The following is a 115,343-nucleotide window of genomic DNA, read 5'->3' on the forward strand; positions in this document are numbered from 1 at the left end:
ATTGATCTTTAAAGCCCTGCGGGCTTTTCGCCTTATATCCCCGCCCGCATTGGGCGAGGGTTTACGGCGTTTTTCGCTAAATATATGAGGGTAAAAGATCGAAAATTCCCCCTTCTTTCTAAGCAACAAAATCTTATCTCTACTATGTCAAATAAAAGGTGGGGTCTAAATAAGTTTGTATAACAATAATGTGTTTTGTGGCACCTCGCACGTCTAATGTCTTGTTATTGATGTTAAATAACGTAATAACATCAGGAAAAGGGGTATATTATGCCAACACTGTTTAATATGTGGACGTTTGCACTTTTATCCTTGGGGTTAGTGCTAACACCTGGTCCTAATATGATTTACCTGATTTCACGTTCAATCTCTCAAGGAAAAAAAGCGGGATTTATTTCACTAATAGGTGTGGCTGTTGGATATGTTTTTTATATGTTATTAGCTGCATTTGGTATTACCGCTATTTTCATGGCTGTACCTTATGCTTACGACACATTAAAAATTTGTGGTGCTATTTACCTTTTATATATTGCTTGGCAATCAATTAAGCCCGGTGGGCGTTCTATTTTTCACCCCAAAAAATTACTTTCAGGTAATACGACAAAGCTCTTTGTGATGGGATTTATCACGAATCTGCTCAATCCTAAAATTGCATTAATGTACTTATCACTGTTACCTCAATTTATTAGTATTCAAAATGGCAGCATTTTAAATCAGTCATTAGTGTTAGGCAGTATCCAAATTATTATTAGTATTGTCGTAAATGCATTGATTGTTATTGCCGCGGGCTCTATTGCTGGATTTTTCATACAAAGGCCTCGTTGGGCACTCGTTCAACGTTGGTTTATGGCAACAATCTTAGGCGCTTTAGCCATCAAATTAGCTACAGAACCGCGCGTAAATTAAAGTTTTATCTGCTATTTTTATCATAAACAATCCAAGACAATCTCTTTAGTTATCAATAGAAAACAGGGTACAATATGTTGCTATATGATAATGAAGAGATATCCTTGTGAATAAAGTTAAAGATGATATTTATTGGATGCATAAAGCAATTGAGCAAGCGCAAAAAGCACAAGAAATCGGTGAAATACCGGTGGGTGCAGTATTAGTTGTTGATAATAAAATCATTGCTAAAGGATGGAATCATTCAATTATTGATAACGACCCTACTGCACATGCTGAGATTATGGCATTACGTAAGGGGGGAAAGCATTTACAAAATTATCGTCTACTTGATGCGACGCTTTATATTACCTTAGAACCTTGTGTGATGTGTGCCGGAGCGATTGTGCATAGTAGGGTAAAACGTGTGGTTTATGGCGCCTCAGATTTAAAAACAGGTGCGGCTGGCTCATTTATTGATATTTTACAGCACCCCGGAATGAACCATAAAGTTGAGATAACATCAGGTGTATTAGGTGAAGAGTGTTCACAGCTTTTAAGTCAATTCTTTAAAATGAGAAGGGCTGAGAAGAAACAACTTAAAAAGCAAAAAAACAGCCCAGTTGTAATTAATATAGAACCAGCAATAAAAGAATAATACCTGTTTACTGATAATTAAGGGTATACGTTGCTTGTGCTTGGAAAGGGCCTGTTAGTAATGTTTGGTTTTTCAGCGCAGAGGGTGATGCTTCAACATATGTCATAAAATTAAACTGAATTCGTTTATTATTAAGAAGTTGAGTTGAGCTCGGTTTTTTTAATTGAATAACATTGCGTTGAAGATCGGTAAAAACAATTCCGATACTTTTAGGATCTTCAGATCCTGTGCCGACAACAGCAAGGTGATTGGGCATTGTTGGATGCTCTTTACCATCTAGTGTGATCGTGACGCTTTTATAAATATCCTGACTGCAATTTTCTAAGCTAATACTAAAAGAAACAGGTTCACTTTTTTGAAAAGTATAGAGATCTTTAGCCGATATCTGTTTGAAATCAACTACCTTATTTTCATCACCAGCAACGATAGTACAACCATGTGCAACCACGACACCTTTAAACTCCATATCGCCACCAATAAGCTCTGTCACGGCAAAGGCTGAGGGTGACAGTAATAATAAAACAGAAATAGTAGATGTTATTATTGGGTTTCTCATTACATAAACTCCGCAACTAATGTGGCATGTGCTGAAAACTCGCCTTCTGTAATTTTGCTACCTGTTTTTGCAATGGGAGCCGCAGTAACTTCCCAGTTTCCTGTAAAATTATTTAATTTCCCGACAGAAAAGTATTGATTAGGTGGCACAATCGTTCCTGATTTATCTCTTAAAACAATCCCCAGATTTGTTCTATCTACAGGTCCTGTTGTACCAAGATAATTAGGATTAAAACTAGCGATACCTGAACTTCCTGTTTGAATTTTAAACATAATTCGACTGTTAGGATTAGTAAAACTACCCCCTTCACACTTGATTGGAATATTGCGTGTGATCTTATAATTCTGACCATTTAAATAGTCAGAAGTATTACCAACATTGCCAAAATCAAAGGTAATTGGAGATCCATTATTAAATGTACATTTATCTTCCGTGGTTAATATTCCTGAATTAATCACTAATTTTGAAATTGGCTCAGGGCCATATTCTTGGTATAAGCCATTACCTACACGTGCATACATTTGGGCGACAGCTTGTCCTGTTAATGAAACTCCATTAATAATGGGTTTTTTTAAGCGAAATACTAATACACCACTACTTCCTGATGACATGTTAGGTTTGGGTGATTCAGGAACACGGCAACCTTGTTGCCCATTTCGATTGTTAGGCTTTTCAATAAAAGGAACGGTCGGTAGTGAATCTGGCCCCCAAATGGAAAACTTGATCTTAACATCGACGTATTCATTAAGTTCATAGTAATTATTACCTAAATAGCGCAAGTCGGAATTGGCCATAAAATAGGTACGAGAATTCGGAACTAAGGGATCTTTAGGACAATAAACTGTCGCTAAATATCTGTCGGGTAAAGAAAAATTGACTGTGGCGGTTTCGCCCGGGCGGTTATTAGGAAATGTTGCGTTATTTAACTCAACTCTAAAAATATTAGGGCCTCCAACCGTGCGAACCTCACCATGAATATAGGCAGATGCAATAATTGGAGTACATAACATTGCGCCAGTAAAAAGTAATTTTAGCGTATTGAAATAAAAATTTGCTGTTGTTAATTTCATTTTATTCCTACTGGCGTCAGTTTATTAATATTTTGGTTGTTGGTCTTTCGGTGCTGCTTTACAGCTATTTTGTTGGCAAACAAATTTTAATTCTGGATGCCCACCGTAATCATTTACATACATCATGTAAAATTGATTGACGTTACTGGTTTTAACTGGAATTTCTAGTGATGATTTAGGTGCAACCATTAAACCAGGGAAAGTGGTCAATTTGTCGCTATCTTCACCATTCAATTTATTAGAAAGCCCAATAATCGTGATGTAGTAAGGTGTCGGGTTTTCGGCAATAAATTGATTACCTTGTTTTTTAAACACTAATTGGTCTTGCCAAATCATGCCTGGCTTTTCAGGAATAATAGCTGTTGGGCGGTAGAATAATTTAATGCGAGACTGCATTGCCATTTGCAATACGTTAGCTTGTTTGGGAGCGGGTGGAATTTCGCGTACATTTAAATAGAACAGCGATTCTCTATCTTGTGGCAAAAGTCCAATTTCTGCTGTTTTGGTAATTCTGACAACACCTTTTTGGTCTCCATCAAGACGTTGTAAAGGGGGTAACGCTACTAAAGGAGAGGCGATTTTTTGTCCGTGTTCATTTTCAACCCATGATTGTGCTAAAAAAGGAATATCAGGGCTAGTATTTTTTAGGTTTACACTCGCTGAGTTTTCGTTACCCATAAGCACAACGCGAGTTCTATCTAATGATACGCCTGCTTGAGCCGTACTCATTATGCTGAGCGCAATTAATGAGCCACAAAAAAGCGTTTTGAGTGTGTTGAATGAGTTCATACAATTATCTCTAGTAATTCATTTTGTTCATTAAAGTCCCTGACATAATAATGATTCACGTTTTAGTGGATCGTTAATTACGGCTGGAATTGTAATCGTACACTGGGTTTTACCACCCCAAATCACGTTTAATGATTCATTAAGGTTAACACCGGCGATATAAACTAAACCATCTTCCATCACCATTCCCATATTTTGACCATTTTTATTGGTGATTTCGGCACCAAATGGTGGGTATGCTTGATCGACAGTTCGTAAGATAGCCATTAGGCGTTCACCTTGGCGAACAGGGAATTTATAGTAGCCAATCGCACCTTCAGTTAAAGTCGCAGAACTAATGGCTTTGTGTGTTTCAATATCTGAATCCATTTTATCAACATCAATACGAGCATCAACATTGTTATAACTGGTTAAGTCAGTTAATACCCCTATACCAAATAGGTTTGTTGTTGTGCTTTGATTATTAAATGGCACACCTGCAACGCCATCTGTATCAACCATCATGCGAGCAGTACTCGATGTCATGCTACTACTATGCAATGCAGCACCATGACGCGTTGCAGTAAACCCACCTTTAACAGTTGCACCCAGTGCAACATAATTATCTTGCTGATAACTTGCATTGGCGTTAATTTCTGCATATTGGGAGCGGTGTTGATAATAACCATCAGTATTTGCTTTATTATCTGAGCTTAAACCTGCTCGGACACGCCATAGATTATTATAATTACTATTATCAGAATAAGAGGCCATTTGGTTCACTTTGCCGTTACTGTCTTGCAAGCTATAACCAATGCTTCTGCCACTACCCAATGGAACTGAAATATTGAAAGAAATACTGTCATCAGTATTTCCTTTATGCTGAGTGCGGAATGCTGATAAGTTGGTATTAATCTGCTCTATACCCATAATAGAAAAATTGCGACTTACCGTAACACCATATTGTTCTTGTGTATTTTTATCCCAATAGTTTTGGTGTCGATAAGATAGATAAAGTGTTGTCGATTTTTCAATATCATCAGCCCAAAAAGTTTTGTTACCTGTAATGGTATACATCTCTTTTTCATAACCATTGTTATTAATGCTGTTGTAACGCTCATCTATATATTGAGAGAAAGATCGGAAAGTTTTCTCTGAAAAACGATAGCCAGCAAAAGTAATCGTACTATGGTACTCATCGAATGTTTTAGCGTAGTTCAGTTTAAATGACATCCCGTCGATATTCTCATTATCATAGGTTTTGCTATAAGATTGAGTAATATCACCTGAAAGAGTACCTAAACGCCCCATATCGTGACCTAAACCTAATGACCACGCATTGTAATCTTTAGCCGTTAATAAAACTCCGCCATACAGTGACCATGTGTTGTTCATCCCCCATGAAAAATCGCCTTGATAAAAAACAGGGCCTTGCATTTTATGGTTATTGAGTGATGACTGACCCATTGATGTGTTATAGCGTACTGAACCGGGGCGAGTCATATAAGGTAGATTGGCGGTTTGTACTTGGAATTCGTTTACTTTACCGTTTTGCTCTTCAACTCTGACATTTAATTGACCTTGTACAGTATCTTGTAAATGTTTAATAGCAAAAGGGCCCGCAGGTACAGTGGTTTCATAAATTAAGCGACCATTTTGCGTTACAGTTACTTTGGCATTAGTGTTTGCTATACCATGAATTTCAGGTGCATAACCTTGCAAAGAAGGAGGCAACATTCTTTCATCACTTTGTATATTAGCGCCTGTAAAACGAAAACTATCAAAAACTTGAGAGTTTAAATAAGTTTCACCAAGCGTTAATTTTGCTGCTTGATTTGGTAATGGTTTATATGCGTAAATCTGATTCCAATCAAAGCTATTATTTGATGAATATTCAGATGAATAGTTTCCTTGATATTCAGCACGTAATCGCCATTCGCCAAGGTTAATCCCAGCTTGGCCATATCCTGTCAATGAGTTGTTATTATTGCCTTTATTCGGACGCGTCGATGTCCCTGTTAAGGTATAGTCAACTAATAGCCCTGATACACCCGGATCCCACAATTCAGGTGGTGTCCAATCCGTATCTTCATATTTCATTAATGAGCGAGGTATAACAATATCGAGAACACCACCATCATTTTTGATAGAGATACCCGGTAATTGACTAATATCGAAACAATCTGGTGAGATTTCTTCGATAAATTTTTGATTTTCTTCGTTAACTGTTAATTTTTTTAGAAGAGTAGGGTCAATACAAGCGATGGAGTAATTGGGTTTAACTTCAACGTAATTAATGTTTTGGCGAGGGAAATCACGACCATTTATACGGATATCTAAGTAGTAGATACCCGGAATGATGTAATTAGAGGTTGCAAAACGAGATAAATCGACATTATCTCTGTCTTCGGCATCTAGCATATGAATGTTAAATTCCACAGAATCATCTTGCTCGGCTTGAGCGACAAACGCTAAGCACAATAGCAAAATGGCACAAATGTTTTTCCATATTGTGCTGTGAAAAAAAGAAATTAACATGAATAAACGCCTAATTATTAATTAAATAAAAACTAATTAAATAATGAATATTTATTTAATTAATTTTTATTTTATTCTTATTAAATTGAAGTGTTTTATCGAATTTAACGCAGAGGAAATCCCCTGCGTTAATGCAGTAACTAATTTATTATTTAATTAATTTAAATAAATAAAACGATTACTGATAATCAACTTGGAAGTTGATAACGGCTTGGAATTCACCAGGCGTTACAGTCGCTTCAGCTGATTCAGCTTGAACGTAAGCAACAAATGGGATTTTAGAAACACCATTAACTAATTGTACAGGTGTTGTTGCTGTGTTCCATTTTACTGATTTGCTGCCAGCATCCATTAAACCGATACCTGCGCCAGAAGCTGAGCCAGATACGAAAGAAGCTAAGTCTTTATTTGTTGCATTAACAACGCTTGGTGTATAGCTAACAGTAGCTGTTTTTGCTACGGTAGTATCACAGTCTTGTAATTCGATATCTTTTTTAACGTTACCCGCTTTCTGCATATTTGCTAATGCAGAAGTTGGGATTTCACTGAAATCAACAATAACAGGACTTGAAGAAGCTGCTAATCCACAAGCTGAATTAACAATTTCACCTTTTAATTGAATTTCGCCTTTAGTTGAGCCAATTTTTGGTGCAGGAGTTTCAGCAGTTGCAACAGAATTAATACCAAATACTAAAGCAGCAGCTAAAGCAATTTTACTCAGTTTCATTATAAATAATCCCTTGAAGATCGTGCGTATTATTACTTGTAGAAAATAATATTAATATCGGAATATAAAAAATTGATTTGCATTATATTTCGAATTATTTCGAATAATGACTGGTTTATATGATATCAACAAAGGCGCTCTGTTTGATATAACGTTTTGTTGATTTCCTCAATTTTCATATTTAATCTTGCCTATTCCATATTAATAGAGTTTTGTATAGGTTTATTGTTTTTATTACTCACTTTGTGGGTTAAAAAGTTTATCAGGCAGATAAATTTAATAGACAATATAATTAACATTGTCTTAACTTTACAAAAAGTAATGTTATTAACATTAGGTTAAGAAAATTAATAAAAACAATTATAGATTATCATAATATATATAATTCAATAGGTTATATGTTAATAAAGAGGTTGTTCAGTTAATTTTTAACGAGAAAAAAGTTTTTAACAAAATAATAATCATAAAATGAATAATAACTAATGAGATAATTCCTACGTACTTAAGTTAATTTTTTCTTATATTTCACCTATTCTGATAGTCTTAAAATGACTATTTAGATTATTTAAAGTACAATTTACTCATCAGGTGAGTGTTTTTACTAATGAGTGTTACATTTTTTAACACATGAGTTTTCCCTATTTTTGGGAAAAAAAGACATAAAAAAATGTAACAATTTTTAATATTAAGAAAATATTAATTTAGGAGGCTTCAATGGCAGGGGGAGCTTTTCAATAGTAGAAATGAAATAAATAAGCCTCTATAAAAGAGGCTATGTTGTTTAATTGGCTGTTTTTAAGTACAAAAATTATTGATAAGCCATATCTTGAGTCAATGGTGATCTTCCTTGTTTTTCATCATCTCCATCATCTTCTTTATCTTTAGATAATATTTTATTTTTGCTCTCTTTGGCTTGAAGGTAACCAACAAGGCTGAGTTGGTATCGTCGAATGTTTTCAACATAGCGATAAGCCTCATGGCCTCTGGCATAGCCATAAGGGAGATTTTCATAATATTTCTTTTGGCTAAGTAGAGGTAGTCTTGATTTTACATCTAGCCAACTGTCAGGATCGGCATTTTGCTGCTCAGTAAGTCTTCTGGCATCAAGCATATGGCCAAATCCTATATTATATGCTGCTAATGCAAACCAAATTTTTTCATCTTCAGGGATAGAATCGGGTAAACGCGAAAGGAGGTGCTGAAGATATTGCGCTCCTCCTCGAATACTCTCTTCAGGATCAAGCCTATCAGTAACGCCCATACTTGATGCCGTGGGACGAGTTAACATCATCAATCCTCTCACTCCTGTTGGTGATGTAGCATGAGGATCCCAATGTGATTCTTGCCATGCCATAGCGGCCAATAACCGCCAATCGAAAGTATCTGCATACTTTTCAAAAAGGGGCTGATAGTTTGGTAAAACAGAATCTATCGCTGTAATAAAAGAGATAGTATCGAAGTAATCAAACGAACCCACATGACCAAAATACTTTTCTTCAAGTCTTGCTAACACATCGTCTTGAGATAATTGATTAAAGTAATCAAGCATTGCCGCATATAAGCTATTATCTTCACCATCCGGCAAATACCATGTTAATGGTCGACTTTCAGTGACTTCAAACCCTACAGCAACATTAGGATGAATGCGTTGTTGTACTGCAACACTGATTGAGTCCGCTAACACATAAGTTATTTTGCCTTCAGATAATGCTTCTAGCAGTTGTGATGTCGTCTGATTATCTGATTCTTCCCATTCAAGTTCGGGATATTGCGTCTCTTTTAATGTTCGCAATAAACTTGCATGAGCAGAGCCTGCAGTGACAACAAGGCGCCCATCTAACGTATCAAAGCTACGTGGTCTTAATGTCCCTTTACGGTAAATGAGTTGTTGAGAAACTGAAAAATAAGCAGGTCCACTGCGTGTCGTCTCTAATCTCTCTTTATTATAAAGTAATCCGGCGGCGATAAAGTCAGCTTTATTATTCTCCAGATCATCAAACATTTGGTTGATATTTGTCCGCATATTAACGACAAGTTTCACGCCTAGGTAATCTGCAAAGCGTTTAACTAATTCATAATCGAAACCTACGGGGTCCTTTTTATCGTTCATCGTTATCAATGGTGAAGGTATCGTACTAATTCTTAACTCACCACGAGATAAAATCTTATTTATCTGCGCTTTTTGCCTATCTGGCCATGTAATATTCAACGCGATAATAGCCGCTGAAAAGAGCGCTATGATAACGATAACGAAATAGTTTATCCTTATATTATTCAATAGGTTGGTTCTCGTTAACGTTGTTTATTGTTGTGTGTAAAATCGTCATTTTAACATGGATAAATTTCCAGTAATCGAGCATTTTGCTTAACATATTGGCAAGACGCAACTTGATTACACCAATTAATCATTAAAACACTCTAAGTTAAATGCCGTTATTTTGTTCACGCAAACGGTTTCGTCTGAGCGGTTATTCTATTATACTAGGCGCGTTTCCCCTGAATGATTGATCAGGCTAGCTGCTAAAAGAGAGAACTCAATACTATGGAAATCCTGCGTGGCTCCCCCGCTTTATCCGCGTTTCGTATTAATAAATTACTCACTCTATGTCAGGAAAATGCTCTTCCTGTACAAGGTATATATGCGGAATTTGTCCATTTCGCGAAAGTGGAAGGGCAGTTATCTGAAGATGACCAAATTAAATTACGTCAACTACTGCATTATGGGCCTTCATTAACAGAACATGAGCCTGTTGGGGAAATGCGAGTGGTTACGCCTCGCCCAGGAACCATTTCACCTTGGTCTTCTAAAGCGACAGATATTGCACATAACTGTGGTTTAGCCAAGGTTGTCCGAATTGAACGTGGTATCGCTTACTTTATTGAGTGCGGTACGATGACAGACACTCAGTGGCAACAACTTTATGGTTTTATTCATGATCGAATGATGGAAACCATTTTCTTAAATTATCAAGATGTAAATGCACTTTTTGCTGAGCAAACGCCAGCACCACTAAAAACTATTGATGTTCTTGCAAAAGGCAAAGATGCATTGGTAAAAGCTAATATCGAAATGGGATTAGCGCTGGCAGATGATGAAGTTGATTACCTAGTCGATGCTTTCAACCGCTTACAACGTAATCCAACAGATGTTGAGCTTTATATGTTTGCCCAAGCCAACTCTGAACATTGTCGCCATAAAATATTTAATGCTGATTGGATAATTGATGGTAAAGCTCAAGATAAATCATTATTTAAAATGATTAAAAATACGTTTGAGCAAACGCCTGATTATGTTATGTCAGCTTATAAGGATAATGCAGCTGTAATGGAAGGTTCTGTGGCTGGACGCTTTTATCCTGATACAGAAAAAGGGCATTATCACTATCACCAAGAACCTGTACATATCTTGATGAAAGTGGAAACACATAACCACCCAACGGCGATTTCGCCTTGGCCGGGGGCAGCAACGGGGTCGGGCGGTGAAATTCGAGATGAAGGTGCAACTGGACGTGGTGCAAAACCTAAAGCTGGTCTAGTTGGATTTTCGGTTTCTAACTTACGAATTCCTGGGTTTGAACAGCCTTGGGAAGAAGATTTTGGCAAACCAGAGCGTATTGTTAATGCATTAGATATTATGACCGAAGGTCCATTAGGTGGTGCAGCATTTAATAATGAATTTGGTCGTCCAGCATTACTTGGCTATTTCAGAACCTATGAAGAACAAGTTAATAGCCATAATGGTGTTGAAATTCGCGGTTACCATAAACCAATCATGTTAGCAGGGGGGATTGGTAATATTCGCGAAGACCACGTACAAAAAGGTGAAATTACCGTTGGTGCTAAGCTGATTGTACTTGGTGGACCATCTATGAACATTGGACTTGGTGGTGGTGCGGCTTCTTCTATGACATCAGGCCAATCAGATGCAGATTTAGATTTCGCCTCTGTTCAGCGTGATAACCCAGAAATGGAACGTCGCTGCCAAGAAGTTATCGACCGTTGTTGGCAATTAGGTGACGATAATCCAATCTTATTTATTCATGACGTTGGTGCTGGTGGCCTTTCAAATGCAATGCCTGAATTAGTCAATGATGGTGGTCGTGGTGGTCGTTTTGAATTACGCAATGTTCTTAATGATGAACCGGGTATGAGCCCACTTGAGATCTGGTGTAATGAATCTCAAGAGCGTTATGTATTGGCAGTATCACCTGAGAAAATGCCTCTGTTTGATGCGTTATGTCAGCGTGAAAGAGCACCTTATGCGGTGATCGGTGAAGCAACACAAGAACGTGAATTAGTGCTCAATGACACACACTTTGATAATAAACCGATTGATATGCCATTAGACATATTATTAGGCAAAGCACCTAAAATGTTGCGTGATGTAAAATCACTTAAAACAGAAGGTGAGTATCTTTCTCGTAAAGATATCGATTTAAAAGATGCTGTTTATCGTGTTCTTCATTTACCCGCAGTTGCTGAAAAAACTTTCTTAATTACCATTGGTGACCGCTCGGTAACGGGTATGGTTGCGCGTGACCAAATGGTCGGACCTTGGCAAATTCCCGTTGCCAATTGCGCTGTGACCACCGCAACATTAGATAGCTATTATGGTGAAGCGATGTCTATTGGTGAACGAGCACCTATCGCACTGTTAGATTTTGCTGCATCTGCACGTATGGCTGTCGGTGAAGCGCTAACAAATATGGCGGGTTGTGATGTAGAAGCACTTAATCGTATTAAGCTTTCGGCTAACTGGATGTCAGCAGCTGGTCATCCCGGTGAAGATGCGGGTTTATATGATGCAGTGAAAGCCATTGGTGAAGAGTTATGTCCAGAGTTAGGCATTACGATCCCTGTGGGTAAAGATTCGATGTCAATGAAGACGCGCTGGCAAGATAAAGATGGAAAAACCAAAGAGGTTACTTCTCCATTATCTTTAGTGATTACGGCATTCTCTCGTGTTGAAGATGTGCGTAAAACTGTGACGCCTGAATTATCAACACAAGCAGGAAACCGCTTGTATTTGATTGATTTGGGAAATGGCCATAACGCATTAGGCGCGACAGCACTAGCCCAAGTTTATCGTCAATTAGGCCAAAAAGCGGCTGATCTTCGTGATGTTGAGCAGTTAAAACAGTTCTTTAATGTGATGCAACAATTGGTTAATGAGCGCAAATTGTTGGCTTATCACGATCGTTCTGATGGCGGATTATTTGTCACTCTTGTAGAAATGGCATTTACAGGCCATTGTGGCTTACATGTTGATATCAGTGCGTATGATGAAGATATTTTAGCTGGACTCTTTAATGAAGAGCTCGGTGGCGTGATCCAAATTAGTGCAGAACATCAAGAAGCTGTAGAAGCATTATTTGCTGAATATGGCTTATTGGATTGTTTACACTATTTAGGTCAAGCAACAGAAAATGATGCCATTATTATCCAAAGTCGTGAAACTGAAGTTTATAATGAAAAACGCAGTACTTTACGTCTTTGGTGGGCGGAAACAACATGGCAAATGCAACGCTTACGTGATAATCCAGAGTGTGCAGATGAAGAGCATCAAGCAAAACAAGATCTCAACGATCCGGGGTTAAATGTGAATTTAACCTTTGATCCAAATGAAGATATTGCTGCACCTTATATTGCAACAGGAAACCGCCCTCGTATCGCGGTATTAAGAGAGCAAGGCGTTAACTCTCATGTTGAAATGGCGGCTGCTTTTGACAGAGCGGGTTTTGATGCTATCGACGTTCATATGAGTGACTTACATTCCTCACGACGTTCACTTAGTGATTTTGATGTATTGGTGGCGTGTGGCGGATTCTCTTACGGTGATGTATTAGGCGCGGGCGAAGGTTGGGCGAAGTCTATTTTATTTAACTCTCGTTTACGCGATGAGTTTGCCCAATTCTTTGAACGTCAAGATACCTTGTCCCTTGGGGTCTGTAATGGTTGTCAAATGATGTCAACATTATCAGAACTTATTCCGGGGGCAGATTTGTGGCCTCGTTTTGTTCGTAACCGTTCTGAGCGTTTTGAAGCACGCTTTAGTTTAGTGAAAGTGACAGAAAGTCCATCGTTATTACTACAAGGTATGGCGGGTTCACAAATGCCTATTGCTGTTTCTCATGGTGAAGGTTTTGCTGAATTCCGTAATGAAGAGCAATTAGCACAACTAGAAGCTCAAAATTTAGTGGGATTACGTTTTGTCGATCATTACGGTAATCCAACAGAACAATATCCATTAAATCCTAATGGCTCTGTAAAAGGGATCACCGCTGTTACGACAAAGGATGGTCGTTCAACCATTATGATGCCTCACCCAGAACGGGTGTTTAGAACGGTCAGTAATTCTTGGCATCCAGATAATTGGGGTGAAGACAGCCCTTGGATGCGTTTATTCCGCAATGCAAGAAAACAATTTGATTAATCAAATGTAATATTGTCTTAGTAATAAACACATAAAGCCTCTACATTGTTAGGGGCTTTATTTTATTGATAATAAAGAGATTATTTTTCATTGTGTAAAAAAGGCGACACTTACCATTTTAAATGTCGCCTTTTGGCGACATTTAATTGATTGAAATATAAGTGATTATTAAATTTGGGGTAACTCTGTCTGGATATGGAGACAGCTTGGTTGTTTTATGAGTAGATAAAAAAGAGTTATAAATAAAACATGATAGGTGTTTTTTAATTTTTCATTTATTTTCAATGTGTTAATTTTTTTATTGAAAAGTTGGCACGCCTTGTGCATTATATAAATCAGTTGCTCATTCAACTTTTTATGTCGGTCCACAATAATGGGTGGGAACATACCACATAAGCCAGGAATGACGCCAGAGTAAGGTGCCTACCGTCCAACATCATGATACTCGTCTTCGGACCTTATCAAACACAGGGCGACACGTGGAGTGAGGCACCACCTTCATTCTCTTTTAGAGAAAAAAGAGATGAAATATTGACGAGCGGAATATCTCAATAAGATATTCCGCTCTCCCACTTCTAGAGCCTGTCGCATTTCCTCGTTTGTGTTTGTTCGCTTGCCTGATTTTCCTAATGTCGGACTTTTTTCTTGTTATCAAGTCATGTAGCATCGCATTACTCTAATAGGTGTTGAGATGATTTCATTGAAAAAGTGGCGTATTTTCCCCCGTTCTTTAAGACAGCTCGTGATAATGGCATTTTGGATGGTGCTATTACCTTTACTTGTGCTTGCTTATCAGGCTTATCAAAGTCTTGATCAATTAAGTAATCAGGCAGCGATTACTAATAAAAATGCCCTTGCAGATACCGAACGTAGTGAAGTGATGCGAAATCTAGCGATTGAAATGGAAGGAAATTATCGCCGATATTGTGTTTTAAGAGATAAAACCGATGATGATATGTATCAGCAACGCTACCAGCAATACAGCAAACTCTTCTCAACATTACAGCAAACCATCATTCCTCTATCTGCCTCTAAAGAAGCCGATGTGCTTAATACTTCACTTGAAAAATTAAAATCAATTCAATGTGAAAGTAGTGAACCCACTAAAGAGATGCAACAAGCTTTAGAGCAGTTCTCTTATGCCAATAACCGTATTGTTGTCTTAACCAAAGAGATTATTTTTAGTCGCGGTGAACAACTCCAAATGGCAATCGCTGAGAAAGGACGCTATTTCGGTTGGCAAAGTCTTATTGTTTTTGTTTTCAGTTTGATCCTCATCGCGCTATTTACTCGAATGATTATTGGTCCTGTTAAAGGGATTGAAAAGATGATCAACCGATTAGGTGAAGGTCGAACTCTCAGTAATAATTTAGATACTTTTCAAGGACCGCGAGAACTGCGATCATTAGCACAGCGTATTATTTGGTTAAGTGAACGTTTAGCATGGCTTGAATCTCAACGACATGAATTTTTACGTCATATCTCTCATGAGTTAAAAACACCGTTAGCCAGTATGCGAGAAGGTACGGAATTATTAGCGGATGAAGTTGCCGGTCCTTTAACTCTTGATCAAAAAGAAGTCGTTTCAATTCTTGATAATAGTAGTAAGCAATTACAGTTATTAATTGAACAATTGCTTGATTACAATCGTAAACTTTCTGAAGTTCCTCAGCAAATTGAAGAAATTAACTTGATTGATATAGTAAATGATGTGGTATTAGCTCACAGTTTACCCGCGAGAGCTAAAGATATTAAAACGATTATTTCACTTAATCTAACTACATGTAGAGCAGAAGCGACGCTATTATCACGAGTTATCGACAATCTCTATTCGAATGCGGTGCACTATGGTGCTGAATCAGGTAATATCTGGATCTCTAGTTATCAAGTTGAACAGAAAATAGTTATTGATATAGCCAATAAAGGAACCCCTATTCCTGAATCTGAACAAAAAATGATTTTTGAACCCTTTTTCCAAGGATCTTTGCTACGTAAAGGGGCAGTTAAAGGAAGTGGTTTAGGTTTGAGTATTGCTCATGACTGTATCAAAAGAATGGAAGGTGAATTAAGTGTTGTTCCTTCTGACTATGCTGATGTCTGTTTTCGTATTGAATTACCGCTACTTTCTGAGATTAAATAATGCAAATTAGGTCACAAAAACAAGCATCTCCTCATCATGAGTATAAAAAAATAAATAAGAAGATGCTTGGTATTGAATTGTTATCTATGGCCCCTGCATCAACTAGAAAAATCGCATTAAATTGGAAGCAATGTTTCTTGTTTATCATGTTTCCACTGGTTCTTTCAGGGTGTACACCAAAGTCGCTCACTAATACACAAGAGCCTGAACAAGAAATTCCTGTTGTTAAACAAAAAACGATTGATTATCGTTGGGCTGAATGTAAAACATTAAGCTCATTTTATGATGAAGGCATTAATAACGCACTTTATTGGTTACGTGCTATTGAATGTACAAACCGCATAATGACGACAGAAGCACAACGCCAAGCAAACAATGTTATTGTCACTGGTTGGGATGATGCATTTTATAAAAGTATTCTATTAGAGCGTGCTGGAATGACGATTGCCGATCGTCGAACACAATTAGTGTTATTAGAAAGCTATAAATTACAATTTCCAAGTTCTATGCGAGTTCTATTATCGATATGGATTGAGAACCAAACGCTCATTCTCTCTTTAGCGGAAGAAAAGAATCGCTATCGTCGTTTAACCACAGATACAGATAATAGAATTGATGTGCTAAGAAAAGAGAATAATGCGTTACAGCATGAGCTGAATGTCACGCTGAAAAAGCTTGAGAGCCTTACCCAAATTGAACGGCAGTTATCGAATAGAAAACAGAGTGGCTCAGTCGATTCACTATCACAAAATGAAGCGTTAACCGATAGCGCAACGGCAACATCTGCGGAAACAGAAAAAGTGAATGCGGAGAAACCTGCTACCGAAAAACCTGCTGTTGAAAAAACGACGGAAAAACCCGTTTCGACGCAATCGATAACAGAGAAGCCAAAGGGCGAGGGAAAACAACCTGCTGTAACAGCAGTTAAACCAGAGTCTTCAAAACCAGAATCTACGAAACCCGAGGTGGTAAAACCAGAACCTGTTAAAACTGATATTGACACACAAAGCTCAAAATCGGCAGAAGCTGGTTCTAAATAAGGAGAATGTGCATGGCTGGCCATAAATCAGCAAATCTTTTACTTGTCGATGACGATCCTGGGTTATTAAAGTTACTTGGCATGCGATTAACAAGTGAAGGTTTTCATATCTTCACCGCTGAAAGTGGACAAGAAGCACTAAAACTTCTCTTAAAAGAAAAAATAGATCTTGTTATTAGTGATCTCCGAATGGATGAAATGGATGGTATGGCGCTGTTTGCTGAAATACAACGTCAGCAACCAGGCATGCCAGTTATCATTCTTACCGCTCATGGCTCTATTCCTGATGCAGTGGCCGCAACGCAGCAAGGTGTCTTTAGTTTTTTGACCAAACCCGTTGATAGAGACGCACTTTATAAAGCGATTGATGAAGCACTTGAGCTTGTGACTATAGTTTCAGATGAAGAGTGGTCAAAAGATATCGTGACACGTAGCCCACAAATGCTACGTTTATTAGAGCAAGCAAAGTTAGTCGCTCAATCAGATGTCAGTGTACTTATCAATGGTCAAAGTGGTACGGGAAAAGAAGTCCTTGCTCAAGCTATTCATCGCGCAAGTCCTAGAGCGAAAAAACCTTTTATTGCTATTAACTGTGGTGCGTTACCAGAGCAACTTCTAGAGTCTGAATTATTTGGTCATGCGAAAGGCGCTTTTACAGGAGCAGTGAGCAGTCGTGAAGGTCTATTTCAGGCAGCTGAAGGCGGCACATTATTTTTAGATGAAATTGGCGATATGCCAATGGCATTGCAAGTTAAGTTATTACGAGTTTTACAAGAACGAAAAGTTCGTCCATTAGGTAGCAATCGCGATATTGATATTGATGTGCGTATTCTTTCTGCAACGCATCGTGATTTACCTAAAGCGATGGAACGTAATGAATTTCGTGAAGATCTATTCTATCGTTTAAATGTGGTTAACTTACGTATACCGACACTAAGTGAGAGAGCTGAAGATATTCCTATTCTTGCTAATCACTTATTGAGAGAATCTGCTAAACGTCATAAGCCTTTTGTTCGAAGTTTTTCAACCGATGCGATGAAATGCTTAATGACAGCAAGTTGGCCTGGTAATGTGCGTCAATTGGTTAATGTTATTGAGCAATGTGTTGCGTTAACAACAGCACCTGTGATTAGTGAAGCGCTTGTCACACAGGCATTACAAGGTGAAAATACGGCACTGCCGACATTTGCAGAAGCGAGAGGACATTTTGAAATGACCTATTTGAGAAAGCTTTTGCAAATGACAAAAGGTAATGTGACCCAAGCCGCACGCATGGCTGGACGCAATCGAACAGAGTTTTATAAATTGTTATCTCGTCATGAGCTAGATGCGAATGATTTTAAGGAATAACCTTTTCAGATAACGAATATATTTTTAAACTAATTTTCCTTTTATGCGGAAGATAGCGGAGAGACTAATTTTTATGAGTCGTAAATTAAAACTCGCCATGGCTCAACTTAATTGGGTTGTTGGCGATATTGAAGGTAACTGCGAACGCATGTTATCTACCATTAAGGCACAAGAAGAGGCTGATTTGGTCATGTTCTCTGAGTTGGCTTTATGTGGTTACTCTCCTGAAGATCTGCTATTTCGTCCTGATTTCCAACAGCGTTGTGAAACACAACTTACGCGTTTAGAACAAGCAAGTAAAAAAACAGCGATTGTAGTTGGACATCCTTGGTGGCAAAACGGCAAAATTTACAACGCACTTTCATTTTTCTATAAAGGTGAATTACAAGCGCGTTATTTCAAACAGCAATTACCGAATTATGGTGTGTTTGATGAGAAGCGTTATTTCCAACAAGGAAATGAGCGCTGTGTGGTGCCATTTAAGGGTTACCACTTAGGTTTGTTAATATGTGAAGATATTTGGATCAATGAACCTATTGATGCATTAAAGCAAGCGGGGGCTGATCTCGTTCTATCTATTAATGCATCACCTTATAACCGTGAAAAACCGCATATTCGTACACAGCTAATTAAAGAACATTGCCAAAGAACACACCTTCCGGTGATTTATCTTAACCAAATTGGCGGTCAAGATGAGTTGGTTTTCGATGGTTGTTCAAAAGTATTTGATGAACGGGGTGCTATTACGCATCGTTTAGCCGCATTTGATGAACAAACTACCATCGTTGAATTCGACGAATTGAATATTATTCCGATGGCAGAGCCAGCGCCAGAACTGTCACCTCTAGCGCAAGTTTATCAAGCATTAGTGCTTGCAACGCGTGATTATGTAATTAAAAACGGTTTTAAAGGGGCAATTCTAGGGTTATCTGGTGGTATTGACTCTGGATTAACGGTTGCCATCGCAGCTGATGCTTTAGGCAAAGAGAGTGTTCAGGCTGTGATGATGCCATTTCGTTATACTTCAGAAATGAGTATTCATGACGCGAAAGAACAAGCTGATTTATTAGGTGTTGAGTTTGATACGGTTTCTATTGAACCCATGTTTGATGCTTTTATGGCTCAACTTGCACCTATGTTTAAAGATACTGCAGCAGATACCACAGAAGAAAATCTACAAGCGCGTTGTCGAGCTGTTATTTTGATGGCCATGTCGAATAAACGTCGCCGTTTAGTGTTAACCACAAGCAATAAAAGTGAATCAGCAGTGGGGTATTCCACATTGTATGGTGATATGGCGGGTGGTTTTGATGTACTAAAAGATATACCTAAAACATTAGTTTTTGAGCTTTCTAAATATCGTAATACACTTTCACCTGCCATTCCTCAGCGTGTTATTGATAGACCTCCATCAGCGGAACTTGCACCGGGACAAACAGACCAAGATAATTTACCTCCTTATGATATTCTGGATGCTATTCTTGAAGGTTATGTTGAACATGATAAATCTGTCTCTGATTTAGTTGCAGCAGGATTTGATGAAGCGACAGTTCGTAAGGTGATAAAATTAGTCGATATTAATGAGTACAAGCGACGTCAAGCCCCTGTTGGGCCACGTATTACAAGTCGTAACTTTGGTAAAGATCGCAGATACCCAATTACAAGCGGTTTTGGTCGCCACAACTGGTAATAGCAGGATAATACGATGAAAAAAATTGAAGCGATAATTAAGCCGTTTAAATTAGATGATGTAAGAGAAGCGCTGGGCGAAGTGGGTATCACGGGCATGACGGTAACAGAAGTGAAAGGCTTTGGTCGCCAAAAGGGGCATACTGAGCTTTACCGTGGTGCCGAATACATGGTCGATTTTTTACCAAAAGTGAAGATTGAGATTGTTGTCTCTGATGAAATTGTTGAAACCTGTGTAGATACAATTATGACAACAGCACAAACAGGCAAAATTGGTGATGGCAAGATTTTTGTCTTTGATGTAAGTCGTGTTATTCGTATTCGTACTGGCGAACAAGACGAAGAGGCTATTTAGTTAATTAACTTAAGCCAAATAGTTATATTATTTATTTTTATTTAAGCCCGATATTTTTGATCAAAATATCGGGCTTTTTCTTTTTCTTGCGCATAATTAATTTTTTAATGTTTTACCTATAATGCTATTTATATCTTATACAAGTCTATTGATGATATAGAACAATTTATTTTACTGTTTTTTGTAAACTTTAAGGCACAAAATGTTATTTAATAACTTTCAAGTAAAGTTATTATCATCAATATTAAAAATCATTAAGGTATGGGCAAAATAGTGTTTAATTATTTACTAAAGCGTCTCGCTTTATTTTTATGTGCGGCAGTATTAATCGCAATCACTACGGGATTTATTTTTCTTGATATTTTGGTTCTCGATAATGGTATCTCTGAAACGTCGATAACTGAATTAGGTCAAGAAATTATCGTCGCCATTATTTGCTTATTCTTTTTTGTTAAAGTGTGCCAAGAAAGTGAACAGCGGGGAGCGTTCACACTTATTATGGGGTTTTTCTTGTGCATTTTAATTCGTGAATTAGATAATGTATTTGATCAGATTGCACACGGATCTTGGGTTTGGTTTGCTCTAACGGTGGTATTTATTTCTATAGCCATTGCCATTAGAGAAGGCAAGAAAACATTAAAAGGCTTAATTCATTTTATTACTCATCCAAGCCATGGAATGTTAGTTGCTGGCCTATTATGTATTTTATTGTTCTCTCGTTTATTTGGTATGGGAATACTTTGGCACAAATTATTGGGTGAGGATTATAACCGTGCTGTTAAAAACATGGTGGAAGAGGGAAGTGAATTATTTGGTTATACACTCTGTTTAATTAGTGTTATTTGGTACGGTTTTTCTGCTAAAGAGCATGTAATTCCGACAGCGATTGAAAATAAATATCGATTATAAAAAGGTAGTGAAATAACCTAAACAAGCGCTGATAAATATAACGTTATCAGCGCTTTTATTATTCAATTTAGGATTAAATATTGATGAAGGTGTTTCTATTACAACTCTTGTGTAATAACAGTATGGGGACCAAAACATTCATAGTGAAGTTTTTCACTATTAATACCTAATTCAATAAGTTGTTTTGCAATAGATTGCATAAAAGGTAATGGGCCACAAAAATAGAAATGCATATCAGGCGTAGCTAACCAATCTTCAACTTGCTTTAATGTCATTAAGCCTTCGAATTGATAATCTTTATTTTGCACGTCTTCAGCACGTGGTGTTCGATACCATATTGCTTGTTGGTAGTGTGAAAGCTGATTGCTGATCTGATTAACTTCATCTTTAAAAGCATGAACACCACCATGTTCAGCCGCATGTAACCAATTAATATTAGCTTGATGAGCTGAAAGAGTGTGTAACATAGAGAGCATTGGTGTTAACCCGACTCCGGCTGAAATTAAGGTTACTGGTGTTGTTGGTGACACATCTAAATAGAAATCGCCCCCTGGTGCGGCGACTTGTAAAATATCTCCTTCTTGAACATGATCATGAAGAAAATTTGATAAAATACCGTTATCTTCGCGTTTTACTGCAATGCGATAAGTTTTATTATTTGAAGATTGAGTTAATGAATATTGACGTATTTCTTGGTTTTCAAGATGTTCGTCACGGAGATACAGACTTATGTATTGCCCTGCTTGATAAGAAGTAACCGCTCGCCCATCTTCAGGCTCTAATTCAAAACTGGTAATGACATCACTTTGTTTTACTTTATGTTTAACTTTAAAGTTTCGTAATCCTCTCCAACCTCCATTTGTTTGTTCTTTTTGTTGATAAATTTGCTCTTCGCGATTGATAAAGACATCTGCCAATACTTGATAAGCCTCTCCCCAAGCATCTAGCACTGCTTGCCCGGGACTAAACATTTCATCAATTGTTGCTAATAAGTTTTCACCGACGATGGGATAGTGTTCAGGAAGAATATTTAAACTCGCGTGTTTTTGTGCAATTTTTTCAACGGCAGGCAAAATGGCGGTTAAATTTTCAATGTTTGTTGCATAAGCGCATATTGCATTAAATAAGGCTTCACGTTGTGCACCATTACTTTGATGACTCATGGTGAAAATATCTTTTAATTCTGGATGACGAGAAAACATTCGATCATAAAAGTGTGCGGTTAATGTAGGGCCTGTTTTCGCAATGAGGGGAATTGTTGATTTAATTGTCGCGATAGTTTGTGCATCTAACATAATTGCTCCTGAAAAATTTTCAGTTTATAGTGAATTTTTATAAATTGTATTTTATATACAACTTATCTCTTTTTGATTATTTTGTAAATCTCTGTTTTTATTTTTTAACAAAAAATCTCAATTCTTAGAGAATGATGCGGGGGGTTTGCAAAATAAGGCGAGATGTGCCTCAAAAAGAGGAATCAACACAGGATAAAATGAGGTTGTTAAAAAGTAATAAGGTACTGTTATAGTTGGATGGCAAACGATTGCGTATTTTTTCATTAGGGACTATCTCAATGAAGAAAAAGAGTTTACACTGTATGCCATTCTTTCTCCCGCATGGGAGTTTGTCTTTAGTGAAGTTAGCTGAGTCAGGAGATGTGAATGTTAAAACGTGAAATGAATATTGCTGATTACGATCCAGAATTATGGAATGCAATGGAAGGTGAAGTGACTCGTCAAGAAGAGCACATCGAACTTATTGCTTCTGAAAACTATACCAGCCCTCGTGTTATGCAGGCGCAGGGATCTCAGCTGACAAATAAATATGCTGAAGGCTATCCGGGTAAACGTTACTACGGTGGTTGTGAGTATGTGGATGTTGTAGAGCAACTGGCTATCGATCGTGCAAAAGCATTATTTGGTGCAGATTACGCTAACGTACAGCCTCACTCAGGCTCTCAAGCGAATGCCGCTGTTTATATGGCATTATTAAAACCAGGTGATACTGTTTTAGGCATGAACCTAGCGCAAGGCGGTCACTTAACTCATGGTTCACCAGTTAACTTCTCTGGTAAACTGTATAATATCGTGCCTTATGGTATTGATGAATCAGGTAAAATTGATTACGAAGATATCGCTATTCAAGCTAAAAAACATCAACCAAAAATGATTATCGGCGGGTTCTCTGCTTATTCTGGTCTGGTTGATTGGGCTAAAATGCGTGAAATTGCAGACAGCATTGGTGCATTCTTATTTGTTGATATGGCACACGTAGCTGGTATGGTTGCAGCAGGTGTTTATCCTAATCCAGTTCCTCATGCGCATGTTGTTACAACAACTACCCACAAAACCTTAGCTGGTCCTCGTGGTGGTCTGATCCTTGCTAAAGGTGGCGATGAAGAGTTTTATAAAAAACTGAATTCTGCTGTATTCCCTGGCTCTCAAGGTGGCCCTTTAATGCATGTTATTGCAGGTAAAGCGGTTGCATTAAAAGAAGCTATGGAACCAGAATTTAAAGTTTATCAGCAACAAGTTGCTAAAAACTCGAAAGCAATGGTAGAAGTTTTCTTAGATCGCGGTTATAAAGTAGTATCTGGCGGAACTGAAAACCACCTGTTTTTATTAGATTTAGTTGATAAAGATATTACAGGTAAAGATGCAGATGCTGCACTGGGTCGTGCAAATATCACTGTTAACAAAAACAGCGTACCAAATGATCCACGTAGCCCATTTGTAACTTCTGGTGTTCGTATCGGTTCTCCAGCAATTACACGTCGTGGTTTTAAAGAAGCTGAAGCTCGTGAATTAGCAGGTTGGATGTGTGATGTCCTTGATAATATCAATGATGAAGCGAACATTGAGAAAGTGAAACAAAAAGTCTTGGATATCTGCGCTAAATTTCCAGTTTACGCATAAGTTTGTAACGATATAATAAAACCCGTTATACAAGCCCGCTTCTAGAACTTGTTCTTGGCGGGTTTTTTTGCATCTTCAAAATGGGGGATTGGATGGTTATTCCATCAACATTGTGGCTTGCCTTAGATTATTTTACCTATTTCTTCTCATACGGCATCTTTTTACCTTTTTGGTCCATATGGCTAAAAGGAGAGGGTGTTGATCCTGCAATGATAGGTCTGTTATTAGGTGTAGGTTTAACCGCACGTTTTGTTGGTAGCCTAATTTTAACACCTGCGGTAAAAGATCCGTCAAAACTTATCACTGCATTAAGATTATTTGCTTTTCTCTCATTACTTTTTACTGTTGCATTTATGATGGGTAGCCATTGGGCATGGTTATTCTTTGTGATGACAGGATTTAACGTTTTCTTTTCACCTATGGTGCCTTTAGGCGATTCTCTAGCAGGAACGTGGCAAAAGCAGTTTCCTTTTGATTATGGAAAGATCCGCGTTTGGGGCTCAATCGCTTTTATTATTAGCTCATCATTGCTAGGTGTTTTAATTGATGTTTTTGGGCATCCCATTATTCTTTATGGGTTGATTGCCAGTACTTTTGCTCTATTTCTGACATCTATGTTGCGCCCTAAAGTTATGCCACAGGGTAAAGTGAAAAAAGCAGAACATAATAACGTCTCCTTTATGAAACTTATTTCAGATGGGCCAGTTTGGCGTTTTCTGCTATGTGTCTCTTTATTGCAAGGTGCACACGCAGCTTATTATGGTTTTAGTGCACTTTATTGGGAAAAAGCAGGGTATGACACTGCAACAATCGGTTATCTTTGGTCATTAGGTGTGGTTTCAGAGGTCATTGTTTTTATGCTGAGCCATCGTTTATTCCGCCGTTGGAGCGCAAGAAATTTACTCTTACTTTCTGCTTTTGCTGGGCTTTTACGTTGGGGATTAATGGGAAGTTTTACTGCATTACCCGCGCTTATTGTCGTTCAAATTTTACATAGTGGTACGTTTACAGTGTGTCATTTAGCCGCTATGCGCTTTATTAGCGCTCGCCAAGAGCACGAGATTATTCGCCTACAAGCGGTGTATTCAGCGTTAGCGATGGGAGGGAGTATTGCGATTATGACTATTGTATCTGGTTGGTTGTATGAAAAACTGCCTAATCAAGAATCGTTGATCTTCTGGTTAATGGCTGCATTAACGCTCCCAGCGATGTTTATCAGACCTAAAGTACAGCCTCAAAATACCTAATTACTTTATTTTATAAAAATTAAGAGCTGCAATACCTTTTAATATTGCAGCTCTTTTTTCTTTGATATTTTATTCGTATCAGCGAAATTAACGTTTTAATGCATCTGTGAGTTCGCTGCGAATTTCAGCTAATAATGCTCTGACAACGCGAGGGTTACCCGCAACAATATTACCTGTTTGTAGGTAGCCATGGTTACCTGTAAAGTCAGAAACGATAGCTCCTGCTTCACGAGCGATTAATTCGCCACCTAAGAAATCCCAAGGTTTTAAGCCAATCTCAAAGAAACCATCAACACGACCAGCAGCAACATAAGCTAAATCTAATGCTGCTGAACCTGTACGACGGAAGTCAGCACAAGGTACAAATAGTTTACCTAACATGTTCATGTAAGCGGCTGAATGTTGTTTGCTTTTGAATGGAAAACCAGTCGCAAGAACTGCACCGTCTAAATCGCGAGCGTTAGAGCCGCGTAGACGATAACCATTTAATTGTGCGCCTTGACCACGAACGGCTGAGAATAATTCGTTACGCATAGGATCGTAAACAACAGCAACTTCAGTACGGCCTTTAATGCGTACAGCAATAGAAACAGAAAAGTGTGGAAAACGTTTAATGAAATTAGTGGTGCCATCAAGTGGATCAATAACCCATTGTATATCGTGATCTTCACCGAGTAACTCGCCACTTTCTTCCGTAATAATGGTGTGTTTTGGATAAGATTTACGGATGATTTCAATGATTGCTTGTTCTGCGTCACGGTCGACGTTAGTGACAAAATCATTGGTACCTTTCTGGTTAGTTTCTACAGATTCAGGATTTTCGTAATTTTTGGCGATTAAATTACCAGCCTTACGTGCGGCACGTATGGCAATATTCAGCATCGGATGCATGGTTATCTTCCACAAGATGTTAAAGAACGGGGATAAAAAACGTGCCAGAGTATAACAGACATTCGTGTTTCTGGCTACAATTGTGATAAAATAGATGGATCACAAAGCAATTAACAAGAAATCAATGTTAGAAAATATTCGCATCATCCTTGTAGAAACTTCTCATACAGGCAATATGGGCTCTACAGCTCGAGCTATGAAAACCATGGGATTAACCAATCTTTATTTTGTTAATCCAAAAGAAAAACCGGATTCACATTCTATTGCCTTATCAGCAGGCGCAAGTGATGTTATTGGCAATGCACATATTGTTAATAGTATCGATGAAGCGATTGAAGGTTGTGGGTTAGTTATAGGAACAAGTGCTCGTAGCCGTACACTTTCTTGGCCAATGCTTGCGCCTCGTGAATGTGGTGAGCGCTGTGTTATGGAAGCGAAAAATAAGCCTGTTGCTGTTATTTTTGGTCGTGAACGCACAGGTTTAACTAATGAAGAATTACAAAAATGTGATTTTCATTTGTATGTTCCGACTAATCCAGAATATGGTTCTTTAAATTTAGCAATGGCTGTCCAGCTTGTTAGTTATGAAATTCGTATGGCAGCACTTGCCCAAGAAGAAAAACAAGAGGAAAATAACTCATCAGAGATTGATTATCCACCGGCAGATGATATAGAACGTTTTTACGTTCATTTAGAACAGGTGCTTAATGAATCTGGCTTTATTCGTCCTAAACATCCGGGACAAGTGATGAGTCGTTTACGCCGTCTATTTACGCGTGCACGCCCGGAAACACAAGAACTTCACATCTTGCGTGGTATCCTAACGTCAGTTGAGAAATGGGCTAAGAAATAGAGGGCAAAGTTGATTAACTTAAGTCAACTTTTGACCGAGTATAATACTTGACTAAAACACTCGGATAAATAGTTGACTAAATTACTCGGGAATGACACAATTTGATTATTGTTCACCACGGAGTATTTGTTATGAGACTGACATCAAAAGGGCGTTACGCAGTTACTGCAATGCTTGATGTTGCATTGCATTCACAGCAAGGCCCTGTCCCCCTCGCTGATATTTCAGAGCGTCAAGGGATTTCCCTTTCTTATCTTGAGCAACTTTTCTCACGTTTGCGCAAAAATGAATTAGTTGCAAGTGTTCGTGGTCCTGGTGGCGGCTATTTATTAGGCCGTGATGCAGGGCAAATTTTTGTTGCTCAAGTTATTTCTGCGGTTGATGAATCTGTCGATGCTACTCGTTGTCAGGGTAACAAAGAAGGTTGTCAAGGTGGCGATCGTTGCCTGACTCATACTTTGTGGCGTGATTTAAGTGATCGTATAACCAGTTTCCTAAGCAGTATCAGCCTTGAAGAGTTAGTCAATAACGAAGAGGTTATGGATGTCGCCGATCGTCAAGACAATGAGAAACGCCATGCAATAAATGGTCGTTTACAAGAAACCATTGTTAATATGAGAGTTTAACGGCGATCTCTAGGTAGGCAAAAACAAAATTATTAAAGAAGATCCGTCGTCTTTGGAGTTAGTGAGCAATGAAATTACCCATTTATCTAGATTATTCAGCAACCACTCCTGTTGATCCACGAGTTGCTGAAAAAATGATGCAATGTCTGACTATTGATGGCATTTTTGGTAACCCAGCCTCTCGTTCACACCGTTTTGGTTGGCAAGCAGAAGAAGCTATTGATATTGCACGCAATCAGATTGCTGATTTAATTGGTGCAGATCCTCGTGAAATTGTATTCACATCAGGTGCAACTGAAGCTGATAACCTCGCACTAAAAGGTGTTGCTAACTTTTACCAGAAAAAAGGTAAGCACATCATCACTTCGAAAACCGAACATAAAGCCATTTTAGACACTTGTCGTCAACTTGAGCGTGAAGGTTTTGAAGTTACTTATTTAGCACCAAAAAGTGATGGTCTGATTGACCTGAAAGAGCTTGAAGAAGCGATGCGTGAAGACACTATTTTAGTTTCTATCATGCATGTAAATAACGAAATTGGTGTTGTTCAAGATATTGCTGCTATCGGTGAATTATGTCGTAGCAAAGGTATTATTTACCATGTAGACGCCACACAAAGCGTTGGTAAATTACCGATTGATCTTTCTAAGTTAAAAGTTGATTTACTTTCTCTTTCTGCGCATAAAGTATACGGCCCTATGGGTATCGGTGCACTTTATGTTCGTCGTAAGCCACGCATTCGTTTAGAAGCACAAATGCATGGTGGTGGACATGAGCGTGGTATGCGTTCAGGTACATTAGCCGTTCACCAAATTGTAGGTATGGGCGAAGCTTACCGTATTTTGAAAGAAGAAATGGCTGATGAAACTAAACGCTTAAACGAATTACGTTTACGTTTATGGAATGGCATCAAAGATATCGAAGAAGTTTATATCAACGGTTCTTTAGAGCACACTGCGCCAAACATTCTTAATGTGAGCTTCAACTATGTTGAAGGTGAATCATTAATGATGGCACTCAAAGATCTTGCTGTATCTTCAGGCTCTGCCTGTACTTCAGCAAGTTTAGAACCTTCTTATGTACTGCGTGCTTTAGGTTTAACTGATGAACTTGCACACAGTTCTATTCGCTTCTCTCTAGGTCGTTTTACCACAGAAGAAGAAATAGATTATGCAATTGAACAAATTCACAGTGCAATTGGTCGCTTACGTGATCTTTCTCCACTTTGGGATATGCATAAACAAGGTGTTGATATCAACAGTATCGAATGGTCTCACCATTAATCAGACGTTTTCAGGAGTTAAATCATGGCTTATAGCGAAAAAGTAATTGATCATTATGAAAACCCTCGTAATGTGGGATCATTTGATAATAATGACCCTACTGTAGGGAGTGGTATGGTTGGCGCACCCGCTTGTGGTGACGTTATGAAACTGCAAATCAAAGTTGATGATAATGGCGTAATTGAAGATGCGCGTTTTAAAACTTATGGTTGTGGTTCGGCTATTGCATCAAGTTCACTGGTAACAGAATGGATGAAAGGCAAAACATTAGATGAAGCTGAATCTATTAAGAACACAGCAATTGCAGAAGAATTAGAATTACCACCAGTGAAAATTCACTGTTCAATTCTTGCAGAAGATGCAATAAAAGCAGCGATTGCAGACTATAAAAGCAAACGCCAAGGCAAGTAATTGTCTTTTATAATAAAAAAATAAAATATTGGCGGATGCTGAAACTTTTTTTCAGTATCCGCTTTCGTTCTTTATGAGTGAGGTGTGCCATGTCAATTTCCCTTACGGAATCCGCAGCTAATCGTGTTCGCTCTTTTCTATCTAATCGTGGAAAAGGTGAAGGTTTACGTTTAGGCGTAAGAACATCCGGTTGTTCTGGAATGGCTTATGTTCTTGAGTTTGCTGATGTCATCAATGACGAAGATACTGTTTTTGAAGACAAAGGTGTGAAAGTTATCGTTGATGGCAAAAGCATGGTCTATTTAGATGGAACCGAGCTTGATTTTGTCAAAGAAGGATTAAACGAAGGCTTCAAATTTAACAACCCAAATGTATCGAATGAGTGTGGTTGTGGTGAAAGCTTTACTGTGTAATTTGTGTTAAAACACAGTATTAACGTTAATTAATCCAAGAGTAGATGTATGGACTATTTCACACTATTAGGCATGCCTAATCGTTTTGATATTGATAAACAGCAACTTGCTGCACGTTATCAAGATATGCAACGTCAATATCACCCAGATCGTTTTGCAGGTCAGTCTGAAAAAGAACAGGCTCAAGCAATTTCGCTTGCTTCAACCATCAATCAGGCTTATCAGACCTTAAAAAATCCACTCTCAAGAGCTGAATACATGCTCTCATTACAGGGTATCGATATTGCTAATGAGCAACAAACGATGCACGATACTGCTTTTTTAATGGAGCAACTCACATTACGTGAAGAGCTGGATAACATCGAACACAGTGCTGAAGCGGAAAGTTTGTTAGCCGATTTTTCTGCGCGTTTAGAAAAAATGTACGCAGTACGCCATGATGAAATGGTTAAAACGTTAGGTAATCAAACTTGGGATATTGCTGCAGATAATGTAAGAAAATTGCGTTTTCTTGCAAAATTAAAAGAGCAAGTAGAACAACTTGAAGAACGCTTGTTTGATGGTTTTTAAGGGAAATAGTTATGTCATTATTACAAATTAGTGAACCAGGTCAAACACCTGCACCGCACCAGCGCCGACTTGCAGCGGGTATTGATTTAGGTACGACACACTCATTAGTTGCCACTGTACGTAGTGGGCAAGCCGAAGCGCTTTCTGATAGTGAAGGTCGCTATTTATTGCCATCTGTCGTGCAGTATCAAGTTGATAATATCAACGTTGGTTGGAATGCTAAAAAAGAAGCAGAAAAAGATCCTGCTAACACGATAAGTTCAATTAAAAGAATGGTGGGTCGCTCACTAAGTGATGTGATAAGCCGTTATCCAAATCTTCCTTATCATTTTCATGAAAATGATAATGGTTTACCGCTAATTAAAACAGTTGCAGGCATTGTTGATCCTATTCAAGTCTCTTCTGACATCTTAAAAGCATTGGCTGAACGTGCAACTCAATCATTAGGTGGAGAGCTTGATGGTGTTGTTGTTACCGTTCCAGCTTATTTTGATGATGCTCAACGTCAAGGTACAAAAGAAGCTGCTCGCCGTGCTGGTTTGCATGTTTTACGTTTATTAAACGAACCTACTGCGGCAGCTATTGCTTATGGTTTGGATTCAGGAAAAGAAGGCACCATTGTTGTTTATGACTTAGGTGGTGGTACTTTTGATATCTCTGTTCTTCGTTTAACTAAAGGTGTTTTTGAAGTCTTAGCAACTGGCGGTGATACTGCATTAGGTGGTGATGATTTTGATATGATGCTGGCCGATTGGATAAGAGAACGCGCTGGTTTTGGACATCAAAAAGATGCTGTATTACAACGTCAATTACTGGATGTTGCATCAGAAACGAAAATTGCATTGAGTGATAACGATGTTGCGGATATCAACATTAATGGGTGGAAAGGTGAGATCACTCGAGCCGAGTTTGAATCATTAATTCAATCATTAGTAAAGCGTACACTATTATCTGTTCGCCGTGCATTAAAAGACGCAGATGTTGAAATAGATGAAGTTCTAGAAGTGGTTATGGTTGGTGGTTCAACACGTGTACCATTAGTTCGTCAAATGGTTGGTGATTATTTTAAACGTGAACCTTTGACTTCTATTGATCCAGATAAAGTGGTTGCCATAGGAGCTTCAATCCAAGCTGATATTTTGGTTGGGAATAAACCAGATAGCGAAATGCTATTGTTGGATGTGATCCCTCTTTCTCTTGGTCTTGAAACAATGGGCGGATTAGTTGAAAAAGTGATCCCACGCAATACCACTATTCCTGTTGCTAGGGCACAAGAATTTACGACATTCAAAGATGGTCAAACAGCAATGAGTGTTCACGTTGTTCAAGGCGAACGTGAGATGGTAAGCGATTGTCGTTCTCTTGCTCGTTTTACACTGCGTGGTATTCCACCAATGGCTGCAGGGGGGGCACATATTCGTGTCACATTCCAAGTTGATGCTGATGGTTTACTCAGTGTTAGTGCCATGGAGAAATCAACGGGTGTTGAAGCTTCCGTACAGGTCAAGCCTTCTTATGGTCTTAGTGATACTGAAATCGCTAAGATGATCCAATCTTCGATGGAAAATGCCCAAGAAGATTTACAAGCTCGTCGTTTAGCCGAGCAAAAAGTCGAAGCAGCTCGCGTGTTAGAAAGTTTAACTGCGGCATTAGAAGAAGATGCTCATCTGTTAAATGAAGATGAGAAAATGGCTATCGACAAAGTTGTAGATACCTTAATAGAGAGCGTTGAGGGAACAGATCCTGTTGCTATTGAAAACGCGATTAAACTACTGGATAAGCAAACTCAGGATTTTGCAGCGCGTCGCATGGATTCATCTATTCGACAAGCGTTGGCAGGTCATTCTGTGGATGAGATATAACTATGCCTAAAATTGTATTTTTACCCCATAGCACACTGTGCCCTGAAGGTGCTGTTGTTGACGCAACAGAAGGTGAATCTATTCTAGATGTTGCATTACGCAACGGTATTGAGATTGAACATGCTTGTGAAATGTCTTGTGCATGTACAACTTGTCACTGCGTAGTGCGTGAAGGATTTGATTCACTAGAAGAGAGCTCTGAGCTTGAAGACGACATGTTAGATAAAGCATGGGGTTTAGAGCCAGAAAGTCGCTTAAGTTGCCAAGCAAAAGTGACTGACGAAGATTTAGTTGTTGAGATCCCTAAATATTCGATCAATCACGCAAGAGAGCATTAATTTTAGGAGCCAAGCATGAAATGGAGTGATACACGTGAAATAGGGGAAGCATTATTTGATCTTTACCCTGACACAGATCCTAAAACGGTGCGCTTTACTGATATGCATCAGTGGATTTGTGATTTAGAAGATTTTGATGATGATCCACAGAAATCAAATGAAAAAATTCTTGAGGCTATTTTACTTGTTTGGCTTGATGAATTTGAATAATTGATGACATCGTAAATTTAAAAGACTGGCTTATTGCTGGTCTTTTTGCATTATGGGCCTTTCACATTTACCTTTATTAACGATTTAAAAATAATCGTAAAGAGGGAAGTCTGGATATTTTATTGTGCGATCTTCTTCGAGGAATATTATGTAAATACAGAAGATCACTGGTTGATAATGGTGGCCTCTTGGTTTTTGCAGTAAATTGATCACGCTAAATAGTAAATATCTGGTAGTCTGAATAGGTTAACTGCCACCAGTAATAATAAGTGAGACAATAAATGAATAAACAAATTATGCCTATCATGCTGTCAAATGAACCTGCTGCTGCATGTTGGGGAGAAAAAGCACTAATTAGCACTAGCGAAGCCGGCATGACAATCCACTTAACGGAAGAAAACCGTTTAGGCGCTATTCAGCGTGGTGGACGTAAAATTGATGGTCAAGGTATTCGTAATGTTGCACTTGTTGGCGACGGCTGGGATTTAGAACGTAGTTGGGCTTTCTGGTTAGGTTTTAGAGCACCTAAAGGCGCTCGTTCAATCGAATGGCCACAATTAAAGGATGCAGATAAACACGAACTAGAATCACGTATTCGCATCGTTGATTGGGTTAGAGATACCATCAATACACCAGCTGAAGAATTAGGGCCTGAACAGCTGGCACAACGTACTGTTGATCTTTTCTGTGGTCTTGATAAAGAAGAGATTAGCTATAAGATCACTAAAGGTGCTGATCTGCGCGATCAAAATTATGCCGGTATCTATACGGTAGGACGTGGTTCTTCTCGTGATCCTGTGTATTTAGCGTTAGATTTCAACCCAACAAAAGATAGTAATGCCCCTGTATTTGCTTGTTTAGTGGGTAAAGGTATTACTTTTGACTCAGGTGGTTATAGCATTAAACCATCATCATCTATGAATTCAATGAAAGCTGATATGGGGGGCGCTGCAACGTTAGCAGGTGCTTTAGCATTAGCGATTACTCGTGGTTTAAATAAACGCGTAAAACTATTGCTCTGTATCGCAGATAATATGGTCAGCGGTAATGCCTTTAAATTAGGCGATATTATTCGTTACCGTAATGGCAAATCAGTTGAAATCATGAATACAGATGCTGAAGGACGTTTAGTTTTAGCTGATGGTTTAATTGATGCCAGCAATATTGCACCTGAGCTGATTATCGACGCCGCAACATTAACTGGTGCCGCCAAAGTTGCAGTAGGTAATGATTATCACTCTGTATTGAGCTTTGATGATAAATTAGCTGCAGAATTACTGACTAGTGCTGAACAAGAAAATGAATTGTTCTGGCGTTTACCATTAGCGGATTTCCATCGTAGTCAATTACCTTCTAGCTTTGCTGATTTAAATAATATCGCAGCACCTTCTCATACTGCAGGTGCAAGTACTGCGGCTGCATTCCTATCGCACTTTGTCACTAACTACAAAAAAGGCTGGGTACATATCGATTGTTCAGCAACGTACAGAAAATCTTCTGTAGAACAATGGGCGGCAGGTGCTACAGGTTACGGTGTGCGTTCTATCGCGAATCTGTTATTAGCAAAAGCAAAATAATAAACGTTATTTGATTTGGAGTTTGTAATGGGTGTATCTGAACAATTTGAGACACAAGAAATTGTTTCTGTTGAAGGTTCTTCTCTAAAGTTAAGTATTCTAGAGCCACAGCCTGAAAAATTAACAACTGCACTTAGTGAGTTTTTTGGTGAACATAAACCTATCCGCCGTGCTTTCCTTGTTAATGCTCAGGAAGAAGATGAGGAAGAGTCATTTTATCTTATTGGTTTAGAAATAACGGGTAAAGAAGATGAGATTGCGCAGATACTTCCACAAGCAGCTGAATCAGCTTTTGAATATTTAGAAGAAGGGCAATCGCTAGATTTTTGCTTTGTGAATAAAGATGAAAAAGGTGTGAGTCATTTTATGATCCACCATGTATCACCTTTTTATCAACGCAAGCTTGGAGGATTTTTAAGAAAAGGGATCCCGATAGTTAATCTGGATAGTTAAATCTGCCCGCTAAATTTAGGCGATATCTCATCAGATATCGCTTTTTTTTATCTTATAATAGAAAATTAATTAAATTAGCAAATCGTTTGTATTTTTATATAACGCTTTGTTTTAGATAGGCTTTATTTTAAAAGTAAAAATAAAGCGATTTTGTATTGTAATTTATTTCGTTTTAGACGGTAAAAAATAGCTTATCGAGTTATTTTTTTACCTTATTAGAATGAAGAAATACATATATTATCTCAGCCTGCAGAAAACATCGCATTATTCAGGGGTTGAATTAAAGGAAATGGATATGAACCAAAACCAATTTAGACAATATACAGAAAAGAGAGGTTATCGTTGGAGCTCTCTAGCTGTTGTATTGGCATCAGCATTGGCTCTTACTGGCTGTGATGATAAAGCGGATGAAAATACATCATCTGCTGATAAAACACAAAATACACAATTGACTGAGCAAAAAGATGTAGCTCAGAACACATCAAAGACAGAAACTCAAATCAGTGAAAAACCGGCAGTTACAACAAAAACAAATAACGAAACTGCATTAAAAAGCAAAGAAGTCCGTGATGAGTTAGCAATGCGTTTTGCTGGAAAAGAAGTCACCGTATTAGATGCATCAGAATTACAGCGTGATGGTGCGAGCACAATGGTTGTGACTTTCTCTGTACCGCTTGATCCTGACCAAAAGTTTGATGATGTTATTCACCTTGTTGATACCAAAAAAGGGAAATTAGAAGGTGCGTGGGAATTATCTGATAACTTAATGGAACTGCGTTTTCGCCATTTACCACCATCAACAGAATTAAATTTAACAATTGATGAAAAAATAAAAGGTATTAATGAACGTACATTAATGACACCTTTTAGTCAGAAATTAACAACAGAAGAAATTTTCCCATCTGTTGGTTTCACCAGTAAGGGATCGTTACTGCCACTTGAAGCCGCTGAAGGTTTACCGATTATTGCGTTAAATGTGGGGCAAGTTGACGTAAATTTTTTCCGTGTTAAAGATGAACAATTAGCGCAATTCTTAACACAATGGGAAAGCCGTTCGAATATTAACTATTGGGAGTCAGATGAGTTTTTATCTCAAGCTGAGCTAGTTTATACCGGTCGTTTTGAATTAAATACAGAAACCAATACCCGTGAAAACGTATTGTTACCATTAAAATCAATAGATGCCCTGAAAAAAGAAGGTGCCTATATTGCGGTGATGCAACAAGCGGGTAAATACTCTTATACAGTGCCAGCAACGGTATTTACATTTAGTGATATCGGGCTGTCGATGCACAGTTATCTTGATACGTTAGATATCTTTACCCAGTCACTTAAAAATGGTTCTGCATTAGATAAAGTAGAAATTCGTCTGTTAGATGAAAAAGGTGGATTGATTTCTAAAGCGCAGACCGATAGCCAAGGGCATGCCACACTTGAGAAAAGTGATAAAGCACGTTTATTGATGGCTATTCGTGATGGGCAAACTAGTATGATTGACTTGCGTAAGCCTGCGCTTGATCTTTCTGAATTTGATATTGGTGGCCCGCAAGGTTATAGCAAACAATTTTTTGCTTTCGGTCCTCGCGATCTCTATCGTCCTGGTGAAACATTAATCGTTAATGCCTTGCTACGTGACGGTGATGGTAATCCAATTAAAGAGCAACCTGTTAAAGTCGATTTACTTAAAACAGACGGGCAAGTTTCTCGTAGTTTTGTTTGGCAACCTGAAAAGGGTCTTTACCAATTAAAATTAGTTATTCCTGAGGATGAAAATACGGGTACACGTACCCTACGTTTTGATGTAGGAGATGGTACTCCTCGTTTCTATGAGTTTCAGGTTGAAGATTTTATGCCAGAACGTATGGCATTAGAAATCACCGGTAAGAAAGGAATTATATTAAGTGGTAATGACGCTTATTTTGACATTAAGGGTCGTTATCTTTATGGCGCGCCAGCTGCCGATAATCGCTTACAAGGACAAGTTTTCTTAAAAGCTTCTCGTGAAGCTGTCAGTAAATTACCCGGCTATGAATTTGGTGCTGTAAAAGATGAAAACTTCAGCCGTCTATTAGATGAGTTTGAACTTAATTTAGACTCTGATGGTGAAGGGGGGGTAAATGTTGATAGTGAACGCTATGAAGAGCTGAAATCACCGATTAATATTATTTTACAAGCAAGTTTACTTGAAGCGGGTGGACGACCTGTTACGCGTCGTTATCAACAAGCTGTTTGGCCAGCGACTCACCTTGCGGGTATTCGTCCTGTCTTCCCTAAAAAAGAAGTCTACGATTACCGTACAGACAAATATAAATCAGGTTATAGCGTTGATGAAAACTCAATGGCTGAATTTGAAATTGTCTATACAGACCAAGAAGGTAAAAAATTACCTGCTAATGATCTTAAAGTGAAGCTTATCTATGAACGTCATGATTATTATTGGCGTTGGTCTAGTTCGAATGGCTGGGAATCTGGCTATAACGAAAAAGATCTGCAGATGGATGAGCAAACAATCAAGATCGCGAAAGATGGTACTGCAAAAGTAGCATTCCCTGTTGAATGGGGTTCTTATCGTATTGAAGTTGTCGATCCTAAAACAGAATTAGTCAGTAGCTTACGTTTCTGGGCTGGGTATTCTTGGATGGATAACACGGGGGGAACAGGTGCGGTAAGACCAGATCAAGTGAAATTGAAACTGGATAAAGAAGGTTACTTACCAGGTGAAAAAGTTAAGTTAAACATTGTTGCTCCTCATCCGGGTAAAGGTTATGTATTACTGGAATCAAGTAATGGACCTTTATGGTGGCAGGAAATTGATGTACCCGAAAAAGGGCTTGATGTTGAAGTGCCTATTAATAAAGAGTGGGCAAGACACGATCTCTATCTAACTTCTGTTGTTGTAAGGCCGGGCGATACTTCAAAACAAGCGACAGTTAAACGTGCTGTGGGTATTTTGCATTTACCATTACAGGATAAAAACCGCCGTATTGATATTTCTCTTGATGCACCTGAAAAAATTCGCCCTAACCAAGATTTAAAAATCCGTGTTAAAGCGAATCCAGTTGCAGGTCAACCATTACCTGAAAATATTAATGTATTGGTTTCTGCAGTTGATACGGGTGTATTGAATATTACCGAGTATAAAACCCCTGATCCTTATGATGCTTTCTTTGGCCGTAAACGCTACAGCATTGACCAATATGATGTGTATGGACAATTGATTGAAGGGCAGGGTCGTTTAGCTAACTTGCGTTTTGGTGGGGATGGTGGTGAAGCTACAGCATTATCTCGTGGGGGTAAAAAGCCATTAACGGATGTGCAAATCATTGCTCAACAATCAGCTCCAGTAAAATTAAATGCGCAAGGTGAAGGTGAAGTTTCTTTACCTATTCCAGAATTTAATGGTGAAGTTCGTTTAATGGCGCAAGCTTGGACTGCGGATAAATTTGGTAGCCAAGAAGGTAAAGTTGTGATTGCTGCACCTTTAGTCACTCAGCTTTCATTACCTCGCTTTATGGCTGGTGGTGATAGTGCACTTTTATCGTTAGATTTAACTAATCTAACAGATGATGCGCAATCTATTACTTTAAATTATACCGCTTCAGGTCTGGTGGGATTAGGTGGTGCTGAAAGTAAAACTGTCTCGCTAACGAAAGGTGAACGTACTCAAATTCAAATCCCAGTAAAAGCGAAACATGGCTTTGGTCAAGGTGAGTTCTCATTGTCTATTTATGGTATTAAAGTACCGGGTGAAGAGATTAAGCCTTATCACAATACATGGAATATTGGTGTTCGCCCTGCATTCCCAGCAGAAACGATCCATTATGCAAGTACATTGCAAGATGGTGACACTTGGCGCTTACCATCAGAAAGTTTAAGTCGCTTTAATAACTCAACGCTTGAAGGTGAATTATTACTGACAAGCCGCCCTCCGTTACAAGTGGCGCGTTATGTTAGAGAATTATTTGCTTATCCTTATGGTTGCTTAGAACAAACCGTTAGTGGGCTTTATCCTTCACTGTATTCAACAGAAAAAGAGTTGAAACAGTTGGGAATTAAAACGCAAACTGACGCTGATAGAAAAGCAGCGATTGATAAAGGTATTGCTCATCTGTTGACGATGCAAAAATCAGAAGGCGGATTCGCTTTATGGGATCAGGGAGGACGTGAAGAATATTGGTTAACCGCTTATGCGACTGATTTCTTATTCCGTGCATCACAACAAGGTTATTCAGTTCCTGCTGATTCATTAAAACGTGCGAATGATCGTTTATTACGTTATTTACAAGATAAAAGCTTAGTTAATTATGAATATGCAGTTAATCAAGATGCAGCACGTTTCTCAGCTAGGGCTTATGCTGCGTTAGTATTAGCTAATCAGCAAAAAGCACCTTTAGGTGAATTACGTCGTCTCTATCTTGAGCGTAACCAAGCTGGAAATGGTTTAGCCTTAGTTCAGTTAGGTATTGCACTAAAACTGATGGGTGATAGTAATCGTGCTGAAAGCTTGATTGCTGAAGGTGTAACAACAACGCGTAAATATAATTATGGATTAGGTGACTACGGTAGCACCATTCGTGACCAAGCATTAATTATTGCATTGTTAAGTGAAAATAACCTTGAAACACAATCTCGTGATGCAAGTGTGATGACACTATCTGATAATTTAACAAGCCGTGAATGGTTCTCAACCCAAGAAAGTAACTCGTTATACCTTGCTGGGCGTTTCTTTATTAATATGGCAGAACAGCCTTGGGAAGTAGCTGTTAATCGTCAAGTCCCTGCAATCAGTAGCGATCGTGCAGTTAATGAGACATTAACATCAACACAATTACAAGAAGGTTTAGAGCTAAATAATCGTGGTGGCGCCACTATTTATTCTCGGATGAATATCGTGGGCTATCCGAAAGTTGCACCCACTCCTTATAGTAATGTATTAAATGTTCATCGTAGTTATTATGATTTAAAAGGAAATCGCGTTCATCCTAATCGCTTACAAAGTGGTGAAATGCTGGTGGTTAAACTGGAAGTTTCTGCTGATAGAGACGTATCTGATGCATTAGTTGTTGATTTATTACCTGCTGGTCTTGAAATCGAAAACCAAAACTTAGCATCAAGTAGTGCAAGCTTAAGTGATAGTGCCGCAGACTTGCAGGAATTTATCGACGACATGGGACAAGCAAATATCAAACATCTCGAATATCGTGATGATCGCTTTGTTGCCGCTATCTCTGTTGATAAATACCGTCCAACGACATTGCTCTATTTAGCAAGAGCAGTAACACCGGGTAGCTATCAAGTACCACCACCACAAGTTGAATCTATGTATGTGCCTTATTGGCGTGCAATAGGAGCAACAGAAACTAAGATTGACGTTGTTCCTTAAATCTTGTAGCCCTTTCTTCGGAAAGGGCTTTTTCCTTTGAGTGATTGAATGAAACTAGGGTATAAACGGCTTATTGCTGTAATCATTATTTTTTTTCTAGCAACGCCGATTTTAGTCTGGATCGCAGATAAAACTTGGCCTCTCCCTGATCCTGAACCTCAAATTGCGACTATTGTTACGGCGCAAGATGGTACACCTCTTTGGCGTTTTGCCGATAAAGAGGGAGTATGGCGTTACCATGTCAAACTCGATGATGTCTCTCCTGAATATTTAGAAGCCTTAATTACTTATGAAGATCGCTGGTTTTATCAACATCCTGGTGTTAATCCCATGTCGATATTACGAGCGGCGTGGCAAGATCTAAGTTCCGGAAGAATAGTGTCGGGCGGAAGCACATTATCAATGCAAGTGGCTCGCCTTATTGATCCTCACTCCCGTACTTTAGGGGGGAAAATCAAACAACTTTGGCGCACCTTGCAATTAGAGTGGTATTACTCAAAAGATGAAATTTTGGAGATTTACCTCAATAGAGCACCCTTTGGCGGTACACTAGAAGGTATAGGCGCAGCAAGTTGGGCTTATTTAGGCAAATCACCCGCTGATTTATCTGCGGGTGAGGCGACATTGATGGCGGTATTACCACAAGCTCCAAGTCGTTTACGACCAGATAGATATCCTGAACGTGCTCAAGCAGCTAGAGATAAAGTATTAGATAGGCTGGCAGAGTATCAAATATGGCCACAAGAAAAAATTGATGAAATCAAAGAAGAGCAGGTTTTATTAGCACCAAGGCAAACACCGCAATTAGCACCATTGCTGGCTCGTCGTATGTATAACGAAAAGCGAGAGCCTGTTATTACAACAACGATTGATATTAATATTCAACGACAACTCGAAGATATTGCAAATCAATGGAAGTATCAATTAGCAGATAAAACATCCTTAGCCATACTCGTTGTTGATCATACGGATATGAGTGTGAAAGGGTATGTCGGTTCTGCCGATTTTAATGACAATTCGCGCTTTGGTCATGTTGATATGATTAGTGCTTGGCGCTCGCCGGGTTCAACATTAAAGCCATTTATTTATGCACTCGCATTAGATGAAGGGCTTATTCATGCAGAATCACTTTTACAAGATGTTCCTCGTCGATTTGATAATTATCGTCCTGGTAATTTTGACTCGGGTTTTAATGGGGCGGTCAGTGCTAGTGAAGCTCTAAGTCGCTCTTTAAATTTACCTGCGGTACAACTTATCGAAGTGTATGGTGCAAAGAAATTTGCAGCAAAATTGCGTCATAACCATATTGAAATGCGTTTTCCTTATGGCTCAGAGCCAAATTTAGCGCTGATCTTAGGAGGAACGGCAACACGAATGGATGAGCTTGTTTCTGCTTTTAGTGCATTAGCAAGGCAAGGAAAAACAGCGCCGTTACGTTTTAAACCGGAACAAATAATAGAAAACCGAGTGTTGATGTCACAAGGTGCTGCATGGATTATTCGGCGCATATTAGCCGGAGAAGCCAGACCTCGCCCAGATAGCGCAATTTCCCCCGTTGTTCCTTTGGCTTGGAAAACAGGGACAAGTTATGGTTATCGGGATGCCTGGTCTATTGGTGTTAATGCGCGCTATACCATTGGTGTTTGGGTGGGCAGGCCTGATGGAACACCTGTAGCTGGGCAATTTGGCTTTGCGACGGCTGTTCCTATTATGAATCAGGTCAATAACTTATTAACAGGCTATTTCTATCAAAATAAACAAAGACCACCAACAGATTTACGTCCTAATAGTGTAACTTCGGCAACAATCTGTTGGCCTACAGGTAAGGCATTACCTAAAGAAGACAGTAACTGTAGAGTCAGTCGTCGAAGCTGGATCTTAGATAACACTATTCCGCCAACTTTATTGAATGATAACCAAGAAGGTATTTTGGGGATCAACGAAAAAATTTGGTTAGATGATGAAGGTAAACGCACTGGGCCTAATTGTCCTAACGCAGAGTTAAAAGATATTGCTTTATGGCCGATAGCATTAGAAGCATGGTTGCCTGAAAAAGAGCGCAGAGCAAAACGACTACCTGCGATTTCTGAAACTTGCCCTCCAATAAAAGAAGATATAATTCCTTTGTTTATTTCAGGTATTCGTGCTGGTGATTTATTAAGACCATTACCTGGAGAAAATAATCTTGAAATAACAGTGTCCACGCAAGGTGGGAGTGGTACGCAATGGTGGTTTTTAAATGGTGAGCAAATAGGTAAAACAGAAAACGGAGAAACATTCTCTTATTTATTAGAGAAACGAGGTAAATACCAACTTTCAGTGCTCGATCTAAGTGGTCAAACGGATATGGTTAATTTTTTATTTCGTTAAACTAAAACGATGAAAAAAACGAGAACTGAGTGATTTTTCACTAAAATAAGTTTTTAATAAAGATAAAGAGACTATTTATCGTGTGTCATTTCGGTTCTTTTTTATTGTTATTTTTAAGTTAGAGCATGGAAAGCGTCAAAAATGTGATTAGATCGATAATTCATAACTTTTTTGCCACATTTCTTTAAAAAAAAGAGGGTTCAATCTGTGCAATTCATTTTTATCCTCCTATAATCGAGCCCTATTTTTGCAGGGAATGCGGTTTTTGATTCGTTCTTCCATGATCTGCGATAAAAGAGATAAAAAAGTTATCATTAATAAAATAATTTAGAGGTAAGACATGGCTATTCAGCGCACATTTTCTATTATCAAACCAAACGCAGTGAAAAAAAATGTTATCGGTGCTATCTATAATCGTTTTGAAAGTGCTGGCTTTAGCATCATTGGTGCTAAAATGTTGCATTTAACGCGTGAACAAGCTGAAGGCTTTTATGAAGAACACAAAGGCCGTCCTTTCTTTGACGGTTTAGTTGAATTTATGACTTCTGGTCCAATCATGGTTCAAGTGTTAGAAGGTGAAAATGCGATTCAACGTCACCGTGATTTGATGGGGGCAACTAATCCAGACAACGCATTAGCGGGTACATTACGTGCTGACTACGCTGATAGCTTTACTGAAAATGCGGTACACGGTTCAGATTCAGAAGCTTCTGCTGCTCGTGAAATCGCATACTTCTTCACTGAAAACGAAGTTTGCGCGCGCTAATTTATTAGCATCTCTACGCGAAAAACAGTACAATGCGACGCCCTGTTTGATAATTAACGGGGCGTTTTTTATTATTGTTTAAATATACAAATATATAAGTATCCCGTTAGCATCAATGCTAATGCAGGCCGCATAGTGTAACAACGAGGCAATGTCATGACCCAATCTACCACTCCAGCGCCAAGCGCTTCTGTCGCTGTTTCTAAAGAAAATACTGTGAATCAAAAAACTAAAATTAATCTGTTAGATTTAAATCGTAAACAGATGCGTGAGCTTTTTGTCTCTATGGGCGAAAAACCTTTCCGTGCTGACCAAATTATGAAGTGGATGTACCACTACTGTTATGACGATTTTGATCAAATGACAGATATCAATAAGGTGTTACGCAATAAATTAAAAGAAATTGCTGAAATTAAAGCACCTGAAGTTTCTGAAGAACAACGTTCAACAGATGGCACGATTAAATGGGCAATTAAAGTTGGTGATCAACAAGTAGAAACTGTGTATATCCCAGAAGATGATCGCGCAACATTATGTGTTTCTTCACAAGTTGGTTGTGCTTTAGAGTGTAAGTTCTGTTCAACTGCACAGCAAGGTTTTAACCGTAATTTGAAAGTGTCTGAAATTATTGGGCAAGTTTGGCGTGCCGCTAAAATTATTGGTTCATTAAAAGAGACTGGTCGTCGTCCTATTACTAACGTCGTTATGATGGGAATGGGCGAGCCGTTGCTGAATCTAAATAATGTTATTCCAGCACTTGAAATCATGATGGATGATTTTGGTTTCGGTTTATCAAAACGTCGCGTTACTGTCTCTACATCAGGCGTTGTACCTGCGTTAGATAAATTAGCAGATGCGGTTGATGTAGCTTTAGCTATTTCGTTACATGCACCAACTGATGAAATTCGTGATGAAATCGTTCCAATTAATAAGAAATATAATATTGCAATGTTTCTTGAAGGTGTTCGTCGCTATATTGCTAAATCAAACGCGAACCAAGGGCGAGTGACTATTGAGTACGTTATGCTTGATCATATTAATGACAGCACAGATCAAGCTCACCAATTAGCTGAACTTTTAAAAGACACGCCATGTAAGATTAACTTAATTCCATGGAACCCGTTCCCAGGTGCACCATATGGACGTAGTTCCAATAGTCGAATTGACCGTTTTTCTAAAGTATTAATGGAATATGGTTTTACGACTATTGTACGTAAAACGCGAGGTGATGATATCGATGCGGCTTGTGGACAATTAGCCGGCGATGTTATTGACCGTACAAAACGTACACTGAAAAAACGTCAACAAGGTGAACTAATTTCAGTAAAAGCAGTCTGATACGGTTAGAAATCTCTTTCTTTGTGAAGTGTATTACACAATTACAATGTAGAGAGATCACGGATGAATATATTTGAGGAATAAAACGATGATAAGGATATCATCAGTAGTTATAACTATTGGCTTGATGTTATTGACATTAGGTTGTCAATCGTCAGCCAATCAACAACGTGTTGCAGTGTCTACACGTTTACAATTAGGTGATGCATACTTAGCTGAAAGACAATATCAAATAGCACAATATCATTTCCAAAAAGTGTTATCGGTGATGCCAAATCACCCTGATGCTAATTTAGGAATGGCATTAACATCTCAGTTATTGGGAAATTCTATTCAAGCGTTAGATTATTACAAATTAGCGATGAAGTCGAAGCCAGTAAATGTTAATGTATTAAGGCTTTATGGTAATTTCCTTTGTGAACAAAAACTATTAAACAATAATAGTGTGTCAATTGAAGATATACCGCCAGATTATTTGGTTTGTCAGCAAAGTGATCATAAAATATCAATAAATTCGCGGTGAGACGTTAAGGTACTTGGTGCTTTTGCGAGTTCATCAATGTTAAACATCCAATAGCCACAGTGCCTAGATTGCTAATGAATACTGAAAACAAAACCGAAGAAGTGAAATTAACAGCAGGTCAACTTTTACGCCAGGCACGAGAAAAAGTGGGGCTAACACAACAAACTGTTGCTGATCGACTTTGTTTGAAGTTATCAACAGTGCGCGACATTGAAACAGATTCCGTTTCTTCTAATATTGCACCAACATTTTTACGCGGATATATGCGTTCTTACGCTAAGTTAGTCGGCGTTCCTGAAAAAGAAATCCTTGGTTTTATCGACCAACAAGCTCCAGTTAAACAAATTAAAATGACAACCACACAAAATTACTCATTAGGCAAACGTCATAAAAAGCGTGAAGGTTGGCTAATGAAAATCACATGGGTGATTTTGATTGTTATGGTTGCTCTCGTAGGTGTTTGGTGGTGGCAAGGTCATCAGGCTGATCAACAAGAATTAGTCTCTATGGCATCTCAAGACATAGGGCAAAATAGTACACAAGAAAACACCAACACGATAGATCCTTCTTTAGTAACCTCAGATAATACGTCAACATCTGAAGGTGATAATTTACAAGTACCTGCTCCGTCATTAGTTGATAATCAGGCGAATAATGTCGCTACAACATCATCAACGACTGAAAAGATATCACCAGCACCAACAGAAGTGAAAACGGTTCCATTACCCGTATCACCTTTAACAACATCAACAACTTCTCGTGCAGATTCAGAACAAGAATCCACCTCATCGGAAGCTCCTGCTATTGCGAATCAATTGGTTCTTATGTTTGATGGTGAATGTTGGTTAGAAGTTCGTAATGCTCAAAATAAAGTCTTATTTAACGGTATTAAGAAAGCGGGTGATCGTTTGGAATTTGATGGTGAGCAACCTTATAAACTAAAAATAGGCGCACCTTCTGTTACTCGCATACAGTTTAATGGTGAATCTGTTGATTTAAGCCGTTTTACTGGAAAAATAGCAAAAATAACAGTACCGAGTGCTTAATCTGACTACATATTTGAGCAAGCATGGAAGCATGGGAGAATTAATCAATGCATAAAGAATCACCTATTATTCGTCGTAAATCGACACGAATTTATGTGGGTAATGTACCTATTGGCGATGGTGCTCCTATCGCAGTACAGTCGATGACGAATACACGAACGACAGACGTAGAAGCGACTGTTCGCCAGATAAAATCTCTGGAGCGTGTAGGGGTGGATATTGTTCGTGTTTCTGTACCTACAATGGATGCTGCGGAAGCATTCAAATTAATTAAGCAACAAGTTAATGTGCCTTTAGTGGCCGATATCCATTTTGATTATCGTATCGCATTAAAAGTCGCTGAATATGGCGTTGATTGTTTGCGTATCAATCCAGGTAATATCGGTAGTGAAGAGCGTATTCGCCAAGTTGTTGATTGTGCTCGTCATAACAATATTCCTATTCGTATTGGTGTAAACGGTGGGTCACTTGAAAAAGATATTCAAGAGAAATATGGAGAACCTACACCTGAAGCGTTAGTTGAATCAGCAATGCGCCATGTTGATATCCTTGAAAGACTTAATTTTGAACAATTTAAAATTAGTGTAAAAGCTTCGGATGTTTTCCTCGCTGTTGATTCTTACCGTTTATTAGCGAAAAAAATAGATCAACCTCTGCATCTTGGGATCACCGAAGCGGGTGGAGCAAGAGCAGGATCGGTTAAATCTGCGATTGGCCTTGGGATCTTATTATCAGAAGGTATTGGCGATACATTAAGGATCTCATTGGCGGCCGATCCGGTTGAAGAAGTTAAAGTTGGTTTTGATATCTTAAAATCATTACGTATTCGCTCTCGCGGAATTAACTTTATTGCTTGCCCAACGTGTTCCCGTCAAGAATTTGATGTTATTGGAACCGTCAACGAATTAGAGCAACGTTTGGAAGATATCATCACACCTATGGATGTTTCTATTATTGGTTGTGTTGTTAATGGACCAGGTGAAGCTGAAGTTTCAACATTAGGTGTAACGGGCGCTAAAACACGTAGCGGTTTTTATGAAGATGGTGTGAGACAAAAAGAGCGTCTTGATAACGTTAATATGATTGATTTATTAGAAGCAAAAATTCGCGCTAAAGCATCAATGCTGGATGACAATATGCGTATAAATATAAATCAATTGGACAAATAATGCTCAAAAAACTGGCTCATTGATTAATGAGCCAGTTTTACTATTGATTTCACGTTGAATACTGATTGATTTCGCTTCTATAATCAGCCTAACAATCAATTAATAACTATTAGAGAAGAAAAGTGGCCCAAAAAATCCAAGCCATTCGTGGTATGAACGACTATCTACCTGCTGACACTCGTGTATGGCAGAAAATTGAAAATACGCTAAAACAAATTTTAGCGGGTTACGGCTTTAGTGAAATCAGAACACCTATCGTAGAGCATACCCCTCTATTTCAGCGAGCAATTGGTGAAGTGACCGATGTTGTTGAAAAAGAAATGTATACTTTTACCGATCGTGGTGAAGATGCCCAAAGTCTGACATTACGCCCAGAAAATACAGCAGGTTGTGTTCGTGCGGGTATCGAGCATGGTTTGCTTTATAATCAAGAACAGCGTTTATGGTATTTAGGGCCAATGTTTCGTTATGAGCGTCCTCAAAAAGGGCGTTATCGCCAATTCCATCAGTTAGGTGCAGAGGTCTTTGGCCTACAAGGCCCTGATATTGATGCAGAATTAATTATGCTGACTGCGCGCTGGTGGAAAGCGTTAGGTATTGCAGATCATGTAACATTAGAACTTAATTCTATTGGTTCATTAGAAGCGCGCGCTAAATATCGTGAAGCGTTAGTCGCTTTCTTAGAGCAGCATGTCGATAAGTTAGATGAAGACTGCAAACGTCGTATGTATTCTAACCCATTACGTGTTTTAGACTCAAAAAATCCAGAAATTCAGACTTTATTGAATGATGCGCCTGAACTTTTCGATTATCTTGATGACGAATCAAGAGCGCATTTTGATGGTCTTTGTGCCTTATTGGACGCTGTCGGTATTACATACCGTGTTAATCAGCGTTTAGTTCGTGGGTTAGACTATTATAACCGTACTGTCTTTGAGTGGGTAACTAGCGCATTAGGTTCACAAGGAACAGTGTGTGCGGGTGGCCGTTATGATGGGCTTGTGAAGCAACTTGGTGGACATCCGACACCAGCAGTTGGTTTTGCTATGGGGATGGAGCGCATGATCTTATTAGTTCAAGCGGTTAATCCTGAATTTGTTGCAGATACTAATGTCGCTGATGTTTATCTCGCTTCATTTGGTGAAAAGAGCCAAAGTGCAGCATTAATGCTGGCTGAAGAAATTCGTGATCAATTACCAACATTACGTTTAATGACGAATCATGGTAATGGTAACTTTAAAAAGCAGTTAGGACGTGCTGATAAACAAGGCGCTAAAATTGCTTTGATTTTAGGCGAAGATGAAATTAATGCCGGCACTGTTGCAGTGAAAGATTTGCGTTCAGGGGAACAAACAATCGTTGCTCGCAATGACCTCGCTCAGCAATTGACTCTGTTATTAGGTTAAGGAGAGACTTGTGGAAGTTTATAGCACCGAAAACGAACAAGTTGATGCAATTAAGCAGTTCTTTAAAAACTACGGTTTAACTATTGTTTTAGCCGCAGTTATTGGTTTTGGTGGTGTATTTGGTTGGAAATATTGGCAATCACACCAAACAAATCGCCTGCAAGAAAGTGCAGGTGCTTTTGCAACAGTCAGTGAGGCACTTGCTAAGCCTACGCCTGAAAATATTGCATTAGCTGAAAAGTTTGTTGCTGAAACTAATGATATTTATGGCGCTTTAGCTTCATTAGAATTAGCCCAAATTGCTATCGATGCTAATGATTTGGTCAGTGGTGAACGTCATCTAACTAATGCGGTGGCAAAAGTAAAAGATGACGCATTTGCAGATATGCTTAATCTTCGTTTAGCTCGCGTACAATTAGCATTAGATAAAACAGATGCTGCTTTAGTTTCGTTAGAGCAAGTGAAGGGCAAAGCATGGAATGGAATGAAAAATTATATCCGTGGTGATGTCTTAGCGAAGAAAGGCGATAATGCAGGTGCTGCAACCGCTTATCGTAGCGCGTTAACTGATGAAAATGCGGGTGCTATTCGCTCACTGGTTGAACTTAAACTCAATAATTTATCCAATTAAAGGGATCTTCAGACATGCAACTGCGTAAAACTCTCCTGGTTGGTCTACTAGCATCTGCTTTGTTGGCAGGATGTTCTAGTGAACAGGACAATGTGACAATGTCTCCATTGCCTGAGGTGCAAAGCCAATTTACACCTAAAGCTGTTTGGGACAAATCAGTTGGAAATGGTATTGGTAAATACTATTCTCACTTGTCACCAACATGGGATAGCGCAGTTATTTATGTCGCTGATCGCCATGGTTTAGTTAAAGCATTAGATGTAGAAACAGGTAAAGAGCTTTGGTCGCAAGATCTCTCTATTAAAACCGGTTTTCTTTCATCCAATGAGTCTGCATTACTTTCTGGTGGATTAACAGTTTCAGGCACTCGCGTTTTTGTGGGAACTGAAAAAGCGAAAGTATATGCACTGAACACTGAAGATGGCTCCATTGATTGGGAAACAGATGTTGCTGGTGAAGCTATTTCAAAACCTGTTGTTAGTGATGGTCTAGTACTTATTCATACTAGTAATGGCATGTTGCAAGGACTTGACTTATTAAGTGGTGAGATTTCTTGGACTATTAACTTAGACACTCCATCATTATCTCTTCGTGGCGAGTCTGCTCCTGCTGTCGCTTATGGCGCAGCGATTATTGGTGCGGATAATGGTCGCGTTAGTGCCGTTGTTCTTTCTCAAGGACAATTGATTTGGCAACAAAATATTTCACAAATTAAAGGCTCTACTGAAATTAGCCGATTAAATGATGTGGATATCACTCCGATTATTGATGAAAATACTGTTTATGCAATGGCATATAACGGTAATTTAGTTAGCCTTGATATGCGTTCGGGACAAATTCTTTGGAAACGTGATTTAGGCTCAGTCAATGATATGGTGCTGTTGGGTGATAATCTTTACCTCGTTGACCAAAATGATAGAGTTTTATCTGTGCGTAAATCTGATGGTGTGACATTATGGACACAAGAAGATTTATTGCATCGTAATTTAACTGCTCCTGCTATTTTTGATGGTTATTTAGTGGTTGGTGATGCAGAAGGTTATCTCCATTGGATCGATACCAACACAGGTAAATTTATTGCACAAAACCAAGTGAATAGTTCAGGTTTATTAAGCCGCCCTCAAGCGGTACAAGATAAACTGATGATCCAAGCTCGTGACGGTAAGCTTTATCTTTATAGTCGGTAATTAATTGCTGACAAATCTATTTATTTTACGGCTCCTTTAAAGGAGCCGTTTCGTCTTTTTAGTAATTACATGTAAAATACAATCAGGTTTGTGATTGTATTTTTATGAGGCATCAAAAAATGATACCCGTTATTGCCTTAGTAGGGCGCCCTAACGTGGGTAAATCCACGTTATTTAATCGACTAACACGCACAAGAGACGCATTAGTTGCTGATTTTCCAGGCCTCACCCGTGACCGTAAATATGGTCGAGCAGAGTTAGAAGGCGAAGAATTTATTATTATTGATACTGGCGGTATTGATGGTGCTGAAGAGGGCGTTGAAACGCATATGGCATCACAATCGCTACAGGCTATTCAAGAAGCCGATATCGTACTGTTTTTAGTTGATGCTCGCGCGGGGTTGATGCCAGCAGACCAAGGTATTGCAAAACACCTTCGTGGTGTTGAGAAAAAAACGTATTTAGTTGCGAATAAAACTGACGGTATTGATATTGATACAGCATTAGCTGATTTTTACTCTTTAGGATTAGGTGAAATCTTCCCAATTGCGGCATCTCATGGTCGTGGTGTAGCTCAATTGATTGAACAAGCGCTATTACCAATTACGGGTAAAGTGGTGGAAGAAGAAGTTGAGCTGACGGAAGAAGAAGAGAATGCAGCTTATTGGGCTGCATTAGAAGCAGAACAACAAGCACAGGCGTTAGAAGAGGAAGAAGATGATTTTGACCCTTCTACATTACCGGTAAAATTGGCGATTGTTGGTCGTCCTAATGTTGGAAAATCAACACTGACAAACCGTATGCTTGGTGAAGAGCGTGTGGTTGTTTACGATATGCCGGGTACAACGCGTGACAGTATTTATATCCCAATGGAACGAGATGAGAAAGAATATATCATTATCGATACTGCGGGTGTTCGTAAACGCGGTAAAGTAAAAGAAACAGTAGAAAAATTCTCTGTTATCAAAACATTACAAGCCATTGAAGACGCTAACGTTGCATTGCTGGTTATTGATGCCCGTGAAGGTATTTCAGATCAGGATCTTTCATTATTAGGCTATATCCTGAATGCAGGTCGTTCATTAGTTATTGCTGTCAATAAATGGGATGGCATGACACAAGACGATCGCGAACAAGTAAAAGCAATGCTTGATCTTAAACTAGGCTTTGTTGACTTTGCACGTGTTCACTTTATTTCTGCATTACATGGAAGTGGCGTGGGTAATCTTTTTGAATCAATTCAAGAAGCTTATGTCTGTGCAACCCGTCGTGTCGGGACTTCTATGCTAACTCGTATCATGAAAATGGCAGAAGATGATCATCAGCCACCGATTGTGCGCGGACGTCGTGTAAAAATGAAATATGCACATGCTGGTGGTTATAATCCACCTGTTGTGGTTATCCATGGTAATCAGGTAACTGATTTACCAGATAGCTATAAGCGCTATTTGATGAACTATTTCCGTCGTACTTTGCAAGTTATGGGTACGCCAATCCGTATTCAATTTAAAGAGGGTGAAAACCCTTATGCGGATAAGAAAAATAAATTAACACAATCTCAATTGCGTAAACGTAAGCGTTTAATGTCGCACTTAAAGAAATCTAAATAAGTTAATTTAGCATCCAAACATAAAAACTGAGTTCAACTTATAATGAACTCAGTTTTTTTATACCTAGAATTTATTGATTAGCTAGCATTTTTTCTATCATGAGTTGAGCAACAATGGCTTGTTCTCCACTTGTCGATGGTTCTGTATCATTCGTCACACATTCAATAAAGTGTTCCACAGCCCCAATAAAACCCCGTTGTAATAAAATGGGTTCCCAATTTCCTGGATGTTTTTCAGTGAGTCTATTTCTGCTTTCACTGCGCCATAAATTCATATTTGTAATTTGGTGGATTGCATCTTCACTAACGGCAATAACCTGCTCTTGCTGGCTTCCTGCTTTTCTATGCATTGATGTCGTTACCCAGCAATCGTTGATTTTTAAATGGTGTTCTGCATAAAACAGTGTATTTTCTTTTGTTTGAATAATACTACCACTTAATAACTCAGCGTTTGAACCTGCTAACCAAAGCGCTGTATCAACAACATGTAAATAGTCATCAAGCAAGGTAAAACGTGTTTCTTTAGGGCCGACACTATCGCATCGATGTTTATCAATTCTTAAAGAAGAAAGGTGGGTAATATTCTGTTTTAAAGCGTGATAAAAAGGCGCAAAACGACGATTAAAACCTACCATGAGTTTTTTATTTTTTTTAGCAGCAAGTTCAATCAATGCCTCAGATTGGTGAATATGTTCTGTTAAAGGTTTATCAACATAAACATGTACACCTGCATTTAATAAATACTCTATGACTTCAAAATGACTTGAAGTTGCGCTATGCACAAATATCGCATCACACTGTTGGGCTAAGGCACTTAAACTAGTGAATAAAGGGATACGATAAGCGGCACAAATTATATTCCCTTTTTCCTGATTAGGTGAAAATGCGCCTATCAATTCCCACTTAGACGCTTTAGTTAAAATAGGCAGATAAACTTTTTGTGCAATTGCTCCTAAACCAACTATACCAATACGCAGTTTTCCCATCATAACCTTCTTATTTTTTCAATGTGTTATCAGTTAAGACAAGTAAAAAGTAGGAATGTTACTCATATTATCGTGCTATTCCATAAACAATACTTCAAAACCAGCAAGGTGCTGAGAAAAATTGACTATGCCGATTATAATAACGCTGATAATGCTACCCTGATACATTATTTGAAGAGTAAAAGTACTATCATTTCAATGGGATTAAACTTCATAAAAAATTAATTATTTCTTTAAAAAAACAGCTAAAATGCAATTGATTTTTATTCGTCTTAATGAGCTATTACTTTGAAAAAAACGATCATCATTGCATCAATTTTTATGCTTTCTGCTTGTACAACACCTGAAAAATGGGAAGCAAAAACCACAAATCCATCACCATTAGATATTGCTAAGCATATGTGTATGCAAGAAGCTAAAGCACAATATCCAGAGAAATATGTGGCTTCAAGCCAGCCTTCTTTTGCTCCTATTAGTATAAATGGTAAAGATATTCCGAATTCTGGTGCAAGAGCCTCTCTTCCTTCTGATGTTAATGAATGGAAACGTAAAGACTATTTCAATACCTGTATGAGAGCAGAAGGGTGGGTAAACAAAAATAAAGTTACAGGTTTACTGGCTTTTTTGTTTAATTGATTTTAGAAAATATTTGTTATTAAACTTCTCGTTTGATTCTAATAAAGCCACATTTTTAATATGGCTTTATCAATAATAAAGTAATTAAATATGTTACACCCACTCTTTTTGGATCAAGAAGTCACTGTATAATTTTGCTTCTTGGGTATTTGGTTCTGGCGAGTAATCATATTCAAAACGGACTAAAGGTGGCATAGACATTAAAATTGATTCTGTTCTTCCACCGCTTTGCAAACCAAATAATGTGCCTCTATCCCACACTAAATTGAATTCAACATAGCGACCACGGCGATAGAGTTGAAACTGGCGTTCTCGTTCACCCCAATGCATTGATTTGCGTTTTTCAACAATAGGTAAATAGGCATCAAGATAACCAAGTCCAACGTGTTGGACAAACTCGAAACAGTGGTCAAAATCTGGGGTATTTAAATCATCAAAGAAAAGGCCACCTACACCACGAGGTTCATTGCGGTGTTTAATATAAAAGTAATCATCACACCATTTTTTATAACGAGGGTAATAATCTTCACTAAAAGGAGCACAAACAGATTTAGCAACTTTATGCCAATGAATAACGTCTTCTTCAAATCCATAATAAGGTGTTAAGTCAAAGCCGCCACCAAACCACCAAACTGGATCCTCACCTTCTTTTTCAGCAATAAAAAAACGAACATTGGCATGAGAAGTCGGAATATAAGGATTAATAGGGTGAATAACTAATGAAACCCCCATTGCTTGAAAGCGACGTCCTGCTAATTCGGGGCGATGAGCAGTGGCTGATTTCGGTAAGGTGTCGCCATAGACATGTGAAAAATTGACGCCAGCTTGTTCGAAAAGAGCACCATTGGTTAAAACACGAGTACGGCCACCACCACCTTCTTTTCTTTCCCAGGTATCTTGCTGAAAAGTGGATTTTTGGTCTATATTTTCAAGCGAGTGGCAAATGGTATCTTGTAGTGATAAGAAAAATTCTTTAACGCGATGAATATCAGGTAAACTCATAATAACCTACAATTTTTATCATATTTATTAAAAATAGAACTTCATATCGTCTATGTTCTCATTTTCAAGTTGATTCATAAACTAAACAAGCGATAATAAATTCAGATTTATATGACTAATAATGGGCAAAGCCATGGAAATACGTGTATTTCGCCAAGATGATTTTGAGGCAATTATTACACTTTGGGAGCGTTGCGATTTGATATCGCCTGATAACGATCCTGAAATTGATATTGAAAGAAAATTAAACCACTCACCCGATTTATTTTTGATAGCAGAAGTGTCAGGTGAGCTTGTAGGCACTGTGATGGGAGGCTACGATGGTCATCGTGGCTCTTTATACTATTTAGCTGTTCATCCAGACTTTCGAGGAAGAGGCATTGCGAATGCATTGATCTCTCGATTAGAGAAAAAGCTGATTGCGAAAGGATGCCCTCAAATTACATTAGTTGTACCAGAAGAAAATGATGCAACAATTTGTATGTTTGAGAAGTTATTGTATGAAGATCAAAACCAAGAAAGCACAACATATACTAAGCGATTAATTGTTGATCAGGATTTCGATCTTTAATTGTGTTTAAAACCCCTGATATCTTTAGGGGTTATTTCTCTTCATTTTATATTTCTCTCTTTCTCTTTGTTTTTATTCTTACGTTTGTACTTCTTATTTTATGTGTAAAATCTGATATTGCTTTTTCTGTGGAACAAAATGTTATGTTGATGGTCGTAACTAGGCTTTCTTTTCATGTGGTTATCTAAGATCAAATCAGTATATATTTTGTTATGCTGGCTTATTGTGACTGTTTTAGCCTGATGTTTGAGACAATACAAAGAGTAAGATAAGGTGTGCTTAATAACCTCAATATCTATTTTAATGCGTGACGAAAAAGTTTAACGGAGAAATAAATGATGCCTAAGTTTTGGTTACCCTTGTGTTTAAGCACAAGTGTTTTGCTATTAAGTGGCTGTTCATCCATGGGAGGAATGTCTTTTTCTGCACTAAATCCGATGAATTGGTTCTCAAATGATACATTAACCGTTTCTGATAATGGATTAGGAAATATCACTCGCTCAACAAAAATAACAGAAAGTGAAATAAAAAATGAGTTAGGTGGGCGCTTCAATTACCGTGAAGGTATGGAGATGCAAGGTAATGACATTATTGTTGTAGTACAAGCACTAAAAGATAATAAAGTTCAAGTGGCTTTCTATGGCAAAGAAAAAAGTACCGTTGAAAAAATAGAAGTCTTTGATGACAAGGCAATGACTGATTGGGGTATAACGATAGGTACACCATTTAAAGATATTTATAAGAAAGCATTTGGTGCGTGTAGCAAAGGTCCTAAAGATGAAAAGCAGAGAACCATTTTGTGCCAATCTGCAGAAGCTAAATCGGTAAGTTATGTCTTTAGTGGCCAATGGGATGGTCCCGACGGATTAATGCCACCTGATGAAGTTTTATCTAACTGGACATTAACGCAAATTATTTGGCTTAATAAATCGCGTTAACGCTATTCCTTATAAAATAAGGAATAGTTTATAACCAGACTGTCCGATTTTTGTTAAAAGGCAAATATTCAGGAAAAAATATTCGATATAATCAACATCATTCTGGGTGTTTTGATTATTGATTAGGAAAGCAATATGTCTCATGCACAAAGTGGCATTTTAGTCGCACATAGTAAATTTGGTCTTTTTATCGAAGCAATGGTCGTAGGTGAATTAGAAGCTCTGCGTGAAGGGTGCCAGAAATTCATGCAATCATTATCTGATTTACAAAAGCAATTTCCTGATGCATCACTAGGCGCAGTTGTTGCATTTGGATCTGATTTGTGGAAAAAACTTTCCGATGAAAATAGCGCTCCAGAGCTGAAACCTTTTCGTCCTTTAGGTAAAGGTTTAGCGCCTGCAACACAACGCGACCTCCTTATTCATATTCAATCTATGCGTCATGATGTGAATTTTTCGCTAGCTCAAGCTGCAATTGCTGCTTTTGGTGATGCAATTAAAGTTGAAGAAGAAATTCATGGTTTCCGTTGGATAGAAGAGCGCGATTTAAGTGGTTTCATTGATGGTACAGAAAACCCACAAGATGATGAACGTTATGGCGTTGCATTAATTAATGATGGTGTTGATGCTGGTGGTAGCTATGTTTTAGTTCAACGCTATGAGCATAACCTGAAAAAATGGGCTCGTTTTAGTGAATCAGACCAAGAAAAAATGATTGGTCGTACTAAAAAAGACAGTGTTGAGCTTGATGAGTCTGAGCGTAATGTGACATCTCACGTTTCTCGTGTTGTGATTGAAGAAGACGGTGAAGAGTTAGCGATTTTACGTCACAGCCTACCTTATGGTACTGCAAGCGGTAAACATGGTTTATATTTCTTAGCTTATTGTGGTCGTTTATATAACATCGAGCAGCAATTATTAAGCATGTTTGGTGAATTAGACGGCAAACATGACGACCTATTACGTATGAGTAAGCCTGTAACAGGGAGTTATTACTTCGCACCTTCTTATGAAGTATTAAATGCATTGTAATCATTATCTAGTGTTACATATGTTTTATTAATGAAATGCCCGCGTTGAAAGCGGGCATTTTTGTCTTTTCTTTTTCAGATTACATAGTATTTTTAAATTACATAGTAATTGATGCAAATTTAATTAATTAGCCTGAGTTTTATTTATTTTTAATAACTTGTGGTTATATCAAATAACAAAAGCTAACTACACTGTTATAAATAAAGTCGATAGAGTAACCATTAGAATAAAACTTACAATGATGGGTACTTTTGATGAAGAAAAACACAATCAAAACCTTTGCATTACAAGCAACCGCCGCATTATCTTTGGTTGTTAGTAGTTATGCAGGGGCGGCTCAATTACTTAATAGCTCTTACGATATCGCAAGAGAGCTATTCACACAGCTAAATAGCGATTTTAAAGCACAGTGGGATGCTCAACATCCTGATGATAAAGTCACCATCAAACAATCACATGCAGGCTCTTCTAAGCAAGCACTTGCAATATTGCAAGGTTTACCTGCAGATGTAGTGACCTATAACCAAGTTACTGATGTGCAAATTTTGCATGATAAAGGCAAATTAATTCCGGCTGATTGGCAACAACGTCTTCCTAATAATAGCTCGCCTTATTATTCCACCATGGCGTATTTAGTACGTAAAGGAAATCCCAAAAACATTACTTCATGGGAAGATTTAACGCGTGACGATGTCAAAGTTGTTTTCCCTAATCCCAAAACCTCAGGTAATGGTCGTTATACCTATTTAGCGGCGTGGGGGGCTTTTGAAAAAGCTTATGGTAACGATGAGAAAACACAAGAAGCGATGAAAAAATTCCTCAAAAATGTTGAGGTCTTTGATACAGGCGGTCGTGGCGCAACAACTTCTTTTATTGAACGTGGGCTTGGAGATGTTCTGATCAGTTTTGAATCTGAAGTTAATAATATTCGTCAACAATATGGTGAAGATGAATATCAAGTTATTGTGCCACCTGTTGATATTTTAGCGGAGTTTCCCGTCGCTTGGATTGATAAAAATGTTCAACGTAACGACACCGAAGCGCTGGCAAAAGCCTATCTAAATTATTTATACAGCCCTAAAGCACAAGAGATCATCACACAATTTAATTATCGCGTAAATGATAAGGCCGTTATGGCTAAAAAAGTAGCACAGTTTCCAACAACGTCACTATTTACGGTTGAAGAGGTGTTTGGTGACTGGAATAACGTGATGAAAACACATTTCACGACCGATGGCATGCTTGATAAATTGTTAGCGCAAGGACGTCAATAATGTTTACCGCAACCAGTAAACGGGTATTACCGGGATTTGGATTAAGTTTAGGTGGAACACTGTTTTATACCTGCTTGATCTTACTGCTACCAATGAGTGCGCTGGTTGTGCAACTTTCTGATATGAGTTGGTCCCAATATTGGGCGGTGATAACGCATCCTCAAATTGTGGCCGCTTATAAAGTCACGTTATTAGCAGCAGCTGTTGCCAGTATTTTTAATGCTATTTTCGGTATGTTGCTTGCGTGGATCATTACTCGTTACCGTTTTCCGGGAAGACAACTACTTGATGGCTTAATGGATTTACCTTTTGCTTTACCTACGGCTGTTGCTGGTTTGACACTCGCAACACTTTTTTCAACACAAGGCTGGTACGGTTTTGTATTGGATAAATTTGATATCAAAGTCATTAATACATGGATTGGTATTGCCGTTGCTATGGCTTTTACCAGTTTACCTTTTGTCGTAAGAACTGTTCAGCCAGTTCTTGAAGAGTTAGGCCCTGAGTATGAAGAAGCGGCTGAAACATTAGGAGCAAGTCGTTGGCAGACTTTTCGTAAGGTTGTATTACCTGAGTTATCACCAGCACTAATAGCGGGAACTGCGCTCTCTTTTACGCGCAGTTTAGGCGAGTTTGGCGCCGTTATTTTTATTGCTGGTAATATTGCATGGCAAACGGAAGTCGTTTCTTTGATGATTTTTATTCGATTGCAAGAATTTGATTATCCTGCGGCAAGTGCTGTTGCTTCTGTGATTTTACTTGTTTCATTAGTCTTACTGTTTTCAATTAATGGATTACAAAGCCGATTTGGTCAACGGTTGAGGGGGCATTGATGTCAGATATTATGCAACAACGCTCGGTATATCGTCGCCAAATTGATTGGATAAAGTGGGGATTAATCCTTACAGGTGTTGTGTTATCCATTTTATTTTTGGTTGTGCCTATTGCGTGGATCTTTATGACCGCGTTTTCAAAAGGCGTTGAAGTATTTAGTGAGAACTTATTAGACAGTGATATGTTACATGCTGTCTGGTTAACCGTACTTATCGCGTTAATCACTGTACCTGTCAATATGTTGTTCGGTGTCAGTATGGCATGGCTTGTTACGCGTTTTCGTTTTCCGGGGCGTCAGTTATTAATGACATTGATTGACATTCCATTTGCTGTGTCTCCTGTTGTTGCTGGATTACTCTATCTGCTTTTTTACGGTAGCAATGGCTGGGCTGGGCAGTGGCTATCACAATTTGATATCCAACTGATGTTCTCATGGCCTGGAATGGTATTAGTTACGGTATTTGTCACTTGCCCTTTTGTAGTGAGAGAGCTAGTGCCGGTGATGATGAGCCAAGGTAGCCAAGAAGATGAAGCTGCTGTGTTATTAGGTGCAAGTGGCTGGAAGATGTTTTGGCGAGTGACATTACCAAATATTCGCTGGGCACTGTTATATGGCGTGGTATTAACCAATGCCAGAGCTATCGGTGAATTTGGTGCAGTGTCTGTGGTATCTGGGGCTATTCGTGGTGAAACTTATTCACTACCGTTACAAGTTGAGTTACTGCATCAAGATTACAATACTGTTGGTGCATTTACTGCGGCCGCATTACTCGCGATGATGGCAATTTTTACCTTAATGTTTAAAAGTGCTTTGCAATGGCATTTGGCCCGTCAGCAATGAACATCATTATTTACACAAAGTAGAGGCAAAATATGAGTATTGAAATTAATAGTGTCACAAAATATTTTGATCGCACTGAAGTGTTGCATGATGTCACCCTCGATGTGGCTTCCGGTGAAATGGTGGCACTATTAGGGCCTTCAGGATCAGGTAAAACAACACTCTTGCGTATTATTGCCGGTCTGGAACATCAAACCCAAGGAAGTATTCGTTTCGAAGGACTGGATGTTAGCCAATTACATGCGAGAGATCGCAAAGTTGGCTTTGTTTTTCAGCACTATGCACTATTTCGCCATATGACTGTATTTGAGAATATTGCTTTTGGTTTAACGGTATTACCTCGACGAGAGCGCCCGAACAAAGAAGCAATTCATAAAAAAGTGCAGCAGTTGTTAGAGATGATCCAATTGCCTCATTTAGCGCAACGTTATCCAGCACAATTATCTGGGGGGCAAAAACAGCGCGTGGCTTTAGCAAGAGCTTTGGCTGTTGAACCTCAAATTTTATTACTTGATGAACCTTTTGGCGCTTTAGATGCAAAAGTAAGAACAGAATTGCGTCGTTGGTTACGTGAATTGCATGAAGAGCTTAAATTTACCAGTGTCTTTGTCACGCATGATCAACAAGAAGCAATGGAAGTGGCTGATCGCATTGTGATTATGGGAAATGGTAAAATAGAGCAAGTAGGAACACCTCAAGAAGTATGGCAATCACCAAAGAGTCGCTTTGTTTTAGAATTTTTAGGTGATGTGAATCATCTAAAAGGTGAAATTAATGGCGCTCAATTACAGATTGGGGGATATCACTTGCCATTATCTGTGACACCGCTTTATCAAGGTTCAGTCGATGTGTTTTTACGTCCTTGGGAAATTGCATTAAGTGTACATGCTAATAGTGTTTGCCGATTACCGGTTAGGGTTATTGAGGTATCTCCTAAAGGGCATTATTGGCAGTTAATTTTACAACCATTAGAATGGAGTGAAACACCTATTACAGCGGTTTGGAATGATGCTTCTTCGGCACCAACAAAAGGGAATACCTATTATATGGGAGGTGCCCAAGCTCGCTTATATACGGGGAATACACCCTTAAATACGGTATCGTTGGCTTATACCGCTTAATTTCATTATTAATCTATCGCTAATTTCACTATTTTTCACCCATGCTCATTTCTGGCGTGGGTGTTTTGGTTTCTATGAAAGCGAAGAGACTTATCGAATTACATTAATATTATTGCGTTAATAAGTTAAATGTGATTTCTTCATTAGTACAGACAAATAAATGAGCAGGAACTTATTGTGGCAGGGTTAGAACAATTTATTGGTAATACACCATTAGTAAAACTACAACGACTTACACAAGAGGTGGACGCTGAAATCTGGGTTAAACTTGAAGGTAATAATCCCGCAGGTTCAGTAAAAGACAGAGCTGCATTATCAATGATTGAACAAGCCGAATTACGTGGTGAAATAAAACCAGGTGATACGCTAATTGAAGCAACTAGTGGTAATACAGGGATTGCCTTAGCGATGATTGCAGCGGTAAAAGGTTACCGTTTAAAGTTGTTAATGCCTGAGAATATGAGTAAAGAGCGTCAAGCTTCTATGCAAGCTTATGGCGCAGAATTGATTTTAGTGAGTCGTGAAGTTGGTATGGAAGGTGCGCGAGATCTCGCACAACAGATGGAACGACAAGGTGAAGGTAAGGTATTAGACCAATTTAATAATTCAGATAATCCAAGAGCGCATTTTATTTCTACTGGCCCTGAAATTTGGCAACAAACACAAGGCCGTATTACACATTTTGTTTCGAGTATGGGAACAACGGGGACAATTACGGGTGTGGGCAGTTACTTAAAAACACAATCTGATAGTGTGCAAGTGATAGGTCTTCAGCCGGAAGAAAAAAGTCAAATTCCGGGGATTCGTCGTTGGTCTCCTGCTTATTTACCCGGTATCTTTAAAAAAGAGCTGGTGGATAGTGTGATAGATATGTCACAAACAGAAGCAGAATCAACGATGCGCCTTTTAGCCAGTCAGGAGGGTATCTTCTGTGGTGTAAGCTCAGGAGGGGCTGTCGCTGGCGCTTTGCGCGTTGCAAAGGAGAACCCAGGAGCGGTGATTGTTGCAATTATTTGTGATAGAGGTGATCGTTATTTATCAACAGGCGTTTTTGGCTAACTTTACTAATACTCGTCACACTTCAAGTTGTAGCGTTGTTGACTGCGTTCATTCGCACTAGCCACATACTTGTGTATGCTCTTAGCGACTCGTTCACTTGTCGCTTAGCTACACCTTGAATTATTTAGAGTAAGAACATCGTCGAATGAATTAGCGTATTTTGGGTCTTCGGTCTTGGATTTTTGAATATAAAAAAACCGCCACATTATTGGTGGCGGTTTCAATAGAGAATATCACAGAAGATTATTTTTTAATCTGAATAATAACGGTTTCACCAACAGTAACTGGGCCTGTCATTTTGGTTAAACCTTGAATTTCATCCATATTAGAGATAACAACCGGTGTTAGAACTGATTTTGCTTTTTCTTCTAATACAGCCAAGTCAAACTCTAAAATAGTATCACCTACTTTTACTTGCTGACCTTCTTCAGCGATACGTTTAAACCCTTCACCTTTCAGTTCAACAGTGTCGATACCGAAGTGGACAAATAACTCGATACCGTTGTCAGACTCAATAGAGAAAGCATGGTTAGTCTCGAAAATTTTACCGATAGTACCATCAACTGGCGCAACAATTTTATTACCAGCAGGTTTGATAGCAATACCGTCACCTACGATTTTTTCAGCGAAAACAACATCAGGAACATCTTCGATATTGACGATTTCACCAGAAAGTGGTGCAACAATATCAATCGTGCCACTGCCTTTCTTTTCCTCTGAAACCAGTGATTTTAATTTATCAAACAGACCCATGAATCTTCTCCTAATTATTGTAGTTGGGACCGGGCTCTGGCTAATGTGATTAGCACAGTGTCTTTTCTTTAGTAAAAGTTTCTACTAAGTCCATCAATTCTTTTGCAGTTGGCTGAGCAAGTGCTTGCTCTGCTAGCGCTCTTGCATCATCGTAATTCGCGTTACGAATCACTTTTTTGATGCGAGGAATTGAAATAGCACTCATACTAAACTCATCTAATCCCATGCCGAGAAGGAGCAATGTTGCTCGTTCATCGCCAGCAAGTTCACCACACATTCCAGTCCATTTACCTTCAGCATGTGATGCATCAATGACCTGTTTTATCAGGTTGAGTACTGCAGGTGACATTGGATTATATAGATGAGATATCAGCTCATTTCCACGGTCTACAGCCAGAGTATATTGTGTTAGATCGTTAGTCCCAATACTAAAAAAGTCAACTTCTTTTGCCATATGACGAGCCATCACTGCTGCGGCTGGGGTTTCTACCATCACACCGACCTCAATAGATTCATCAAAAGCTTTCTTTTCTTCACGAAGCTGGCTTTTTAGTATTTCAAGTTCTGCTTTCAATGCACGGATCTCTTCAACAGAGATAATCATTGGAAACATAATACGTAGTTTACCAAAAGCAGATGCTCTTAAGATAGCACGTAATTGTGGATGAAGGATCTCTTTACGGTCAAGACAAATACGAATTGCACGCCAGCCTAAGAATGGGTTCTCTTCTTTTGGTAGGTTCATGTAAGGTAAGTCTTTATCACCACCAATATCCATAGTACGAATAATGACCGCAGGACTTCCTACTGCTTCGGCTACCGCTTTATAGGCTTGGAATTGTTCCTCTTCTGTTGGTAAAGAGTCTCTATCCATAAATAAAAATTCAGTACGATACAGACCAACACCTTCAGCACCGTTACGTTCAGCACCAGCAACATCTCGAACTGTACCAATATTAGCGCAAACTTCGACTTGATGCCCATCAAGCGTAATAGCAGGCAGGTCTTTGAGTTTTGCTAACTCTTCTTTTTCGTGCAGGTACTCGTCTTTGATAGCTTTTAATGTTTCGAGTTCCTCATCTGATGGATTAATAATGATTTTGTTATTAATCGCATCAAGAACAAGATAATCGTCTTTTTTAATGGTTTGTGTCGCATTAGATGTTCCCACGATAGCTGGAATTTCTAATGAACGAGCCATGATAGAGGTGTGAGATGTTCTGCCACCTAAGTCAGTGATAAAACCTAATACGTTGTCTAAGCTTAATTGAGCAGTTTCAGAAGGGGTAAGGTCTGTTGCAACTAAAATAACTTTTTCTGAGATAGCACTTAGATCGATAATTGGCATCTCTAAGATATTGCGCATTAAGCGTTTACCAATATCACGAACGTCAGCCGCACGCTCTTTTAGATATTCGTCATCTAACGCTTCTAATGCAGTTGCTTGATCTTCAATAACTGATTGAACAGCGGCTTCAGCGGTTTTTTTATCACTTTTGATGAGAGCAACAATTTCTTGTTCTAACTCTTCATCTTCTAGCAACATGATATGGCCTTCAAAGATTTCGGCTTTATCTGCACCAAGGTTCTTTTCAGCACGTTCTTTAATAATTTCTAGTTGTTGTGCAGATTTATTACGGCCGTCTTTAAAGCGTTCGATTTGATCCTCAATTTCATCACTTTGGATCTTACGTTGGCTAATAATGATTGGTTCTTCTTTGAGGAGAAGGGTCTGACCAAATGCGATACCGGGTGATGCTAAAATTCCTGAAATCATAATTTATCCTACGACTTGCTGGTGATAATCTTAAAAGAATAGGATTGCAAAATACTGTTGTTTTAAAATCATCATTGAAATTAACTCCCCTGAATAGTTTCAGGGGAATGAATACTGTGTTAATAATTAATCGCGAATTATTCTAATTCCGCCATTAATTTTACCAATGCTTCAACGGCTTGTTTTTCATCTTCGCCTTCAGCAGAGATAGTCACAACAGTACCTTGAGTTAAGCCTAAAGTTTGTAATTTGAAAAGGCTCTTAGCGCTGGCAGATTTACCGCTAGAGGTAAGCGTGATATCAGAAGAAAATGTTTTGGCTTCTTTTACAAATTGTGCCGCAGGACGAGTATGTAAGCCGTTTGGTGCTGTAATAGTAACTTCTTGCTGGTACATAGGATATTTTCCTTTTATAACTCAATTGTTCACATTAAGTCAGGACTTAGTAAGTGTAGATGAATTTGTCCTGCTTTGCGTAGCAATATCAGATAATATTAAGTCGTAAAGCGTCATCTGATAAAAATAGTGTTCAGAAAGATAAAAGAGTTCGTTTTCTCATCTCGGTTATTTTCTGATTAATTTCGACCTTCGAAATAATTAATTGATTAAATACTAAACTCAAAGAAATAAATCACCTGTCTGGATGACAAACTTTGATCTCTACCACAAAAAAAGCACCATTAAGGTGCTTTTTTAATAAATATTTTACAATTGAGTGACGCGATTTAGCTGTCAGAAATGTCAGCAAAAAGTGGTGTACTTAAATAACGTTCACCTGAAGAAGGTAAAATAACTACAATTTCTTTATTTGCAAATTCAGGCTCTTTTGCAAGTTTTACTGCTGCCGCAATAGCCGCGCCTGAAGAAATCCCTGCGAGAATACCTTCTTTAGTCATCAGTTCACGAGCAGTGTCAAAGGCTTCGTCGTTAGTGATTTGAATAACACGATCCAGTAACGATAAATCTAGGTTTTCAGGAATAAAGCCTGCTCCGATGCCTTGAATTTTATGTGGGCCAGGTTTAATTTCTTCACCCGCTAGAGCTTGAGTTATAACAGGGGAATCTGCTGGTTCAACAGCAACCATTGTTACTGCTTTACCTTGTGTCTTTTTCAAATAGCGACCAATACCTGTAATTGTGCCACCAGTGCCGACGCCAGCAATAACAGCACCTACTTCCCCATCAGTATCATTCCAGATTTCAGGGCCTGTGGTTTTTTCATGAATTTCAGGGTTAGCTGGATTACTAAATTGTTGTAGTAAAAGGTAACGCTTAGGATCACTATCGCGAATTTCATTGGCCTTATCAATGGCACCTTTCATGCCTTTTGCGCCTTCAGTCAGCACTAAATTAGCACCTAATGCTTTGAGTAATTTACGACGTTCTACACTCATGGTATCTGGCATCGTCAGTGTGAGTTTATAGCCACGAGCCGCTGCAACATAAGCCAGAGCAATCCCTGTATTACCACTGGTTGGTTCTACAAGTTCAACACCTTCTTTAAGAATGCCTTTCTTTTCTGCATCCCAAATCATGTTGGCACCGATACGGCATTTTACACTGAAGCTTGGGTTACGTGATTCCACTTTAGCCAGAATGTTGCCATTTCCGAAATGCTTTAAGCGAATTAAAGGTGTGTGCCCAATAGTTTGCGAGTTGTCTTCGAAAGTCTTGCTCATTTTTATCCTCGGTACATGATTTTTATAAGGTCAGATGAAATTACCATACGCCATCAAGCTAAAGATGGAAATAAACTTTATGAATATACTTATAACTTTTTATCTTTTTATTCCAAAAGGTTCTAATCAAGAGTCAGTGAGACAATTCACAAATTAATAAATCAAGAGATGTACAGTATATTGATGGCTGATAATCTATTTTTTAACCACATTTACTGTAGATACAGGGGTCATAATGGAAACCATTGAAGAGTTGATTAGTGTGCTTGAACTCGCCGTGCCTGAATTAGATGCGCAAGCTTTGCGTGAAAATTTACCTGAGTCAGATGCTCAAGAAGATGTTCTTAATTGGCTATATGAATCGCTCTCAGCTCAAGGATTAATGGACTATGTGGAGTGGACAGAATACTTTGGTGATATTCCTGATCTTAAATCATTAGAGCATATCTCTTTGCCTGAATCACCGAGTGCGTTGATTTTATCTCAAATTGAAAATATTGATTGAGATGAAGTGAGTGTAGATCCTTATATGTTGCCTTATGAACTACCTTATTTGGAATATATTAACCACTTTTTAACAGAAAAAGGGTTACGATTGGTCGATCTCACTTCGTTTGAAAATGCTTATATTCTCTGCATTCGAGATGATGAAGAGATTATTGAAAAACTAGATAGCGCATTAAATATCTTTGAGATGGGGATTAATGAGCGTGAACCGATGGATAGGGAAGAAACCAAAGATTATATTCGTTCATTAATTGAGTAGTTTGGTTAATAACAAAGTAAGCCAAATCATGCTACTGAAAACGTATAAAATAAAACCCCGCCTAAATAAAACGGGGTTTTTTGTATTTATCGAGATGTTGCCAAATTAGTTAGGCTTACCACTGCCCATCTTGCACATGCTGTTTACGATAACGATCGCACCACATTGCGGTTGCTCCACAAATTGCAACGGGCATGATGACTAAATTTAGAATAGGGATCATGGTAAAAATATTAATAACCATACCAAATTGAAGGTTATTCCATTTATCCTGTTTAAGCGAAGATTTCATCGCTGCAAATGAAATTTTATGATTATCAAATGGAAAGTCATTGTATTGAATTGCCATCATCCAAGCACCAAAAGCAAACCATAAAATAGGGGCTACGGTTTGTCCGATAGCAGGAATAAAATAGAGTAATAACAAGACAATCGCGCGAGGTAAATAATAAGCTATTTTAGTTAGCTCACGTTTTAAAATACGCGGAACATCTTTCAATATACCTGTAACACCTGTATCTGGTGGGGCAATGCCAGTTATTTGGCCTTCTAATTTTTCAGCCAATAATCCATTAAACGGAGAAGCAATAATATTGGCTAAGGTACTAAAGAAATAAGTAAACACTAATAAGATAAAAATAACGGATAATGGCCAGATTAAATAACTTAACCACTGTAACCAATCAGGCACTTTTTCCATCATCCAATTAACCATGCCACCAATTTGACCATATAACCACCAAAAGGCGCTTCCGAGAATAATAATATTGGCTAGTAGGGGTAAGATAACAAAACGTTTCAGCCCTTTGCGTGTAATTAAACGCCAACCAAGAGCAAAATAATGAAATCCATTTAAATTTTTATTCGTTTCTGTCAAATTTGTCATACTTCCTATTCTCTCCAATGAGGGCAAGCTAGTATCATATAGGGAGATAATCAGCCTTACTAGTCATGAATTGTCTAAAAAATGTGCATAAGAGATTGATGTGTGTATCTTTGTGACAAGAAAATTAAGTATTGGCTTGCACTTATGAGCATTGGCAAATACTCTTAGTAAAAAGTAATATTTGCCAACGTGGCTATTAAACCTCAAGACAACAGAGATAGAAATGATGCAGCAAAATTTGCGTCTGATATTAATCGTTGTTGGTGCGATTTTAATCATAGCTTTGTTATTACACGGCTTATGGATTGGTCGAAAAGAGCGTTCTAAGCTTTTCCGTAATCGCCCAGTAAAACGTCAGAAACAGAATTATCAGTCAGATGAGAACGATGACGAACCACAATACGCTGAGGTTAGTCATCAAACATCAACTTTATCCTCTACTGAAAAGCGGGAGAGTGAGCCACCGATAAAATCGGCGCCTCTACATGAACCTGAGATTTCAGTGGTAGATAGTGATCCATTAATGTCTGAAACCCAAACAAAAGGGAACTCTCACGATACTTCATTACAGCAAGAGCCCACTCTTGGTGTTTTTGATGTTATTGAAAAAGAGCCTGCACCTATTGTTAGAGATGAGCCCAAACAAGCTCCTGCGGTTGATGTTGCGAGTGAAATAAAATCACACGTTAATACAGAAAACCCATCCGCAGGCTTTGAGCCTTCAATTTCAGAGACAGCGGCTCATGTGACTCCTGTTGAACCTGAGGTTTCGCATCATGCTCCTGCTGAAGAGTCAATAGTAGAATCAGCTCCGCAAGCATCAGAAGCAGAGAAAGAGCTGGTTATTGTTCTAAACGTAAGTGCACATCATGGTCAAATGCTGGATGGTGAAGTGTTAATGCAAAGTATCATTCAAGCTGGATTCCAGTTTGGTGAAATGAATATTTTCCATCGTCATCTTAATCCAACAGCTAATGGGCCTGTGTTGTTTAGTTTAGCGAATATGGTGAAACCGGGAACATTTAACATTGATACAATGGCGGAATTGACGACACCTGGTGTATCAATGTTTATGATGGTGCCATCTTATGGTGATGCTAACCAAAACTTTAAATTGATGTTACTTACAGCTCAACGTATCGCATCTGATGTAGGTGGTGTTGTGCTGGATGATGAACGTAAACTCTTAACGCCACAAAAAATTGAGCTTTATAAATCTAGAATTCGCAGGACGTTGGATCTAAATCAATAGCTTTATACTCGTCATACTTCAAGTTGCAGCGTTGTTGACTACGTTCATTCGCACTAGTCACATACTGATGTATGCTCCTAGCGATTCATTTACTTGTCGCCTAGCTGCACTTCGAATTATTTAGAGTATATATCTGTAAAAATACCCCCGCTTGCGGGGGTTTTTCTTCTTTGGTGATAATCATGAATAAAAACACTCAACAAAAAATTGATAAACTTCGCGTTACTCTACGTCACCATGAATATCTCTATCATGTCATGGATGCTCCTGAAATACCTGATGCTGAATACGATCGCTTAATGAATGAGCTAAAAGCATTAGAAGCTGAATATCCCGAATTAATTACCTCTGATTCGCCTACACAGCGAGTTGGTGCCTTACCTCTAACGGCATTTGAGCAAGTGAGACATGAAATTCCGATGCTCTCCTTAGATAATGCTTTTGATGAAACGAGCTATCTGGCTTTTGATAAGCGCTTACGTGAGCGTTTGAAAAATAGTGAAGAGATCACTTTCTGCTGTGAATTAAAATTAGATGGATTGGCAGTCAGTTTACTTTATGAAAATGGAATATTAGTGCAAGCTGCAACGCGTGGTGATGGTACAACAGGGGAAAATATCACTGAGAATGTGAGAACGATAAAAGCCATTCCACTACGCTTATATGGCGAAAATATTCCTGCTCGTATTGAAATTCGTGGTGAAGTCTTTATGAATGAAAAAGGGTTTGAATATTTAAATGAGGAAGCTCGTCGCACAGGTGGAAAAGTTTTTGCTAACCCTCGTAATGCTGCTGCTGGATCATTAAGACAGCTCGATCCCCGAATTACAGCAAAACGTCCATTAACCTTTTTCTGTTATGGTGTTGGGGTACTCGAAGGTGGAGAATTACCAACAAGCCACTATGCGCGTCTACAACAATTTAAAAAATGGGGATTGCCCGTTAGTGACGCTGTAAAACTTTGCACAGGTAGCAAGGCAGTACTTGATTTTTATCACCACGTAGAAGAGGTTCGCCCTAATTTAGGTTTTGATATTGATGGTGTTGTTATCAAAGTTGATGATATTGCACTGCAAGAAGAGCTCGGTTTTGTATCAAGAGCGCCACGTTGGGCCATTGCTTATAAATTCCAAGCTCAAGAGCAAATGACAATCATTAAAGATGTTGAATTCCAAGTAGGGCGCACTGGTGCTATTACACCTGTTGCACGTTTAGAACCTGTTCAAGTTGCAGGTGTTGTCGTGAGTAATGCAACATTACACAATGCTGATGAAATTGAACGCTTAGGGATACGCATTGGTGATACGGTAGTTATTCGCCGAGCAGGTGATGTTATTCCTCAGGTTGTTAGTGTGATTGAAGAAAAGCGCCCTAATGATGCTCAAGAAATTGTCTTTCCGACACATTGTCCGATTTGTGATTCTGATGTTGAGCGTATTGAAGGTGAGGCAGTTGCTCGCTGTACAGGTGGCTTAATTTGTGGAGCGCAACGTAAAGAAGCGCTTAAACATTTTGTTTCACGTCGAGCTATGGATGTGGATGGAATGGGCGATAAAATTATCGACCAACTGGTTGAGAAAGAATATGTCAAAACGCCAGCGGATCTGTTTCGTTTAGATGAAAAAATCCTATCGGGTTTAGAGCGAATGGGTGAAAAATCAGCTAAAAAATTGATCACTGCTTTAGACAAGGCTAAATCGACGACATTTGCGCGTTTTATTTATGCTCTTGGTATTCGTGAAGTTGGTGAAGCAACTGCAAGTGGATTGACAACACATTTCTCAACTCTTGATGCATTACGAAATGCGGATGTTGAAGCGCTAAAATTAGTCCCCGATGTGGGGGATGTCGTGGCTAAACATGTCGTTAATTTCTTCCAAGAGGAACACAATCGAACGGTTATTGATCAATTGATCAATGATGCTGGTATTACTTGGCAAGCACCTATTATTGTGACTCATGAAGTGGGTGAAAATCCTTTTGCAGGTAAAACCGTCGTGTTAACTGGCTCACTTTCACAGTTAACCCGTGATGAAGCAAAAGATAGATTAGTCGCGTTAGGTGCAAAAGTGAGTGGAAGTGTTTCTAAAAAAACTGATATGGTGATTGCGGGTGAAGCAGCTGGCTCTAAGTTAGTGAAAGCTAATGAATTAGGGATAACTGTTATCGATGAAGATGAGATGATACGATTACTTGAACAATCGAAATAATCATTCTATTATTTAATAAATGCTACTGGGAAACCGTCCTAGTAGCATTTTTCACTTAAGCTAAATTTACATTTAATGTTCTTTAAGTAACTTTAAAAGTGTGATCAACCTATCTTATTTAACAATTAGTGTGTATGTGGTTTCATGGTATTGTGACAAAAATCACATCCTAATGTTACGCGTTACATAAAATGCTCTACAAGATTTATTTTTATTTTTGGAGCATGCATGTCTTCTATCATTCACTTCGTTTTAGCACTCGCCGTTATTGGCGCATTAGCATTCGTTGCGAGTAACAACCGCAAAGGGATCCGTCTGCGTTATATTGTGCAGTTATTAGTTATTGAAATCGCATTAGCATGGTTCTTCCTCAACTCTGATGTTGGTGAAGGTTTTGTTCGTGGATTCGCTGGATTATTTGATCACTTATTAGGTTATGCCGCACAAGGTACTGAGTTTGTATTCGGTGGCATGATGAAAGGTGGCTTAGCATTCTTCTTCCTGAATGTTTTATGTCCAATTATCTTTATTTCTGCATTAATTGGTATTCTCCAACATATCAAAGTATTACCTTTCGTGATCCGTATTATCGGTACAGTGCTTTCTAAAGTGAACGGTATGGGGAAACTGGAATCATTCAACGCAGTGAGCTCACTGGTTCTCGGTCAATCAGAGAACTTTATTGCCTATAAAGATGTATTAGGCAAAATGTCTCAGCGTCGTATGTACACAATGGCGGCAACAGCAATGTCGACAGTATCAATGTCGATTGTTGGTGCATACATGACAATGTTAGAGCCAAAATATGTCGTTGCTGCTCTAGTACTGAATATGTTCAGTACTTTTATCGTCCTTTCTGTGATTAACCCATACTCTGTTGAAAATGAAGAAGACATCCAAATGGGGAATCTGCATGAAGGCCAAAGCTTCTTTGAAATGTTAGGTGAATACATCTTAGCTGGTTTCAAAGTTGCATTAATCGTTGCTGCAATGCTGATTGGTTTTATTGCATTAATCGCTGCAGTAAATGCGATTTTCAGTATGATTTTTGGTATTAGTTTCCAAGATTGCTTAGGCTATGTTTTCTATCCATTAGCATGGGTTATTGGTGTTCCAGAGCAAGATGCATTACGTGTTGGTAGTGTTATGGCAACTAAACTGGTGTCTAACGAATTTGTTGCAATGGGTAGCTTACAAGATATTGCGGCTGAAATTTCACCACGTTCTGTTGGTATCTTATCTGTATTCTTAGTTTCATTTGCTAACTTCTCTTCAATCGGGATTGTTGCAGGTGCGATTAAAGGTTTAAACGAAGTACAAGGAAACGTTGTTTCTCGTTTCGGTTTAAAATTACTGTTTGGTTCTACATTAGTAAGCTTTTTATCCGCAGCTATCGCAGGTCTGTTTGTTTAATCTCGAAAGATAAAATAGATAGGTAGCATGTGAATAAAATAACAATGTAAACTGCATCACTTGTTAAGCAAGTAATAGAAAATTAAGCAGTACCTTTTGGTACTGCTTTTTTTATCATTAAATTACCCTATAATTAACTCCATTCCTTCGATGACAATGTGGTAGAGAACATGTTAGAGAAACAGCACCTTATCGATATAGCAAACACACAAATGCCATTTGGCAAGTACAAAGGGCGTATGCTGGTTGATTTACCGGAAGAGTATTTATTGTGGTTTGCAAAGAAAGGCGAGTTTCCTGAAGGTAAGCTTGGTCAACTAATGGAGATGACCTTAGTAATTAAGATTGAAGGTTTAGAAGGGTTATTAAAGCCATTAAAGCGGTAATGTTAATTATTATCTATACCTGATTTTTCAGGTGTTAATGCATTAATAATTTTCTGACTTAATTCAATAAATAATGTTTGTTCTCCGAGCGTTAAACATTCACTTATTTTTTCTGCATTTTGTTTTCGACCTAATGCTGCTCTTGCTAAAAAAGCGCGCCCCTCATCAGTTAAATGGGTAATAAATTCACGCTTATCTTTTTCAGAACGATTTTGTGCAATAAATCCTAAGGATTTTAATCCCCGCATAAATTTCGACAAATTTTGCCTTGAAATAGCTAAAGAATCACTCAATTGAGAAGGGGTTAAGTCACCTCGTAAGCGTAATAATTCTAAAATATCATATTGACTCCACGTGACTTGCTCTGGGGTATAACGAGTTCGCTGTGCGACTAATGTACATTGTAATAATGACAATGCATTTTCTAATTCACACTTTTCCATAGCTACGCCACCTCATGAATAATATTAACTAAAGTTAATATTATCAGGTCATTCACTGCGAATAAACTTTATATTGATTAACCAAAGTTAATCAAATAGAATGATTATATAGTTAACTTTAGTTAACTACTTTTGGGGCATCTGATAAAATGCGATGCCATTGTTAAGAGGTAAAGTCGAAATGATGGACTACTTTAAAAATAAAGTGATTTTAGTTACAGGTGCAAGTACAGGTGTAGGTGAAGGTATTGCACAATTACTATTTCAACGTGGTGCAACGGTTTTTATTACAGGTCGGCATTTAGAGGAAATAACAAAAACAGCACAGTCAATTGATATAACAGGCAAGAAAGTCATTGCTTTACAGGCTGATATGACTTCTTTTTCTCAAGTTGAAGAAATGATTGAAACTATTATTGCTCAAGTGGGAGCATTACATGGCTTGGTTAATAATGCAGGGATCACGGGGCCTCACAATACATCTATCGTGGATTATGAGATTGAAGATTGGAAATCAGTAATTGATACAGATATCAATGGCGTATTTTATGGGTTGAAATATGGCATACCGGCAATATTAAAAAGTGGTGGCGGAAGTATTGTGAACCTTTCTTCATCTAATGGTATTGTGGGAATTGCGGGTATTTCAGCATATACAGCGGCTAAACACGCCGTGTTAGGGATCACTCGTTCAGCTGCGCTTGAGTTCGCAGACAAAGGAATTAGGATCAATGCCATTGGGCCTGGGTATGTTGATACACCAAGGATGCAGTTGTTACCAGATGAAGTACGTGAATGGATGGCGAATACACATCCAATGAAAAGGATGGCAACCAGAGAAGAAGTTGCTAAAACGGTTGCTTTTTTACTTTCAGATGAGAGCAGTTTCTCAACAGGGGCATTTTATGCCATTGATGGTGGTTACACTGCACAATAGAAATAAATAAAGTGAGAAAATAAAAAATCCCGAAGATTTCTCTTCAGGATCTTAAAATTCTGGTGGAGCTAAACGGGATCGAACCGTTGACCTCTTGCATGCCATGCAAGCGCTCTCCCAACTGAGCTATAACCCCACATATTGGATTGTTCTAGAAGTATATTGGTGGAGCTAAGCGGGATCGAACCGCTGACCTCTTGCATGCCATGCAAGCGCTCTCCCAACTGAGCTATAGCCCCAACATACTGGAACGGGCTTGATAATAGGCAACAAGCACAATACTGTCAATCAGTTAATCTCACATTATTTATTGATTGCTGAAAAAGAGTACAAAAAAAAGATACATTCCTTATTTTAGGGATGTATCTTTCTTGATAAGCAAGATTAACGAGTAAATTAAGCTTGGTTTTCTCTTTCAGTAATAAAGTCTAATGCTTTATTAATACGTGCAACGCTACGAGTTTTTCCAATCGCGTGAACGGTAACATCTAATCCTGGAGATTGGCCTGCACCAGTTACAGCAACACGTAATGGCATACCTACTTTACCCATACCTACTTCTAATTCATCAGCAGTATCTTGAATAGCTTGGTGAATATTTTCAGCTGTCCAGTCTGTAATTGCTGATAATTTATCGCGAACAACTTCTAATGGTTGACGAGCAACTGGGCGTAAATGTTTTTTCGCTGCTGTTTCTTCAAAGGTTTCGAAATCAACATAGAAGTAATGGCAACTTTCAGCCATCTCTTTTAATGTTTTGCAACGTTCACCTAATAATTTGATCAACTCAACTAATGATGGACCATTACTAGTATCGATATTTTGTTGTTTGATATGCCAATCTAAATGAACTGCGACTTTCTCTGCTGGCAGTGTATTGATGTAGTGATGGTTTAACCAGAGTAGTTTATCAGTATTAAATGCGCTTGCTGATTTACTGATAGCTTCTAAAGTAAAGTGTTCAATCATTTCATCAATAGTAAAGATCTCTTGGTCGCCATGAGACCAACCTAAACGCACTAAGTAGTTTAATAGTGCTTCTGGTAAATATCCTTCATCACGATATTGCATTACGCTGACAGCGTTATAACGTTTAGATAATTTTTTACCATCATCACCTAAAATCATTGATACGTGAGCATATTCAGGTACAGGCGCACCTAATGCTTTGAGAATATTGATTTGGCGAGGAGTGTTGTTGATATGATCTTCACCACGAATAACGTGAGTGATTTCCATGTCCCAGTCATCAATAACAACACAGAAGTTATAAGTTGGAGAACCATCAGTACGACGAATAATCAGATCATCAAGCTCATGGTTACTAAATTCAATTGGGCCACGAATTTTGTCATCAAAAATAACAGAACCTTCTTGTGGGTTTAAGAAACGCACAACATGAGGCTCATCAGCAGTGTGATTATGGTTACCACCACGGCAACAACCATCGTAACGCGGTTTTTCACCTTTTGCCATTTGATCTTCGCGGAGTTGTTCTAAGCGCTCTTTAGAGCAATAACAACGGTATGCAGTACCCGCAGATAACATTTGATCAATCACTTGGTTATAGCGATCGAAACGTTTAGTCTGATAATAAGGACCTTCATCCCAATTCAGATTTAACCAATTCATACCGTCCATGATTGCATCGATGGCTGGCTGTGTAGAACGTTTTAAGTCGGTATCTTCTATACGCAGTACAAATTCGCCCTTATTGTGACGGCTATATAACCAGGAATAAAGTGCGGTACGCGCACCACCAACATGTAGATAGCCAGTAGGACTTGGTGCAAAACGGGTTTTTATTTTACTCATTGGGATTGCCTTTGTACGTCTTACTTAATAGATAAGTAATCGTGATTATCAAAAAAACGAAATGGTTATCTTATTTTATCACTGGATGTTAATTCCTCAATGGCATTAAGCCTTTAACAGAGATAAAATTTTCAAATTGATGATTTTTTGTTTGACGAAGAGTATCCGTAGGATTATTTTGGTTAATTGCTGTGTCACTTATGGTGCTAAAAAAAGCATCTTGACTAAAAATAAAACGAACGATCATTTTCACAATAAAAAACTGATAAAAATCGTTGACTCATAGCGCAGTATCCCTATAATGCACCCCATCACGACGGGCGGTTAGCTCAGTTGGTAGAGCATCTCCCTTACAAGGAGGAGGTCGTTGGTTCGAGCCCAATACCGCCCACCACTATTTTCGACGGGAGCGTTGTATGATTTAGTGTGATTGGGCGGTTAGCTCAGTTGGTAGAGCATCTCCCTTACAAGGAGGAGGTCGTTGGTTCGAGCCCAATACCGCCCACCATTATTTTCGTCGTGATAGTTGTATGATTTAGTGTGATTGGGCGGTTAGCTCAGTTGGTAGAGCATCTCCCTTACAAGGAGGAGGTCGTTGGTTCGAGCCCAATACCGCCCACCATTATTTTCGTCGTGATAGTTGTATGATTTAGTGTGATTAGGCGGTTAGCTCAGTTGGCAGCGCATCTCCCTTACAAGGAGGCGGTCGTTGCTTCGAGCCCAATACCGCCCACCCCTTACACTAAAGCGTGGTAGTGAGAATTTAGTCATTATGAAGTGGGCGGTTAGCTCAGTTGGTAGAGCATCTCCCTTACAAGGAGGAGGTCGTTGGTTCGAGCCCAATACCGCCCACCAATTACACTAAAGCGTGGTAGTGAGAATTTAGTCATTATGAAGTGGGCGGTTAGCTCAGTTGGTAGAGCATCTCCCTTACAAGGAGGAGGTCGTTGGTTCGAGCCCAATACCGCCCACCACTTCATCCGGTTATTTCGCGCAATATCACACAGTTAGGTATGGGTCGTTAGCTCAGTCGGTAGAGCAGTTGACTTTTAATCAATTGGTCGGGCGTTCGAATCGCCCACGACCCACCATTCCTAAAAATACAACATAAAGTAGTGAACATTGTGACGGGTCGTTAGCTCAGTCGGTAGAGCAGTTGACTTTTAATCAATTGGTCGGGCGTTCGAATCGCCCACGACCCACCATTCACAAAATCACTTACAAATTTACGCAAAAATTATTAAATGGGTCGTTAGCTCAGTCGGTAGAGCAGTTGACTTTTAATCAATTGGTCGGGCGTTCGAATCGCCCACGACCCACCATTCACCAAATCACTTACAAATTTACGCAAAAATTATTACATGGGTCGTTAGCTCAGTCGGTAGAGCAGTTGCCTTTTAATCAATTGGTCGGGCGTTCGAATCGCCCACGACCCACCATTCACCAAATCACTTACAAATTTACGCAAAAATTATTACATGGGTCGTTAGCTCAGTCGGTAGAGCAGTTGACTTTTAATCAATTGGTCGGGCGTTCGAATCGCCCACGACCCACCATTTAATAGTTCAGCGGGCGGTTAGCTCAGTTGGTAGAGCATCTCCCTTACAAGGAGGAGGTCGTTGGTTCGAGCCCAATACCGCCCACCACTTCTTTTTATACCTTCTTCTTTATTTTCCTCACGTTTCTCTAAGATAATCGATAAAAGCCATTTAGTTTTTAATAACTGTATGATGAAATCTAGTTANTTTTATACCTTCTTCTTTATTTTCCTCACGTTTCTCTAAGATAATCGATAAAAGCCATTTAGTTTTTAATAACTGTATGATGAAATCTAGTTATACTTTTAAACCTTAATTTTCTCTCTCTGTGTCTGCTGCCTTATTACTTTGCTGACCGTCTTATCATGACTGTGTATTCCTACACGTGTATGCTTTCCTCCTCCTTATATTGAGCTCATTCCTTTATACCAAAGCAATACTTAGCTACTGCTCTTGTTTCTTTTGATCTATGAGTTACTAAGATTGTTTTAACTTGTTATTGCATTGTGCTTTCTGTGAAAAGAGAGCATAAGCCGGATTCTTTATTATTGCTTTTTTATCCAATCATGTTTTTAACATTTAAATTGGAGCGCTTAAAAAGAAGTTATTCTTTTATTGTTAAGTTAATCATTTTAGATCAGAGAGTTAACTCAGTAGAAGATATGTATTTATTTTTGAGTAGAGAACAAATTTTGAACTGAAAATATAAAAATAATGACTCTAATTGAAAAAGAAATATCTACTCCTTTTTAGTGTAAATATAGGTTTTTCCAGTTTATTCGTAAAATTAAACAACCTTAAATACACTGTTATCAATTATTTGAGCATTTTTTATGAGCAATATCTCTCATAAAATGAGTAAGTTAAAACATTTTAAGTCATCATATGAAAAATATGTGGTACACCTTTTTTAGGGAAAAGTTCAGAAGATGAAAAGACAAAAATTGGGTTTTATAGTTAATCTTTCTTACTTTTTATAACTCATTGAATGGCACTACCAAAAAGAAAGATTAATTATAATGATATTTTATCTTCTTTTTTAAAGATACGACAGAATGAGAGAGTTTACTTAACGTTTTAATTTAAAAGAGATTAGATTTAAAGTTTGATGTTTATCAATGTTTACATCATAATGCGCTGGATTATATATGATATAAAGCAAAAATCGCTTATTCCATCAGTAATTGATTTGTCCTAGAGTGGTTAATTTCATTTTTTACGAAAAATGGAGAAATTTGTGCATTTAGCAGGAATATAAATTATATAAAAATATTAATGTTTATTTTAGTCTAAGAATAACTCTTATATGGAATAGGTATAATTACTTAGGATATGAAATGGTTGATTTTTGTTTTTTTTTAACAAAATTAGATCATGCTAAAACTGATATTTAATAGTTCATTCCCTTGATGATTTGACTTAAGGTGTGATGATTATTCTTTTTTTGCAATGTACAAAATGTGTGTATTTGAGTGAACAAGAAAGAATAATATTGTGTCGTCATAACAAGAGCGGTTTTTATGATAATAAGTATGCTCTTCGAATAACTTACTGATAAAACAAAATATTTATATTAACACTCGATTTTTTTCTATTTCATAAAAAAGATTTTCAATCTAATTGAAAATTAAAATAAGTTATTCATTAATAAAAATTCAAAAAAAATGAGTAATTAGATCTATTCTTTATTTATTATAGTGTAATAAGGAATTGAGGAGCATGAAATATATTTAGCTGAAAGAGTAAGTGTTTATGCTTATATAAATTAATTAACAAATGTTTAAAATGTGATTTATATCTATATTTTAATGTAAATCTCGTAACCTAATGATATTAAAGTGTAATATTGATTTTTTATAAACTTATCAGATTTCATTGATATTACTTAAGCTATTTAATAAAAATAAAAAAATCGTTACCTTTATGAGGTTAATTTATAATTTTAAATAAATTAGACTGACATAACTTGATTTATTTTTACACAATACCAATAATCATACTTTAAATTAATATAATTATAGATAATAATTCTAACTAATGAGTAAAATTTAAGAAAAAAAAAGCGTGATTTTATAAGTAAAATATTTTAACTACATGAAAATAAAGATAATATACCATTATCCTAAGTATTATTTACTAGTATGAGTAAATCATCTCACCTGTACTGTCTTTTTTTGACTGGTTGAAAGTGTTTAAATGCGTAGTATATTATTTACATATGATAAGTCATGTTTTGAATTGTAATATTTCTTATCTACTAAAAATAATATTTTATTAAAACAAAAAGGTGTCATCAATAATATATGTTTTTATATATTATTGCGCAGGAACACACCATTATAAATTAGATATCAATCAAAGTGAAAAGCGAGAACAATATTATGAGTAGCAAGTATCCAGTCGCTTATGCAGTTGGACAAAAAATTAAGTCATTAAGAAAATCTCAAGGTTATACTGTATTTCAGTTAGCAAAAGAGATTGATATTAGTGAACAACAGTTATTTCGTTATGAGCGTGGTGTAAACCGTATTGATATTGATTGCTTAGTTAGAGTACTTGAAGTACTAGGCGTTAATATTGGTAGCTTCTTTGAAGAAGTAACAGCTGGAATGTCTCAAGAAACTGAGCGTAATGAACAACATATTCCAGCTCATTTCGATAGCAAGGCTCTTTCTATTTTCTAATAATATTCTTAAATTAGAAAGCAACTCATTTTAGAATAGCTAATTTGAGTAAGATAATTCTTATATAAGTGTTTCTCTTTAGTTAGTTAATAATAAGAATTTTCTTAATGAATAAATAAAGCCTCTATATGAATTAAATGCCCTTATTAGGGCATTTTACGTTTATAGAGATAAATGTTTTTAATTTTCACAAAAAAAAGAATAAATTTATTGCAAATGAACTGAAATCTTTATGTTTAGAGAAATATATTATCATATTTATTTGTATGAGAAAAAAACAGCTAATTAATGCTTGTTTAGAATAAGCATCTCATAAAATTACCTCTTATATAACCCACCACTACTTTACTTCCTGATAACATTTTTAAAGCTATTAAACGTATAACTTATGTTTTTCACACCAATAAATTTAAAAAGAGTCCATTTAATATGATAAATGCAAAATATAGGTATTGCTGAAAATAGGTTATCAGATCAAAAGTCAAGTATTATCATTAAATGACTATTTATGATAATGGTAGTTAATATCATATCAGGATGGATTATTGTTTCCTTTTGTTCATGATGAAAAGGTAGTAACAATGAGTCTTTGAGCTATTTAAGAATATGTTTTAATTGCTGGTCGGTGTGGGGATATTAAAAATGCTTTATAGATCTGTTAGGTCTATTTAGAGAGAGCAATATGTTTTGCTTGTTCTGGATATAAAACATTTGTTACTCATAAAAATGGTAAGATCTCTTCTGTAGTGTTACGACATAGCCAACTTCAGCCTTTACGATTTGTATAAACTCGGTTTTTATGAATCGCAGTAATAGATAGCCATTTAGGCATATTTTTTAGCGCTGTGATTTGTGCATTAGATAGTTTTCTTGTTACAAAAAAAGTTATGAAATTCTGAATTAGGATAAAAAAATGCCCGTTTAAACGGGCATTTTAGGAAATAAAACGTAACAGAAGGGATATTGAGAAATTAATGTTCTGTTTTTTCTGCTACGGAACCATGATCATCATGTTTCTGATGACGATGATGACCATCGATCATGCTACGGAATGTTTGAGTAAACGTATCACCCAGTGTACATAAGTAGAAGTGTGCACAAATAAACATTAATGCCACGATCCCTAATACTAAGTGCGCTTTTAGCATCCAATAACCTTCACCAAGTACTTCAGGATATAAACATAATAATCCAGTAATAAGTAACAGTGGTACTAAACCAAACATCACACCTAAGTAAGCGAGCTGTTGAAGTGGATTAAATTTATCAGTTTCTGTGGCCGCGAAAGGATGTGGTTCGCCTTTCATTATACCGTAAAGATAAAAGCGGGCTTGTTTGATACAACGACCAATTAATCCGTTAAATCTTACTTTGTAATGTACGCCGTTACTGGTCGTTAGATTGATAAGAATAAAACCAATCCAGAATGCGATAAGAACAAAACCACAGATCTTATGTAACAGCACCATTGATGTAACATTACCAATAGAGAAATGCCCTAAAAAGCCACTTAATAGCAATAGGATAAACAGTAAAGCATTACCCCAGTGCCAAAAACGAATTGCTTTAGAGTATAAATAAACACGCTCTTCTTCATAGTGACCAGCGTGTTTTGGTGCAAGGGCGTAGCGTAGTAAGCCATGAATAACTAATACTGCTATCATAGCAACGATTAATAAACCAGCTGCCATTAACCATACAGGCCAATAATCTGGCGTATAATAGAGTTCTGCTCCCCAGATACTAGTCATGCTTTATCTCCCTGATGGATTTCTTTACGACGGAATAAACTTGGTTTTCCGACATTATCTAATTGGTATTGATAAACGGATTTTTGTTTGATCCAAGCCTGAATTTCAGGTGAGTCGATACGACCAAAAGCAAGTGCATCTGTTGGGCATACCGATACGCATGCAGGTAATCCCCCTTCAGCTAATCGAGTGTCAGAACAGAAGTTACACTTGTCTGCGATATGCGTTACTGGGTTGATATAACGAACATGGTAAGGACAAGCACCAACACAGTAATCACAGCCGATACACAACTCTTTTTTCACCTGAACGATACCGTTTTCATCAATGAAAGAAGCACCAGTAGGGCAAACAGAAACACAAGGCGCATCTTCACAGTGTTGGCAAGAAACACGGAAAAATTGGTAATGTGGATGGCCTGCTTCATCGTCATGAGGACCTTGTATTTGGACTTGAAGTCGGCTAAATCCTTCTGGAATGTCATTGATGACTTTACATGCAACAGTACAAGCTTGGCAGCCAATACAACGTTTCTCATCATGTAACATGACAAATTGTTTATCATTATTGTTCATCGTTATTTTTTTCCTTAAGCCCGACTAATTTTGACACCTGATGTATGCACATCAGTACCTGATACAGGGCTAATTTCATGATGTAATAAGTTGCCACAGTGAACGCCTGTTGTTGTCGCGGCTGTTTTCGCACCTGCTTTTGCACCTGATCCCATATAAACAAATACGGTGTCAGGGCGAATGCCTTCAGTGATCAAAGCATGTGCTTTTTCTTTACCAATACTGTTTTCTAGAATGATTTCATCACCATGTTTAATACCATGATTTTTAGCTGTTTCAGGGTGAAGCCAAACAGGGTTTTTCCACATTAATTCAGCTAATAATGGTACGTATTGTGTTGCACCATTAGTGTGAACGGCGACTTTTCCTTGGATAAAATAAAGCTCGTCTTTTTCTTTTAATGGGAAATTGTGGAAGCGTGGAATACCGTAGTTTTCTAAACGGCTTTCTAATTCTTCAGAGTAGATTTCAATTAAGCCACTTGGTGATTTAAATGACAGTGATTTTTCCATCATATTATTGCCATCTACATGCTTGATAGCATCAGGATATTGCTCAACAAAAGCTTTTACATAAGAAGGCTCACGCAAAAGTAATGGGATACCATAGGACAAATAGCCTTTTTTATGGATTTCCTTATACAGCGCTTCATCACCATTGACTTGATATAGCTGACGAACTCCCATATTTTCCCATGGGAAATATTGAGCTAGTCCCAGTTTTTTCCCTAATTCCATCCAAATTAACCAGCTTGGTTTTGTATCACCAATTGGTTCGACAACTTGTTGACGTAATGCATAAGCTGGGTTTAAACCTGAAACATCAGAAATCTCTTCATCGCGTTCTAAATAAGTTGTTTCAGGTAATAGATAATCGGCATAGGCGGCGCTTTCGCTTAAATAAACATCACAGCTAACAATTAAGTCTAATTTTTGTGCTGTTTTTTCTAGATCAGGGCGACAACTTACTGTTTGAAATGGGTTATGGCGAGACATAATCCATGCTCTGGTTTGATACGGCACACCGTTTAATGTTGAATCAATAATAGATTGAACGATACCACCACCTTTATTGATATATTTAAATTGAGGTGCAGTAGCATCAATACGTTTTGCTGTAATTTCAGGCATTCCCTTAACGCTCGGTTTAGCGAGTTCAGGTGCAACATTAATACCCGCAAGTTTATTGTATTTTGATGCTGCTTTTTTCTGATACATGCCACCTTCACGTTCAAAGTTACCGAGCAATGCATTGAAGGTGAAGATCATTCTGCGCATATTAATTTCTTCTTTATTAAAGGTTGCGCGGTGACCTGGCATAATCAGTGCGTGAGGTGCTTGAGCTGCAATCTCACGGGCAATACGAGCAATATCTTTAGCTGGAACATCAGAATGTGCTTGAGCCCATTCTGGAGTTGTATTTTGTAGAACTTCTTTTAATTGTGGAAAACCAACTGTAAATTTCTCAATGAAATCTTTATCGTAAAGATCTTCTTTAATTAATATATGGCACATTGCCATTAGAACAGGTAAATCCCCGCCTGGGCGGATCGCGTACCACTCATCAGCTTTACTTGAAACAACAGATAAACGAGGATCAAAACTTACTAATTTCGCACCGCGTTCTTGTGCTGTCATTAGTTCATGAGTTTCTGCAACTTCAATACCCTCATAAAGATTATGACCAAAAGAGAGAATATATTTTGAATTTGCGAGATCCATTTTAAGATCGCCACCCATCATAACGGATGCTGCAATAGCTTTACCTGCAGGGCATGTTGATGCGTGTGTAAACGTATTGGGTGAGCCAAATGCAGCCGCTAAATGGAAAAGATGAGAAGAGAGCGATCCAGATTTTGAGGAAAAAGAGATGCTTTCTGCGCCATAGTTTTGTTTTATGGCATTCATTTTTTCGGCGATTTCGCTATAAGCTTGTTCCCAACTTATCACTTCCCATTCACCCGCACCTCTTGGACCTTTGCGCTTCATAGGTTTGACAATACGGTTTGGGTCATTAACTAGGCTAACGCCACTTCCGCCTCTTGCACAAACTCGGCTACTTTGGTGTTCTGCATTTCTATTTCCTTGGATAAAAACAGTCTTATTGTTAACAACCTGAGCTTCTATTGGACAACGATAAGAACACATTTCACACAGACTAGGTGTTAATTTTGACTGACCCTTAAGAGAATCTACAGGATTAAATGCAAGCGCACCTGGTGGTAAACTACTCACGGTACAACCCACACATCCTATCCCCATCCCCTTAATGAAAGAACGACGACTAATACTCATATAACCTCCAGTTTCTTCTTATAGCTAAATATTATATACGGACGGTTAAATAAATATTTGAAGGCGTCTCCATTTTATTAATCCATAAGTGATGAGTTAGTTGTAAATAATAAATAATAGAGAATAAGAAGTTAATAAATATCACTAAATAAATTAATTAAAATAGACAAAATCAAATGATAATTATTTTCTTCTCTTGAATGCTATTATAAAGTTTTGGAGAAGGAATAGAGGTTTTTTATAGATATGGTAGCTATAAATTGTTCTTTTAAATTCACTGGCTTATGTTATTAATCTATTTTATTAAAGTGTATTTTAAATATATGATTAATAATAATTATAATTTGACAAAAAAGCCTATCGATATATATATTATTATATATCGAATTTTGTTCACATTGTAATTAATTTGTTATTTAAAAATCAGGATAAATAATACTTTTGATGCTATTTAAATTTAGTTTTTCTTAAATTATCTTCTTGTGAAAAATAGCTAACTTATTATTTTGATAATAAATAAAAATAAAATAGAAAAATAAATGAATGAGGTGTGGTACAAAAAACGTGCAGTTAAACATGATCAGACTGAGACTAAATATGAGACAGTTTATAAATTATTATTCATTATGTTTAAATATTAATTAATCATATTAATAGTTATGATACTGTGTCGTGATTGTCAAAATGAGATGTTTTTTGTTTTATGTGTCTTGATAGCATTAAAGCTAAGTGAAGGCGCGTAGGAAAAAATGGGGCGGAATGTTAAAAAATGGCGACTTATTGAATATTCAATGCCACCATTTTATATGTAGTCATTATTGTTTTTCGTTGTTTGTTACCTGTCTATTTTCTATATAAGAAGAAAGGATTTAAAACAACATGACAATTAAAACAAGGATCAGTAACAGAGGGTAAATTCTTGCATGCCATTTGTCAGGAATACGAGATAAAAAGCGTTCAGAGATCTTTAAACCAACCCAGGTGCTACAAATCAGAATAAGTGCAGCTTTTAGCCAAATATAACCAATAAAACCAGATTCACTATTTAAAGGTGAAGTAAAAGAAAGGGCGACGTAAGTGCATGTTGCTGTGAGTGCTAAAGGTAAGGTTAATGCATTTGCCATTGCTGCTGATTGTGCCATTGGTGTTCCTCTACGGCGCAATAGAGGAACAGTCATCACGCTTCCACCCACCCCAAGAAAAGTGGCAATAATACCGATCACAGTACCATTAATGCTCTCTTTTGCTTTGGTCACTTTTTTTGCATTGTGAGTAGTAGGAGCCATAAAACCGGGGCGAAAATAGCAGTCTAAAATAGTGACAAAAAGATAACCAATAAAAAACCATTTGATCCATGTACCTTCAACCGTTAAGGCGAGAAGAGCACCTACGATCCCGCCAAACGCGATACCAATAAACAGAATGGACATGATACTCCAATTAAGTCTTTTTGCTTTATGGTGTGTAATGGTTGTGACTGTCGCAGAAAACAACATAATTAATGCTGAAGTAGCAACGGCGATTTGCATAGCATGCTCAGCCGGTAAACTGTCTATTCCCCAGAGTGTTAAAATAAGTGTGTAGAGTAAAGGAACAGTAACAAAGCCACCACCAAAGCCAAATAACCATGTTGTAATGCCTGAAATTAAACCAAAAGAAATCAGCCAGAGTGTCATTTCAAATCTCCTGTTGAGTCAGGAGATTAACAATATAGAATAAAATGATGGCTAGCCCACGCGATAATGACAAGTTTATACGAATTTAGGACAATTTAATTATTATGCGTAATATCGATATCAACAGTGTGGATAATCTTCCTCGTGATATTTTGGCATTAGGCTCTGATTATCCTTATGACACATTACTTGAAGCTCACCATCATCGGCGAGCACAATTTTTATATGCCCCTAATGGTGTAATGAAAGTTAAAACAGAAGACGGTCAATGGATTGTATTACCTTACAGTGGCGTGTGGATCCCTGCAGAAAAAGTACATCAGGTGTTAATGTTGGGTAGTAGTACTTATAGTCTCTATATTGAGCCGAATAAAATTCCTCGTCACTCAGAATATTGTGAGGTTTTACAAGTTTCACCTCTGCTTCATCAGCTATTACTTTCAGCTAATGAGCTTCCTTTACTTTATGATTTAGGAGGACGAGACAGTGCATTATTAACTTTGCTTTGCCATGAATTAGCTCAGGCAAAGCCATTACCTTACTTTACGCCATTACCACAACATGCTTTATTAGATGAATTGTGTACTGAATTTATGTCAAAACCCAATATTCGCACGAGACCAGAAATGTGGGCTGAAAAATTAAATAAGAGCCTACGTACTTTTACCCGTTTTTTTCATAAAGAAACAGGCCTTTCTTTTCGAGATTGGCGACAAAAAGCGTGTTTAATGTATGCGTTAACTGCTTTAAAGAAAGGTGATTCAGTCACTGAAGTTGCTTTAGAACTGGGTTATGAAAATCCGAGCGCCTTTAGTGCGATGTTTAATAAAGAGATGGGATATTCACCTAAAGTGTTTTTAAAACAGTTGAAATAGTTTTAATAAAATAGACAGATATAAGCAAAAACATAATCATTGATTCTTGTATATATTAGGTGGTTTTTAAGTTAAATCACATTGTTCAAAAAAGAAACAAAAAAATTCCTTCCAATATCAGTGCGTTAAAACTTGATTAATAGAGAGTGAGGGAGGTAAAATATAGCCCGTCCATCAGTTACATTTGATTTTTCTACGTATGTTCCCTTAGTTAAATGGATATAACAAGCCCCTCCTAAGGGCTAGTTACAGGTTCGATTCCTGTAGGGAACGCCATCTATTACCCATGCTGTAAATCTAAACACTCCTCCTAGTGCTGTGCTTATTCAGTTCACGCTATTATGGTTATTATTTAACTTCCTTACTCAATGTTCGATAATAAATATAGGTTTTTATATGGACATAAAATCAATTAATAATATTTGATGTTTAAAGTTTTTATTACTTATGAGTGTATTAAGTGAACATATTGCCGTTTTTCTTAACGCTGGATATATCGTTGTTATAGATTTTCCTGCAAATACACCGAAGCCGAAAAATGATTAAAACCATTAGCAGATAATACGTGAATGTCTTATTTACTCGATGTATTGAAAGTAGAATATAATTAAATAACATCATATATTTTTATATTTACCCATAATATCGGGTTAATATTTTAAATCAGCTCGATAAGGTAATCACAAAAACCGAATTATCTTATAAGATCAAAACCTAATAAAAGTACCACTTATTATACATTGACAGTATTATGTCTAGAATTTATGAATATGCGAACTATGATGCTGCTCATCATAAGATAATTAGCGGAGAACATTATGAAGTATCGCCTGTGCGGTGTTGCTCTTTCAGTTGCCTTACTTTCAGGATGTGCAAGTACCTCTAATAATGGGGAAGGGCGCTCAGACCCATTAGAAGGGTTTAACCGCCAGATGTTTGATTTTAACTACTATGTGTTAGACCCTTATATTTTACGTCCAGTTGCTGTTGTTTGGCGTGATTATGTGCCACCACCAGCAAGAAATGGTTTATCTAACTTTTTAGGTAATTTAGAAGAGCCAGCAAGTATGGTGAACAGTGTATTGCGTGGTGATTTTGAAAAAGGGGCTAAACATTTTGGTCGTTTCTGGATCAATACCGTTTTTGGTATGGGTGGCTTGATAGATGTTGCTGGTATGTCTAAAGAAACGATGGAAAAAGAAGTGCCAATGCGATTTGGTAGCACATTAGGTCATTATGGCATGGATTACGGCCCTTATGTTGTTGTACCAGGCTATGGTAGTTTTACTGTCCGTGAAGAAGGTGGTGATTGGGCTGATTTAACCTACCCTATGTTGAGCTATTTAACATTTTGGATGTCAGCGGGTAAGTGGGCATTAGAAGGCATTGAAACACGCGCGCAATTGCTCGACTCTGATGCGATTTTACAAAACTCATCTGATCCTTATTTAATGATGCGTGAGGCTTATTTCCAAAGTAATGACTTCCAAGCGGGTATAGTGAAAGAGAACCCTAATGCGAAAGCCATTGAAGATGATTTAGATTCCATTGATTAGTGAATTATCTTTTTTAGCTTAATAAATAAAAAAATGGTCTTAAAAAAGACCATTTTTTGTGTAGAACGTGCAGTGAGAAATTAGAAGCGGTAATTAAAGTTCATACCGTATAACCAGGCTTTACCTGATGATTCAAATTCGTAAGCCGGTAATGGTAAATCTTCAGATAATTTCTCTTTGATTGTGACTTTTTTACCGTGCATATACGCTAAGCCGACATCAACAGACATATCTTTGTTAAATGCATAAGTTGCCCCTGCACTTAACCAGAAACGATCTTGGTCTGGAATAGAAATAGAACGTTTATCTGCAGGAACTGGGCTATCATCGAAAGCGATACCGGTACGGAATGTCCAGTTATCATCGTGATAATAGGTTGTACCTAAAGCCACACGCCATGCATCACGGAAGCCTTCTTCTTTCTTGAAGAGTTGCTGACCATCACTTTTACGAGTGGCTTTTAACTCTTCGAATGCACTCCAGCTTGTATAAGCGAAATTATAATGAACAGCCCATTTTGGTGCTACACGGTGATAAGCGGCAAATTCCCAAATTTCAGGCAAGTTAAGGTCAAGTTTACCTTTAATGGTTTCGCCGTTAGTGCCTACAATACCCATTCCTTCAAGTTGTGGGATTGAACGCAAGTCACTTTGATAATCGCCATCTTTAAATTTCACTTTTACTTTAGAGCGATAAGTGAAACTCACACGATTATCTTCATCAAACTCATACAGTAAGCCCGCATTCCAGCCAAAGCCCCATGCATCACCTTTTAATTGAGCAAAGCGAGCATTTGCTGGCAGACTTGATAAATAACCACCTAATTGTTCCATACCAGGCTTTTTAGATAATGCGCCACCTAACACTTTACCCGCTTCACCAACATGTCGAGTAATTTCAGCATCAGCATAAAGAGCATTTAGCCCCAAACCTACGCTAAATTGGTTATTCACACGGTAGCCCGCACTTAAGTTTAGGTTCATGGTTTTCAAATCAGTTTTACCGCCGATAAGACCAGCAGGATAATCGTCTGGGAAATCTGTTGCTAAACCAAAGTTTGTTGTACCTGATGCACCGATAGCCCATTTATCATTAATTGGTGCTACAAAGTGGATATTAGGGACTAATGCACTGGGTGCGATATCTTTTGCAGTGGTATCCGTACCGGTAAGCGGTGATTTACCTTTAACATCAACGCCTGGGTTAATAAGGATAGCACCGACAGAAAACTCAGGGCGATCGAACATTGTGAGTGCCGCTGGGTTACGGCTACCTACGCTGGCGTCATCAGCAATAACGCCTTCCCCTGAAAATGCACGCCCTAGTGCTGAAGTAGAATATTCATTTAACTGAAAACCGGCAGCGCCTGCTTGAGAGGAAATTGTTCCTACAATGGCAGCTAGTGCTGTGCGAGTAAACAGGTTTTTACGGTTCATGACCTAAACCCTCATAATTTTTTTAAGTTAGTAACTTCTGATTAGAAGCGCTGGATTTTAGGTGCGGTTGTCGTTATGACAAATCAGACCAGTTGATTAAGTATAAAGTTGATTACCCTGAATGTTGCAAGTATGTTTTACAAATATTGCCATTTGGATTCAATAATTGGGATTTGGTTAACATATTTTTTACAAAACATCCCGATAAAGGTGTTTTTGATTGTTAAATAAACAGGATAATCAATTATTTTTGTAAAATTGTAATAAAATTTGAGCTAAAGCAGTTTATTTTATTTTTTTGCGATTATGATAGATAATTAACATTTCTTTCGTTGGGAGACTAAAATGGCAGACGCAATTAATCGTTGTAGTGCAGAAGAAACCGCTGCTTGCTGTTGTGTAGATGTGGGTACTATTATTGACAATAAGAATTGCACAGCGTCATATCAGCATGTCTTCGCTGATAAAGTACAAGCGCAAGCAATGTTAGATCAACTTAGTGCAAAAGCACAATCTATCGCTTCAGAGCCTTGCAAAATCAATCAACAATTTGCTGATGTTGATGGTGGTGTTCAACTCACCGCTGATTTTACATTCTCTTGTGAAGCAGAAAACTTAATCTTTCAGTTGGGATTACGTTAATCCGCTGAAATGAATAGATTTAAGGCTGTTGAAATTCAACAGCCTTTTTTATATCCCTTCATCACGTTATTATCTTTTCTATCATTATTGTTAAGTTTCAGACATTTCATCGAAATATTGAGCGCTAACTCCCACTTCTTGTAAAATGACGTTTCTGAAAAGTGAATTTTTTGTTAACACTATTATCAGGTCAGACCTCTTTGGTGTTAGGAAATCATTTTGTCAGGAGCCGTTATGAAGTCATCAACGAACAGTGCTATGAAAGATCGCATCGCTATTGTCAGTGGGCTACGTTTACCTTTTGCTAAACAAGCGACTGCGTATCGAGGAATACCTGCGGTTGAGTTAGGGCGTTCAGTGGTTCAAGAATTAGTGACTCGCAATGAAATTCCTCCTGAAATTATTGATCAACTTGTTTTCGGGCAAGTGGTTCAAATGCCAGAAGCACCGAATATTGCTAGAGAAATTGTTCTTGGCGCAGGATTAAGCGTAAAAACAGATGCTTATAGTGTAACAAGAGCATGTGCAACAAGTTTTCAGGCGATAGCTAATGTTGCTGAAAGTATGATGGTCGGACATGTTTCTGTCGGTATTGCTGGTGGTGCAGATTCGTCTTCAGTGTTGCCTATCGGTGTGAGTAAAAAGCTTGCCGATGTTTTATTAAGCCTAAATAAAGCCAAATCATTAGGTCAACGATTAAGTTATTTAAGCCAATTACGATTTCGTGATCTCCTTCCTGTAGCACCAGCCGTTGCTGAATACTCAACTGGATTACGTATGGGAGATACGGCGGAACAAATGGCAAAGACGTACCATATTTCAAGAATAGCTCAAGATGAATTAGCGCATCGCTCTCATCAATTAGCAACGAAAGCATGGGAGATGGGTAAATTAGACGATGAAGTGATGACTGCGTTTTTTCCACCTTACAAAGAAGGCTTTCATCAAGATAACAATATTCGTAAAAACTCTGTTCTTGATTCTTACGCCAAACTCAAACCCGCTTTTGACCGTCGCCATGGTAGTGTCACTGCCGCAAACAGCACGCCATTAACCGATGGCGCAGCCGCTGTATTAATGATGAAAGAATCTGTTGCTAAAAGTCTTGGCTATCAACCTTTAGGTTATTTACGCAGTTATGCTTTTACAGCGACAGATGTCTGGAAAGATATGCTATTGGGGCCATCATATGCCACCCCACTTGCACTTTCTCGCGCAGGCCTTGCATTAAGTGATCTAACACTAATTGATATGCATGAAGCTTTTGCCGCACAAACACTCAGTAACTTGACACTGTTTGGTAGTGAGCAGTTCGCTAAAGAGCAACTAGGATTATCCAAGGCGATTGGAGAAGTGGATATGGATAAATTTAATGTGCTAGGTGGTTCTATTGCTTATGGACATCCATTTGCTGCAACTGGTGCAAGAATGGTCACACAGACACTGCATGAGCTTAAACGACGAGGGGGAGGGTTTGGATTGACTACTGCTTGCGCAGCAGGTGGATTGGGTGCAGCGATGATTTTGGAGGTGGAATAATGGAACAACAACAAACAACACTAGAAAAATCATCTGTTTTTCAGTTCTCAGTCCGCAATGACAAAGTGGGGGTTATCACGATTGATGTTATTGGTGACAAAGTAAACACGCTAAAAGCAGAGTTTGTGCAACAATTTCAAGATGTTTTAAAGCAAGCACAGCAACACTCTGGAGTAAAAGGATTAATTATCACCTCAGGTAAAAAAGACAGTTTTATTGCCGGTGCGGATATTTCCATGATTGCGGATTGTAAAACCAAAGAAGAAGCGAGTGCACTCGCAAAAGCTGGACAAGATCTTTTTACTCAAATTGAAAACTATCCATTGCCTGTTGTGGCCGCTATTAATGGCGTATGCCTTGGCGGAGGGCTTGAGTTGGCCTTAGCCTGTCATGGGCGAATTTGTTCTGATAATAGTAAAACGCGTTTAGGACTTCCTGAAGTACAACTTGGATTATTGCCAGGTTCTGGCGGCACTCAACGCTTACCCCGTCTTATTGGTGTGACATCTGCGTTAGATATGATTTTAACGGGTAGACAAGTTAATGCGAAACGGGCCTTAAAATTAGGCCTTGTAGATGATGTTGTCTCACAAGATATTCTGTTAGATGTTGCTGCTAAATGGATCTTAGTGGGTAAAAAAGAGCAGAGAAAGCATTCGATGATGGATCGTTTTTTGGCAAACACGACTTTAGGTCGGAATATACTGTTTGGGCAAGCAAAAAAACGTACATTAGCTAAGACAAAAGGCCACTATCCAGCAGCAGAACGTATTCTTCATGTTATAGAACGTGGTCTTGAAAAGGATATTCAAACTGGGTTTAAAGAAGAGGCAAATGCATTTGGCGAACTCGCTATGACGCCGGTTTCATCTGCATTAAGACATCTCTTTTTTGCTTCTACGGCACTTAAAAATGAAACTGGCTCATCTGAAAAGCCAGATAATTTGCATCATATCGGTATCTTAGGTGGTGGATTAATGGGAGGAGGGATTGCCTTTGTTACAGCGACAAAAGGTAATTTACCAGCAAGAATTAAAGATATCAGCGATAAGGGAATTGCTCAGGCTCTGAATTATAGTTGGCAAGCACTTTCAGCCAAAGTGAGTAAAAAAAGATTATCTGTGCGCGAACGTCAGCGCCAAATGGGGTTGCTTTCGGGCTCTTTAGATTACAGCGGTTTTCATCAATCGAATATTGTTGTTGAAGCGGTTTTTGAAGATTTGGCTTTAAAACAAAAGATGGTCGCAGATATTGAAGAAGTGGGTAAAGGTAAAATTATTTTTGCTTCAAATACCTCTTCGCTGCCTATTCATAAAATTGCTGAAACGGCAAAATATCCAGAAAAAGTGATTGGGCTTCACTATTTTAGTCCTGTGGAAAAAATGCCTTTGGTTGAAGTTATTCCACATGAAAATACAGATGAAAAAACCATTGCTACAACAGTCAATTTTGCTAAAAAACAGGGCAAAGTTGCAATAGTTGTTGGTGATAAACCTGGATTCTATGTTAACCGTATTCTTGCTCCTTATATTAGTGAAGCATTGACATGTTTAGTACAAGGAGAGCCTATTGAACATATTGATAAAGCACTTGTTCAGTTTGGTTTTCCTGTTGGACCTATTCAGTTATTAGATGAAGTGGGTATTGATATCGGTACAAAAATAACGCCGATATTAGTGGATGCATTTGGTGAAAGATTTGCTTCTCCTCCTGCTGTCGATGCCATTATTGCTGATGATAGAAAAGGGCGTAAAAATGGACGAGGTTTTTATCTTTATGCAAAACATGCATTACCTTTCTCATTAGGTAAAAATAAAAAGCAGCCTGATCCAGCGATATATCGACTATTACAAATTAAGCCTAAAAACCAACACTCTTCCTCTGAAATTACAGAACGTTGTTTATTACTAATGTTAAATGAAGCCGTTCGTTGTTTAGATGAAAATATTATAAAGCAGCCACGAGATGGTGATATTGGTGCTGTATTTGGTATCGGTTTCCCTCCTTTTTTTGGTGGCCCATTCCGTTATATGGACAGTATGGGAACAACAAAGGTGGCAGAAAAGCTTAATCAACTCGCCGATAAATATGGAGAAAAATATCGCCCTTGTGAACGTTTAGTTGAAATGGCTAAACGAAATGAACGTTTTTACGATTAATATTATCTCTTACCATTGCTTTTTCCTTTTGTGACATTTGTTTTGATTGAGGCGCTTAGGCGCCTTTTTTTCTTGTCGTTTTTGCGTCAGATTAATAATTGATGAATTTTTAATGGAAAAAGAGGTCGAAAATGTCAATGATAGCCAGATATGGCAAAATGGTTATTTGAACATAAATTTAAAAACGAAGCTTTTTAAAATAAGATCCTGGCAATGATGTTAATTTGCAAACCAACAGTATGATCTTAAAAAGCTTAATAATACTATTGCAATTAGGGTATTGAAGATTTTAGATAGGGATATATTGATTTAAATTGAATTAAATTAAGTATCTTAAAAGTGTAAATACCAGTAATTACAAAAATAAAATAGGTTTAATAATTTACTATGCAAATTTTTATTATGCGCCACGGAGAAGCAGCCATTGATGCTGCTAGCGATGCACTAAGACCACTGACTGAGCGTGGAAAAAGTGAATCAATAAAAATGGCTGAATGGATGACAAAGCAAGGACATACTATCGATTATGTTTTAGTCAGCCCTTATTTACGTGCTCAACAAACATTGGATGCAGTAAAAGTAGATTTAGCGCTACCTAGTAAAGTAGAAACTGATGATGGACTTATTCCCGGAGGGAATCCTTCACATATTGCACATTACTTACGTGCCTTGGGGGATGCAGGATATAAAAATATTCTTGTTATTTCTCACTTACCTTTGGTTGGCTATGTTGTGGCTGAACTTTGTCCGGCGGTATGCGCTCCTATGTTTTCAACATCAACTATTGCTTGTGTTGATTTTGATTTATCAAAAGGTGCAGGAGCGTTGCTATGGCAAGTGTCACCTTCGATATTGAAATAAAATTTGATTCAATTAGCTAAGCTCAATAAGCTAAGTAAGTAATTAATACCTTATTTCACCCGATAGGTGATTTAAGGGTTAATGCGATAGTATTTTGTGGTTTAGCGACGAGCAAGATCGTCGTTTTCCACTAATACTAATAATGCAGCATCGCCTCCCCATTCTTTTGGGGCTTGATGAAAAGCAATGACATCTGGATGTTGCGCTAACCAAAGTGGTGTTTGCTGTTTTAAAATATGTTTGCCATGCCCATGCATAATACAGGCACAATAAACATGTTCTCGTCTACATGCTGCAATCAATGCGCCAATCTCTTGTTTTGCAATTAGCTGTGTTAATCCATGCAAATCTAGAAAAAACTCAGGTACATAATCACCACGACGTAGCTTTTTTAATTCATAAGCATTAGCGCCTTCTCTTAAATAGCGCATTGGGCCTTCTGTCGCTAAGTTAGGCTGAAATTCATCTGAAAAATAATAAGAGGCATCAACTTGTTCTTGTTGAAGACGTTCAACAGCGTAGTGTGTCACTTTCTTACGTTTTGGTGAATGAAGTATTTTATCTTGAGGTAATTTCTTGGTGCCTTTTACCATCTCCTGAAATAACTCAATTTCAGAAGGTGGTAATGAAAATTTTTTATTCATTTTTTACGATTCTTCATAGTGTTACTGTTTTTATAAGGCAATAGTACATGAAATAGTGTCAGAGATAAAAAAGTATAAGTTATAAATTTAGCATAAAAAAAAGCAGGGAATTTACCCTGCCGAAATAGTCACTTAGTTAGCAAATATAGGTTAGTGAACAAGTTGCTCTGCACATGATATCTGTCGAACATAACACGTTGTTATATCTTCAGGTTGCGATAAAAAGATATCATCATAATCTTTAAAATTAGCCATCTGCTTTCAAGTAACTGCATATTGAATAAAAAACATCTATAGGCGCATTTGAGTACACAGTTAATTTTTTTACACTCTAAGTATGGTTTAGAATCATTAAATTGCTAATAAAAGTTAAATTAAAAGTATAAAACACTAGCCTTTGTGTATGAATAGATCGTAAATTTTGCTTTTGATTACTTGATTGAAGTTTAAAACCATAACTAGTGTGTGGTTATAGAAAAGAGAATAATAAGGTAGTGATGTTTTTTTATGGTTTCCCGCTGATTTATCACCATCTTCATGGCAAACTACAGACTTTCTATTTCTTCAGAGGACAACAGTTTTGGATATAACACTAAAAGAGGAAGCGGTTGCTGAGCTAAGCACGATCCTAGATATGTTACGTTGGGCTATGAGTCAGTTTAATTCATCTGATATTTATTATGGCCATGGTACAGATAACGCGTGGGATGAAGCATTACAGCTAGTGTTACCGACAATTGCACTTCCTTTAGATATTCCAGATGCACTGTTATCAACGAAGTTAACAACTTCTGAAAAGATGGAAATCATTACGCTTGTCGAAAGCCGAATTGAGCAGAAAATTCCCGTCCCTTATTTAACTCATAGCGCTTGGTTCTGTGGCCACGAATTTTATGTTGATGAACGTGTTCTTATCCCTCGCTCTCCTATTGGTGAATTAATCAATAACCACTTTGATGGTTTAATTCAGCAAGAGCCAACACGTATTCTCGACTTATGCACGGGAAGTGGCTGTATTGCGATTGCTTGTGCTTATGAGTTTGAAGAGGCTGAAGTCGATGCGGTTGATATTTCTGAAGATGCATTGGAAGTCGCTGAATTCAACATTGAAAACCACGGTTTAGTGCATCGTGTTTACCCAATGCAATCAGATTTATTTAACGCTATTGTCCCAACGCCTTACGATATTATTGTGACAAATCCTCCGTATGTTGATGTAGAAGATATGGGGGATTTACCTGATGAATATCAAGTTGAACCTGAATTAGCATTAGCTTCAGGTATTGATGGCCTAGATATTACAAGACAAATTTTACTAAAAGCCCCTGAATATCTGAGTGAAAAAGGTATTTTAGTGTGTGAAGTGGGGAATAGTATGGTTCATCTTATTGAGCAATTCCCTGAGGTTCCATTTACATGGCTTGAGTTTGAAAATGGTGGAATCGGTGTCTTTATGCTGACTCGTGAACAGCTCGTCGAATATTCAGAGAGTTTTTCTATTGATAAACGTTGATGTCACAGTAATGAGACGGTAGATTGTTATTTATTGCAAATAACATATTGATAACATCACACAGTAAAAGATAGGAATAAAGGGATGGCAGGAAACAGTATCGGACAATTATTCAGAGTCACAACTTTTGGTGAGTCTCATGGTATTGCATTAGGTTGCATTGTTGATGGTGTACCTCCTGGATTGCCTTTGACAGAAGCTGACTTACAAGTTGACTTAGATAGACGCAGACCCGGAACATCACGTTATACCACGCAACGCCGTGAACCCGATCAAGTTCGTATTTTATCAGGTGTATTTAATGGTGTTACCACAGGGACAAGCATTGGTTTACTGATTGAAAACACGGATCAACGTTCTCAAGATTACAGTGAAATTAAAGATGTTTTTCGCCCCGGTCATGCTGATTATACCTATGAGCAAAAATATGGTTTGCGTGATTATCGTGGTGGTGGACGCTCTTCTGCGCGAGAAACAGCAATGCGTGTTGCTGCCGGTGCAATTGCCAAAAAATACCTAAAAGAGAAAATGGGCATTGAAATAAAAGGTTATCTTTCTCAATTAGGTCCAATTACTTGTGATCTTGTTGATTGGTCTATTGTTGAAACCAATCCGTTTTTCTGCCCAGATCCTTCTCGTTTAGAAGCACTTGATGAATATATGCGTGCACTTAAAAAAGAGGGGAACTCAATTGGTGCAAAAGTCACTGTGGTGGCAGAAGGGGTACCAGTAGGATTTGGTGAGCCTGTTTTTGACAGACTAGATGCAGATTTAGCGCACGCATTAATGAGTATCAATGCTGTCAAAGGAATTGAAATTGGTGATGGTTTCGGTGTTGTAACATTAAAAGGCACTGAAAATAGAGATGAACTTACTAAAGATGGCTTTACTAGTAACCATGCAGGTGGCATTTTAGGTGGAATTAGCAGTGGTCAGCCAATTGTTGCTCATATTGCTTTAAAACCAACATCTAGCATTACTATTGCAGGTAAAACGATTAATCGTGATGGCGAAGAGGTTGATATGATAACCAAAGGTCGTCACGATCCTTGTGTGGGAATACGCGCTATCCCTATTGCAGAAGCAATGATGGCAATTGTATTACTCGATCATGCATTGCGCCAACGTGGTCAATGTGGTGATGTTGTACCTCCGCTAATGCAATGGTAATCATTCTAAGTCAATAACGAAGTCAATAAACTGTTGTAAGTTTGATGTTAGCTTTAAAGGTGTGAGCGCCTAATTTTATCATGCTCAGATCGTGTTGTTGTGGTTTTTTAACATAAATGAGATAAACACAGCAACACGTCCTTCATTCCTAATAATTCGGATAGATAAATGGATTGGCTCTTTTCAGATGGCATCTACCTTCTTCTCTTCTTGGTGGCTTTAATCGCAGGTTTTATTGATTCAATTGCTGGTGGTGGTGGATTAATCACTATTCCAGCTTTGTTATCAGCCGGGATTTCGCCTGTTCAAGCCCTCGCAACGAATAAACTGCAATCAGTCGGTGGTTCTTTTTCGGCTACGCTCTATTTTATACGTCGAAAAGTGATTGATTTAAAAGCGCAACGATTTGCCATTTTAATGACTTTTATCGGTGCCGTTTCTGGTGCCATGTTGGTACAGTTTATTAATCCAGAAATCCTTAGACAAGCCCTTCCTATTCTTACCATAGCCATCGGTTTCTATTTTCTTCTCACTCCATCAATTGGTGCTCAAGACAGTAAACAACGTATTGGCTATTATACTTTTGGTGCAATATTAGGTGGAGGTGTCGGTTTCTATGATGGTATTTTTGGCCCTGGTACAGGCTCTTTTTTCGCTTTAGGCTATGTTATGTTGCTTGGATATAATCTTTCAAAAGCAACAGCTCATGCTAAGTTACTTAACTTTACCTCTAACTTTGGCTCGTTACTATTTTTTATCATTGGTGGGCAGGTTATTTGGACTATTGGTTTAGTTATGCTTTGTGGGCAGTTTATTGGTGCTCGCTTAGGTGCAGGTTTAGTCTTAACAAAAGGGCAAAAATTAATAAGACCTATGCTGGTCATTATCTCCTTTTTGATGAGCATCAAACTCATACATGACAATCATGGCGATACTATTGCACTTTGGTTTTCTGCACTTTTTAATTAGGAACAGATGGTTTTTTAAATGTCAGCACATCATTATCAACAGTTAATTGATATCTTTAATCAATGTTTTAGCGAAAGTTTCCAAACCCGTTTAGTTAAAGGGGATGATGAGCCAATTTATTTGCCTGCAAATGAAGAGACACCTTATCATCAAATTATTTTTGCTCATGGTTTTTATGCCAGTGCATTACATGAAATATCACATTGGTGTATCGCCGGAGAGGCTCGTCGGCAACAAGTTGATTATGGTTACTGGTATTGCCCAGATGGGCGAGATGAAACGACACAAGGGCAGTTCGAAGTTGTAGAAATCAAACCTCAAGCATTAGATTGGTTATTCTGCCAAGCTACTGGTTATCCTTTTAATGTTAGTTGTGACAATTTAGAGGGTAACTTTGAACCTGATCGTTATGAATTTAGAAATAAAGTGAGAGAACAAGTTCTCGCTTATTTACGAGACAAAAACATCCCACCTCGTGCTCAGCTATTTATTAATGCGTTACATTTGTTTTACAATACCCCAGAGCTAACGGAAGAGATGTTTCCTTATCAGGAAAATCCTTTAGTTAATTAGGGATTGCGAGAATTACTATCGCCTATCCACTGTGAAGGTTTTACCCAATAGGGTGGAGTCTGAAGTAGTAAGGTTGCTGGAACACACATATTTATGCTTTGCTAATACAAGGTAAATAGAAGAGATAGCAACATTATATATTGAGGATAAATAATGCTTTCTGAGTATGAAGCGTACTTATTAGATAAAATTGATAGCCGTGTTGAGCATGCTACTGACGATGAGTTATTTGCAGGCGGGTATTTACAAGGCCACATTACACTGGCTATTGCTGAACTAGAGCAAGAAAATAACACCCAGTTAGAAGCGTTAAGAGCGCGTGTAGAAGAGAGCATTCAAAAGGCGATAAAAGCAGGAGAGCTTTCACCTCCAGATCAAGCATTAGTTTTATCTACATGGCATGATTTAGTTAACTCAATTAATTAATTTTGCATGTCGACTAAGAGAACAACCGGCATAAATCGGTTGTTTTTTTCTTTCTTAATATTTTATTAAAATCACGGTCTTTAAGTTATATTTAAGATATTTGCTGTTGAATTAGATTGGTTTTTATACAAAAATTGATCTTCACTATTTATCAATTGTTTTTATTTGATTTTTCAAAGTCGATGTATCTCTCATTGATTAAGCATAATAGTGCTATCTTTTGTAACTCCTTGCCATTTCTGTAAAATTACTTTTAAATGTTTTTTAGGAATGTTTCTCGGGATGCAAATGATTTGCATAGAATATTTATGATAAGGATAACGATACGATGAAAAATTTCTTTAAAATAGGTCTGTTGACTAGCGCTGTTTTATTTTTATCTGCTTGTGATCAATTTGATTTAGATAATAAAAAAAATAAGTTTTATTACAGTAATCCAAGCGAGAAAGCCATCAGTTTTAGCGTCGATGGTAAAGAATATCAGGTTGAGCCGGGTAAAAATGGTTACATAACGCTGCCTCCAGGTGAGCATAATTTAACAGATAGCGCCGGTAATAATGCTCGATTTATGGTTTATGACAACAATAATGGTGGCATATTAAATCCTGATAATTTTATGTATTACACTCTTTCTGAAGTTTATGCTGTAAAGGGAAAAACAGAGCAATTTAAACCTGTTGATTACCCAGTTATTATTAATGGCTATGAATTTGAACTTCCAGTGCGTAGTACTAATGCCACATTAATTGATGGTAATGTTTTTCAGTGTACTTATGCTTTAGGTGAGCCATTTCCTAATGAAATTCGCACTCGTAATAAAAATAATGACGGTAGCATAAAAAATAAATGCTTTGATAAACCTGAATTTATTAAATATATTTCGGCGGAATACAGTAAAGATCTAGCTCCGTTTACTCAAGAAGATGAATATAATGATTCTGTTAATCTTGATTTAGACTATATGTTACCGACAGCTGAATTTACCGATCCTGATATTCAAGCCGATGCAGAAGAGCTAGTTTCATTATTAAATCAAATTAAAGAAAGTAATGATCCAAAGATCCATAACGCATTAAAAGATAAACTTTATAAGGCGACACTTGCTGTCTCTAGCGCGTATGCTAATAGAGTGGTGAAAGACTCCGTAGAAGACAACAAATATTATAATCATTTTATGAAAGAGAGTGGTAAGTTTCAATCTTACGGTATATTACCTAAAGAGTAAGGTATTCAAAGAGTAAAATCTATTTAATGCAATTATAAGCCATCCAATCGGGTGGCTTTTTTTAACGTATTTAAGTCACTAAAGAATAAGAACATAACTGGAAATCTCGATGACAATAACACAAACCAAAATAAAAAATAACGATATTACCCTTCGCCCCACACAAATTGATGATGCAATTAAATTACCTGCTATCGAGCAATCAGCAGGGCAATTATTTAGCACCTTAGAAGATTTAAGTTGGATAAGCGAAAGTGGCGTACAAAGTGTTGAAAAACATTTAGCCTTTATTAACCATAAAGGGCATTGGGTTGCGGTTAATAGTGATAATGAGCCGGTTGGTTTTATTATGACAACACCTTTACCAAACAGCTTATTTATTCATGAACTCTCAGTGAGTCAAGACTGGCAAAATAGGGGAATTGGTAAATTACTTATTCAAAAAGTCAAAGATGAAGCCAAATTACATAAGTTTGATGCGGTTACGTTGACAACCTTTCGTCATGTACCTTGGAATGCACCGTATTATCAGCGATTAGGTTTTTCTATTTTACCCGAAAGTGAAATTCCTCATTCTTTGCAAGAAATCTTAGATGATGAAGTTGAAAGCGGGGGATTTGTAAAAGAAATGCGCTGTGCGATGAAGTTTGAGCTTTAGCTTCTTTTAGCATGTGATGATGTTGGATCTCACAATGAGTGAAACAAAAAGCAAAATAAGCGAGCCAAGCAACCCAAGTCGGTTGCTTAGACATTTATTTTACTTCAATCGATTTTCCTCGCAGTAATGCTCTTACCCAAAAACGATTAGGGTGTAAGGCATTCAACACATTATCTTCAACTGGAAAAGGTTCATCAAAAATTTGGCTTGCAAGAATTTCGGCTGATAAAGGTGCTGAACATAAACCTCGTGAGCCTAATGCGCTAAAAACATAGAGCTGATGAAAAGCGGGAGCTAATGAAGGGATCTTTCTTCTACGCTTAAATCTATCTAGGTGCTTATATTCTACAACTAATCGCTCAAAGTCAGGCACCTCACCTAATAGTGGAAGATGATCTCGAATAGTACAACGAATGCCCACACGCGCCAGATTTTGGCTAAAATCAATATCTTGAGTCCATTTAGCTTCAGATAAACAGTGAGTGAGATGCCATTGATTATCTTCTTGTTCTTGACGCGATATTTCTAAATCTAATTTATCACGACGAAAACTCGCTCCGACACAATGCAAATTATCTTTAGGATCAACAGGAGTAAAATAACCGTCGTAACATAAAACAGTGCCGAGTTTTGATAAATTTTCGGTTGTTGGGATATGACTGACTTGCCCTCGAACTGCGCTAATAGGTAATTTCTCACATTGGGTAAAGTCTGTAATTCGATGTCCATTCGCTAAAATAATGCAATCATGTTTTGATTGAGAATGTGTGACATGTTGTTCATTGTGGTGAGTGATATTTAAGCACCAAAAAGTATCTTGTGCATTTATCTGGGTAACCTGATGATTAAATTGTAGCTTTAGGCCCAATTGTTGAGCATATTTCAGCACTTGAGTTGTTAGCTCTGTGGGAGACAGCCAACCCGCTTGAGGATAAAAAAGTCCTTCGTAGTTAATATCTAATCCACAAAGGGTATTTATTTTATCTTGAGAAAGATAACGAGCTAATTCGTTAAATGGTACGGAGTGATTGATTATCCGTTCTGCTTTTTTTCGTATTCTTTCATTATAAATAAGCTGAGCAACACCAGACCATTGATGAGAGAATGCAATGCCAGCTTGACTTAGATTGTCATAAGTACGACGTGCAAATAAGAATGCCGCCGTAAAAAACTGTTCTATCTCGTCTGATTTGCCATTTAACAAAGGGTATAACACACCTTGTCGATTACCTGATGCATTGGTCGCTGGTTGTTTGTCTTCACAATATAAGGTGACATTAGCACCCCTTCTTAGGCAAGAAAGCGCCATTAATGCACTGGCAATTCCACCACCAATAATTGCAATATCCTTGTGTTCAGTGGCGCTAGGTCGTGCATAGTAAGGAACAAACTCGGTTGATGGTGAATGAGGAAATAACCCCGTGAGCATCTCTCTTTTCTCACCAAAACCTTTTACTTTTTTAATTTCAAAACCAACACTTTGTAGTCCACGTCTAACAAAACCGGCAACGGTAAAAGTAGCGAACGTGCCGTTTTCACGCATTGAATCAGCCATAGCTTGGAAGAGCGTTTCACTCCACATTTGTGGATTTTTAGAGGGTGCAAAACCATCAAGGAACCAAGCATCAATTTTGTTATGTAGTGTTTGGCGAGTTTGGGGCAATAAGGTGTTGATATCGCCAAACCATAAATCGAGGGTAATTGTCCCATCAGCAAGAATAATGCGGTGACAACCGGCAATAGGTTTAGGCCATTGAGAGCATAACTCTTGTGAATATTTTTCGAGTTCATGCCAGTGACTATGGGCAACGTGTAAATCTTCTTTAGTGAGTGGAAATTTTTCAAAACTGACATAATGCAAACGTTGTAGTTTTGCATCAGGTGTTGTTTGACGAAACTGCTCAAATGCTTGCCAAAGAGTAAGAAAATTCAGTCCTGTGCCAAACCCTGTTTCTGCGATAACGCATTCAGAGCGTACATGTGTACCAAAACGTGATGGAAAATGATTTCCATGTAAGAATACATGTCGAGTTTCTTCTAGACCATCTTGGTTTGAAAAGTAAATATCGCCAAATTGTTCAGAGATAGGCGTACCAAGTTCATTCCAACTTAAAGACGCAGTATTTATCGGGCTATTATTCACGGAACTGCCTGTATTTCTCGAAAAAATTAACCAATATCTTAGCGCCGTTAGGTGGCTTGTGCCAGCCTTAAAGGGGAAAGTGTTTTATCGGCTTATCTCTATTTTTGTAAAAAAGATCCTGATCGGACTTGTTCGGCGTACAACTGTACGCTAAAGTGCTACTCAGAAATCCCGCAGCTACAACTATTATTGTAAAGAGGTATGAATGAAGCGCGCAGTGATCACGGGTCTGGGTATTGTTTCGAGCATTGGTAATAACCAGAAAGAAGTGCTGGATTCTTTAAAAGAAGGTCGTTCCGGGATAACTTTCTCAGAAGAATTTAAAGAGATGGGGCTTCGTAGCCACATTTGGGGCAACGTTAAGCTTGATACTGAAGGTCTTATTGACCGTAAAATCCGCCGTTTTATGAGCGACGCATCGGTTTATGCCTATTTATCTATGCAAGAGGCGATAGCTGATTCAGGTCTGACAGAAGACCAAGTTTCTAATATTCGTTCTGGCTTAGTCGTTGGTTCTGGTGGTGGTTCGCCACGTAACCAAGTTCAAGGTTCTGATGGCATGAGAGCAAAAGGTCTACGTGGCGTAGGTCCTTATATGGTAACTCGTGCAATGGCATCGGGTGTTTCGGCTTGTTTAGCAACCCCTTTCAAAATTAAAGGTGTTAACTATTCAATCAGTTCTGCTTGTTCAACATCAGCACACTGTATTGGTCATGCCGTTGAACTTATCCAGTTAGGCAAACAAGATGTTGTATTTGCTGGTGGTGGTGAAGAGTTAAGTTGGGAAATGACTTGCGAATTTGACGCAATGGGTGCACTTTCAACTAAATATAACGAAACCCCAACCAAAGCTTCTCGTACTTACGATAAAAACCGTGATGGTTTTGTTATCGCTGGCGGTGGCGGTATTGTGGTTGTTGAGGAGTTAGAACACGCATTAGCGCGTGGTGCTCATATCTATGGTGAAGTCGTAGGTTATGGTGCAACGTCTGATGGTGCAGATATGGTTGCACCTTCAGGTGAAGGCGCTGTACGTTGTATGCAAATGGCAATGCAAGGTATTGAGAAAGTTGATTATATCAATACACACGGTACTTCAACGCCAGTTGGCGATCTAAAAGAGCTTGAAGCTATCACGGAAGTGTTTGGTTCGCATACACCAGCTATTTCAGCAACAAAAGCAATGACTGGCCACTCATTAGGTGCTGCTGGTGTGCATGAAGCAATTTATAGCCTACTGATGTTAGAGCATGGATTTATTGCGCCAAGCATCAATATTGAAGAATTAGATGATAAAGCAAAGGGTATGAATATCATCACTCAACCAACAGAACAGAAGCTAGAGACGGTAATGTCAAATAGCTTTGGTTTTGGTGGTACAAATGCTTCATTAGTTATGAGTAAATATAAAAAATAGTTAGATATACTTATATTTTCTTATTAAAAAGCAGACTTCATTTTTAATGGGGTCTGTTTTTTTTATTTGAATTTTACTATGTAAAATAATTTTTTATTCTAATAAAGATATTATTTCTAATAAAAATCGTTAAAAAACTTTATATAAATAATGCTAAAAAATACATTTCTTAATAGTTGCTCATTTTATCACTCTAATTAAATAGACGATTTTGTTAATATGTTGTTTATATGAAGAAAGATAAAGTCTGTTCATTTTATTTCAATCGTTTAATTTAAATTTACTCAAAATCATTAAATGTTTTGTTTTATATGGAGTTAGATGAATAGAAAAGTTGAATAAGACAAAAAGAGCGCAAAAAAATTGATCTGGGTTATTTTATTACAAATAAGTAGGAGCTATTTAATATAAAAGTTGGTAATGTTTGCTTCGGATACTTGTATTACTTTATATTTTATACTTTGATTTCTTGTGTCAGTTTTATTTATTAAACCTAACATTATGAATGGACCGGCTAAGAATTTAGCCGGCGTTTTTTTATTGTTGTCTTTTTAACATTGACTCACATCTCCTGATGACAATCTGCTTTTTTCTGAGCAGACTGACGTCGGAAATTCAGTGGTGTTCTCAGCTGTTGCACTAAGAGTACACCCAGTAACACAATACCCCCACCCACTAAGTGATAACTATGCATTTCTTCACCAAGAAGTGCGATAGCAATCATTGCAGTAAATAATGGCATTAGGTTCATAAAAATAGAGGTTGTATTTGCACCTAATTTCATCACACCTAAAATCCACAAATAAGGTGCAAGAATAGAAGCTCCGATACCAGCAAAGATAACCAATCCAATATTATCTTTTGTTAATGCAACACTTTCAGCAAGAAAGAAGTTTGGCAATAATAACAGAACGCCAAATCCAATTTGCACATAAAGTGATTGCCAGTTAGGGAGTGTAATTGACCATCGTTTTGTTAATACACCATAAAGAGCGTATGACGCCGAAGCGATAAACATCATCAGTTCACCATAACCCAAGCCTTGGGAAAGTAACTGAGAGGGTTCGCCACGACTAATTAACCAAACTAAGCCACTAATTGAAAGCACTGTGCCTAAAACAATACCAACCGTAGGTACAACACGTAAAACAAAAATACTGATAATTACGGTTAATAATGGAATGAGAGAGTTTAGGATCCCCATAAATGTCGCACTAACATAATGAGCCGCATAATAAGCTAAACTTTGGTACATCACCATCCCTAATGCACCAAGAATAAATAACTTCCACCAATATTGCTTGACGGTTTTACGATGATGCCAAACAGGCATAATCAAAAAAGGTGTCATAATTAAAAAGGCGAGGAACCAACGATAAAAAGAGATTGCAGCAGGATCAATAACAGACGCTGCTGCTTTATTGACGACTGCATTAATGGACCAGATTAACACCGCTAAAAGCGGAAAAATTGCGTTTTTCATTGTTCTCACATCTATTTTAAACCAGGCCGCTATTGTAAGCTTGTCTGATTAGATATATATAATGAAAACCAGACAACCGATAGACCAATAAAGACAATATGACAAGAGAACAACATAACGATGACAATTGAACAACAGAAAATGCAATGGTTATTGTCTGATCCAGATACGGTACGATTTCGTGATGAGCAACTATTAGCTGAAACTGAGTTTGTTTATCATCAACATGATTTTGGTCAGTTATTGTATGTGATTTCTGGTGTCATGGATTTAGAAGCAGGAGGACAGCGGTTTTTAGCACCCCCAGAATTTAGTGTATGGATACCTAAAAATGTAGGGCATGCTAGCTACAATAAAAAGACACTCTCTTTTAAAGTGTTAGATATTGCACCAAGTTGGAGTGAAGGTTTGTTAGATAAACCGTGCTTAATTCAATTAAGTGCTATTTTTTCAACGATATTTTCTGATTTTTTTCATCGTGGTGTGTGTAAACCACAAACAGAAGAAGATTTTCGCTTAGCGCAAGTGTTGATAGATCAACTTAAAATTTCGCCGATTCATCATACTTACTTACCTTCTTCTAAAGATAAACTACTCGCCCCAATACTTTCTGCATTAGAGCTGGATCCGGCTGATAATACATCGTTAGAAGAGTGGGCTAAAAAGCGTTATACCTCAGAAAGAACACTCTCTCGTCGTTGCCAACAAGAATTAGGTATGTCATTTAGTGAATGGCGTAAGCGTCTACGCTTTTTACATGCAATTTCTTTACTAGAGCAAGGGAAAAGTGTGAATGAAATTGCATTTGATGTGGGATATAGCTCTTCATCTTCTTTTATTGCGATGTTTCAACAATTTGCTGGTACAACACCTGAACGTTTTCGTCGGTTACCCAATTGTTAAGCTTTCTTTTCATTTATTTACTTAAAATCTAGGCGGATTTTACTGTCAATAATAGGCTTTGCGGTGAATAAGTGGCAAAATAGGCCGCTTAATTTTATTTTTCGATTGATTGTTTACACATATAAATACCAAATCAGTGAGATAACACCGTGAAAATTCTGGTTGATGAAAATATGCCTTATGCGGAACAACTTTTCCGCCAATTAGGTGAGGTAAAAGCTGTTTCTGGTCGCCCATTACCTACTGATGAGCTTAATGATTCTGATGCCTTAATGGTGAGATCAATTACTAAAGTCAATGAATCCTTATTATCAGGCAAGCCAGTGAAATTTGTTGGAACGGCGACTGCGGGTTTCGATCATGTCGATATTGCATGGTTAGAACAGCAACAAATTGGTTTTTCATCAGCCCCTGGCTGTAATGCTATTGCGGTCGTTGAGTATGTATTTTCGGCACTGATGATGCTAGCAGAGCAAGATAACTTTCAATTAACTGATAAAGTTGTCGGTATTGTTGGTGTGGGAAATGTGGGGGGACGATTAGCAACACGCCTTCGTGCATTGGGAGTAAATGTTTTACTTTGCGATCCACCAAGAGCAGATAATGGTGATGATGAAGCGTTTTATCCATTGGAAACATTGTTAGAAAAAGCAGATATTCTAACTTTCCATACACCTCTCAATAAATCAGGCTTATACAAAAGTTATCATTTAATTAATGAGAGCAACCTCGAAAAATTACCTGAAGGACGTATTTTAATTAATGCGAGTCGTGGCGAGGTTATTGATAATCAAGCATTATTGTCTGTACTTGAGAAAGGTAAATCCTTACGCGTTGTATTGGATGTTTGGGAGCCAGAACCAGATCTCTCTATTGAGTTATTAAATAAAGTTGATATCGCAACACCACATATTGCAGGTTATACCTTAGAAGGTAAGGCGCGTGGAACAACTCAAGTTTTTGAAGCTTATTGTGATTTTATTGGGCAGCCTCAAAAAGTTGAATTATCCACATTATTGCCAGCACCTACTATTTCCACTATTTCAGTACAAGGTGAGTTAACACAAACACTTTTAAAGCAACTTATTCATCTTGTTTATGATGTGCGTCGTGATGATGCACCATTACGAAAAGTGGCAGGAATAAAAGGAGAATTTGACAAATTACGCAAATTTTATCCTGTACGCCGTGAGTGGTCTTCATTGCACGTCATTTGTGATAATCAAATCACGGTTGATACATTAAATGCAATTGGCTTTAGTGCGACATATAAAAGTGCTACACACAAATAATAAAGCAAAATATTATTTTAAAAATTTTATGGTATTGGAGGATATCTTATGGGAGAAGGTTGGAATATTGCAGTTGTTGGTGCAACAGGCTCTGTTGGTGAAGCGATTTTAGAACTGCTACAAGAGCGTGAATTTCCCATTGGTGAATTAACTGCAATCGCAAGTGAAGATAGCATTGGGAAATCCGTGCGTGTAAACAGTAAAAGTGTTGCAGTTCAAGGTATTAACAATATCGAGTGGGCTGATATTCAGTTGGCTTTTTTTGCCGCGCCAACAGAAATCAGTGCGCAATACGCACAACAAGCAGCTGATGCTGGCTGTATTGTTATTGATTGTAGTGGCATCTTTGCAATGGATTGGGATGTGCCGTTGGTTGTTCCCGGTGTGAACAGTGCAATGCTAGCGGAATATCGTACTCGTAATATTGTTTCTATTGCTGATAGCATGGTGAGCCAATTATTACGTGCTATTAATCCATTAACAGAATCAGCGGGTTTAACGCGTCTTAGCGTGACAAATTTAATGTCTGTTTCCCGTTTTGGAAAACAAGCCGTAGATGAACTGGCAGGGCAAAGTGCTCGTTTACTTAACGGTATTCCTCCTGAATTAGGTCGTTTTAATAAGCAGTTAGCATTTAACATTTTACCTTTAATGGTTGATGACGAAGGCTCTATACAAGAAGAGCGTCGTATGGTTGATCAAATTCGTAAAATTTTACAAGATGAAGGCTTGCCAATTTCTGTTTCTACACTGCAAGCGCCTGTTTTCTATGGTAATGCACAGTCAGTACAATTAGAAACGTCACGTCCAATCGGAAGTGATGAAGCGCGTGAAACATTACAAGAAAATGAAGATCTTAATATCAGTGATGAAAATGACTTTCCAACTCAAGTCACTGATGCATCTGGTAATGTGAGTTTAAATTTAGGCTGTTTCCGTAATGATTATGGTATGCCTGAAGCTTTACAATTTTGGTCAGTAGCAGATAACGTGCGCTTTGGTGGGGCATTAATGGCTGTTGAAGTGGCAGAGCAATTAGTGCAGGAGCAGTTTTACTAATGAATGCGCAAGTGAGTGCTGAAGTGACAGAACAACCCTTGACTAAGTCAGCGGTTACTTCTGAAAGCACAACAATCAAAATTGCTTTAGGCGTTGAATATGATGGTAGCCGCTATTATGGCTGGCAACGCCAAAATGAAGTGCGCAGTGTGCAAGAACGGTTAGAAAAAGCTCTTTCACAGGTGGCTAATGAGCCTATATCTGTGTTTTGTGCGGGAAGAACTGATGCTGGCGTCCATGCAACGGGGCAAGTTGTCCATTTTGAAACAACTGCGCACCGCAAAGATCCCGCATGGACTATGGGGGTTAATACTCATTTACCGGCGGATATTGCTGTACGTTGGGTCAAAACTGTGTCTGATGATTTTCATGCTCGCTTTAGCGCAACGGCAAGACGTTATCGCTATGTGATTTTTAATCATCGTTATCGTCCGGCTATTTTGTCATCTGGAGTGACGCATTTTCATTATCCTTTAGATGCTGAACGTATGCACCAAGCTGCGCAATGTTTACTTGGTGAAAACGATTTTACTTCTTTTAGAGCGGTTCAATGTCAATCGCGAACGCCATGGCGTAATGTTATGCATGTCAATGTTTCTCGATATGGTGACTATGTTGTTGTGGATATTAAAGCGAATGCATTTGTTCATCATATGGTGAGAAATATTGTTGGCAGCCTTTTGGAAATAGGGTGTGGCAATCAGGATATTACTTGGATGGCTGAATTATTAGCTTTAAAAGACAGAACTAAAGCTGCAGCAACAGCTAAAGCGAATGGATTGTATTTAGTTTCTGTAGATTATCCTGATCATTTTGAATTACCAAAACCTGCAATGGGTCCACTATTTTTAGCGGATAATCCTATTGAAATATCTCAATCATAAAGACACCCAGTTTTCTGAGGATTTATGGAAATATTAACACAATTTGTTGATTTAATTAAGTTTCTAATTGATTTTATTTTACATATTGATGCGCATTTAGCAGAGCTTGTTGCACAATATGGCACATGGGTCTATGCCATTTTGTTTCTGATTGTTTTTTGTGAAACAGGGTTGGTGGTAACGCCTTTCTTACCCGGAGACTCCTTATTATTTGTTGCTGGCGCTTTAGCTTCACTAGAAACCAATGATGTGAATGTTCATATTATTGTTTTACTGCTACTTTGTGCTGCCATTTTAGGGGATGCTGTTAACTATTCTATTGGGCGACTTTTTGGTGAAAAACTATTTAGTAAGCCCGATTCAAAGATTTTCCGTCGTGAATATCTAGATAAAACCCATGCTTTTTATGAAAAGCATGGTGGTAAAGCAATAATTTTGGCAAGATTTGTGCCGATTATCCGAACTTTTGCACCATTCGTTGCAGGAATGGGTAAAATGTCATATCGTCACTTTGCCTTTTATAATGTTACTGGGGCAATTGTATGGGTACTGCTATTTACTTATGCAGGATACTTTTTTGGTGACTTAGATATAGTTCAAAAGAACTTAAAATTGCTAATTGTTGCCATTATTGTTATTTCTATTTTACCGGGCGTTATTGAGATCTTACGCCATCGTAGAGCGAGTGCAAAAGCGAAGAAAGAAAGTGATAACAAAGAGGTTTGAGCAGTTATCACAAGTTTTTGCCGTAGAATAGCCATAATAAAGAGATGCGCTGAAATTCAGTAAGCGGTATCATCATAAACTTTGCTAACCACACAGCCAGTGTATTGTGGTTGATACGCTAACAATAATTTTACTGGCGAAGGTCAGATTCAGACGAAAAGGTCCATTAATGAGCTGGATTGAAAAAATTCTAAACAAAAGCACTATCACAAGTTCACGTAAAGCCAATATCCCAGAAGGAGTATGGACTAAATGTGACAGCTGTGGGCAGGTTCTCTATCGCGCAGAATTAGAGCGTAATTTAGAGGTTTGCCCTAAATGTGATCACCATATGCGCATTTCAGCGCGCCGTCGCCTTGAGACTTTCCTTGATACAGGAAGCACAACAGAATTAGGTAGCGAATTAGAACCTAAAGATATTCTGAAATTCCGCGACTCTAAAAAATATAAAGACAGAATTAGCGCTGCTCAAAAACAAACGCAAGAAAAAGATGCATTAGTTGTTATGAAAGGAACGCTGAAAAAGATGCCAGTTGTTGCTGCATCCTTTGAATTTGCGTTTATGGGCGGTTCAATGGCTTCTGTTGTGGGGGCTCGTTTTGTTCGTGCTGTTGAACAAGCACTAGAAGATAACTGTCCATTAGTTTGTTTCTCTGCAAGTGGTGGCGCTCGTATGCAAGAAGCGCTGATGTCATTAATGCAAATGGCAAAAACAAGTGCAGCATTAGCAAAAATGCAGGAGCGTGGCTTACCTTATATTTCTGTCATGACAGACCCTACAATGGGCGGTGTTTCTGCAAGTCTAGCGATGTTAGGTGATATCAACGTTGCTGAACCTAAAGCACTAATTGGTTTTGCTGGTCCTCGTGTTATCGAACAAACAGTACGTGAAAAACTACCTGCTGGTTTCCAGCGTAGTGAGTTTCTGTTAGAAAAAGGGGCGATTGATATGATTATTCGCCGCCCTGAAATGCGTGATGAGCTAGCTGAATTACTGGCTAAGCTGACTCAGTATGATTTAGTCGAAGATGAAGATGAAATCATTAGTGAAGAAATGATTGCTGATGAAATTGAGTCTACAGACAACGAGCCAGAAATTAACATCGAAACGAATAAAAAAGAAGATGTCTAATATCATAACTGCTCCTAAAGCCACATCGCCTTTGTCGGTGTGGCTTTCTTATCTTGAACATTTACACTCCAGTGCCATTGATATGGGGTTAGAGCGAGTAGGCAAGGTAGGAAAAGTATTAAACGTGTTACGTCCCGCACCTAAGGTAATTACTGTCTCAGGTACAAATGGAAAAGGCACTACCTGTCATATGCTAGAGTCAATCTTGATGGCATCAGGATTGAAAGTCGGCGTTTATAGTTCCCCTCATCTTGTTCGTTATACAGAACGCGTTCGTATCCAAGGCAAAGAGCTTTCCGAAAGTGCTTTTTGCGAAGTTTTTGCAGAAATTGAACAAGCTAGAGGCGATATTTCGCTGACCTTTTTTGAATATGGCACTTTAGCTGCGCTGAAGTTATTTCAACAAGCACAACTTGATGTCGTTATTCTTGAAGTAGGATTAGGTGGTCGGTTAGATGCGACAAATATCGTTGATGCGGACGTTGCTGCTATTACAAGTATTGCCCTCGATCATACTGATTGGTTAGGTGCTGATAGGGAGCATATTGGTCACGAGAAAGCTGGTATTTTTCGAGCCAATCACTATGCTGTTGTAGGTGAACCGGATATGCCTCATTCCATAGCCCAAGTTGCTAATGAAAAACAAGCTAAGCTTTTTTGCCGAGGAGCAGATTGGTCTTTTGCTATTGAAGGTGAGCATTGGCATTGGCGTAGTGTTGACTGTGAATTTGATGCA

The 115,343-nt window shown here is 38.0% G+C and carries 96 protein-coding genes and 14 tRNA genes (1 of these 110 running past the window's edge); 83 read left to right on the top strand and 27 right to left on the bottom strand.

What is annotated here, in order from left to right; all coding sequences use genetic code 11:
- Positions 1 to 270 precede the first annotated feature (270 nt).
- Positions 271 to 906 carry a LysE family translocator gene (locus DK858_RS04385; protein WP_109396367.1) on the top strand — a complete coding sequence of 212 codons (636 nt, stop codon included), beginning with the start codon at positions 271 to 273 and terminating at the stop codon, positions 904 to 906.
- Positions 907 to 1,012: 106 nt separating this feature from the next.
- Positions 1,013 to 1,543, top strand: a complete 531-nt coding sequence (gene tadA / locus DK858_RS04390) for a tRNA adenosine(34) deaminase TadA (RefSeq protein WP_109396368.1) — start codon at positions 1,013 to 1,015, stop codon at positions 1,541 to 1,543.
- A 7-nt stretch (positions 1,544 to 1,550) separates the two neighbouring features.
- On the opposite strand, the gene DK858_RS04395 is transcribed toward tadA, so the two are convergent.
- The 6 genes from DK858_RS04395 to mltF all read right to left on the bottom strand — a co-directional run bounded on the left by DK858_RS04395 (position 1,551) and on the right by mltF (position 9,480).
- Positions 1,551 to 2,099 carry a fimbrial protein gene (locus tag DK858_RS04395; RefSeq protein ID WP_109396369.1) on the bottom strand — a complete coding sequence of 183 codons (549 nt, stop codon included), beginning with the start codon at positions 2,097 to 2,099 and terminating at the stop codon, positions 1,551 to 1,553.
- Positions 2,099 to 3,169 carry a fimbrial protein gene (locus DK858_RS04400; RefSeq protein ID WP_109396370.1) on the bottom strand — a complete coding sequence of 357 codons (1,071 nt, stop codon included), beginning with the start codon at positions 3,167 to 3,169 and terminating at the stop codon, positions 2,099 to 2,101. Before DK858_RS04400 ends, DK858_RS04395 begins: the two co-directional genes overlap by 1 nt.
- Positions 3,170 to 3,193: 24 nt before the next feature.
- Positions 3,194 to 3,958 (bottom strand): fimbrial biogenesis chaperone, encoded by a 765-nt coding sequence (locus DK858_RS04405; RefSeq protein ID WP_109396371.1) that lies wholly within the window; start codon positions 3,956 to 3,958, stop codon positions 3,194 to 3,196.
- A gap of 30 nt (positions 3,959 to 3,988) precedes the next feature.
- Entirely contained in the window at positions 3,989 to 6,475 is a 2,487-nt protein-coding gene (locus DK858_RS04410) for a fimbria/pilus outer membrane usher protein (protein ID WP_109396372.1), read from the bottom strand.
- A 178-nt stretch (positions 6,476 to 6,653) separates the two neighbouring features.
- Positions 6,654 to 7,202: a fimbrial protein gene (locus DK858_RS04415; RefSeq protein ID WP_109396373.1), complete on the bottom strand. Its 549-nt coding sequence runs from the start codon at positions 7,200 to 7,202 to the stop codon at positions 6,654 to 6,656.
- An 808-nt stretch (positions 7,203 to 8,010) separates the two neighbouring features.
- Positions 8,011 to 9,480: a membrane-bound lytic murein transglycosylase MltF gene (gene mltF, locus DK858_RS04420; protein WP_109396374.1), complete on the bottom strand. Its 1,470-nt coding sequence runs from the start codon at positions 9,478 to 9,480 to the stop codon at positions 8,011 to 8,013.
- 264 nt (positions 9,481 to 9,744) lie between these two features.
- Here mltF and purL point away from each other — a divergent pair, with 264 nt between their 5' ends.
- From purL to DK858_RS04455, 7 genes are all read left to right on the top strand, one after another.
- Positions 9,745 to 13,635: a phosphoribosylformylglycinamidine synthase gene (purL, locus tag DK858_RS04425; protein WP_109396375.1), complete on the top strand. Its 3,891-nt coding sequence runs from the start codon at positions 9,745 to 9,747 to the stop codon at positions 13,633 to 13,635.
- 691 nt (positions 13,636 to 14,326) lie between these two features.
- Complete coding sequence (locus DK858_RS04430) at positions 14,327 to 15,775, top strand: sensor histidine kinase (protein WP_162556475.1); 1,449 nt, start codon at positions 14,327 to 14,329, stop codon at positions 15,773 to 15,775.
- A complete protein-coding gene (gene qseG, locus DK858_RS04435) occupies positions 15,775 to 16,815 on the top strand; it encodes a two-component system QseEF-associated lipoprotein QseG (protein ID WP_228407169.1) in 1,041 nt (346 codons plus the stop codon). The genes DK858_RS04430 and qseG overlap by 1 nt, the downstream gene beginning before the upstream one ends.
- A gap of 11 nt (positions 16,816 to 16,826) precedes the next feature.
- On the top strand, positions 16,827 to 18,164 hold the full coding sequence (gene glrR, locus DK858_RS04440) for a two-component system response regulator GlrR (protein WP_023581612.1): 1,338 nt from the start codon (positions 16,827 to 16,829) through the stop codon (positions 18,162 to 18,164).
- 73 nt (positions 18,165 to 18,237) lie between these two features.
- Positions 18,238 to 19,854, top strand: a complete 1,617-nt coding sequence (locus DK858_RS04445) for an NAD+ synthase (RefSeq protein ID WP_109396376.1) — start codon at positions 18,238 to 18,240, stop codon at positions 19,852 to 19,854.
- A gap of 15 nt (positions 19,855 to 19,869) precedes the next feature.
- Entirely contained in the window at positions 19,870 to 20,208 is a 339-nt protein-coding gene (glnB, locus tag DK858_RS04450) for a nitrogen regulatory protein P-II (RefSeq protein WP_023581614.1), read from the top strand.
- Between the two features lie 261 nt (positions 20,209 to 20,469).
- Positions 20,470 to 21,117, top strand: a complete 648-nt coding sequence (locus tag DK858_RS04455) for a hypothetical protein (protein ID WP_109396377.1) — start codon at positions 20,470 to 20,472, stop codon at positions 21,115 to 21,117.
- A gap of 98 nt (positions 21,118 to 21,215) precedes the next feature.
- Here the strand turns inward: DK858_RS04455 and hmpA are convergent, their stop codons facing one another.
- Positions 21,216 to 22,412, bottom strand: coding sequence for an NO-inducible flavohemoprotein (gene hmpA / locus DK858_RS04460; protein WP_109396378.1), 1,197 nt, complete (start codon positions 22,410 to 22,412; stop codon positions 21,216 to 21,218).
- Between the two features lie 366 nt (positions 22,413 to 22,778).
- Here hmpA and glyA point away from each other — a divergent pair, with 366 nt between their 5' ends.
- Together glyA and DK858_RS04470 are read left to right on the top strand one after the other, a co-directional pair.
- On the top strand, positions 22,779 to 24,032 hold the full coding sequence (gene glyA, locus DK858_RS04465) for a serine hydroxymethyltransferase (RefSeq protein ID WP_088495048.1): 1,254 nt from the start codon (positions 22,779 to 22,781) through the stop codon (positions 24,030 to 24,032).
- A gap of 92 nt (positions 24,033 to 24,124) precedes the next feature.
- Positions 24,125 to 25,279 (top strand): 3-phenylpropionate MFS transporter, encoded by a 1,155-nt coding sequence (locus tag DK858_RS04470; protein ID WP_109396379.1) that lies wholly within the window; start codon positions 24,125 to 24,127, stop codon positions 25,277 to 25,279.
- Positions 25,280 to 25,366: 87 nt separating this feature from the next.
- On the opposite strand, the gene suhB is transcribed toward DK858_RS04470, so the two are convergent.
- Positions 25,367 to 26,170, bottom strand: a complete 804-nt coding sequence (gene suhB / locus DK858_RS04475; protein WP_100158396.1) for an inositol-1-monophosphatase — start codon at positions 26,168 to 26,170, stop codon at positions 25,367 to 25,369.
- Positions 26,171 to 26,294: 124 nt separating this feature from the next.
- On the opposite strand from suhB, the gene trmJ reads away from it, so the two are divergent.
- From trmJ to der, 22 genes are all read left to right on the top strand, one after another.
- Positions 26,295 to 27,023, top strand: coding sequence for a tRNA (cytosine(32)/uridine(32)-2'-O)-methyltransferase TrmJ (gene trmJ / locus DK858_RS04480; RefSeq protein WP_109396380.1), 729 nt, complete (start codon positions 26,295 to 26,297; stop codon positions 27,021 to 27,023).
- Positions 27,024 to 27,154: 131 nt separating this feature from the next.
- A complete protein-coding gene (iscR, locus tag DK858_RS04485; RefSeq protein ID WP_006533450.1) occupies positions 27,155 to 27,649 on the top strand; it encodes a Fe-S cluster assembly transcriptional regulator IscR in 495 nt (164 codons plus the stop codon).
- Between the two features lie 68 nt (positions 27,650 to 27,717).
- On the top strand, positions 27,718 to 28,932 hold the full coding sequence (locus DK858_RS04490) for an IscS subfamily cysteine desulfurase (protein ID WP_072063243.1): 1,215 nt from the start codon (positions 27,718 to 27,720) through the stop codon (positions 28,930 to 28,932).
- 24 nt (positions 28,933 to 28,956) lie between these two features.
- The gene (gene iscU, locus DK858_RS04495; RefSeq protein ID WP_006533447.1) at positions 28,957 to 29,343 is read left to right on the top strand and encodes a Fe-S cluster assembly scaffold IscU; all 387 of its coding nucleotides are present in this window, start codon (positions 28,957 to 28,959) and stop codon (positions 29,341 to 29,343) included.
- Between the two features lie 89 nt (positions 29,344 to 29,432).
- The gene (iscA, locus tag DK858_RS04500) at positions 29,433 to 29,756 is read left to right on the top strand and encodes an iron-sulfur cluster assembly protein IscA (RefSeq protein WP_006533446.1); all 324 of its coding nucleotides are present in this window, start codon (positions 29,433 to 29,435) and stop codon (positions 29,754 to 29,756) included.
- Positions 29,757 to 29,804: 48 nt separating this feature from the next.
- Positions 29,805 to 30,326 carry a co-chaperone HscB gene (hscB, locus tag DK858_RS04505; protein ID WP_109396381.1) on the top strand — a complete coding sequence of 174 codons (522 nt, stop codon included), beginning with the start codon at positions 29,805 to 29,807 and terminating at the stop codon, positions 30,324 to 30,326.
- 11 nt (positions 30,327 to 30,337) lie between these two features.
- Positions 30,338 to 32,188 (top strand): Fe-S protein assembly chaperone HscA, encoded by a 1,851-nt coding sequence (gene hscA / locus DK858_RS04510; RefSeq protein ID WP_109396382.1) that lies wholly within the window; start codon positions 30,338 to 30,340, stop codon positions 32,186 to 32,188.
- Between the two features lie 2 nt (positions 32,189 to 32,190).
- Entirely contained in the window at positions 32,191 to 32,526 is a 336-nt protein-coding gene (fdx, locus tag DK858_RS04515) for an ISC system 2Fe-2S type ferredoxin (protein WP_006533442.1), read from the top strand.
- Positions 32,527 to 32,541: 15 nt separating this feature from the next.
- Positions 32,542 to 32,736 (top strand): Fe-S cluster assembly protein IscX, encoded by a 195-nt coding sequence (iscX, locus tag DK858_RS04520; protein WP_006533441.1) that lies wholly within the window; start codon positions 32,542 to 32,544, stop codon positions 32,734 to 32,736.
- Positions 32,737 to 33,017: 281 nt separating this feature from the next.
- Positions 33,018 to 34,313 (top strand): aminopeptidase PepB, encoded by a 1,296-nt coding sequence (gene pepB, locus DK858_RS04525; protein ID WP_109396383.1) that lies wholly within the window; start codon positions 33,018 to 33,020, stop codon positions 34,311 to 34,313.
- Between the two features lie 27 nt (positions 34,314 to 34,340).
- Positions 34,341 to 34,766, top strand: coding sequence for an enhanced serine sensitivity protein SseB C-terminal domain-containing protein (locus DK858_RS04530; RefSeq protein WP_109396384.1), 426 nt, complete (start codon positions 34,341 to 34,343; stop codon positions 34,764 to 34,766).
- A 295-nt stretch (positions 34,767 to 35,061) separates the two neighbouring features.
- The gene (locus tag DK858_RS04535) at positions 35,062 to 40,149 is read left to right on the top strand and encodes an alpha-2-macroglobulin family protein (RefSeq protein ID WP_458368149.1); all 5,088 of its coding nucleotides are present in this window, start codon (positions 35,062 to 35,064) and stop codon (positions 40,147 to 40,149) included.
- A 48-nt stretch (positions 40,150 to 40,197) separates the two neighbouring features.
- Positions 40,198 to 42,519, top strand: a complete 2,322-nt coding sequence (gene pbpC, locus DK858_RS04540) for a peptidoglycan glycosyltransferase PbpC (RefSeq protein WP_109396386.1) — start codon at positions 40,198 to 40,200, stop codon at positions 42,517 to 42,519.
- A 340-nt stretch (positions 42,520 to 42,859) separates the two neighbouring features.
- Complete coding sequence (ndk, locus tag DK858_RS04545) at positions 42,860 to 43,285, top strand: nucleoside-diphosphate kinase (protein WP_072063236.1); 426 nt, start codon at positions 42,860 to 42,862, stop codon at positions 43,283 to 43,285.
- A 156-nt stretch (positions 43,286 to 43,441) separates the two neighbouring features.
- A complete protein-coding gene (locus DK858_RS04550) occupies positions 43,442 to 44,623 on the top strand; it encodes a bifunctional tRNA (adenosine(37)-C2)-methyltransferase TrmG/ribosomal RNA large subunit methyltransferase RlmN (protein WP_109396387.1) in 1,182 nt (393 codons plus the stop codon).
- Between the two features lie 88 nt (positions 44,624 to 44,711).
- Positions 44,712 to 45,146, top strand: coding sequence for a hypothetical protein (locus tag DK858_RS04555; RefSeq protein WP_109396388.1), 435 nt, complete (start codon positions 44,712 to 44,714; stop codon positions 45,144 to 45,146).
- A 74-nt stretch (positions 45,147 to 45,220) separates the two neighbouring features.
- Positions 45,221 to 46,192 carry a cytoskeleton protein RodZ gene (gene rodZ, locus DK858_RS04560; protein WP_109396389.1) on the top strand — a complete coding sequence of 324 codons (972 nt, stop codon included), beginning with the start codon at positions 45,221 to 45,223 and terminating at the stop codon, positions 46,190 to 46,192.
- 47 nt (positions 46,193 to 46,239) lie between these two features.
- Complete coding sequence (ispG, locus tag DK858_RS04565) at positions 46,240 to 47,361, top strand: flavodoxin-dependent (E)-4-hydroxy-3-methylbut-2-enyl-diphosphate synthase (protein ID WP_006533429.1); 1,122 nt, start codon at positions 46,240 to 46,242, stop codon at positions 47,359 to 47,361.
- A 122-nt stretch (positions 47,362 to 47,483) separates the two neighbouring features.
- Positions 47,484 to 48,767, top strand: a complete 1,284-nt coding sequence (hisS, locus tag DK858_RS04570; RefSeq protein ID WP_109396390.1) for a histidine--tRNA ligase — start codon at positions 47,484 to 47,486, stop codon at positions 48,765 to 48,767.
- A gap of 10 nt (positions 48,768 to 48,777) precedes the next feature.
- Positions 48,778 to 49,398, top strand: coding sequence for a YfgM family protein (locus tag DK858_RS04575; RefSeq protein ID WP_109396391.1), 621 nt, complete (start codon positions 48,778 to 48,780; stop codon positions 49,396 to 49,398).
- A gap of 14 nt (positions 49,399 to 49,412) precedes the next feature.
- Positions 49,413 to 50,585, top strand: coding sequence for an outer membrane protein assembly factor BamB (bamB, locus tag DK858_RS04580; RefSeq protein ID WP_109396392.1), 1,173 nt, complete (start codon positions 49,413 to 49,415; stop codon positions 50,583 to 50,585).
- 119 nt (positions 50,586 to 50,704) lie between these two features.
- The gene (der, locus tag DK858_RS04585; RefSeq protein WP_109396393.1) at positions 50,705 to 52,195 is read left to right on the top strand and encodes a ribosome biogenesis GTPase Der; all 1,491 of its coding nucleotides are present in this window, start codon (positions 50,705 to 50,707) and stop codon (positions 52,193 to 52,195) included.
- Between the two features lie 70 nt (positions 52,196 to 52,265).
- Here the strand turns inward: der and DK858_RS04590 are convergent, their stop codons facing one another.
- A complete protein-coding gene (locus tag DK858_RS04590; RefSeq protein WP_109396394.1) occupies positions 52,266 to 53,180 on the bottom strand; it encodes a Gfo/Idh/MocA family protein in 915 nt (304 codons plus the stop codon).
- A gap of 288 nt (positions 53,181 to 53,468) precedes the next feature.
- On the opposite strand from DK858_RS04590, the gene DK858_RS04595 reads away from it, so the two are divergent.
- Positions 53,469 to 53,816 carry a hypothetical protein gene (locus DK858_RS04595; RefSeq protein ID WP_228407171.1) on the top strand — a complete coding sequence of 116 codons (348 nt, stop codon included), beginning with the start codon at positions 53,469 to 53,471 and terminating at the stop codon, positions 53,814 to 53,816.
- Between the two features lie 93 nt (positions 53,817 to 53,909).
- Here DK858_RS04595 and hemF read toward each other — a convergent pair whose 3' ends face one another.
- Entirely contained in the window at positions 53,910 to 54,818 is a 909-nt protein-coding gene (gene hemF / locus DK858_RS04600) for an oxygen-dependent coproporphyrinogen oxidase (RefSeq protein WP_109396395.1), read from the bottom strand.
- A gap of 133 nt (positions 54,819 to 54,951) precedes the next feature.
- Between hemF and DK858_RS04605 the strand changes: the two genes are divergently transcribed.
- From DK858_RS04605 to cysM, 8 genes are all read left to right on the top strand, one after another.
- Positions 54,952 to 55,389 (top strand): GNAT family acetyltransferase, encoded by a 438-nt coding sequence (locus tag DK858_RS04605; RefSeq protein ID WP_072063231.1) that lies wholly within the window; start codon positions 54,952 to 54,954, stop codon positions 55,387 to 55,389.
- Positions 55,390 to 55,724: 335 nt separating this feature from the next.
- Positions 55,725 to 56,327 carry an RpoE-regulated lipoprotein gene (locus DK858_RS04610; RefSeq protein ID WP_228407173.1) on the top strand — a complete coding sequence of 201 codons (603 nt, stop codon included), beginning with the start codon at positions 55,725 to 55,727 and terminating at the stop codon, positions 56,325 to 56,327.
- Positions 56,328 to 56,462: 135 nt separating this feature from the next.
- Positions 56,463 to 57,359 carry a Dyp-type peroxidase gene (locus tag DK858_RS04615; RefSeq protein ID WP_109396396.1) on the top strand — a complete coding sequence of 299 codons (897 nt, stop codon included), beginning with the start codon at positions 56,463 to 56,465 and terminating at the stop codon, positions 57,357 to 57,359.
- Positions 57,360 to 57,613: 254 nt separating this feature from the next.
- Positions 57,614 to 58,633 (top strand): thiosulfate ABC transporter substrate-binding protein CysP, encoded by a 1,020-nt coding sequence (gene cysP / locus DK858_RS04620; RefSeq protein WP_109396397.1) that lies wholly within the window; start codon positions 57,614 to 57,616, stop codon positions 58,631 to 58,633.
- Positions 58,633 to 59,466, top strand: coding sequence for a sulfate/thiosulfate ABC transporter permease CysT (gene cysT / locus DK858_RS04625; RefSeq protein WP_109396398.1), 834 nt, complete (start codon positions 58,633 to 58,635; stop codon positions 59,464 to 59,466). Before cysP ends, cysT begins: the two co-directional genes overlap by 1 nt.
- On the top strand, positions 59,466 to 60,308 hold the full coding sequence (gene cysW / locus DK858_RS04630; protein WP_109396399.1) for a sulfate/thiosulfate ABC transporter permease CysW: 843 nt from the start codon (positions 59,466 to 59,468) through the stop codon (positions 60,306 to 60,308). The genes cysT and cysW overlap by 1 nt, the downstream gene beginning before the upstream one ends.
- 32 nt (positions 60,309 to 60,340) lie before the next feature.
- On the top strand, positions 60,341 to 61,429 hold the full coding sequence (gene cysA / locus DK858_RS04635) for a sulfate/thiosulfate ABC transporter ATP-binding protein CysA (RefSeq protein ID WP_109396400.1): 1,089 nt from the start codon (positions 60,341 to 60,343) through the stop codon (positions 61,427 to 61,429).
- Between the two features lie 177 nt (positions 61,430 to 61,606).
- The gene (gene cysM / locus DK858_RS04640; RefSeq protein ID WP_109396401.1) at positions 61,607 to 62,488 is read left to right on the top strand and encodes a cysteine synthase CysM; all 882 of its coding nucleotides are present in this window, start codon (positions 61,607 to 61,609) and stop codon (positions 62,486 to 62,488) included.
- A gap of 243 nt (positions 62,489 to 62,731) precedes the next feature.
- On the opposite strand, the gene crr is transcribed toward cysM, so the two are convergent.
- The 4 genes from crr to cysK all read right to left on the bottom strand — a co-directional run bounded on the left by crr (position 62,732) and on the right by cysK (position 66,696).
- A complete protein-coding gene (gene crr / locus DK858_RS04645; protein WP_036935451.1) occupies positions 62,732 to 63,241 on the bottom strand; it encodes a PTS glucose transporter subunit IIA in 510 nt (169 codons plus the stop codon).
- A gap of 49 nt (positions 63,242 to 63,290) precedes the next feature.
- The gene (gene ptsI, locus DK858_RS04650) at positions 63,291 to 65,018 is read right to left on the bottom strand and encodes a phosphoenolpyruvate-protein phosphotransferase PtsI (protein WP_109396402.1); all 1,728 of its coding nucleotides are present in this window, start codon (positions 65,016 to 65,018) and stop codon (positions 63,291 to 63,293) included.
- A 137-nt stretch (positions 65,019 to 65,155) separates the two neighbouring features.
- Positions 65,156 to 65,413, bottom strand: coding sequence for a phosphocarrier protein Hpr (gene ptsH, locus DK858_RS04655; protein WP_109396403.1), 258 nt, complete (start codon positions 65,411 to 65,413; stop codon positions 65,156 to 65,158).
- Between the two features lie 329 nt (positions 65,414 to 65,742).
- Positions 65,743 to 66,696 carry a cysteine synthase A gene (gene cysK / locus DK858_RS04660; RefSeq protein ID WP_109396404.1) on the bottom strand — a complete coding sequence of 318 codons (954 nt, stop codon included), beginning with the start codon at positions 66,694 to 66,696 and terminating at the stop codon, positions 65,743 to 65,745.
- Positions 66,697 to 66,931: 235 nt separating this feature from the next.
- Between cysK and DK858_RS18250 the strand changes: the two genes are divergently transcribed.
- Together DK858_RS18250 and DK858_RS18255 are read left to right on the top strand one after the other, a co-directional pair.
- Complete coding sequence (locus DK858_RS18250; protein WP_228407175.1) at positions 66,932 to 67,201, top strand: hypothetical protein; 270 nt, start codon at positions 66,932 to 66,934, stop codon at positions 67,199 to 67,201.
- Between the two features lie 6 nt (positions 67,202 to 67,207).
- Entirely contained in the window at positions 67,208 to 67,462 is a 255-nt protein-coding gene (locus DK858_RS18255) for a hypothetical protein (protein ID WP_228407176.1), read from the top strand.
- Between the two features lie 115 nt (positions 67,463 to 67,577).
- On the opposite strand, the gene cysZ is transcribed toward DK858_RS18255, so the two are convergent.
- On the bottom strand, positions 67,578 to 68,348 hold the full coding sequence (gene cysZ / locus DK858_RS04670; RefSeq protein WP_109396405.1) for a sulfate transporter CysZ: 771 nt from the start codon (positions 68,346 to 68,348) through the stop codon (positions 67,578 to 67,580).
- A 226-nt stretch (positions 68,349 to 68,574) separates the two neighbouring features.
- Between cysZ and zipA the strand changes: the two genes are divergently transcribed.
- The 4 genes from zipA to DK858_RS04690 all read left to right on the top strand — a co-directional run bounded on the left by zipA (position 68,575) and on the right by DK858_RS04690 (position 73,609).
- Positions 68,575 to 69,600: a cell division protein ZipA gene (zipA, locus tag DK858_RS04675; protein WP_196544229.1), complete on the top strand. Its 1,026-nt coding sequence runs from the start codon at positions 68,575 to 68,577 to the stop codon at positions 69,598 to 69,600.
- A gap of 182 nt (positions 69,601 to 69,782) precedes the next feature.
- Positions 69,783 to 71,810 (top strand): NAD-dependent DNA ligase LigA, encoded by a 2,028-nt coding sequence (gene ligA / locus DK858_RS04680; protein ID WP_109396407.1) that lies wholly within the window; start codon positions 69,783 to 69,785, stop codon positions 71,808 to 71,810.
- A gap of 228 nt (positions 71,811 to 72,038) precedes the next feature.
- Positions 72,039 to 73,223, top strand: a complete 1,185-nt coding sequence (locus tag DK858_RS04685; RefSeq protein ID WP_109396408.1) for a NupC/NupG family nucleoside CNT transporter — start codon at positions 72,039 to 72,041, stop codon at positions 73,221 to 73,223.
- Between the two features lie 170 nt (positions 73,224 to 73,393).
- Positions 73,394 to 73,609, top strand: coding sequence for a DUF3820 family protein (locus tag DK858_RS04690; protein ID WP_109396409.1), 216 nt, complete (start codon positions 73,394 to 73,396; stop codon positions 73,607 to 73,609).
- Positions 73,610 to 73,611: 2 nt separating this feature from the next.
- On the opposite strand, the gene DK858_RS04695 is transcribed toward DK858_RS04690, so the two are convergent.
- Positions 73,612 to 74,052, bottom strand: coding sequence for a MarR family winged helix-turn-helix transcriptional regulator (locus tag DK858_RS04695; protein ID WP_109396410.1), 441 nt, complete (start codon positions 74,050 to 74,052; stop codon positions 73,612 to 73,614).
- A 184-nt stretch (positions 74,053 to 74,236) separates the two neighbouring features.
- Here DK858_RS04695 and DK858_RS04700 point away from each other — a divergent pair, with 184 nt between their 5' ends.
- Positions 74,237 to 74,989: an SDR family NAD(P)-dependent oxidoreductase gene (locus tag DK858_RS04700; protein WP_109396447.1), complete on the top strand. Its 753-nt coding sequence runs from the start codon at positions 74,237 to 74,239 to the stop codon at positions 74,987 to 74,989.
- A gap of 60 nt (positions 74,990 to 75,049) precedes the next feature.
- On the opposite strand, the gene DK858_RS04705 is transcribed toward DK858_RS04700, so the two are convergent.
- The 3 genes from DK858_RS04705 to gltX all read right to left on the bottom strand — a co-directional run bounded on the left by DK858_RS04705 (position 75,050) and on the right by gltX (position 76,804).
- Positions 75,050 to 75,125, bottom strand: a tRNA-Ala gene (locus DK858_RS04705).
- Between the two features lie 27 nt (positions 75,126 to 75,152).
- A tRNA-Ala gene (locus DK858_RS04710) sits at positions 75,153 to 75,228 on the bottom strand.
- 157 nt (positions 75,229 to 75,385) lie between these two features.
- Positions 75,386 to 76,804 (bottom strand): glutamate--tRNA ligase, encoded by a 1,419-nt coding sequence (gltX, locus tag DK858_RS04715; RefSeq protein ID WP_109396411.1) that lies wholly within the window; start codon positions 76,802 to 76,804, stop codon positions 75,386 to 75,388.
- A gap of 318 nt (positions 76,805 to 77,122) precedes the next feature.
- Here gltX and DK858_RS04720 point away from each other — a divergent pair.
- From DK858_RS04720 to DK858_RS04780, 12 genes are all read left to right on the top strand, one after another.
- Positions 77,123 to 77,198 (top strand) — tRNA-Val (locus DK858_RS04720).
- A gap of 38 nt (positions 77,199 to 77,236) precedes the next feature.
- Positions 77,237 to 77,312, top strand: a tRNA-Val gene (locus DK858_RS04725).
- A gap of 38 nt (positions 77,313 to 77,350) precedes the next feature.
- A tRNA-Val gene (locus DK858_RS04730) sits at positions 77,351 to 77,426 on the top strand.
- 157 nt (positions 77,427 to 77,583) lie between these two features.
- A tRNA-Val gene (locus DK858_RS04740) sits at positions 77,584 to 77,659 on the top strand.
- Positions 77,660 to 77,702: 43 nt separating this feature from the next.
- Positions 77,703 to 77,778 (top strand) — tRNA-Val (locus tag DK858_RS04745).
- A gap of 41 nt (positions 77,779 to 77,819) precedes the next feature.
- Positions 77,820 to 77,895, top strand: a tRNA-Lys gene (locus DK858_RS04750).
- 38 nt (positions 77,896 to 77,933) lie between these two features.
- Positions 77,934 to 78,009: transfer RNA gene (locus DK858_RS04755), tRNA-Lys, on the top strand.
- 41 nt (positions 78,010 to 78,050) lie between these two features.
- Positions 78,051 to 78,126, top strand: a tRNA-Lys gene (locus DK858_RS04760).
- 41 nt (positions 78,127 to 78,167) lie between these two features.
- Positions 78,168 to 78,243, top strand: a tRNA-Lys gene (locus DK858_RS04765).
- 41 nt (positions 78,244 to 78,284) lie between these two features.
- A tRNA-Lys gene (locus DK858_RS04770) sits at positions 78,285 to 78,360 on the top strand.
- A 14-nt stretch (positions 78,361 to 78,374) separates the two neighbouring features.
- Positions 78,375 to 78,450, top strand: a tRNA-Val gene (locus tag DK858_RS04775).
- A gap of 2,273 nt (positions 78,451 to 80,723) precedes the next feature.
- The gene (locus DK858_RS04780; RefSeq protein WP_109396412.1) at positions 80,724 to 81,026 is read left to right on the top strand and encodes a helix-turn-helix domain-containing protein; all 303 of its coding nucleotides are present in this window, start codon (positions 80,724 to 80,726) and stop codon (positions 81,024 to 81,026) included.
- A gap of 971 nt (positions 81,027 to 81,997) precedes the next feature.
- Here the strand turns inward: DK858_RS04780 and phsC are convergent.
- The 4 genes from phsC to DK858_RS04800 all read right to left on the bottom strand — a co-directional run bounded on the left by phsC (position 81,998) and on the right by DK858_RS04800 (position 87,322).
- On the bottom strand, positions 81,998 to 82,777 hold the full coding sequence (gene phsC, locus DK858_RS04785; RefSeq protein ID WP_109396413.1) for a thiosulfate reductase cytochrome B subunit: 780 nt from the start codon (positions 82,775 to 82,777) through the stop codon (positions 81,998 to 82,000).
- Positions 82,774 to 83,352: a 4Fe-4S dicluster domain-containing protein gene (locus tag DK858_RS04790; RefSeq protein WP_109396414.1), complete on the bottom strand. Its 579-nt coding sequence runs from the start codon at positions 83,350 to 83,352 to the stop codon at positions 82,774 to 82,776. The genes phsC and DK858_RS04790 overlap by 4 nt, the downstream gene beginning before the upstream one ends.
- Before the next feature lie 14 nt (positions 83,353 to 83,366).
- Positions 83,367 to 85,646, bottom strand: a complete 2,280-nt coding sequence (gene phsA / locus DK858_RS04795) for a thiosulfate reductase PhsA (protein WP_109396415.1) — start codon at positions 85,644 to 85,646, stop codon at positions 83,367 to 83,369.
- A gap of 869 nt (positions 85,647 to 86,515) precedes the next feature.
- Complete coding sequence (locus DK858_RS04800; RefSeq protein ID WP_109396416.1) at positions 86,516 to 87,322, bottom strand: sulfite exporter TauE/SafE family protein; 807 nt, start codon at positions 87,320 to 87,322, stop codon at positions 86,516 to 86,518.
- A 104-nt stretch (positions 87,323 to 87,426) separates the two neighbouring features.
- On the opposite strand from DK858_RS04800, the gene DK858_RS04805 reads away from it, so the two are divergent.
- The 3 genes from DK858_RS04805 to mlaA all read left to right on the top strand — a co-directional run bounded on the left by DK858_RS04805 (position 87,427) and on the right by mlaA (position 89,753).
- Entirely contained in the window at positions 87,427 to 88,197 is a 771-nt protein-coding gene (locus DK858_RS04805) for an AraC family transcriptional regulator (RefSeq protein WP_109396417.1), read from the top strand.
- A 201-nt stretch (positions 88,198 to 88,398) separates the two neighbouring features.
- Positions 88,399 to 88,473 (top strand) — tRNA-Arg (locus DK858_RS04810).
- A 542-nt stretch (positions 88,474 to 89,015) separates the two neighbouring features.
- Positions 89,016 to 89,753: a phospholipid-binding lipoprotein MlaA gene (mlaA, locus tag DK858_RS04815; RefSeq protein WP_109396418.1), complete on the top strand. Its 738-nt coding sequence runs from the start codon at positions 89,016 to 89,018 to the stop codon at positions 89,751 to 89,753.
- An 80-nt stretch (positions 89,754 to 89,833) separates the two neighbouring features.
- Here mlaA and fadL read toward each other — a convergent pair whose 3' ends face one another.
- Positions 89,834 to 91,189: a long-chain fatty acid transporter FadL gene (fadL, locus tag DK858_RS04820; protein ID WP_109396419.1), complete on the bottom strand. Its 1,356-nt coding sequence runs from the start codon at positions 91,187 to 91,189 to the stop codon at positions 89,834 to 89,836.
- 345 nt (positions 91,190 to 91,534) lie between these two features.
- Between fadL and DK858_RS04825 the strand changes: the two genes are divergently transcribed.
- The 4 genes from DK858_RS04825 (at position 91,535) to sixA (ending at position 96,390) form a co-directional block, all read left to right on the top strand.
- Positions 91,535 to 91,831, top strand: a complete 297-nt coding sequence (locus DK858_RS04825; protein WP_006533378.1) for a YfcZ/YiiS family protein — start codon at positions 91,535 to 91,537, stop codon at positions 91,829 to 91,831.
- 234 nt (positions 91,832 to 92,065) lie between these two features.
- Positions 92,066 to 93,370 carry an acetyl-CoA C-acyltransferase FadI gene (gene fadI / locus DK858_RS04830; RefSeq protein WP_109396420.1) on the top strand — a complete coding sequence of 435 codons (1,305 nt, stop codon included), beginning with the start codon at positions 92,066 to 92,068 and terminating at the stop codon, positions 93,368 to 93,370.
- Positions 93,370 to 95,529, top strand: coding sequence for a fatty acid oxidation complex subunit alpha FadJ (gene fadJ, locus DK858_RS04835; protein WP_370685748.1), 2,160 nt, complete (start codon positions 93,370 to 93,372; stop codon positions 95,527 to 95,529). Before fadI ends, fadJ begins: the two co-directional genes overlap by 1 nt.
- A 387-nt stretch (positions 95,530 to 95,916) precedes the next feature.
- Positions 95,917 to 96,390, top strand: a complete 474-nt coding sequence (gene sixA / locus DK858_RS04840; RefSeq protein ID WP_109396421.1) for a phosphohistidine phosphatase SixA — start codon at positions 95,917 to 95,919, stop codon at positions 96,388 to 96,390.
- 101 nt (positions 96,391 to 96,491) lie between these two features.
- Here the strand turns inward: sixA and smrB are convergent, their stop codons facing one another.
- Positions 96,492 to 97,034, bottom strand: coding sequence for an endonuclease SmrB (gene smrB / locus DK858_RS04845; RefSeq protein ID WP_109396422.1), 543 nt, complete (start codon positions 97,032 to 97,034; stop codon positions 96,492 to 96,494).
- A gap of 634 nt (positions 97,035 to 97,668) precedes the next feature.
- On the opposite strand from smrB, the gene prmB reads away from it, so the two are divergent.
- From prmB to DK858_RS04880, 7 genes are all read left to right on the top strand, one after another.
- On the top strand, positions 97,669 to 98,547 hold the full coding sequence (gene prmB, locus DK858_RS04850) for a 50S ribosomal protein L3 N(5)-glutamine methyltransferase (RefSeq protein WP_235376248.1): 879 nt from the start codon (positions 97,669 to 97,671) through the stop codon (positions 98,545 to 98,547).
- Positions 98,548 to 98,631: 84 nt separating this feature from the next.
- Positions 98,632 to 99,717, top strand: a complete 1,086-nt coding sequence (gene aroC / locus DK858_RS04855) for a chorismate synthase (protein WP_109396424.1) — start codon at positions 98,632 to 98,634, stop codon at positions 99,715 to 99,717.
- Positions 99,718 to 99,885: 168 nt separating this feature from the next.
- A complete protein-coding gene (locus tag DK858_RS04860) occupies positions 99,886 to 100,686 on the top strand; it encodes a sulfite exporter TauE/SafE family protein (RefSeq protein ID WP_109396425.1) in 801 nt (266 codons plus the stop codon).
- Positions 100,687 to 100,704: 18 nt separating this feature from the next.
- Positions 100,705 to 101,259 carry an elongation factor P hydroxylase gene (locus tag DK858_RS04865; protein WP_109396426.1) on the top strand — a complete coding sequence of 185 codons (555 nt, stop codon included), beginning with the start codon at positions 100,705 to 100,707 and terminating at the stop codon, positions 101,257 to 101,259.
- A 153-nt stretch (positions 101,260 to 101,412) separates the two neighbouring features.
- Complete coding sequence (locus DK858_RS04870; protein WP_006533359.1) at positions 101,413 to 101,685, top strand: YfcL family protein; 273 nt, start codon at positions 101,413 to 101,415, stop codon at positions 101,683 to 101,685.
- Between the two features lie 328 nt (positions 101,686 to 102,013).
- Positions 102,014 to 102,910, top strand: coding sequence for a hypothetical protein (locus tag DK858_RS04875; RefSeq protein ID WP_109396427.1), 897 nt, complete (start codon positions 102,014 to 102,016; stop codon positions 102,908 to 102,910).
- 109 nt (positions 102,911 to 103,019) lie between these two features.
- Positions 103,020 to 103,568: a GNAT family N-acetyltransferase gene (locus tag DK858_RS04880; RefSeq protein ID WP_109396428.1), complete on the top strand. Its 549-nt coding sequence runs from the start codon at positions 103,020 to 103,022 to the stop codon at positions 103,566 to 103,568.
- A gap of 94 nt (positions 103,569 to 103,662) precedes the next feature.
- On the opposite strand, the gene mnmC is transcribed toward DK858_RS04880, so the two are convergent.
- Positions 103,663 to 105,711 (bottom strand): bifunctional tRNA (5-methylaminomethyl-2-thiouridine)(34)-methyltransferase MnmD/FAD-dependent 5-carboxymethylaminomethyl-2-thiouridine(34) oxidoreductase MnmC, encoded by a 2,049-nt coding sequence (gene mnmC, locus DK858_RS04885; protein ID WP_109396429.1) that lies wholly within the window; start codon positions 105,709 to 105,711, stop codon positions 103,663 to 103,665.
- Positions 105,712 to 105,916: 205 nt separating this feature from the next.
- Here mnmC and fabB point away from each other — a divergent pair, with 205 nt between their 5' ends.
- Positions 105,917 to 107,128 (top strand): beta-ketoacyl-ACP synthase I, encoded by a 1,212-nt coding sequence (fabB, locus tag DK858_RS04890; RefSeq protein WP_109396430.1) that lies wholly within the window; start codon positions 105,917 to 105,919, stop codon positions 107,126 to 107,128.
- A 562-nt stretch (positions 107,129 to 107,690) separates the two neighbouring features.
- On the opposite strand, the gene DK858_RS04895 is transcribed toward fabB, so the two are convergent.
- Positions 107,691 to 108,611: a DMT family transporter gene (locus DK858_RS04895; protein ID WP_072063201.1), complete on the bottom strand. Its 921-nt coding sequence runs from the start codon at positions 108,609 to 108,611 to the stop codon at positions 107,691 to 107,693.
- A gap of 120 nt (positions 108,612 to 108,731) precedes the next feature.
- Here DK858_RS04895 and DK858_RS04900 point away from each other — a divergent pair, with 120 nt between their 5' ends.
- The 7 genes from DK858_RS04900 to folC all read left to right on the top strand — a co-directional run.
- Positions 108,732 to 109,514 (top strand): AraC family transcriptional regulator, encoded by a 783-nt coding sequence (locus DK858_RS04900; RefSeq protein ID WP_109396431.1) that lies wholly within the window; start codon positions 108,732 to 108,734, stop codon positions 109,512 to 109,514.
- 149 nt (positions 109,515 to 109,663) lie between these two features.
- Positions 109,664 to 110,806 (top strand): 4-phosphoerythronate dehydrogenase PdxB, encoded by a 1,143-nt coding sequence (pdxB, locus tag DK858_RS04905; protein ID WP_109396432.1) that lies wholly within the window; start codon positions 109,664 to 109,666, stop codon positions 110,804 to 110,806.
- Positions 110,807 to 110,854: 48 nt separating this feature from the next.
- On the top strand, positions 110,855 to 111,865 hold the full coding sequence (locus DK858_RS04910; RefSeq protein WP_109396433.1) for an aspartate-semialdehyde dehydrogenase: 1,011 nt from the start codon (positions 110,855 to 110,857) through the stop codon (positions 111,863 to 111,865).
- The gene (truA, locus tag DK858_RS04915) at positions 111,865 to 112,749 is read left to right on the top strand and encodes a tRNA pseudouridine(38-40) synthase TruA (RefSeq protein WP_228407178.1); all 885 of its coding nucleotides are present in this window, start codon (positions 111,865 to 111,867) and stop codon (positions 112,747 to 112,749) included. Before DK858_RS04910 ends, truA begins: the two co-directional genes overlap by 1 nt.
- Positions 112,750 to 112,773: 24 nt before the next feature.
- Entirely contained in the window at positions 112,774 to 113,475 is a 702-nt protein-coding gene (locus DK858_RS04920; RefSeq protein ID WP_098942343.1) for a DedA family protein, read from the top strand.
- Positions 113,476 to 113,644: 169 nt separating this feature from the next.
- On the top strand, positions 113,645 to 114,607 hold the full coding sequence (gene accD / locus DK858_RS04925; RefSeq protein WP_072063195.1) for an acetyl-CoA carboxylase, carboxyltransferase subunit beta: 963 nt from the start codon (positions 113,645 to 113,647) through the stop codon (positions 114,605 to 114,607).
- On the top strand, positions 114,600 to 115,343 hold the 5' portion of the coding sequence (gene folC / locus DK858_RS04930) for a bifunctional tetrahydrofolate synthase/dihydrofolate synthase (RefSeq protein WP_109396434.1). 555 nt of this gene lie beyond the right edge of the window; only the first 744 of its 1,299 coding nucleotides appear in the window; its start codon is at positions 114,600 to 114,602; its stop codon lies beyond the right edge, outside the window. Before accD ends, folC begins: the two co-directional genes overlap by 8 nt.

Source organism: Proteus faecis (genome assembly GCF_003144395.1).
In the GTDB taxonomy this organism is placed as follows: Bacteria; Pseudomonadota; Gammaproteobacteria; order Enterobacterales; family Enterobacteriaceae; genus Proteus; species Proteus faecis.

What these genes read in the sequence shown, in the direction of transcription:
- iscU (WP_006533447.1), top strand. Translation starts at nt 28,957, where the DNA reads ATGGCTTATAGCGAAAAAGTAATTGATCATTATGAAAACCCTCGTAAT.
- fabB (WP_109396430.1), top strand. Translation starts at nt 105,917, where the DNA reads ATGAAGCGCGCAGTGATCACGGGTCTGGGTATTGTTTCGAGCATTGGT.
- bamB (WP_109396392.1), top strand. Translation starts at nt 49,413, where the DNA reads ATGCAACTGCGTAAAACTCTCCTGGTTGGTCTACTAGCATCTGCTTTG.
- cysK (WP_109396404.1), bottom strand. Translation starts at nt 66,696, where the DNA reads ATGAGCAAGACTTTCGAAGACAACTCGCAAACTATTGGGCACACACCT.
- cysP (WP_109396397.1), top strand. Translation starts at nt 57,614, where the DNA reads ATGAAGAAAAACACAATCAAAACCTTTGCATTACAAGCAACCGCCGCA.
- DK858_RS04590 (WP_109396394.1), bottom strand. Translation starts at nt 53,180, where the DNA reads ATGGGAAAACTGCGTATTGGTATAGTTGGTTTAGGAGCAATTGCACAA.
- accD (WP_072063195.1), top strand. Translation starts at nt 113,645, where the DNA reads ATGAGCTGGATTGAAAAAATTCTAAACAAAAGCACTATCACAAGTTCA.
- gltX (WP_109396411.1), bottom strand. Translation starts at nt 76,804, where the DNA reads ATGAGTAAAATAAAAACCCGTTTTGCACCAAGTCCTACTGGCTATCTA.
- sixA (WP_109396421.1), top strand. Translation starts at nt 95,917, where the DNA reads ATGCAAATTTTTATTATGCGCCACGGAGAAGCAGCCATTGATGCTGCT.
- cysT (WP_109396398.1), top strand. Translation starts at nt 58,633, where the DNA reads ATGTTTACCGCAACCAGTAAACGGGTATTACCGGGATTTGGATTAAGT.
- DK858_RS04470 (WP_109396379.1), top strand. Translation starts at nt 24,125, where the DNA reads ATGGTTATTCCATCAACATTGTGGCTTGCCTTAGATTATTTTACCTAT.
- hscA (WP_109396382.1), top strand. Translation starts at nt 30,338, where the DNA reads ATGTCATTATTACAAATTAGTGAACCAGGTCAAACACCTGCACCGCAC.
- fadI (WP_109396420.1), top strand. Translation starts at nt 92,066, where the DNA reads ATGAAGTCATCAACGAACAGTGCTATGAAAGATCGCATCGCTATTGTC.
- DK858_RS04865 (WP_109396426.1), top strand. Translation starts at nt 100,705, where the DNA reads ATGTCAGCACATCATTATCAACAGTTAATTGATATCTTTAATCAATGT.
- truA (WP_228407178.1), top strand. Translation starts at nt 111,865, where the DNA reads ATGAATGCGCAAGTGAGTGCTGAAGTGACAGAACAACCCTTGACTAAG.
- DK858_RS04910 (WP_109396433.1), top strand. Translation starts at nt 110,855, where the DNA reads ATGGGAGAAGGTTGGAATATTGCAGTTGTTGGTGCAACAGGCTCTGTT.
- DK858_RS04550 (WP_109396387.1), top strand. Translation starts at nt 43,442, where the DNA reads ATGACCCAATCTACCACTCCAGCGCCAAGCGCTTCTGTCGCTGTTTCT.
- DK858_RS04410 (WP_109396372.1), bottom strand. Translation starts at nt 6,475, where the DNA reads ATGTTAATTTCTTTTTTTCACAGCACAATATGGAAAAACATTTGTGCC.
- phsA (WP_109396415.1), bottom strand. Translation starts at nt 85,646, where the DNA reads ATGAGTATTAGTCGTCGTTCTTTCATTAAGGGGATGGGGATAGGATGT.
- iscA (WP_006533446.1), top strand. Translation starts at nt 29,433, where the DNA reads ATGTCAATTTCCCTTACGGAATCCGCAGCTAATCGTGTTCGCTCTTTT.
- cysZ (WP_109396405.1), bottom strand. Translation starts at nt 68,348, where the DNA reads ATGACAAATTTGACAGAAACGAATAAAAATTTAAATGGATTTCATTAT.
- fdx (WP_006533442.1), top strand. Translation starts at nt 32,191, where the DNA reads ATGCCTAAAATTGTATTTTTACCCCATAGCACACTGTGCCCTGAAGGT.
- purL (WP_109396375.1), top strand. Translation starts at nt 9,745, where the DNA reads ATGGAAATCCTGCGTGGCTCCCCCGCTTTATCCGCGTTTCGTATTAAT.
- smrB (WP_109396422.1), bottom strand. Translation starts at nt 97,034, where the DNA reads ATGAATAAAAAATTTTCATTACCACCTTCTGAAATTGAGTTATTTCAG.
- iscX (WP_006533441.1), top strand. Translation starts at nt 32,542, where the DNA reads ATGAAATGGAGTGATACACGTGAAATAGGGGAAGCATTATTTGATCTT.
- rodZ (WP_109396389.1), top strand. Translation starts at nt 45,221, where the DNA reads ATGAATACTGAAAACAAAACCGAAGAAGTGAAATTAACAGCAGGTCAA.
- iscR (WP_006533450.1), top strand. Translation starts at nt 27,155, where the DNA reads ATGAGACTGACATCAAAAGGGCGTTACGCAGTTACTGCAATGCTTGAT.
- DK858_RS04535 (WP_458368149.1), top strand. Translation starts at nt 35,062, where the DNA reads ATGAACCAAAACCAATTTAGACAATATACAGAAAAGAGAGGTTATCGT.
- DK858_RS04695 (WP_109396410.1), bottom strand. Translation starts at nt 74,052, where the DNA reads ATGGAAAAGTGTGAATTAGAAAATGCATTGTCATTATTACAATGTACA.
- DK858_RS04860 (WP_109396425.1), top strand. Translation starts at nt 99,886, where the DNA reads ATGGATTGGCTCTTTTCAGATGGCATCTACCTTCTTCTCTTCTTGGTG.
- pbpC (WP_109396386.1), top strand. Translation starts at nt 40,198, where the DNA reads ATGAAACTAGGGTATAAACGGCTTATTGCTGTAATCATTATTTTTTTT.
- cysW (WP_109396399.1), top strand. Translation starts at nt 59,466, where the DNA reads ATGTCAGATATTATGCAACAACGCTCGGTATATCGTCGCCAAATTGAT.
- DK858_RS18250 (WP_228407175.1), top strand. Translation starts at nt 66,932, where the DNA reads ATGGAAACCATTGAAGAGTTGATTAGTGTGCTTGAACTCGCCGTGCCT.
- DK858_RS04690 (WP_109396409.1), top strand. Translation starts at nt 73,394, where the DNA reads ATGTTAGAGAAACAGCACCTTATCGATATAGCAAACACACAAATGCCA.
- DK858_RS04825 (WP_006533378.1), top strand. Translation starts at nt 91,535, where the DNA reads ATGGCAGACGCAATTAATCGTTGTAGTGCAGAAGAAACCGCTGCTTGC.
- ligA (WP_109396407.1), top strand. Translation starts at nt 69,783, where the DNA reads ATGAATAAAAACACTCAACAAAAAATTGATAAACTTCGCGTTACTCTA.
- glyA (WP_088495048.1), top strand. Translation starts at nt 22,779, where the DNA reads ATGTTAAAACGTGAAATGAATATTGCTGATTACGATCCAGAATTATGG.
- zipA (WP_196544229.1), top strand. Translation starts at nt 68,575, where the DNA reads ATGCAGCAAAATTTGCGTCTGATATTAATCGTTGTTGGTGCGATTTTA.
- DK858_RS04780 (WP_109396412.1), top strand. Translation starts at nt 80,724, where the DNA reads ATGAGTAGCAAGTATCCAGTCGCTTATGCAGTTGGACAAAAAATTAAG.
- ptsH (WP_109396403.1), bottom strand. Translation starts at nt 65,413, where the DNA reads ATGTACCAGCAAGAAGTTACTATTACAGCACCAAACGGCTTACATACT.
- glnB (WP_023581614.1), top strand. Translation starts at nt 19,870, where the DNA reads ATGAAAAAAATTGAAGCGATAATTAAGCCGTTTAAATTAGATGATGTA.
- hemF (WP_109396395.1), bottom strand. Translation starts at nt 54,818, where the DNA reads ATGAGTTTACCTGATATTCATCGCGTTAAAGAATTTTTCTTATCACTA.
- DK858_RS04790 (WP_109396414.1), bottom strand. Translation starts at nt 83,352, where the DNA reads ATGAACAATAATGATAAACAATTTGTCATGTTACATGATGAGAAACGT.
- fadL (WP_109396419.1), bottom strand. Translation starts at nt 91,189, where the DNA reads ATGAACCGTAAAAACCTGTTTACTCGCACAGCACTAGCTGCCATTGTA.
- der (WP_109396393.1), top strand. Translation starts at nt 50,705, where the DNA reads ATGATACCCGTTATTGCCTTAGTAGGGCGCCCTAACGTGGGTAAATCC.
- ndk (WP_072063236.1), top strand. Translation starts at nt 42,860, where the DNA reads ATGGCTATTCAGCGCACATTTTCTATTATCAAACCAAACGCAGTGAAA.
- crr (WP_036935451.1), bottom strand. Translation starts at nt 63,241, where the DNA reads ATGGGTCTGTTTGATAAATTAAAATCACTGGTTTCAGAGGAAAAGAAA.
- DK858_RS04555 (WP_109396388.1), top strand. Translation starts at nt 44,712, where the DNA reads ATGATAAGGATATCATCAGTAGTTATAACTATTGGCTTGATGTTATTG.
- DK858_RS04490 (WP_072063243.1), top strand. Translation starts at nt 27,718, where the DNA reads ATGAAATTACCCATTTATCTAGATTATTCAGCAACCACTCCTGTTGAT.
- ptsI (WP_109396402.1), bottom strand. Translation starts at nt 65,018, where the DNA reads ATGATTTCAGGAATTTTAGCATCACCCGGTATCGCATTTGGTCAGACC.
- DK858_RS04700 (WP_109396447.1), top strand. Translation starts at nt 74,237, where the DNA reads ATGGACTACTTTAAAAATAAAGTGATTTTAGTTACAGGTGCAAGTACA.
- hscB (WP_109396381.1), top strand. Translation starts at nt 29,805, where the DNA reads ATGGACTATTTCACACTATTAGGCATGCCTAATCGTTTTGATATTGAT.
- DK858_RS04385 (WP_109396367.1), top strand. Translation starts at nt 271, where the DNA reads ATGCCAACACTGTTTAATATGTGGACGTTTGCACTTTTATCCTTGGGG.
- DK858_RS04685 (WP_109396408.1), top strand. Translation starts at nt 72,039, where the DNA reads ATGTCTTCTATCATTCACTTCGTTTTAGCACTCGCCGTTATTGGCGCA.
- DK858_RS04445 (WP_109396376.1), top strand. Translation starts at nt 18,238, where the DNA reads ATGAGTCGTAAATTAAAACTCGCCATGGCTCAACTTAATTGGGTTGTT.
- aroC (WP_109396424.1), top strand. Translation starts at nt 98,632, where the DNA reads ATGGCAGGAAACAGTATCGGACAATTATTCAGAGTCACAACTTTTGGT.
- DK858_RS04610 (WP_228407173.1), top strand. Translation starts at nt 55,725, where the DNA reads ATGATGCCTAAGTTTTGGTTACCCTTGTGTTTAAGCACAAGTGTTTTG.
- DK858_RS04615 (WP_109396396.1), top strand. Translation starts at nt 56,463, where the DNA reads ATGTCTCATGCACAAAGTGGCATTTTAGTCGCACATAGTAAATTTGGT.
- DK858_RS04880 (WP_109396428.1), top strand. Translation starts at nt 103,020, where the DNA reads ATGACAATAACACAAACCAAAATAAAAAATAACGATATTACCCTTCGC.
- DK858_RS04530 (WP_109396384.1), top strand. Translation starts at nt 34,341, where the DNA reads ATGGGTGTATCTGAACAATTTGAGACACAAGAAATTGTTTCTGTTGAA.
- cysA (WP_109396400.1), top strand. Translation starts at nt 60,341, where the DNA reads ATGAGTATTGAAATTAATAGTGTCACAAAATATTTTGATCGCACTGAA.
- DK858_RS04875 (WP_109396427.1), top strand. Translation starts at nt 102,014, where the DNA reads ATGAAAAATTTCTTTAAAATAGGTCTGTTGACTAGCGCTGTTTTATTT.
- glrR (WP_023581612.1), top strand. Translation starts at nt 16,827, where the DNA reads ATGGCTGGCCATAAATCAGCAAATCTTTTACTTGTCGATGACGATCCT.
- mlaA (WP_109396418.1), top strand. Translation starts at nt 89,016, where the DNA reads ATGAAGTATCGCCTGTGCGGTGTTGCTCTTTCAGTTGCCTTACTTTCA.
- DK858_RS04900 (WP_109396431.1), top strand. Translation starts at nt 108,732, where the DNA reads ATGACAATTGAACAACAGAAAATGCAATGGTTATTGTCTGATCCAGAT.
- hmpA (WP_109396378.1), bottom strand. Translation starts at nt 22,412, where the DNA reads ATGTTAGATGCACAAACTATCGCGACAATTAAATCAACAATTCCCCTC.
- ispG (WP_006533429.1), top strand. Translation starts at nt 46,240, where the DNA reads ATGCATAAAGAATCACCTATTATTCGTCGTAAATCGACACGAATTTAT.
- fadJ (WP_370685748.1), top strand. Translation starts at nt 93,370, where the DNA reads ATGGAACAACAACAAACAACACTAGAAAAATCATCTGTTTTTCAGTTC.
- trmJ (WP_109396380.1), top strand. Translation starts at nt 26,295, where the DNA reads ATGTTAGAAAATATTCGCATCATCCTTGTAGAAACTTCTCATACAGGC.
- DK858_RS04920 (WP_098942343.1), top strand. Translation starts at nt 112,774, where the DNA reads ATGGAAATATTAACACAATTTGTTGATTTAATTAAGTTTCTAATTGAT.
- DK858_RS04405 (WP_109396371.1), bottom strand. Translation starts at nt 3,958, where the DNA reads ATGAACTCATTCAACACACTCAAAACGCTTTTTTGTGGCTCATTAATT.
- suhB (WP_100158396.1), bottom strand. Translation starts at nt 26,170, where the DNA reads ATGCATCCGATGCTGAATATTGCCATACGTGCCGCACGTAAGGCTGGT.
- DK858_RS04415 (WP_109396373.1), bottom strand. Translation starts at nt 7,202, where the DNA reads ATGAAACTGAGTAAAATTGCTTTAGCTGCTGCTTTAGTATTTGGTATT.
- DK858_RS04430 (WP_162556475.1), top strand. Translation starts at nt 14,327, where the DNA reads ATGATTTCATTGAAAAAGTGGCGTATTTTCCCCCGTTCTTTAAGACAG.
- DK858_RS04605 (WP_072063231.1), top strand. Translation starts at nt 54,952, where the DNA reads ATGGAAATACGTGTATTTCGCCAAGATGATTTTGAGGCAATTATTACA.
- pepB (WP_109396383.1), top strand. Translation starts at nt 33,018, where the DNA reads ATGAATAAACAAATTATGCCTATCATGCTGTCAAATGAACCTGCTGCT.
- qseG (WP_228407169.1), top strand. Translation starts at nt 15,775, where the DNA reads ATGCAAATTAGGTCACAAAAACAAGCATCTCCTCATCATGAGTATAAA.
- phsC (WP_109396413.1), bottom strand. Translation starts at nt 82,777, where the DNA reads ATGACTAGTATCTGGGGAGCAGAACTCTATTATACGCCAGATTATTGG.
- DK858_RS04895 (WP_072063201.1), bottom strand. Translation starts at nt 108,611, where the DNA reads ATGAAAAACGCAATTTTTCCGCTTTTAGCGGTGTTAATCTGGTCCATT.
- DK858_RS04805 (WP_109396417.1), top strand. Translation starts at nt 87,427, where the DNA reads ATGCGTAATATCGATATCAACAGTGTGGATAATCTTCCTCGTGATATT.
- DK858_RS04400 (WP_109396370.1), bottom strand. Translation starts at nt 3,169, where the DNA reads ATGAAATTAACAACAGCAAATTTTTATTTCAATACGCTAAAATTACTT.
- DK858_RS04395 (WP_109396369.1), bottom strand. Translation starts at nt 2,099, where the DNA reads ATGAGAAACCCAATAATAACATCTACTATTTCTGTTTTATTATTACTG.
- DK858_RS04870 (WP_006533359.1), top strand. Translation starts at nt 101,413, where the DNA reads ATGCTTTCTGAGTATGAAGCGTACTTATTAGATAAAATTGATAGCCGT.
- DK858_RS04455 (WP_109396377.1), top strand. Translation starts at nt 20,470, where the DNA reads ATGGGCAAAATAGTGTTTAATTATTTACTAAAGCGTCTCGCTTTATTT.
- DK858_RS04800 (WP_109396416.1), bottom strand. Translation starts at nt 87,322, where the DNA reads ATGACACTCTGGCTGATTTCTTTTGGTTTAATTTCAGGCATTACAACA.
- prmB (WP_235376248.1), top strand. Translation starts at nt 97,669, where the DNA reads ATGTTACGTTGGGCTATGAGTCAGTTTAATTCATCTGATATTTATTAT.